The organism is Streptomyces sp. NPDC048278 (assembly GCF_040652195.1).
Lineage (GTDB): Bacteria > Actinomycetota > Actinomycetes > Streptomycetales > Streptomycetaceae > Streptomyces.
The window spans coordinates 1-114378 of sequence record NZ_JBEZLP010000027.1 but is presented as its reverse complement, the minus strand read 5'-3'; the positions used below and the strand labels follow the sequence as shown (position 1 = coordinate 114378).

101 protein-coding genes, 2 tRNA genes and 1 pseudogene (1 of these 104 only partly in view) are annotated in these 114378 nt (G+C 71.9%); 44 read left to right on the top strand and 60 right to left on the bottom strand.

Annotated features, from left to right (window positions below; genetic code table 11):
• Positions 1-898 carry the 5' end (the start) of a transcription-repair coupling factor gene (gene mfd / locus AB0D74_RS35875; protein ID WP_362596226.1) on the bottom strand. It extends 2648 nt beyond the left edge of the window, so the window shows 898 of its 3546 coding nt (coding positions 1-898); the start codon lies at positions 896-898; its stop codon lies off the left edge, out of view.
• A 140-nt stretch (positions 899-1038) separates the two neighbouring features.
• Between mfd and AB0D74_RS35870 the strand changes: the two genes are divergently transcribed.
• Positions 1039-2250, top strand: coding sequence for an RNA-guided endonuclease TnpB family protein (locus AB0D74_RS35870; protein ID WP_362596224.1), 1212 nt, complete (start codon positions 1039-1041; stop codon positions 2248-2250).
• Positions 2251-2890: 640 nt separating this feature from the next.
• Here the strand turns inward: AB0D74_RS35870 and AB0D74_RS35865 are convergent.
• The 3 genes from AB0D74_RS35865 to AB0D74_RS35855 form a co-directional block, all read right to left on the bottom strand.
• Positions 2891-3004, bottom strand: a complete 114-nt coding sequence (locus AB0D74_RS35865) for a DUF3825 domain-containing protein (RefSeq protein WP_362596222.1) — start codon at positions 3002-3004, stop codon at positions 2891-2893.
• 141 nt (positions 3005-3145) lie between these two features.
• Complete coding sequence (locus AB0D74_RS35860) at positions 3146-5725, bottom strand: FtsX-like permease family protein (RefSeq protein WP_362596220.1); 2580 nt, start codon at positions 5723-5725, stop codon at positions 3146-3148.
• Positions 5722-6510, bottom strand: coding sequence for an ABC transporter ATP-binding protein (locus AB0D74_RS35855; RefSeq protein ID WP_362596218.1), 789 nt, complete (start codon positions 6508-6510; stop codon positions 5722-5724). The genes AB0D74_RS35860 and AB0D74_RS35855 overlap by 4 nt, the downstream gene beginning before the upstream one ends.
• Before the next feature lie 477 nt (positions 6511-6987).
• On the opposite strand from AB0D74_RS35855, the gene AB0D74_RS35850 reads away from it, so the two are divergent.
• Entirely contained in the window at positions 6988-8484 is a 1497-nt protein-coding gene (locus AB0D74_RS35850) for an MFS transporter (RefSeq protein ID WP_362596216.1), read from the top strand.
• Positions 8485-8610: 126 nt separating this feature from the next.
• Here the strand turns inward: AB0D74_RS35850 and AB0D74_RS35845 are convergent, their stop codons facing one another.
• Positions 8611-9768 carry a hypothetical protein gene (locus AB0D74_RS35845; RefSeq protein WP_362596214.1) on the bottom strand — a complete coding sequence of 386 codons (1158 nt, stop codon included), beginning with the start codon at positions 9766-9768 and terminating at the stop codon, positions 8611-8613.
• 335 nt (positions 9769-10103) lie between these two features.
• Here AB0D74_RS35845 and AB0D74_RS35840 point away from each other — a divergent pair, with 335 nt between their 5' ends.
• Both AB0D74_RS35840 and AB0D74_RS35835 read left to right on the top strand, forming a co-directional pair.
• The gene (locus AB0D74_RS35840; RefSeq protein WP_362596212.1) at positions 10104-10595 is read left to right on the top strand and encodes a DUF485 domain-containing protein; all 492 of its coding nucleotides are present in this window, start codon (positions 10104-10106) and stop codon (positions 10593-10595) included.
• The gene (locus AB0D74_RS35835; protein ID WP_362596210.1) at positions 10592-12202 is read left to right on the top strand and encodes a cation acetate symporter; all 1611 of its coding nucleotides are present in this window, start codon (positions 10592-10594) and stop codon (positions 12200-12202) included. Before AB0D74_RS35840 ends, AB0D74_RS35835 begins: the two co-directional genes overlap by 4 nt.
• Positions 12203-12284: 82 nt before the next feature.
• On the opposite strand, the gene AB0D74_RS35830 is transcribed toward AB0D74_RS35835, so the two are convergent.
• From AB0D74_RS35830 to AB0D74_RS35810, 5 genes are all read right to left on the bottom strand, one after another.
• Entirely contained in the window at positions 12285-13157 is an 873-nt protein-coding gene (locus AB0D74_RS35830; protein ID WP_362596299.1) for a cellulose-binding protein, read from the bottom strand.
• 172 nt (positions 13158-13329) lie between these two features.
• Positions 13330-13896: a dihydrofolate reductase family protein gene (locus AB0D74_RS35825; RefSeq protein WP_362596208.1), complete on the bottom strand. Its 567-nt coding sequence runs from the start codon at positions 13894-13896 to the stop codon at positions 13330-13332.
• Positions 13897-14015: 119 nt separating this feature from the next.
• Positions 14016-14912, bottom strand: a complete 897-nt coding sequence (locus AB0D74_RS35820) for an RNA polymerase subunit sigma-70 (RefSeq protein WP_362596206.1) — start codon at positions 14910-14912, stop codon at positions 14016-14018.
• Between the two features lie 89 nt (positions 14913-15001).
• A complete protein-coding gene (locus tag AB0D74_RS35815) occupies positions 15002-17761 on the bottom strand; it encodes an SUKH-4 family immunity protein (RefSeq protein WP_362596204.1) in 2760 nt (919 codons plus the stop codon).
• 8 nt (positions 17762-17769) lie between these two features.
• Positions 17770-18765, bottom strand: coding sequence for an SMI1/KNR4 family protein (locus AB0D74_RS35810; RefSeq protein WP_362596202.1), 996 nt, complete (start codon positions 18763-18765; stop codon positions 17770-17772).
• A 299-nt stretch (positions 18766-19064) separates the two neighbouring features.
• On the opposite strand from AB0D74_RS35810, the gene AB0D74_RS35805 reads away from it, so the two are divergent.
• Both AB0D74_RS35805 and AB0D74_RS35800 read left to right on the top strand, forming a co-directional pair.
• The gene (locus AB0D74_RS35805) at positions 19065-19604 is read left to right on the top strand and encodes a YwqJ-related putative deaminase (RefSeq protein ID WP_362596200.1); all 540 of its coding nucleotides are present in this window, start codon (positions 19065-19067) and stop codon (positions 19602-19604) included.
• 64 nt (positions 19605-19668) lie between these two features.
• Positions 19669-20166 carry an SUKH-3 domain-containing protein gene (locus AB0D74_RS35800; protein WP_362596198.1) on the top strand — a complete coding sequence of 166 codons (498 nt, stop codon included), beginning with the start codon at positions 19669-19671 and terminating at the stop codon, positions 20164-20166.
• Between the two features lie 76 nt (positions 20167-20242).
• Here the strand turns inward: AB0D74_RS35800 and AB0D74_RS35795 are convergent, their stop codons facing one another.
• On the bottom strand, positions 20243-21574 hold the full coding sequence (locus AB0D74_RS35795) for a histidine kinase (RefSeq protein WP_362596196.1): 1332 nt from the start codon (positions 21572-21574) through the stop codon (positions 20243-20245).
• Positions 21575-21861: 287 nt separating this feature from the next.
• Here AB0D74_RS35795 and AB0D74_RS35790 point away from each other — a divergent pair.
• The 6 genes from AB0D74_RS35790 (at position 21862) to AB0D74_RS35765 (ending at position 26784) form a co-directional block, all read left to right on the top strand.
• Positions 21862-21933, top strand: a tRNA-Gln gene (locus AB0D74_RS35790).
• A gap of 117 nt (positions 21934-22050) precedes the next feature.
• On the top strand, positions 22051-23499 hold the full coding sequence (gene glmU, locus AB0D74_RS35785; RefSeq protein ID WP_362596194.1) for a bifunctional UDP-N-acetylglucosamine diphosphorylase/glucosamine-1-phosphate N-acetyltransferase GlmU: 1449 nt from the start codon (positions 22051-22053) through the stop codon (positions 23497-23499).
• Between the two features lie 141 nt (positions 23500-23640).
• Positions 23641-24621, top strand: a complete 981-nt coding sequence (locus AB0D74_RS35780) for a ribose-phosphate diphosphokinase (RefSeq protein ID WP_362596192.1) — start codon at positions 23641-23643, stop codon at positions 24619-24621.
• A 196-nt stretch (positions 24622-24817) separates the two neighbouring features.
• Positions 24818-25411: a 50S ribosomal protein L25/general stress protein Ctc gene (locus tag AB0D74_RS35775; protein ID WP_362596190.1), complete on the top strand. Its 594-nt coding sequence runs from the start codon at positions 24818-24820 to the stop codon at positions 25409-25411.
• Between the two features lie 154 nt (positions 25412-25565).
• Complete coding sequence (gene pth, locus AB0D74_RS35770) at positions 25566-26168, top strand: aminoacyl-tRNA hydrolase (RefSeq protein WP_362596188.1); 603 nt, start codon at positions 25566-25568, stop codon at positions 26166-26168.
• A gap of 118 nt (positions 26169-26286) precedes the next feature.
• On the top strand, positions 26287-26784 hold the full coding sequence (locus tag AB0D74_RS35765) for a hypothetical protein (protein WP_362596186.1): 498 nt from the start codon (positions 26287-26289) through the stop codon (positions 26782-26784).
• Between the two features lie 63 nt (positions 26785-26847).
• Here AB0D74_RS35765 and ppc read toward each other — a convergent pair whose 3' ends face one another.
• Positions 26848-29592, bottom strand: coding sequence for a phosphoenolpyruvate carboxylase (gene ppc, locus AB0D74_RS35760; protein WP_362596184.1), 2745 nt, complete (start codon positions 29590-29592; stop codon positions 26848-26850).
• Positions 29593-29900: 308 nt separating this feature from the next.
• On the opposite strand from ppc, the gene AB0D74_RS35755 reads away from it, so the two are divergent.
• Together AB0D74_RS35755 and AB0D74_RS35750 are read left to right on the top strand one after the other, a co-directional pair.
• Entirely contained in the window at positions 29901-30911 is a 1011-nt protein-coding gene (locus AB0D74_RS35755) for an acyl-CoA desaturase (protein ID WP_362596182.1), read from the top strand.
• Positions 30908-31582: a TetR/AcrR family transcriptional regulator gene (locus AB0D74_RS35750; protein WP_351710660.1), complete on the top strand. Its 675-nt coding sequence runs from the start codon at positions 30908-30910 to the stop codon at positions 31580-31582. Before AB0D74_RS35755 ends, AB0D74_RS35750 begins: the two co-directional genes overlap by 4 nt.
• A gap of 8 nt (positions 31583-31590) precedes the next feature.
• Here AB0D74_RS35750 and AB0D74_RS35745 read toward each other — a convergent pair whose 3' ends face one another.
• On the bottom strand, positions 31591-31953 hold the full coding sequence (locus tag AB0D74_RS35745; protein ID WP_362596179.1) for a glyoxalase: 363 nt from the start codon (positions 31951-31953) through the stop codon (positions 31591-31593).
• Entirely contained in the window at positions 31953-32768 is an 816-nt protein-coding gene (locus AB0D74_RS35740) for a trans-aconitate 2-methyltransferase (protein ID WP_362596177.1), read from the bottom strand. The genes AB0D74_RS35745 and AB0D74_RS35740 overlap by 1 nt, the downstream gene beginning before the upstream one ends.
• 89 nt (positions 32769-32857) lie before the next feature.
• Here AB0D74_RS35740 and AB0D74_RS35735 point away from each other — a divergent pair, with 89 nt between their 5' ends.
• Entirely contained in the window at positions 32858-33355 is a 498-nt protein-coding gene (locus AB0D74_RS35735) for a MarR family transcriptional regulator (protein WP_362596175.1), read from the top strand.
• Between the two features lie 108 nt (positions 33356-33463).
• Here AB0D74_RS35735 and AB0D74_RS35730 read toward each other — a convergent pair whose 3' ends face one another.
• A complete protein-coding gene (locus tag AB0D74_RS35730) occupies positions 33464-34237 on the bottom strand; it encodes a response regulator transcription factor (RefSeq protein ID WP_362596173.1) in 774 nt (257 codons plus the stop codon).
• A gap of 261 nt (positions 34238-34498) precedes the next feature.
• On the opposite strand from AB0D74_RS35730, the gene AB0D74_RS35725 reads away from it, so the two are divergent.
• A complete protein-coding gene (locus AB0D74_RS35725) occupies positions 34499-34957 on the top strand; it encodes a GNAT family N-acetyltransferase (protein WP_362596297.1) in 459 nt (152 codons plus the stop codon).
• Between the two features lie 3 nt (positions 34958-34960).
• On the opposite strand, the gene galK is transcribed toward AB0D74_RS35725, so the two are convergent.
• From galK to galT, 3 genes are read right to left on the bottom strand one after another with little or no spacing between them, the layout of a single operon-like run.
• Positions 34961-36118: a galactokinase gene (gene galK / locus AB0D74_RS35720; RefSeq protein ID WP_362596171.1), complete on the bottom strand. Its 1158-nt coding sequence runs from the start codon at positions 36116-36118 to the stop codon at positions 34961-34963.
• Positions 36118-37086 carry a UDP-glucose 4-epimerase GalE gene (gene galE, locus AB0D74_RS35715; protein ID WP_362596169.1) on the bottom strand — a complete coding sequence of 323 codons (969 nt, stop codon included), beginning with the start codon at positions 37084-37086 and terminating at the stop codon, positions 36118-36120. Before galE ends, galK begins: the two co-directional genes overlap by 1 nt.
• Complete coding sequence (gene galT, locus AB0D74_RS35710; protein WP_362596167.1) at positions 37086-38144, bottom strand: galactose-1-phosphate uridylyltransferase; 1059 nt, start codon at positions 38142-38144, stop codon at positions 37086-37088. The genes galE and galT overlap by 1 nt, the downstream gene beginning before the upstream one ends.
• A gap of 200 nt (positions 38145-38344) precedes the next feature.
• Here galT and AB0D74_RS35705 point away from each other — a divergent pair, with 200 nt between their 5' ends.
• Positions 38345-39994, top strand: coding sequence for a sodium:solute symporter family protein (locus tag AB0D74_RS35705; protein ID WP_362596295.1), 1650 nt, complete (start codon positions 38345-38347; stop codon positions 39992-39994).
• A 27-nt stretch (positions 39995-40021) separates the two neighbouring features.
• Positions 40022-40348 (top strand): hypothetical protein, encoded by a 327-nt coding sequence (locus tag AB0D74_RS35700; protein WP_362596165.1) that lies wholly within the window; start codon positions 40022-40024, stop codon positions 40346-40348.
• 58 nt (positions 40349-40406) lie between these two features.
• On the opposite strand, the gene AB0D74_RS35695 is transcribed toward AB0D74_RS35700, so the two are convergent.
• From AB0D74_RS35695 to rsmI, 10 genes are all read right to left on the bottom strand, one after another.
• Entirely contained in the window at positions 40407-41099 is a 693-nt protein-coding gene (locus tag AB0D74_RS35695) for a response regulator transcription factor (protein WP_362596163.1), read from the bottom strand.
• A 204-nt stretch (positions 41100-41303) separates the two neighbouring features.
• A complete protein-coding gene (locus AB0D74_RS35690; RefSeq protein WP_362596161.1) occupies positions 41304-42995 on the bottom strand; it encodes a PQQ-binding-like beta-propeller repeat protein in 1692 nt (563 codons plus the stop codon).
• Between the two features lie 70 nt (positions 42996-43065).
• Positions 43066-44778 (bottom strand): PQQ-binding-like beta-propeller repeat protein, encoded by a 1713-nt coding sequence (locus AB0D74_RS35685; protein ID WP_362596159.1) that lies wholly within the window; start codon positions 44776-44778, stop codon positions 43066-43068.
• A 273-nt stretch (positions 44779-45051) separates the two neighbouring features.
• Complete coding sequence (locus tag AB0D74_RS35680) at positions 45052-46860, bottom strand: ABC-F family ATP-binding cassette domain-containing protein (protein WP_362596157.1); 1809 nt, start codon at positions 46858-46860, stop codon at positions 45052-45054.
• A 155-nt stretch (positions 46861-47015) separates the two neighbouring features.
• A complete protein-coding gene (locus tag AB0D74_RS35675; protein WP_362596155.1) occupies positions 47016-47927 on the bottom strand; it encodes a 4-(cytidine 5'-diphospho)-2-C-methyl-D-erythritol kinase in 912 nt (303 codons plus the stop codon).
• Positions 47924-48838, bottom strand: coding sequence for a 16S rRNA (adenine(1518)-N(6)/adenine(1519)-N(6))-dimethyltransferase RsmA (gene rsmA, locus AB0D74_RS35670; protein ID WP_362596153.1), 915 nt, complete (start codon positions 48836-48838; stop codon positions 47924-47926). The genes AB0D74_RS35675 and rsmA overlap by 4 nt, the downstream gene beginning before the upstream one ends.
• Positions 48839-48877: 39 nt before the next feature.
• On the bottom strand, positions 48878-50254 hold the full coding sequence (locus tag AB0D74_RS35665; RefSeq protein ID WP_362596293.1) for a ubiquitin-like domain-containing protein: 1377 nt from the start codon (positions 50252-50254) through the stop codon (positions 48878-48880).
• 251 nt (positions 50255-50505) lie between these two features.
• The gene (locus AB0D74_RS35660; RefSeq protein ID WP_362596151.1) at positions 50506-51408 is read right to left on the bottom strand and encodes a TatD family hydrolase; all 903 of its coding nucleotides are present in this window, start codon (positions 51406-51408) and stop codon (positions 50506-50508) included.
• A gap of 46 nt (positions 51409-51454) precedes the next feature.
• Positions 51455-51892, bottom strand: coding sequence for a hypothetical protein (locus tag AB0D74_RS35655; RefSeq protein ID WP_362596149.1), 438 nt, complete (start codon positions 51890-51892; stop codon positions 51455-51457).
• Positions 51893-52349: 457 nt separating this feature from the next.
• The gene (rsmI, locus tag AB0D74_RS35650; protein WP_362596147.1) at positions 52350-53198 is read right to left on the bottom strand and encodes a 16S rRNA (cytidine(1402)-2'-O)-methyltransferase; all 849 of its coding nucleotides are present in this window, start codon (positions 53196-53198) and stop codon (positions 52350-52352) included.
• 130 nt (positions 53199-53328) lie between these two features.
• Between rsmI and AB0D74_RS35645 the strand changes: the two genes are divergently transcribed.
• From AB0D74_RS35645 to AB0D74_RS35635, 3 genes are all read left to right on the top strand, one after another.
• Positions 53329-55110: a phospholipid carrier-dependent glycosyltransferase gene (locus AB0D74_RS35645; RefSeq protein WP_362596144.1), complete on the top strand. Its 1782-nt coding sequence runs from the start codon at positions 53329-53331 to the stop codon at positions 55108-55110.
• A gap of 154 nt (positions 55111-55264) precedes the next feature.
• The gene (locus AB0D74_RS35640; RefSeq protein ID WP_362596142.1) at positions 55265-56875 is read left to right on the top strand and encodes a penicillin-binding transpeptidase domain-containing protein; all 1611 of its coding nucleotides are present in this window, start codon (positions 55265-55267) and stop codon (positions 56873-56875) included.
• A 105-nt stretch (positions 56876-56980) separates the two neighbouring features.
• Positions 56981-58651, top strand: a complete 1671-nt coding sequence (locus AB0D74_RS35635; RefSeq protein WP_362596140.1) for a penicillin-binding transpeptidase domain-containing protein — start codon at positions 56981-56983, stop codon at positions 58649-58651.
• 20 nt (positions 58652-58671) lie between these two features.
• Here AB0D74_RS35635 and AB0D74_RS35630 read toward each other — a convergent pair whose 3' ends face one another.
• Positions 58672-59019 (bottom strand): SsgA family sporulation/cell division regulator, encoded by a 348-nt coding sequence (locus AB0D74_RS35630; protein WP_362596138.1) that lies wholly within the window; start codon positions 59017-59019, stop codon positions 58672-58674.
• Between the two features lie 177 nt (positions 59020-59196).
• Here AB0D74_RS35630 and AB0D74_RS35625 point away from each other — a divergent pair, with 177 nt between their 5' ends.
• From AB0D74_RS35625 to AB0D74_RS35600, 6 genes are all read left to right on the top strand, one after another.
• Entirely contained in the window at positions 59197-60231 is a 1035-nt protein-coding gene (locus AB0D74_RS35625) for an energy-coupling factor ABC transporter permease (protein ID WP_362596135.1), read from the top strand.
• A gap of 1 nt (position 60232) precedes the next feature.
• Positions 60233-60994, top strand: a complete 762-nt coding sequence (gene cbiQ, locus AB0D74_RS35620) for a cobalt ECF transporter T component CbiQ (RefSeq protein ID WP_362596133.1) — start codon at positions 60233-60235, stop codon at positions 60992-60994.
• Positions 60982-61755, top strand: coding sequence for an ABC transporter ATP-binding protein (locus AB0D74_RS35615; protein WP_362596131.1), 774 nt, complete (start codon positions 60982-60984; stop codon positions 61753-61755). The genes cbiQ and AB0D74_RS35615 overlap by 13 nt, the downstream gene beginning before the upstream one ends.
• A 10-nt stretch (positions 61756-61765) precedes the next feature.
• Positions 61766-62227, top strand: a complete 462-nt coding sequence (locus AB0D74_RS35610; protein ID WP_362596129.1) for a MarR family transcriptional regulator — start codon at positions 61766-61768, stop codon at positions 62225-62227.
• 175 nt (positions 62228-62402) lie between these two features.
• Entirely contained in the window at positions 62403-62807 is a 405-nt protein-coding gene (locus AB0D74_RS35605; RefSeq protein ID WP_362596291.1) for an organic hydroperoxide resistance protein, read from the top strand.
• 105 nt (positions 62808-62912) lie between these two features.
• A complete protein-coding gene (locus AB0D74_RS35600; protein ID WP_362596127.1) occupies positions 62913-64082 on the top strand; it encodes a serine hydrolase domain-containing protein in 1170 nt (389 codons plus the stop codon).
• Positions 64083-64169: 87 nt separating this feature from the next.
• Here AB0D74_RS35600 and AB0D74_RS35595 read toward each other — a convergent pair whose 3' ends face one another.
• The 6 genes from AB0D74_RS35595 to AB0D74_RS35570 all read right to left on the bottom strand — a co-directional run bounded on the left by AB0D74_RS35595 (position 64170) and on the right by AB0D74_RS35570 (position 70751).
• On the bottom strand, positions 64170-64445 hold the full coding sequence (locus AB0D74_RS35595; RefSeq protein ID WP_362596289.1) for a DUF1876 domain-containing protein: 276 nt from the start codon (positions 64443-64445) through the stop codon (positions 64170-64172).
• A gap of 63 nt (positions 64446-64508) precedes the next feature.
• Positions 64509-65390, bottom strand: coding sequence for an NAD(P)-dependent oxidoreductase (locus tag AB0D74_RS35590; protein WP_362596125.1), 882 nt, complete (start codon positions 65388-65390; stop codon positions 64509-64511).
• 130 nt (positions 65391-65520) lie between these two features.
• Positions 65521-68274 (bottom strand): bifunctional YncE family protein/alkaline phosphatase family protein, encoded by a 2754-nt coding sequence (locus tag AB0D74_RS35585; RefSeq protein ID WP_362596123.1) that lies wholly within the window; start codon positions 68272-68274, stop codon positions 65521-65523.
• 13 nt (positions 68275-68287) lie between these two features.
• Positions 68288-69652: an ABC transporter permease gene (locus AB0D74_RS35580; protein ID WP_362596121.1), complete on the bottom strand. Its 1365-nt coding sequence runs from the start codon at positions 69650-69652 to the stop codon at positions 68288-68290.
• Positions 69649-69786: a hypothetical protein gene (locus tag AB0D74_RS35575; RefSeq protein ID WP_362596119.1), complete on the bottom strand. Its 138-nt coding sequence runs from the start codon at positions 69784-69786 to the stop codon at positions 69649-69651. Before AB0D74_RS35575 ends, AB0D74_RS35580 begins: the two co-directional genes overlap by 4 nt.
• Positions 69783-70751, bottom strand: a complete 969-nt coding sequence (locus AB0D74_RS35570; RefSeq protein WP_362596287.1) for an ABC transporter ATP-binding protein — start codon at positions 70749-70751, stop codon at positions 69783-69785. The genes AB0D74_RS35575 and AB0D74_RS35570 overlap by 4 nt, the downstream gene beginning before the upstream one ends.
• A gap of 198 nt (positions 70752-70949) precedes the next feature.
• Here AB0D74_RS35570 and AB0D74_RS35565 point away from each other — a divergent pair, with 198 nt between their 5' ends.
• Positions 70950-71192: a hypothetical protein gene (locus AB0D74_RS35565; RefSeq protein ID WP_362596117.1), complete on the top strand. Its 243-nt coding sequence runs from the start codon at positions 70950-70952 to the stop codon at positions 71190-71192.
• 16 nt (positions 71193-71208) lie between these two features.
• Here AB0D74_RS35565 and AB0D74_RS35560 read toward each other — a convergent pair whose 3' ends face one another.
• From AB0D74_RS35560 to AB0D74_RS35545, 4 genes are all read right to left on the bottom strand, one after another.
• Complete coding sequence (locus AB0D74_RS35560; RefSeq protein ID WP_362596115.1) at positions 71209-72054, bottom strand: EamA family transporter; 846 nt, start codon at positions 72052-72054, stop codon at positions 71209-71211.
• Positions 72051-72569: a YbaK/EbsC family protein gene (locus tag AB0D74_RS35555; protein ID WP_362596113.1), complete on the bottom strand. Its 519-nt coding sequence runs from the start codon at positions 72567-72569 to the stop codon at positions 72051-72053. Before AB0D74_RS35555 ends, AB0D74_RS35560 begins: the two co-directional genes overlap by 4 nt.
• 179 nt (positions 72570-72748) lie before the next feature.
• Entirely contained in the window at positions 72749-74962 is a 2214-nt protein-coding gene (locus AB0D74_RS35550) for an MMPL family transporter (protein ID WP_362596111.1), read from the bottom strand.
• Positions 74963-75086: 124 nt separating this feature from the next.
• Positions 75087-75689 carry a TetR/AcrR family transcriptional regulator gene (locus tag AB0D74_RS35545; RefSeq protein WP_362596109.1) on the bottom strand — a complete coding sequence of 201 codons (603 nt, stop codon included), beginning with the start codon at positions 75687-75689 and terminating at the stop codon, positions 75087-75089.
• A gap of 167 nt (positions 75690-75856) precedes the next feature.
• Here AB0D74_RS35545 and AB0D74_RS35540 point away from each other — a divergent pair, with 167 nt between their 5' ends.
• Entirely contained in the window at positions 75857-79261 is a 3405-nt protein-coding gene (locus AB0D74_RS35540; RefSeq protein WP_362596107.1) for a S41 family peptidase, read from the top strand.
• Between the two features lie 146 nt (positions 79262-79407).
• On the opposite strand, the gene AB0D74_RS35535 is transcribed toward AB0D74_RS35540, so the two are convergent.
• From AB0D74_RS35535 to AB0D74_RS35520, 4 genes are all read right to left on the bottom strand, one after another.
• Positions 79408-79659, bottom strand: coding sequence for a hypothetical protein (locus AB0D74_RS35535; protein WP_362596105.1), 252 nt, complete (start codon positions 79657-79659; stop codon positions 79408-79410).
• Between the two features lie 94 nt (positions 79660-79753).
• Positions 79754-80638: an SDR family oxidoreductase gene (locus AB0D74_RS35530; RefSeq protein ID WP_362596103.1), complete on the bottom strand. Its 885-nt coding sequence runs from the start codon at positions 80636-80638 to the stop codon at positions 79754-79756.
• On the bottom strand, positions 80635-81591 hold the full coding sequence (locus AB0D74_RS35525) for an alpha/beta hydrolase (RefSeq protein ID WP_362596101.1): 957 nt from the start codon (positions 81589-81591) through the stop codon (positions 80635-80637). Before AB0D74_RS35525 ends, AB0D74_RS35530 begins: the two co-directional genes overlap by 4 nt.
• On the bottom strand, positions 81588-83111 hold the full coding sequence (locus tag AB0D74_RS35520) for an NAD(P)/FAD-dependent oxidoreductase (RefSeq protein ID WP_362596099.1): 1524 nt from the start codon (positions 83109-83111) through the stop codon (positions 81588-81590). The genes AB0D74_RS35525 and AB0D74_RS35520 overlap by 4 nt, the downstream gene beginning before the upstream one ends.
• A gap of 165 nt (positions 83112-83276) precedes the next feature.
• Between AB0D74_RS35520 and AB0D74_RS35515 the strand changes: the two genes are divergently transcribed.
• Positions 83277-83897: a MerR family transcriptional regulator gene (locus AB0D74_RS35515; protein WP_362596285.1), complete on the top strand. Its 621-nt coding sequence runs from the start codon at positions 83277-83279 to the stop codon at positions 83895-83897.
• 22 nt (positions 83898-83919) lie between these two features.
• On the opposite strand, the gene AB0D74_RS35510 is transcribed toward AB0D74_RS35515, so the two are convergent.
• Positions 83920-84723, bottom strand: coding sequence for an exodeoxyribonuclease III (locus AB0D74_RS35510; RefSeq protein ID WP_362596097.1), 804 nt, complete (start codon positions 84721-84723; stop codon positions 83920-83922).
• 79 nt (positions 84724-84802) lie between these two features.
• Between AB0D74_RS35510 and AB0D74_RS35505 the strand changes: the two genes are divergently transcribed.
• Positions 84803-85303: a GNAT family N-acetyltransferase gene (locus AB0D74_RS35505; protein WP_362596095.1), complete on the top strand. Its 501-nt coding sequence runs from the start codon at positions 84803-84805 to the stop codon at positions 85301-85303.
• 15 nt (positions 85304-85318) lie between these two features.
• On the opposite strand, the pseudogene AB0D74_RS35500 reads toward AB0D74_RS35505, so the two are convergent.
• Positions 85319-85663: pseudogene (locus AB0D74_RS35500) on the bottom strand (nuclear transport factor 2 family protein); the annotation flags it as partial.
• A gap of 135 nt (positions 85664-85798) precedes the next feature.
• On the opposite strand from AB0D74_RS35500, the gene AB0D74_RS35495 reads away from it, so the two are divergent.
• On the top strand, positions 85799-86752 hold the full coding sequence (locus tag AB0D74_RS35495; RefSeq protein WP_362596093.1) for a LysR family transcriptional regulator: 954 nt from the start codon (positions 85799-85801) through the stop codon (positions 86750-86752).
• A gap of 26 nt (positions 86753-86778) precedes the next feature.
• Here AB0D74_RS35495 and AB0D74_RS35490 read toward each other — a convergent pair.
• The 7 genes from AB0D74_RS35490 to galU form a co-directional block, all read right to left on the bottom strand.
• Positions 86779-86852: transfer RNA gene (locus AB0D74_RS35490), tRNA-Ala, on the bottom strand.
• A gap of 104 nt (positions 86853-86956) precedes the next feature.
• On the bottom strand, positions 86957-88261 hold the full coding sequence (gene glpR, locus AB0D74_RS35485; RefSeq protein ID WP_362596091.1) for a gephyrin-like molybdotransferase receptor GlpR: 1305 nt from the start codon (positions 88259-88261) through the stop codon (positions 86957-86959).
• A 209-nt stretch (positions 88262-88470) separates the two neighbouring features.
• Entirely contained in the window at positions 88471-89130 is a 660-nt protein-coding gene (locus tag AB0D74_RS35480) for a GNAT family protein (protein WP_362596089.1), read from the bottom strand.
• Positions 89131-89150: 20 nt separating this feature from the next.
• Complete coding sequence (locus AB0D74_RS35475; protein WP_362596087.1) at positions 89151-89687, bottom strand: MogA/MoaB family molybdenum cofactor biosynthesis protein; 537 nt, start codon at positions 89685-89687, stop codon at positions 89151-89153.
• Positions 89684-90214 carry a cyclic pyranopterin monophosphate synthase MoaC gene (gene moaC, locus AB0D74_RS35470; protein WP_362596085.1) on the bottom strand — a complete coding sequence of 177 codons (531 nt, stop codon included), beginning with the start codon at positions 90212-90214 and terminating at the stop codon, positions 89684-89686. Before moaC ends, AB0D74_RS35475 begins: the two co-directional genes overlap by 4 nt.
• Positions 90215-90344: 130 nt before the next feature.
• Positions 90345-91667 carry a gephyrin-like molybdotransferase Glp gene (gene glp / locus AB0D74_RS35465; protein WP_362596083.1) on the bottom strand — a complete coding sequence of 441 codons (1323 nt, stop codon included), beginning with the start codon at positions 91665-91667 and terminating at the stop codon, positions 90345-90347.
• Positions 91664-92575, bottom strand: coding sequence for a UTP--glucose-1-phosphate uridylyltransferase GalU (gene galU / locus AB0D74_RS35460; protein ID WP_362596080.1), 912 nt, complete (start codon positions 92573-92575; stop codon positions 91664-91666). The genes glp and galU overlap by 4 nt, the downstream gene beginning before the upstream one ends.
• Before the next feature lie 133 nt (positions 92576-92708).
• Here galU and AB0D74_RS35455 point away from each other — a divergent pair, with 133 nt between their 5' ends.
• Positions 92709-93290 (top strand): 5-formyltetrahydrofolate cyclo-ligase, encoded by a 582-nt coding sequence (locus AB0D74_RS35455; RefSeq protein ID WP_362596078.1) that lies wholly within the window; start codon positions 92709-92711, stop codon positions 93288-93290.
• A 68-nt stretch (positions 93291-93358) separates the two neighbouring features.
• On the opposite strand, the gene AB0D74_RS35450 is transcribed toward AB0D74_RS35455, so the two are convergent.
• On the bottom strand, positions 93359-96121 hold the full coding sequence (locus tag AB0D74_RS35450; RefSeq protein WP_362596076.1) for a penicillin acylase family protein: 2763 nt from the start codon (positions 96119-96121) through the stop codon (positions 93359-93361).
• 197 nt (positions 96122-96318) lie between these two features.
• Here AB0D74_RS35450 and AB0D74_RS35445 point away from each other — a divergent pair, with 197 nt between their 5' ends.
• From AB0D74_RS35445 to mscL, 6 genes are all read left to right on the top strand, one after another.
• Positions 96319-97896, top strand: a complete 1578-nt coding sequence (locus tag AB0D74_RS35445; RefSeq protein WP_362596074.1) for a potassium/proton antiporter — start codon at positions 96319-96321, stop codon at positions 97894-97896.
• 277 nt (positions 97897-98173) lie between these two features.
• Positions 98174-99466 carry an MFS transporter gene (locus AB0D74_RS35440; protein WP_362596072.1) on the top strand — a complete coding sequence of 431 codons (1293 nt, stop codon included), beginning with the start codon at positions 98174-98176 and terminating at the stop codon, positions 99464-99466.
• Positions 99467-99533: 67 nt separating this feature from the next.
• Entirely contained in the window at positions 99534-99863 is a 330-nt protein-coding gene (locus AB0D74_RS35435) for an FmdB family zinc ribbon protein (RefSeq protein WP_362596070.1), read from the top strand.
• A 112-nt stretch (positions 99864-99975) separates the two neighbouring features.
• Entirely contained in the window at positions 99976-100809 is an 834-nt protein-coding gene (locus AB0D74_RS35430; protein ID WP_362596068.1) for an S-methyl-5'-thioadenosine phosphorylase, read from the top strand.
• Positions 100810-101032: 223 nt separating this feature from the next.
• Positions 101033-101602 (top strand): hypothetical protein, encoded by a 570-nt coding sequence (locus tag AB0D74_RS35425; protein WP_362596283.1) that lies wholly within the window; start codon positions 101033-101035, stop codon positions 101600-101602.
• A gap of 138 nt (positions 101603-101740) precedes the next feature.
• On the top strand, positions 101741-102217 hold the full coding sequence (gene mscL, locus AB0D74_RS35420) for a large conductance mechanosensitive channel protein MscL (protein WP_362596066.1): 477 nt from the start codon (positions 101741-101743) through the stop codon (positions 102215-102217).
• Positions 102218-102257: 40 nt separating this feature from the next.
• Here the strand turns inward: mscL and AB0D74_RS35415 are convergent, their stop codons facing one another.
• On the bottom strand, positions 102258-102440 hold the full coding sequence (locus AB0D74_RS35415; RefSeq protein WP_362596064.1) for a hypothetical protein: 183 nt from the start codon (positions 102438-102440) through the stop codon (positions 102258-102260).
• 83 nt (positions 102441-102523) lie between these two features.
• On the opposite strand from AB0D74_RS35415, the gene AB0D74_RS35410 reads away from it, so the two are divergent.
• The 4 genes from AB0D74_RS35410 to AB0D74_RS35395 all read left to right on the top strand — a co-directional run bounded on the left by AB0D74_RS35410 (position 102524) and on the right by AB0D74_RS35395 (position 107263).
• Positions 102524-103762 (top strand): low temperature requirement protein A, encoded by a 1239-nt coding sequence (locus AB0D74_RS35410; RefSeq protein ID WP_362596062.1) that lies wholly within the window; start codon positions 102524-102526, stop codon positions 103760-103762.
• 71 nt (positions 103763-103833) lie between these two features.
• Positions 103834-104919, top strand: coding sequence for a P1 family peptidase (locus tag AB0D74_RS35405; RefSeq protein ID WP_362596060.1), 1086 nt, complete (start codon positions 103834-103836; stop codon positions 104917-104919).
• A gap of 207 nt (positions 104920-105126) precedes the next feature.
• Positions 105127-106359, top strand: a complete 1233-nt coding sequence (locus tag AB0D74_RS35400; protein ID WP_362596058.1) for an Ig-like domain-containing protein — start codon at positions 105127-105129, stop codon at positions 106357-106359.
• A 157-nt stretch (positions 106360-106516) separates the two neighbouring features.
• Complete coding sequence (locus AB0D74_RS35395; protein ID WP_362596056.1) at positions 106517-107263, top strand: DUF6227 family protein; 747 nt, start codon at positions 106517-106519, stop codon at positions 107261-107263.
• A 23-nt stretch (positions 107264-107286) separates the two neighbouring features.
• Here AB0D74_RS35395 and AB0D74_RS35390 read toward each other — a convergent pair whose 3' ends face one another.
• The 6 genes from AB0D74_RS35390 to AB0D74_RS35365 form a co-directional block, all read right to left on the bottom strand.
• Positions 107287-107538: a hypothetical protein gene (locus tag AB0D74_RS35390; RefSeq protein WP_362596054.1), complete on the bottom strand. Its 252-nt coding sequence runs from the start codon at positions 107536-107538 to the stop codon at positions 107287-107289.
• Positions 107539-107653: 115 nt separating this feature from the next.
• Complete coding sequence (locus AB0D74_RS35385; RefSeq protein ID WP_362596052.1) at positions 107654-109753, bottom strand: fructose-specific PTS transporter subunit EIIC; 2100 nt, start codon at positions 109751-109753, stop codon at positions 107654-107656.
• Between the two features lie 256 nt (positions 109754-110009).
• Positions 110010-110957 carry a 1-phosphofructokinase gene (gene pfkB / locus AB0D74_RS35380; protein ID WP_362596281.1) on the bottom strand — a complete coding sequence of 316 codons (948 nt, stop codon included), beginning with the start codon at positions 110955-110957 and terminating at the stop codon, positions 110010-110012.
• A 38-nt stretch (positions 110958-110995) separates the two neighbouring features.
• The gene (locus tag AB0D74_RS35375) at positions 110996-111757 is read right to left on the bottom strand and encodes a DeoR/GlpR family DNA-binding transcription regulator (RefSeq protein ID WP_362596050.1); all 762 of its coding nucleotides are present in this window, start codon (positions 111755-111757) and stop codon (positions 110996-110998) included.
• A gap of 154 nt (positions 111758-111911) precedes the next feature.
• Entirely contained in the window at positions 111912-112430 is a 519-nt protein-coding gene (locus AB0D74_RS35370) for a hypothetical protein (protein WP_362596048.1), read from the bottom strand.
• A 79-nt stretch (positions 112431-112509) separates the two neighbouring features.
• Positions 112510-113241 (bottom strand): helix-turn-helix domain-containing protein, encoded by a 732-nt coding sequence (locus AB0D74_RS35365; protein ID WP_362596046.1) that lies wholly within the window; start codon positions 113239-113241, stop codon positions 112510-112512.
• 912 nt (positions 113242-114153) lie between these two features.
• Between AB0D74_RS35365 and AB0D74_RS35360 the strand changes: the two genes are divergently transcribed.
• Positions 114154-114378 (top strand): hypothetical protein (locus tag AB0D74_RS35360; RefSeq protein WP_362596044.1); only part of this gene is annotated, 225 nt, incomplete at its 3' end.

Here is a 114378-nt window from a genome sequence, read left to right as displayed (position 1 = left end):
CGGCCATCGCGCCCTTGGGCAGCACGTCGAGGAGCAGTTCCATGTCGTCGACGAGAACCGGGGCGAGGGACTCCATGCCCTCGACCGCGATCCCCTCGGCGATCTTGTTCAGCAGTTCGCCCAGCTCGGGGTGTTCCTCGGCGAGGGCCCGCGCGCGTGCCCGGACGTCGTCGGTGAGCAGCAGCTCGCGGCAGGGCGGTGCCCACAGGCCGTGCTCGGCGACCTCCAGGGAGCGCTGGTCGGCGACCTTGAAGTAGCGGATCTCCTCGACGTCGTCACCCCAGAACTCGACCCGCAGGGGGTGTTCCTCGGTGGGCGGGAAGACATCCAGGATGCCGCCGCGGACGGCGAACTCACCGCGCTTCTCGACGAGCTCCACGCGCGCGTAGGCAGCCGCCGCGAGGGCTTCCACCACCTCGTTCAGGTCGGCGCTCTGCCCGGTGCGCAGCGCCACGGGCTCCAGGTCGCCGAGGCCCTTGACCTGGGGCTGGAGCACGGACCGTACGGGGGCGACGACGACGGAGACCGGGCCGGTCTCGGGGTCGTCGGAGCGGGGGTGGGCGAGGCGGCGCAGGACGGCGAGGCGGCGGCCGACGGTGTCGCTGCGGGGGCTGAGCCGCTCGTGCGGGAGCGTCTCCCAGGAGGGGTACTCCGCGACGCCCTCGGCGGGCAGCAGGGTGCGCAGCGCCGACGCCAGGTCCTCGGCCTCGCGGCCGGTGGCGGTGACGGCGAGGACGGGGCGGCCGGCCTCGCGGGCCAGGGCGGCGACCGCGAGGGGGCGGGCCGCGGGCGGGCCGACCAGGTCGACGTGCATGCGGTTGCCGTCCGCAGCCGCCTTGATCGCTTCCGCGAGGGCGGGGTCCTTGACGACGGCGTCGAGCAGACCGTGCAGGCTCATCGAGAACTCCTAGCGTGGAAACCCCCGGCTTCAGGCGGGGAAGGAAACGCATACCGGTCACGGAGGTGCGCAGTGGCAGAGCGCGCTCCGCAGACCACAAAGCCCCATCCGCTAACACGGAATCCGATAGATTGTGAGCCATGACGCAGCAGGTCAAGCGGGCTTTCAAGTACCGCTTTTACCCCACGGACGAGCAGGCGGCCGAGCTGTCGCGCACGTTCGGCTGCGTCCGCCTCGTCTACAACAAGGCGCTGGAGGAGCGCACCCGGGCCTGGTACGCCGAGCAGCGCCGCGTCTCCTACGTGCAGTCCTCCGCCGCGCTCACGGAGTGGAAGAAGACCGATGAACTGGCCTTCCTGACAGAGGTGTCCTCCGTCCCGCTCCAACAGGCGCTCCGGCATCTTCAGACGGCGTTCGGGAACTTCTTCGCCAAACGCGCCAAGTACCCGCGCTTCAAGAGCCGGAAGAAGGCGAGGTCGTCGGCCGAGTACACCCGTTCCGGCTTCAAGTGGCGTGACGGGAAGCTGACCTTGGCGAAGATGGCGGAGCCTCTGGACATCCGCTGGTCGCGCCCGCTGCCCGAGGGTGCGCAGCCCACCACGGTGACGGTGTCCCGCGACAGCGCGGGGCGCTGGTTCGCATCGTTGCTGTGCGACGACCGCGTCGCCCCGGCTCCGGCCACGGCGAACGCGGTCGGTATCGACGCGGGTATCACGTCCCTGGTGACGCTGTCCACCGGGGAGAAGATCGCCAACCCGAAGCACGAACGCCGCGACCGCACCCGCCTGGCGAAGACGCAACGGGAGCTGTCCCGGAAGGCAAAGGGCTCGGCGAATCGGGAGAAGGCCCGCCGCAACGCAGCCCGCGTCCACGCACGGATCTCCGACCGGCGCCGGGACTTCCTGCACAAACTGTCGACTCGACTCGTCCGCGAGAACCAAACGGTCGTGATCGAGGACCTCACCGTCCGGAACCTGCTGAAGAACGGCAAGCTCGCACGCGCCGTCTCGGACGCGGCATGGACGGAACTTCGCTCCATGCTGGAGTACAAATGCGCGTGGTACGGGCGCGAACTCGTCGTGATCGACCGCTTCTTCCCCAGCAGCAAGCTGTGCGGAAACTGCGGCAAAGTCCGCGAGAAGCTGCCGCTGACCGTCCGCGAGTGGACGTGCGACCGCTGCGGCACCGTACATGATCGCGACGCGAACGCGGCACGCAACATCCTGGCCGCCGGGCTGGCGGCGTCTGCCTGTGGAGACGGTGTAAGACCTCAACGGGAGTCCTCCCGGACGGGGCGGTCGTCGGTGAAGCAGGAAACCCAGCGGGCGACCGCTGGAATCCCCCGCCACTAGCGGGGGACGGAGTCAATCAGGGCGGCTTTCGTTTCCTCTTCTCCGGCACTTCCGGCACTGCCCCTCAGGCCGGCTGTGGCGTGTACGTAATGACGTGCGGGTGACGGCCTGCCGTGGCTGGGCAACACGAAGTACCCGGTGCGGGCTGCGACCGGGGGGCCTCCAGCCTACGACGACGCGTCGGCGTGTGCCGCCGCGGCTGTGGATAACCTCCGTCGCCCTGTGAGGTGCGCTGCGTCGACTCGGTGAGTCGAAAAGCGGACCTCGAAACGCAAATACTCGCTCACCGCCAGACTCGGGGTGCCGTTACCGAGCGGCAAACCGGGTTTTCACGTTTCTGGACGGCCGGTCCGGTTTGATGCGTGTGCTGGCCGTCCGGCGCAACGGTTTCTCGTACCGGCGGCGGCACGTCCTGCATTGAGCTCGGAAGAGCGTGACGGCTGGCCCCACCTGTTCACTCGGCTCGGCCGGGTGCTCCGCGTTCTGCATCTTCGCGACGGGCTGCGGGGGGGGGGGCAGGTGCAGGAGCGGCTGCCCCAGGCGCAGGCAGTGTCAACCGCGGTCAGGCACTTGAGCTGGACGGCGAAGCCCAACCTGGTGGCGCCGGTCTCGTTCCGCAGTCGGCCCGCCGCGTCACTCTTCAGGTTGACCAGTCGCTGTCGGGGCGCGCAAGCAACCGTGCATTGTTGTACGCCATCGCAGTGGTGAGGACGGTGTGGCCCCGGTCCCCCCTGCCGGGAGACCACCAGGGCAAGGTCCACCACGCCGGCGTCGAGGAGGGAGAGCACCCGGAAGGCGGGACACAACGCGTCCGGCGCCGAGCAGCCCCCGTGGCTGTTCGGCGCCGGACGTCCCCCGCAACCCCCGTGTGCGGTGGTCTCCCGGGCGGTCGCGGTCAGTCGGTCGCGATCGCGTTCAGGACGTTCATGCGGCCCGCGCGGAACGCCGGGACCAGGGCGGCGAACAGGCCCACGAAGGCGGAGCCGACGAAGACCCCGATGATCGTCGGCCACGGGATCTCCAGGACCTTCAGGCCCTGCAGGGCGAGCAGCTTCTGGGCGGTGGCGCCCCAGCCCATGCCGAGGCCGAGGCCCAGCAGGGCGCCGAAGAGGGCGATCACCACGGACTCCATGCGGATCATGCGGCGCAGCTGGCGGCGGGAGAGGCCGATGGCCCGCATCAGGCCGATCTCCCGGGTGCGCTCGACCACCGACAGGGCCAGGGTGTTCACGACTCCGAGGACCGCGACGATGATCGCGAGGGCGAGCAGGCCGTAGATCAGGTTCAGCAGCTGGCCGATCTGGTCCTTGAGGGCCTTCTTGTAGTCGGTCTGGTCGCGCACGGTGTACTGCGGGTAGTCGTGCAGTGCGGACTTGAGCGCCGTGTACGCGGCGTCCTGCTGCCCGTCCCTCGCGGTGGCGAAGACCAGGTCGTCGAGCGGCATCTTGGCGGCCGGCACGTACTTGGCGAGCGTGGTGATGTTGGTGTACTTGGAGCCGGCGTCGATCAGGCCGTCGCTGCTGGTGATCGCCCGGACCGTGAGGTGGGCGGTGCGCCCGTCCTTGAAGCTGACGGTGATCTTCGAGCCGAGGTGGATGCCGTGCGCCGTGGCGAACTTGTCGTACACGGACATCGAGTCGGGCAGGTAGGCGTCCTTGAGGTCGCCGGCGACGGTCTTGGTGCGCAGGTCGGTCGCGTACGTCGGGTCGGCCGCCGTGATGTCGGTGTCCTTGAGCGTCTTGCCGTCGGGCGTGGTGTAGTCGGCCGTGGTGGTGCGGTACTCGGTGACCCGTGCGAGTCCGGGGACGTCCTTGACGGCCTTGACCGCCTGCGGGGTGATCCGCTGGCCGCTGTCGGACTGGATGATGAAGTCGGTGCCGACGGTCTTGTCGAGCTGGTCGGACGCGGAGGCGACCATGGAGGAGCCGACCACCGAGAGGCAGGCGACCAGCGCCAGTCCGATCATCAGGGCGGCGCCGGTGGCGCCGGTGCGGCGCGGGTTGCGCAGCGCGTTGCGCTCGGCCATGCGCCCGACCGGCCCGAACATCCGCAGCAGGACGGCGCCCAGGACCCGTACGACACCGCCCGCGAGCAGCGGGCCGATGACGACGAACCCGAGGAGCGAGAGGACGATGCCGAGGCCGAGCCAGGCCGAGCCCTGCGTGGCCTTCGAGCTGCCCGAGGCCAGGTAGAGGCTGTAGCCGCCGGCGCCGGTCAGCACGAGGCCGACCAGGGCGCGTATGCGGCCCGCCCGGGCGTCGGCGGGGGCGCCCGCGTCGCGCAGCGCGGCCATCGGGGAGACCTTGCCGGCGCGGCGCGCGGGGAGGTAGGCGGCGAGGACGGTGACGACGACGCCGAGGATCAGGCCGAGCACCGGAGTGGTCCAGGCGACCGTCAGGTCACTGGTCGACAGGTGCATGCCCATGGAGCCCATCAGCTTCATCAGGCCGACCGCGATGCCGACGCCCGCGCCGACGCCGAGGACCGAGCCGACCGTGCCGAGCAGCAGGGCCTCGACGAGCACGGACCGGTTGACCTGGCGGCGACTGGAGCCGATGGCCCGCATCAGGCCGATCTCCCGGGTGCGCTGGGCGACCAGCATGGAGAAGGTGTTGATGATCAGGAAGATGCCGACCAGGAAGGCGATCCCGGCGAAGCCGAGCATCGCGTACTTCATGACGCCCAGGAAGCTCTCGACGTCCTTCTGGTTGGCGTCGGCGGTCTCCTTGGCGGTCTGCACCTTGTAGGCGGTGCCGAGTTCGCCGGCGACGTTCTTCTTCAGCTGCGCGTCCGTGACGCCCGGCGCGGCCGTCACGTTGACGTTGGTGAAGACGCCGGTCCGTCCGACGAGCGTCTGCTGGGCGGTCTTCGTGTCGAGGTAGAAGATCGCGGCACCGGGGTTGGTGACGGTGAAGTCGGCGATGCCGGAGATCTTCGCGGTGTGCGTGCCGACCGCGCTGATCACGCCGATCTCGTCGCCCAGCTTCAGGTGGTGCTTGTCGGCGGTGTCGGCGTCCACCATCACCTGGCCGGAGTTCCCGGGCGCCGTACCGGAGGTGATCTTCATGGTGCGGGCGTCGTTGGAGTTCCAGCTGCCGACGATGGTCGGCGCGCCGCTGGACGGCGACAGGCTGTCCTTCTTGGCGTCGACGACGGTCACGGAGGTCGAGAAGACCGTGCCCTCCGCCGCCTTGACGCCGGTCGCGGCGCGGACCTTGCCGACCACCGCGGCCGGCATGACCGGCGGCCTGCCGTTGTCGGAGGTGGTCGCCCCCGTGTCGGAGGCGCCCTTGGCGCTGACCGTCACGTCGGACGAGGTCGCCGCGAACAGCTTGTCGAACGTCGTGTTCATGGTGTCGGTGAACACGAGCGTGCCGCACACGAACGCCACCGACAGCAGGACGGCGACCGCGGACAGGGCCATCCGCCCCTTGTGCGCGAAGAAGTTGCGCATCGAGGTCTTCAGGACGGTCATGACGTACGCCCCCGCGCGTCGAAGTCCTTCATGCGGTCCAGGACGGTGTCGGCGGTCGGCTTGAACATCTCGTCGACGATCCGGCCGTCGGCGAGGTAGAGCACGCGGTCCGCGTAGGAGGCGGCGACCGGGTCGTGCGTGACCATCACGATGGTCTGGCCCAGGTCGTCGACGGAGCTGCGCAGGAAGCCGAGGACCTCGGCGCCCGCGCGGGAGTCGAGGTTTCCGGTCGGCTCGTCGCCGAAGATGATCTCGGGGCGGGCGGCCAGGGCGCGCGCCACGGCCACGCGCTGCTGCTGGCCTCCCGAGAGCTGGGTGGGGCGGTGCTTGAGCCGGTCCGCCAGCCCCACGGTGTCGACCACGCGCCGCAGCCACTCCTTGTCGGGCCTGCGCCCGGCGATGTCCATGGGGAGCGTGATGTTCTCCAGCGCGTTCAGCGTCGGCAGCAGGTTGAACGCCTGGAAGATGAACCCGATCCGGTCCCGGCGCAGCTGGGTGAGCTTCTTGTCCTTGAGGCCGGTGATCTCGGTCTCGTCCAGGTAGATCTGACCGCTCGTCACGGTGTCGAGCCCGGCGAGGCAGTGCATCAGGGTGGACTTCCCGGACCCCGAGGGGCCCATGATCGCGGTGAACTGCCCCCGCGCGATGTCCACGTCGACGTGGTCCAGGGCGACGACCCGGGTCTCCCCGGCCCCGTACGCCTTGACGACCTGCCGCGCCCGCGCGGCAACGGCCGTACGCCCTCCAGTACCCCCGTGCCTGGGAATGGTCACAGCCGATGTCACGGTATGTCTCCTAAGTCGGTCAGCAAGCGGACAGCGTGGTGCCGTGCCTTGCTGTGCGGTGGTCGGTACGACGACGAGTCTGGCGGCCGGAGGGGCCGCTCCGCGCTGGTGCGAAGCCCCGTCCTGCCCGGGGGAAAACCCCACCCCCGCCGGTTCGGTCAACCGCCCCCCGGCGGCGTAAAGCCAGGTTAAGGACGGACGGGGCACCGTCTCGTCCTCCGGCGGTACGAACCCTCCCCGAGCCGTAGTACGGAGAACCCCCTAGGGGACGTCCACCGCCGGGTGGAGTCCTTCTCGGGGTCGGCCTCCACCCACCGCCCCAGGAAGCGTCCACCCTCTCGTCGCGTGAGGGGCAAGCGGACGCCCGCTCCCGGGCGTTCCCACCAGGTGGACGCGTACTCCCACGGCGCCGGGGCGGATGGGAAGCTGTTGTGCGCGGCATAGATACATGACGGCTGCACGGGGAGGGGATCCGGCGTGGAGAACACGAAACCCGCGACACGCGCGGCGGGGCGCGAGGCCGGGACGGGCCGGCGGGGGGCCGTGGTGGCCGCCCTGATGCTCGCCATGGCGCTGGCGGCGCTCGACTCCACCGTCGTCTCCACCGCCGTACCCCAGATCGTCGGCGACCTCGGCGGCTTCTCGGTCTTCTCCTGGCTCTTCTCCGGCTACCTGCTCGCCGTCACCGTGACGCTGCCGGTGTACGGCAAGCTCTCCGACACCTTCGGCCGCAAGCCGGTGCTGGTCGCGGGCGCCGTCGTGTTCCTGCTGGGGTCGCTGCTGTGCGCGGCGGCCTGGAACATGGCCGCGCTGATCGCGTTCCGGATCGTGCAGGGCCTCGGCGGCGGGGCGTTGCAGGGCACCGTGCAGACCCTCGCGGCCGACCTGTACCCGCTGAAGGAGCGCCCGAAGATCCAGTCGAAGCTGTCCACGGTGTGGGCGGTGTCGGCGGTCGCCGGGCCGGGGCTCGGCGGGGTGCTGGCCGCGTACGCGGACTGGCGGTGGATCTTCCTGATCAACCTGCCGATCGGCGCGGCGGCGCTCTGGCTGATAGTGCGTCACCTCCACGAGCCGGTGCGCGCGCCGCGCACGCCCCCGCGGGTGGACTGGGCGGGAGCGCTGGCGGTCTTCGCCTGCGGGGGCGTGCTGCTGACGGCGCTCGTGCAGGGCGGGGTGGCGTGGGCGTGGTGGTCCGCGCCGTCGTGCGCCCTGTTCGCCGGCGGGTTCGCGCTGGTGGGGCTCGTGGTGTGGATCGAGCGCCGGGCGGCCGAGCCGATCATCCCGGGGTGGGTGTGGCGGCGCCGTACGATCGCGGCCGTCAACCTCGCGCTCGGCGCGCTCGGCCTGCTGATGGTGGCGCCGACGGTGTTCCTGCCGACGTACGCGCAGTCGGTGCTCGGGCTCGCGCCGGTGGCCGCCGGGTTCGTGCTGTCGGTGTGGACGCTGAGCTGGCCGGTCTCGGCGGCCCTCAGCCAGCACGTGTACCGGCGGATCGGCTTCCGCGACACCGCACTGCTCGGCATCGGCACGGCCGCGCTGATCCTGTTCGCGTTCCCGTTCCTGCCCTACCCGGGGTCGGCCTGGCAGCCGACGCTGCTGATGCTCCTGCTCGGCGCCGCGCTGGGCCTGTTCCAGCTCCCACTGATCGTGGGCGTGCAGTCGACGGTGGGCTGGGAGGAGCGGGGCACGACGACCGCGTCGGTGCTGTTCTGCCGGCAGACCGGCCAGACGATCGGGGCGTCGGTGTTCGGCGCGGTCGCCAACGGGGTGCTGGCGGCCCGGCTGGGCGGCGCGGGCGACCTCGACTCCGTCACGCGCACGCTGGACGACGGAACGGCCCCCGAGGCCACCCGGCACGCCGTCGCGGACGCCGTCCACGCCGTGTACTTCGGGGCCGCGTGCGCGTCGGCGCTGGCGTTCCTGGTGCTCCTGGTGCTGGCACCCCGGCGCTTTCCGGTCCTGGCGGAGCGCTGAGGACGGCCCCTTCACCACGGACGATCACCGCGGCCCGCCCCGAGCGAGCACCGCCGCCCGCCACGGGCGAGCACCGCCGCCCATCACGGGCGATCGCCGCCACTCGGAAGCCCGCGCCCGCCCCCGCTACCGCCCGTTCATCCGGCGCCGCACCACCAGGACCGCGCCCGCGCCGAGGGCGAAGGCCGCCGCGGCGGCGCCGACGAGCGGGAGGGCCGTACCGGCACCGCTGCTCGCCGTGGAGCCGCCGGACGACCCGGCGGCGCCGGTGACGTCGAGCCGGATGCCGGCCTCGTCATTGCCCGTGTCGGTGTCGAACGGCCGGGACGCGCCGGTCAGTCCGACCGAACCCTGAGCCCCCGGCACCGCCTTGCCGATCCGCAGGCGGAAGGTGTAGCTCCGCTCGTAACCCTCCTCGACCCAGGGGAAGTCGACGCCGCAGAGGTACTTGCCGGATCCCGTCCTGCGGCAGTAGGGGTCGGCCCTGGTCACCGTCGTACCGGAGGGCATCCTGAGCACGATCCGGACCGCGTCGGCCCGGTCGCGCCGCTGCACCCAGCCCGGCCCGGCGTCGGTGAAGCCCACGGTCAGGGGGACGGTGTCCCCGACGCCTCCCCGCAACCGCGCCCCGGTGACCCTGAAGTCGGCCGTGTTCACGGCGGTCACCGGCACGTCGGCCACGTCCCAGCGGCTGTTCTCCGCGCTGCCGGCGGGGGCGGGGGTGGCGTCGGGCCGCTCGGCCAGCTCGACCGCGGGCGCGGTTCCGGGTACCTCCGGGGTGAAGTTGTCTCCGGGGTAGGGGTACCCGGCGATCTCGGCCTTCACCGCGACGACCTCGTACAACGCGCTGCCGCGCGCGGGGAAGGAGAGCTGCTTCCCGGGCGCGTAGACGACACCGGGCCGCACCGCCTGGTCGAACTCGCAGATCACCTCGGTCCTGTCCGGCTCTCCATCCCCCACGGTGATCGTCGAGTACGTGCAGTTGGAAGGGAGTTCGGCCCGGTCCGGATGGGCCAGTCCATGGCTGAGCGTGTACGTCAGCCAGACCTTGCGGAGCGCCTCCGTGCCCGTGTTGGTAAAGCTGGTGGGCACCTGGACGGTGCCGCCCGGCTCGACCCCGTCGACCGGGGCCGTCCTGCCCAGGACCACCCCGGCCGACGGATCGTCGGCCGAGGCGGACGCGGCGGACGCGGCGGGCGTGGCGCCCAGCGCGGCCAGGGAGAGGGCGCCGATCGTGCCGACGGCCCGCCCGAGGACGCGAAGCCGGGAAGAGGTCTGGAACACGGAGCCCCCAGATGAAGCGTCGGCGACGGACGGGCGAACGGCGGGCCAAGGCGGGCCCCGCCGATCAGACTCCGGCCGCCCCCGAACAGTTGTAGCGGCCGGCGACGGACGGGCGCACCACCCGCACCGCCGCGGATCGACAGGCACGGGAGAAACCGTGTTAACGCGAGTAACACCCGAGGTCAGACGCGTTGCCGCGCAGTAAGCGCATACCGACCGGCCAGTTCAAGGAAAAAGCCGCACACCCCCCATACCTACGAGTAACGTGCGTCCCCCGCTCCCTCCTCTCCCTGCGGTCCGCCGCCACGGACCCGAGCCACGCAAGGAGCACCGGGATGTCCCACGACCTTTCCGGCCCAGCCGACCCGACCGACTCCGCGGCCCCTCACGACCGTTACGCCCCCTACGGCGTTTCCGGTGATTCCGGTGCTTCTCCGCGCGACCCGGCGCACCTCACCTACCCCTGGCAGCCGCTGCCGCCCGAACCGCCGAGCCCCCGCCACGTGCCGCGCCGGGAGCCGGTCGGCCACCACAGCGACCTGCGCGTGCTGCGCGGTGCCTACCGTCTCCAACGGCGCACCGCGGCCCTCACCGCGCTCGGCTACTTCACCCTGTTCCTGGTGCTGTCGGCGTTCGCCCCGGGCATGATGACGAGCACGGTCGCCGACGGCGTACCCGCGGGGCTGCTCCTCGCCCTCCTCCAACTCCCCGTCACCTGGCTGGCGATCGCCCTCTACGAGCACACCGCGCGCCGCCACGTCGACCCGCTCGCCGACCGTATCCGCAGGACCGCGGAACTGGACGCCAGGCGCGGGGCCCTGCGGTGACCGGCTTCAGCGGCTCCGCCCAGTCCATGTCGCTGGTCGCCTTCACCGCCGTCGCCACGCTCACCCTCCTGCTGTGCGTGATGACCGGCCCGGACCGCGACGACCTCGACGAGTTCTACACCGGCTACGGCTCCCTCTCCCCGCTCCGCAACGGCCTGGCCATCGCCGGGGACTACATCTCCGGGGCCGGGGTCCTCGCCACCGCCGGTGTGATCGCCCTGTGCGGCTACGACGGCGTCGTCCTCGCCCTGAGCACGGCCCTGTCGCTGCTGCTGCTGATGTTCCTGCTGGCCGAACCGCTGCGCAACGCGGGCCGGTTCACCATGGGCGACGCACTGGCCCGCCGGATGCCCGGCCGCAGCGTACGGATCGCGGCCTGCGCGGTCACCGTCGCCGCCCTGCTGCCGCTGATGCTGGTCCAGCTCGCCGGCGCCGGCCAGCTGATGGCCTTCGTCCTCGGCTTCTCCAACGAGACCGTGCAGACCGGCTGCGTCGTCGGCCTCGGCGCCCTGATGATCAGCTACGCGGCCATCGGCGGCATGAAGGGCACCGCCCTCATCCAGATCCTGAAGATCGTGATGCTGCTGGGTTCCGGCACCGTGGCCGCCCTGCTGGTCCTGCACCGCTTCGACTGGGACCCGGGTGCCCTGCTCGCCGCGGCGGCCCGGGGCAGCGGCGCCGGAACCGCCTACCTGCAGTCCGGCCTCCAGTTCACCGGCGGTCCCGCCCCCCGCCTGGACATGATCAGTTCGGAGCTGACCGTCGTCCTCGGCGGCGCCTGCCTGCCGCACATCACCATGCGCATGTACACCGCCTCCAGCGCCCGCCAGGTCCGCCGCTCGATGTCCTGGGCGGTGTCGTGCGTGGCCCTGTTCGTGCCGGTCGTCGCCGTCGTCGGCTTCGGCGCCACCGCCCTGGTCGGCCGCTCCGCCGTCACCGCCGCCGACCCGCAGGGCAACACCGCCTACCTGCTGGGCTCCCGCGCGGCCTTCGGAGCCGACGTGTCGACGGCGGAGACCCTGCTCTTCACCACGGTCACCACGGCGGTCTTCCTGACCCTGCTCGCCTCCGTCGCCGGCATGATCCTCGCCTGCGCCAACTCCCTCGCCCACGACGTCTTCGCGACCCGCGTCCAGGAGATGCCGGCCCGCCGCGAGATGACCCTGGCCCGCGTCTCCGCGCTCGCCATAGGAGTCCCCACGATCCTGCTGGCGGTCCTGGTCCAGCACCACAGCCTTCAGCCCCTGATCACCCTCTCCTTCTGCCTGGGCGCCTCCGCCCTCGCCCCCGCCCTGGTCTACGGCCTCTTCTGGCGCCGCTACACCCGTACCGGCCTGCTCTGGACCCTGCTCGGCGGCAGCCTCACCGTGCTGCTCCTGATGCCCGGCACGAACCTGGTGTCGGGTTCACCGGGCGCTGCCTTCCCGCACGCCGACTTCAACTGGTTCCCCTTCACCACCACCGGCCTCGTCTCCATCCCGGCCGGGTTCCTCCTGGGCTGGCTGGGGACGGTGGCCTCCGGCCGGCGCCGGGCCGCGGAACAGCGCCGGCAGTACGAGGCGGTGGAGGGGTGGATCCTGGCGGGGGCGGTGCGGAGGGAGAACTGAGAAGCCGAGAAGGCGAGAAGGCGACGGTGCAGGGCAGGCGTCAGCACAGGGCAGGCGTCGGCGCCCAGCCGGACGCGGAGCGCTATTCGGCCGCCGCGCGCCCCGTCAGCGTCACGAGGCTGTCCCGCATGTGGTCCATGTGCGCCTGCACGTCGTCCCAGGTCTCGCCGTGCTCGCGCAGCACCCGCTCGGTCTCCCGCGCGATGCTCTCCTCACTGGCCTTGGCCTCCGCGAGGACCTCGTCGGCCCGCACCTGCGCCTCCTCCTCGGAGCGGCGCGCCGACTCCCCGGCCTCCTCCAGGGCCCGCTCCGCCTCCGCCAGGGCGGCCTCGGCGCGCGCGATGCGTTCGGCGTTGTGCGCGTCGACCGCGGCGGCGCGCGCGGCCTCCTCACGCTCCTCCTCGGCCCAGCGTTCGGCGTGCTCCTTGGCCTGGTCGGCGAGCATCCCGGTGGTGCGCTGGCGCACCTCGCGCAGCGCCGAAAGGGCCTCGCCCCGCTGCTCCTTGACCTCGAGACGGGCGCCGATGCGGATGTCCTCGGCCTCGGCGTTCGCGGCGAGCAGCACCTGGCGGGCGCGTTCCTCGGTGTCCGTGCGGAGCGTGTCGGCCTGCTCCCGCACCGCGTCGCACTCGCCGTCGGCACGCGCCGCGGCCTCCACGACCCCCTCCGTCAGCTCGCGCCGGGCACCCTCAAGGAGGGTCTTCGCCTCCTCCGCCACGAGCCGGAAGATCCGGTGCGCCCGGTCCCCGAGCGCCTCGTACGTCTGCGGCGGCAGCTCCTCCACCACCGCACGCATCCGCTCGGCCTCCGCCTCCATCTCCTTGGCGAGCACGGTGAGCCGCGCGGCACGCTCCCAGGCCGCGTCCCGGTCCTCGCCGAGTTCCACGAGGAACGTGTCGACCTGGTCGGGGGGGTAGCCACGCCCCCGGACGGTCACGAACTCGTACGGCGACATCGATGCGCTGCTCACCTGGAACCCCTCTCCGCCGGACCCGCACGAAATGATGATTTCGCGGATATCTTGATGGATCGGACGTAAGTGTTCATAACGCGACACTCCGCATGCCGCGCCGGAAACACCGCACGCCGTACCGGAGAGAGGGAAGCGCGTCGGGGGGCGTGAAAGCTCAGCCGCGCGCCCTTCGGTAGCGGGTCAGCACCGTCGCACCCACGCGTTCTGCGGACAGACACTCCAGCTCGGCGGGCGGACCGCCGGCCGGGAAGAGCGGCCGGCCGGCGCCGAGGACGGTGGGGAAGGTCAGCAGCCGGTACTCGTCGACCAGGTCCGCGTCCGCCAAGGCGTGGACGACCCCGATGCTGCCCATGACCACCACGTCCCGCCGCTCGGTCTGCACGGCGTCCAGGAGATCACCGTCGAGGAGACGGGAGTTCGCCCACGCGGACACGGCGGACCCGCCGGACAGGGTGCGGGAGGCGACCAGCTTCGGTGCGGCGTTCAGGCGCGCGGAGAAGGGGTCGTCCCGGCCCGGCCACACCCGGGAGAACACCTCCCAGGTGGAACGTCCCAGCAGTACGACCCCGTCTTCCAGGGTGCGGCCCAGCCCGAACCTGTCCCCGGCGATCTCCTCCCGGCCGAACCGGAAGATCCAGCCGCCGTACGGTGTGCCTCCGGAGCCGTCGGGGTCGGACACGATCCCGTCCAGGGTGGTGAATTCGATGACGACAACGCTCATGACGGTTGTCCCTTCGCTCGATGGTCACCGGTACATACCGGCGGCACCGGGCGGACTCATCGCCGGGGACGGAACGTGTTCGGGGAACTTCTTCGGCGGATCCACAGCACGGGGCGGCGCTACAGCGTCGTCAGCACGCGCGGGTCCGTGAACACCGTGTTGCGCGCGATCCGGCCGTCGCCGGTGACCGTGAGGACCTGCACGCTGTGCAGCCGGTGCCCGCCGCCGGACTCCGGGGCGTACGCGGCGAGCGCGGGCTGTGCGTTGACGCCCAGCAGGCGCGTACGCCAGCCGGTTCCACGCATCCGGAACACGCGCTCCATGAACAGGCCGTAGTCGTCACGGCCCCGGTACCACAGCGCCAGCGGCGGCATCTCCAGGACCGCGTCGTCGGTGAGCAGCCGTACGAGCGCGGGCACATCGGCAGCCTCGAACGCCCGCGCGTACCTGCGGACCGCCTCCCGCACCCCGGGATCGTCCGGCTCGGTCACCTCGTCCGCCGTGCCCATGCCCGCGAGAGCGGCCCGCGCCCGCTGCAGCGCGCTGTTCACCGCCGGCACCGACGTCTCCAGCTGGTCCGCGACCTCGACGGCACTGAACTCCAGCACCTCGCGCAGCACCAGCACGGCCCGCTGCCGCGCGGGCAGCACCTGCAACGCCGCCACCAGCGCGAGCCGCAGATCCGCGCGCACCTCCACATCGAAGCGCGCGTCGGGGAACGGCTCCAGCCACGGCACGTCGAGCGCCGGCGTCAGGGGTGCCTCCGGATCCGCGCCGGGCGCCCCGAGCCCCGACGGCAGCGGCCTTCGCGCGCGCCCCTGAAGCGCCGTCAGGCACACGTTCGTCGCGATCCGGTACAGCCACGTCCGCACCGACGCCCGCGCCGGGTCGTAGCGGTCACGGGCCTTCCAGGCCCGCAGCATGGTCTCCTGCACCAGGTCCTCGGCCTCGTGGAACGAGCCCAGCATCCGATAGCAGTACGCCACCAACTCGCCCCGGTACGGCTCGAATTCCACCCGCCCATCATGCCCGCCCAGCACACGCGGCGGGGGCCGGTCCGGTCAGCCGACCGGACCGGCCCCCGCCGGTCGTTCCTAGCGCCGCGTCACAGCAGCCCGTCCCACATCTGCTCCAGCAGCACCGACCACCAGCTCTCCGGCGAACCGAGCGCCGCCGGGTCCAGGGAGGCCAGCTGGGCCTGGAAGTCGACGGTCCAGCGGCCCGCCTGCTCCTGGTTCAGGCCGAACCTGAGCCGCCACATCCGGCCCAGCAGCGCCAGACAGCGGGCGAACTCCGGCAGCCCCGTGTTCACGAACTGCGGCGGCACGGACGCCCCGCCCGGCCCCGCCTCCACGGGCACGGCCACGATGTTCGCGGTGCCGTACTGCACACAGAGCGCCTTGCCGAAGTCGGTCCCCATCACGAGGTACGACGCCGCGTCCGACGCCGGCTGCAACCCGCGCTCCTGCGCCAGCTCCGCCAGCGTCGGCACCGGCCGGCCCGGCTGCGCCTGCGCCCAGAAGAACGGCCCCATGTCCAGCGGCAGCCCCGCCGCCACCAGCGTGTGCGCCACGACCGGCGGCACACCCTGGCGCGACACCGCCGCCTGCTCGAACCGGAACACACCGGGACCGAACGCCGCCGCCAGCTCCTGCGCGATCGCCTCGGGCGGGATCGGCGGCGCCGCCTGCACCTGCGGCAGCGGCGCCCGCACCGGCGCGGGCCGCGCGGGACCCGCCGCCACCTGGTGCAACTCGCCCTGATGCGCCAGCAACTGCCGCATCCCCTGCTGCCGGCTCGCGTGATCCGTGCCGTACGGCGCGATGCTCGCCAGCCGCGCCTGCGGCCACTGCTCCCGGATCATCCGCGCGCAGTAGGCACCCGGCAGCTCGCACGACTCCAATTCCGTGTGCAGCTCCAGCACCTGGTCCGGCGGCACGTTCATGGCCCGCAGCTCGTGGAAGATCTGCCACTCCGGGTGCGGCGTGCCCGGCGCCGAACGCCGGATCAGCTGCTGCTCCGAACCGTCCTGCGCCCGGTAGCGCAGCACCGCCTGGTATCCGGGTCCGACCGTCGGCTGCCCCTGCTGCGGGTAGCCGTACGCCGGCGGCTGCTGCCCGGGTACGGGCTGGCCGGGTACGGGCTGACCGGGCGGCGGCATCGCACCGGGCGGCATCGGCGGCGGCATCTGCGGGGCGCCCGGCGGTGCACCGGGGGCGGGCGGAGCTGCCACCGGAGGCGCGGCCAGGACCGTCTCCGCGTGGTGAACCGCCGCCCCGCCCGCACCACGGGCAGCGCCCTGTGCGGGAGGCGTGCCAGGGACGCCAGGAGCACCCGGAGGCTGCGGTGCGCCGGGGGCGAACGGCGCGCCGGGAGCGCCCGGAGGCTGCTGCACGCCCCCGCCCACTCCACTCGGACCGGCCAGCATCGTGGCCGCGTGCTGAACATCGCCCGGCGGCGGACCACCCGGGACACCAGGCGCGGCGGGCGGGTTGGGGGCGCCCGGCGGAACCGGCGCACCCGGCACCCGCGGCGGGCCCTCGGGCCCCTTGGGCCCCGACGCCGACACCATCTGCGTCGGCGCATACCCGCCCGCGGGCGGCTGCGGCGCACCCCCGGGCGGGGCACCCTGGGCACCTTGGGCTCCCGGAACACCCGGAACACCCGGGGCAGCCGGAACACCCGGGGTTCCCGGCGCTCCCGGGACGCCCGGCGGCGGAGGCGGTGCACCGGCTCCGCCACGCGCCTTGCGCGGAGGCGGCGCGGCCCTGCTCGTCGCGGCGTCCGCTATGTCACTGGCGTTCGGCGCGAGAGACCGGCCCGGACCGGCGGGGGCGGCCGGACCCGCCGGACCCGCCGGAGGCCGGGGTGCACCCGGAGCGCCGGCCGGCGCCTGCGGATGGCCGTAGCCCGGGGCGGGCGGCGCCTGCGGGTAACCGTAGGAAGACGCGGGCGGCGGCACGGGCGCCTGCGGACGGCCCGGCGCACCCGGCGGGGGCGTACCGGGAACCGCGGGTCCCTGCGGGTAGCCGTACGACGGGGCGTCCTGCGGAGCCGGCGCGGGCGTGCCGCCCTGCGGCGCACCGCCCTGCGCGCCCGACTCGTCGAGCGCCGGGGACACCGCCGTGCGCGGCAGCTGGCTGCCGCCTGCCATCAGCGCCGTCTCGGCCTCTCCCAGGGCGCCGTCGTCGGCATCGCTCAGCGGCGGCGCGAACACCGTCGCGGGCAACGGGACGGAACGGTCCTCACCGGCATCGGCGTTCGTGTCGGTACCGGCCCAAGGGGTCGCACCGGCGGGCACGTCGTGCGCGCCCGGCGCACCCGCCCCGGCAGCTGCGGCCGGCGGCCAGGAGGTACCGCCGCTCCCCGCCGCCGGCACCCCGGCCTGCGTCTCGGCCAGCCCACCGGAAACGGAACCCGCGCCGGAAACGGAACCCGCGCCGGCACCCGTACCCGCCGACGCCCCGTCGCCCCCCGACCGCCGATCCGGGATTCCCAGCTTGTCCGCGGCCTCCTGGAGCCACTCCGGCGGGCTCAACAGGAACGACGTCTGGTTCAGGTCCACCCGGGCCGCGGGCGCCGGAACCGCGTCGGCGACCTCCGGCTCACGGCCGTACTCCTCCTCGTACCGGCGGATCACCTCGCCCACCGGCAGCGCGGGCCACAGCGTGGCCTCGCCGCTGTCACGGGCGATGACCAGCCGCTGCCCGCCGGCGTCCGACCGCGGGCCCTCCGCACGGTCCTCGCCCCACACCACGAACCCGAGGCCGAACTCCCGCACCCGCACCTCACGATGCTGGTACGCGGGCACGTCCCCGTTGATCCACTCCTCCGCGCGCTCCTGCGCCTGCGCGAACGTCACCATGCCGGACCTCACTCCCCCGAGCCAACAGAAGAGACCGGGACAACACGCGCGAAGCCGCCGTCCACCATCAGGTTCGCCACCGTCTCCAGCTCCGGCGGGGACCCCGCCAGCCGGGACAGGAACGCGTCGAAGTCCTCACCGCACGCCAGCAGCAGCCGTTCCACCCGCTCCGCCGGCGGCCACCCCGGATCCACGTCACGCGCGTCGTCGTACGCGCAGAACCACACCGAACCCAGCCGGTCGCCCTTGACCTTCACCGCCAGCAGACCGCCCTGCACGAAGCCGACGCCCAGGTAGTCCTTGGTGAGATGGTCGCGCAGGCACTTGTTGACGTACACCAGGTCGTTCACCGCCGCCTCGTCGCGGACCGTGAAGAACGGCTGGTCCACCAGCAGTCCGAGGCCCGCGTCCAGCGCCGTGCCCACCGGTGCGCAGCCGCCCGCCGCCTTCAGGAACGAACGGTAGGCACCCGGCAACCGGTACCCGAGGTCCTCCTCGACCCCCTGCACCTGCGACTCCGACACCGCCACACCCGACTTCGGCAGCCCGAAGTGCGCCGGACGCGTCTCCTGCAACGGCCGCGTCCCCCGCTTGTCGTGGTCCACCCGCGCCGTCGCCACCCCGCCGTGGTGCCGTAGCAGCGCCTTCACCTCGACCGGGACCAGCTCCAGCCGCCGCGACCCCGCCACGTGGTGCCACGTCCAGCCGTGCGGCGTCGCCACCGCGGGCACCGTGTCCCACAGTTCGTGGCCCGAAGCCGCCAGCACCGCGTTCGCGGACACGAAGTCCGTCAGCCGCAACTCGTCGACGCCGAAACCCTCCGGCGGATCGGCGATCTCCGCCGCCGCACGCGCGTAGGGCGAGAAGTCGGGGTAGCCACGCTCGTCGATCCGTACCCCTCTCGGGTGACGTGCCGCCCGGACCGGATCCGGGAAATGCACGACCTGCCCGGCATAGGCCGCGTTCGGCGGCGCGGCCTGCTGCCCGAGCCGACCTGTCGTCATGACGGTTGCCCCCTGCGGCACTCTGTACGAACCGGCATCACGCCCCTGCGGCGCGGCACGGCCCGTATCCGGCTGTCTCTCCCACGTCCCAGACGCGTCGACCGCGCCCATCGCGGTTGCCGACAGCCTATGCGGTACACGAACCCCGGTCACCGGGCCTCCGGTTCCGTGACCAGCCGTCACCCCGCCGTGACAGCCTGCCCAAACCCGGGCGTGTCGCACCGCCCCAGCTACCGCACCCGCCACGGGATTTGGCAGTCTGTGACTTTCGGGGGGATGCCCGGGAGGGGAAGACGATCATGAACACCACACAGACGGGACCACACACCGCCATGTCCGGCGCCGCCCACGGCGCCTTCAACGGCGACCCCCGCATCGGCTGGAGCAGCAGCGAAATACCTCCCGCGCCCACGCTCCAGCACCGCCGCGACGGCATCCTGCCCACCGTCGCCGCCGCCCTCTCCGTCCGCGGCGCCACCCTCACCGGCACCGCCGCCCGCGGCGACCAGCCGCCCCCGCTGCACCCACTGGTCCAGGAGTTCCTCGACACCCTGCCCAGCGGACAGCGCGACCGCTTCACCGGCCGCTGCGCCGAGGCCATCCTCATCTCCCGGCACATCAGCGCCGCCGACGACGCCCGCAGCAAACGCGCCGCCCGCAAACCCATGACCAACGGCGAAGCCCGCAAGTCCCTCAAGCAGGCCAAGCTCACCGCCCGCCGCATACGCGAGGACGGCGACCCCCTGCACGGCAGCTTCGCCGCCCCCTGCCGGGCCTGTGCCGCCCTCACCGCCCACTTCGGCGTCCGCGTCGTCGACCCCACCACCACGGACGCCTGACGCCCCCCACGCACGCCGTACCCACACCCGCACCCGCACGCCAACCAGGACGATCGAAGGGCAGATGCACGCCGACCGCACCTCCACCACGCGCTTCTCCGTGCCCGTCGACGCAGCCCTGCGCGCCGCCGGCTGGCAGCCCGGACGCTGGGACATAAAACAGGCCGAGGTCTGGGCCGACGCCCTGCGCGAGCACGCCTCACCCGCCGGACACCGGCACGCCGTCTTCCCCGCCGCGGTGGAGGCCTGGGCCGAATTCGGCGGCCTGCACATCAACCCCGCCGGCACCGGTCGCCAGATCGCCCCCGCCAGCCTTCACCTCGACCCCCTGCACGGCCTCCACCTCGCCCGCACCCTCGGCGACCTCGGCCGCGCCCTGGACACCGAGCTCTGCCCTCTCGGCGCCGAGACCGACACCCACTCCGTCCTCGCCATCGACGCCGAGGGCGGCGTCTACACCCTCGACCACACCGGCGACTGGTACGTCGGCCCCGACATCGACCACGCCCTGACCGCCCTCATCGCCGGCGTCGAACCCCGACGCCTCACCACCCAGACCTAGACCCCGGCCCTGGCTTCGGCCCGGTCCTGGCCCGGTCCCGGCCCTGGAACCGGCACCGGTCTCGGCACCGGCCCGGTCAGGTCGCCGGAATCACCGCCGACACCCGGAAGCCCCCGGCATCCGTCGGCCCCGACACGAACACCCCGCCCAGTCCCAGCACCCGCTCACGCATCCCCACCAGACCGTTCCCGCCTGACGGCAGCCCCGCCGACGCGGCCGACGCCGGCTCCGGCGGCGGTTCGTTCTCCACCTGCATCGCGATCTCCGCCACCCGGTGCGCCAACCGCACATGCGTCTTCGCACCCGCCGCATGCTTGTGCGCGTTCGTCAGCGCCTCCTGCACCACCCGGAACGCCGTCTGCTCGATCGCCGCCGCATACGACCGCACATCCCCCTCCACCGACAGATCCACCACCATCCCCGCCGCCGCCGACTGCCCCACCAGCACCTCCAGCTCCGACAGCCACGGCCCCTCCTCCTCGGCCACCACCCGCGAAGCCGCCGCCGCAGCCGCCACCCCCACCGCCGCCAACGGCACCGGAACAGCCGCCACCGAGGCAGAAGCCGCCGCCGTACGCCGCTGAGCCGCCTCCCCCGAACGCAACACCCCCAGCATCTCCCGCAACTCCGTCAACGCCTGACGCCCCATGTCCCCCACCAGCGCCGCGTTCTTCACCGCCTTCTCCGGATCCTTCCGCGCCACCGCCTGCAACGCCGCCGCGTGCACCACCATCAACGACACCCGGTGCGCCACCACGTCGTGCATCTCCCGCGCGATCCGCGTCCGTTCCTCACCCCGCGCCCACTCCGCACGCTCCTCCGCCCGCTCCGCGAGCAGCTGAAGCTCCCGCTCCAGACTGTCCGCCCGCTCCCGCAGGCTCTCCATCAACCGCCGCCGCGCGCCCACGTACAACCCCAGCAGCACCGGAGGCGCCGTCAACCCCAGCGACGTCGCCAGCGACGCGAACGGGACGAACCAGTCCCCCAGCGTCAGATCCCCCCGCGCCATGCTCTGCCGCACCCGCACGAAGGTCACGATCAAGGTGCCCAGGAACGTCATCCCGGCCAGCGCCACGATGATCCGCCGCGGCAGCTCCGCCGCGGCCAGCGTGTACAGGCCGACGATGCCCATCAGGAAGCCCATCTGGGCCGGCGTGATCGCGATCGCGACCAGCACCACGGCGATCGGCCACTTCCGGCGCAGCACCAGCACGGAACCGGCCAGCAGACCGAACACGATCCCCGCGGAGACCGGGATCCCCGCGTCCCGCGAGAACGGAATCCCCTCCGCCGCGCACTCCAGCGCCGACACCAGCGCGAGCCCCACGTCCAGCACCGCACTACGCCACCGCGACCACCACCACGGCCCTCTCAATGCCGTCGCGTGGTCTGCCCCCGTCGTGGTCATGCCTCCAGCCTACGGGCGCGAGGGTGGGCTTTTCCGGTGAGTTTCGTCTACTCGCCCACACCACACTGCGTAACCGAACACCACCGAAATGCGCCAATCATTCCGCCCGGACGGTATGTCACATCGACCCGACGTGTACGGGACTTCGGGGAACCGCGGGAGCGGACGGCCGCACACGGGGGCCGGGAGGGAGCCGACTTGTACCGTCGCATCGAAGCCACCCGGTACGGCATAGTAGGGAGCGCCACTCGGCGGACCGACTAAATGTCCGGTTCAGTCGAGAATGTTCCCCCGTGGTGTAATTGGCAGCACTGTGGCTTTTGGTGCCATCTGTCCGGGTTCGAGTCCTGGCGGGGGAGCCCATCCCGGTTCGGGCCCTGACAGCACCGTCAGGGCCCGCTCCCATGTCCCCCACGAAACGCCCCGGTATCCTGCGGATGTCACCCCCACCATCCAAAAAGCCGAAGGGCAACCCCGTGAGCGCCATTCGCCCGGCAGCCGTCGTCGTTCTCGCAGCGGGTGAGGGCACCCGTATGAAGTCGGCCACACCCAAGGTCCTGCACGACATCTGCGGCCGTTCCCTGGTGGGTCATGTGCTCGCCGCCTCCCGTGAGTTGGACCCCGAGAACCTGGTCGTCGTCGTCGGGCACGCGCGTGAGCAGGTCGCCGCGCATCTCGGTGAGGTCGACGCCGGCGTCCGTACCGCGGTGCAGGAGCAGCAGAACGGCACCGGGCACGCCGTGCGGATGGCGCTGGAGGAGCTGGGCGGCGCGGTCGACGGGACCGTGGTCGTGGTGTGCGGGGACACCCCGCTGCTGACCGGGGAGACGCTGAAGCGGCTCGCCGGGACGCATCACGGTGACGGCAACGCGGTGACCGTGCTGACGGCGGAGGTGCCGGACGCGACCGGTTACGGCCGCATCGTGCGGGACGCGGCCTCGGGGGCCGTGACGGCCATCGTGGAGCACAAGGACGCCTCGGACGGGCAGCGGGCGATCCGGGAGATCAACTCCGGGGTGTTCGCGTTCGACGGTCAGTTGCTGGCGGACGCGCTGGGGAAGGTGCGGACGGACAACAGCCAGGGCGAGGAGTACCTGACGGACGTGCTGGGGATCCTGCGGGAGGCCGGGCACCGGGTGGGGGCGTCGGTGGCGGGGGACCACCGGGAGATCGCCGGGATCAACAACCGGGTGCAGCTGGCGGAGGCGCGGCGGATCCTCAACGACCGGCTGCTGGAGCGGGCGATGCTCGACGGCGTGACGGTCGTGGACCCGGCGACGACGTGGGTGGACGTGACGGTGACGTTCGAGCAGGACGCCGTCGTGCACCCGGGGACGCAGCTGCTCGGTTCGACGCACGTGGCGGAGGGTGCGGAGGTCGGGCCGAACAGCCGGCTGAAGGACACCCGGGTCGATGCCGGGGCGCGGGTGATCAACACGGTGTCCGATTCCGCTCATGTCGGTGCGGACGCGAGCGTGGGACCGTATGCCTATCTGCGGCCGGGGACCCGGCTGGGGGCGAAGGGCAAGATCGGTACGTACGTGGAGACGAAGAACGCGTCGATCGGGGAGGGGACGAAGGTTCCGCATCTCTCGTATGTCGGTGATGCGACGATCGGCGAGTACTCGAACATCGGCGCGGCGAGTGTGTTCGTGAACTACGACGGTGAGAGCAAGCACCACACCACCGTCGGGTCGCACTGCAAGACGGGTTCGGACAACATGTTTGTGGCGCCTGTCACGATCGGGGACGGTGCGTACACCGCCGCCGGGTCCGTGATCACGAAGGATGTGCCGCCCGGTTCGCTGGCCGTGGCCCGCGGTCAGCAGCGGAATATCGAGGGTTGGGTGGCCCGGAAGCGTCCGGGGAGCGCGGCGGCGAAGGCCGCAGAGGCGGCTTCCCGGCAGGGCGCGAGCGAGGACTGACCGGAAACAGGTGCGCCGAAGACGTCGTACCGTGATAAGTGCACACCCGCACCTAACCAGCTGTTTCGCCCTTCCGCGCCGGGCATTCGGGGCGCGGAAGATCCGGCAGTACGGCTGAGACACCTCTGAGGAGACAGTGCTGTGACCGGGTTCAAGACGACCGGCGAGAAGAAGATGATGTTCTTCTCCGGGCGCGCCCACCCCGAGCTTGCCGAGGAGGTCGCCCACCAGCTGGGTGTCGGGGTCGTCCCGACGAAGGCCTTCGACTTCGCGAACGGCGAGATCTATGTGCGCTACCAGGAGTCGGCGCGTGGTGCCGACTGCTTCGTGATCCAGAGCCACACGGCTCCGATCAACCAGTGGATCATGGAGCAGCTGATCATGATCGACGCGCTGAAGCGTGCGTCGGCGCGGTCCATCACGGTGATTGTGCCGTTCTACGGTTACGCGCGGCAGGACAAGAAGCACCGGGGCCGTGAACCGATCTCGGCGCGGCTGATCGCGGATCTGATGAAGACGGCGGGTGCCGACCGGATCCTGACCGTGGATCTGCACACGGACCAGATCCAGGGCTTCTTCGACGGTCCGGTGGACCACCTGTTCGCGCTTCCGCTGCTCGCGGACTACGTCGGCGCGAAGGTGGACAAGGACAAGCTGACGATCGTGTCCCCGGACGCCGGCCGGGTGCGGGTGGCGGACCGTTGGTGCGACCGGCTGGGCGCGCCGCTGGCGATCGTGCACAAGCGGCGTGACAAGGACGTGGCGAACCAGGTGACCGTCCACGAGGTCGTGGGTGAGGTCAAGGGCCGGGTGTGCGTCCTGGTCGACGACATGATCGACACGGGTGGCACCATCTGCGCGGCGGCGGACGCGCTGTTCGCGCACGGCGCGGAGGACGTCATCGTGACGGCGACGCACGGTGTGCTGTCGGGTCCGGCGGCGGACCGGCTGAAGAACTCGCGGGTGAGCGAGTTCGTGCTGACGAACACGCTGCCGACGCCGGGTGAGCTGAGCCGGGATCTGGACAAGATCACGGTGCTGTCGATCGCGCCGACGATCGCGAGTGCGGTGCGTGAGGTGTTCGAGGACGGCTCGGTGACGAGCCTGTTCGACGAGCAGTGAGCTGTAAAAACGCTTCTGCATGATCGCCCGCGCCCGGAGGGCGCTGATCGATTTCCCCGTGGCCTCCCGCGCCGAGTAGACTTCTCCAGTTGCTCGGCGAGGGAGGCCACGCCTCCGTTATCGACGCGCTCTTCGTAGCAGGCCGTTCGTGGCCGGGTAACCACGTCCGTTTCTACCTCTACGAGGAGTGATCAGCATGTCCGAGGTGAAGATCGCCGCCGAGACGCGCAGCGAGTTCGGCAAGGGTGCCGCGCGCCGTATCCGTCGTGACAGCAAGGTTCCCGGCGTCCTGTACGGCCACGGTTCGGACCCGCTCCACCTGACCCTGCCGGGCCACGAGCTGCTGCTCGCGCTGCGCACGCCGAACGTCCTGATCTCCCTCGACATCGACGGCAAGTCGAACGAGCTGGCGATCCCGAAGTCCGTGGTCCGCGACCCGATCAAGGGCTACCTGGAGCACGTCGACCTGCTGCTGGTCAAGCGTGGCGAGAAGGTCACGGTCGAGGTCCCGGTGCACGCCGAGGGCGAGCTGGCCCCGGGCGGCAACCTGCTGGAGCACGTGCTCAACGCGCTGCCGGTCGAGGCCGAGGCCACCCACATCCCCGAGGCCGTCACCGTCTCCGTCGAGGGCCTGGAGGCCGGCGCGTCCGTCCTCGCCAAGGACATCACCCTGCCGTCCGGCGTGACGCTGGCCGTCGAGGAGGACGCGGTCGTCCTTCAGGTGCTGGCCGCGCAGGCGGAGGAGGCCGAGGCCGGCGAGGGCCAGGCCGAAGAGGCTGCCGAGGCCTGAGCCGTCGGTTCAGTACCGTCTGCTTTCCGGGCGCCCGGCGCTGGTGGCTGTGCCCACCCTCCCCCATCGCCCTGCGGAACGATTGCCCACAGTAGTTAAGCTCCAGCCGCCGCTCCTTTCCGTGGAGCGGCGGCTGTGGCATGTGTGAGGAGACATGGACGTGACGACCCCCGCAGGCGCCCCCTGGCTGATCGTCGGGCTCGGGAATCCCGGGCCCGAGTACGCGATGAACCGGCACAACGTCGGGTTCATGGTCGCGGACCTGCTCGCCGGGCGGATCGGGGGGAAGTTCAAGCGGGCCGGGAAGGCTCAGGCGCAGGTCGTGGAGGGGCGGCTCGGGGCGCCGGGGCCGGGGAGCCGGCGGGTGATCCTGGCGAAGCCGATGTCGTTCATGAACCTCTCCGGCGGCCCGGTCAACGCGCTGCGCGACTTCTACAAGGTGCCGGTCGCCAACATCGTCGCGGTCCACGACGAGCTGGACATCGACTACGGGGTGCTCCGTCTGAAGCTGGGCGGCGGGGACAACGGGCACAACGGGCTGAAGTCGATGACGAAGGCGATGGGCGCGGACTACCACCGGGTGCGGTTCGGGATCGGGCGGCCTCCGGGTCGTATGCAGGTCGCCGACTTCGTGCTGAAGGACTTCTCCTCGGCCGAGCGCAAGGAGCTGGACTACTTCGTGGACCGGGCCGCCGACGCGGTGGAGGCGCTGGTCACCGAGGGGCTGGAGCGGGCGCAAAGCTCGTACAACTCCTGACTTGTCCCTGGCTTGTCCCTGACTTGCCTCTGACGTGCCTCTGACGTGTCGCCCGCTTCTCCCCGCTTCTTCCTTGCTTGTCCCCTGCGGAAGTTGACCGGCCGCAGGGAAATGGCCAATGATCCCGGCCATGCCTGCTGCCTCCGCCTCTTCCCGTACGGCTCCGGTCGACGCGCTGCGTCTCGTGTCGATGGGTGCGGTCGCCCTGCTGATCCTGGTCGCCGGGGTGTGGGGATCCTGGGGCACCGCGCAGGACGTGATGCTGACGAAGGGCAAGGAGCGGGGCTCGGTGACGGTGACGGCGTGCGGGGACGACACCTGCACGGGGCCGTTCACGCCCGGCTCGACCGGCGCGTCGAAGCGCGCGAGTGTCGTCCTCGACAAGTCGGTCGGGGTGCGCAAGGGGCAGACGTACGACGTGATCGTGAAGCCCGGTACCGGTGAGGTGGTGCGGTCCGGTCCCGCCGGGGTCCTGTACGCCTGGGTGCCGCTGGGCGGTGCGCTGCTGCTGGCGTCGGTGGTGGTGGCCGGGGGGCTGCGGCTGAGGCGGGTGGCCTGGGTGCTGGGCGGTTCGGGGATCGCGCTGCTGACGGCGGCGTTCGCGGCGTTGCAGTGAGACGGGCGGTGCCCCCGGGGTCGCGGTACGGCCCCGGGGGCACCGGTGTGTTCGCAGGCGCCGTCAGCCGGTGTTGCGCAGGCCCGCTGCCACGCCGTTGACGGTGAGGAGCAGGGCGCGGGCGAGGAGCGGGTCGGCCGGCTCGCCCGCTGCGGCGGCGTCGCGCTGGCGCTTGAGAAGGGTCACCTGGAGATAGGAGATCGGGTCCAGGTAGGCGTCGCGGATGGTGAAGGTCTGCTTGAGGACCGGGGTGGCGTCGAGGAGTTCGGCCTCCCCGGTGATCTTGAGGACCTCGGCGACGGTCAGGGCGTGCTCTTCCCGGATGGTGTCGAACACGTGCTTGAGCTCGTCGGGGACGAGGGTGTCGACGTAGTGCTGGGCGATCCGCAGGTCCGTCTTGGCGAGGGTCATCTCGACGTTGGAGATGAAGTTCCGGAAGAAGTGCCACTGTTCGTGCATCTCGAACAGAACGGTGTCCCCTTCTTGCCGCAGGCCCGCCTCGCGCAGCGCCTTGAGACCGGAGCCGACGCCGAACCAGCCGGGGACGATCTGCCGGGACTGGGTCCAGCCGAACACCCACGGGATGGCGCGCAGGCCGTCGAGCGAGACGCCGGAGCCGGGGCGGCGGGAGGGCCGGGAGCCCAGGTGCAGGTCGGCGAGCTGGTCCACCGGCGTCGACGCGAGGAAGTACGTCGGCAGGTCCGGGTCCTCGACCAGACGGCGGTAGGCGCCGTGGGCCGCGTCCGAGACCACGTCCATGGCCGCGTCCCAGCGGGCCAGGGCCTCCACGGACTGGCGGGGGGAGGTGTGCAGGGCGGAGGCCTGGAGGGTCGCCGCGACCGTCAGTTCCAGGTTCTCCCGGGCCAGGGACGGGATCAGGTACTTGTCGGAGATGACCTCGCCCTGCTCGGTCACCTTGATCTCGCCCTCCAGGGTGCCCCAGGGCTGGGCGAGGATCGCGTCGTGCGAGGGGCCGCCGCCGCGGCCGACGGTGCCGCCGCGGCCGTGGAAGAGGCGCAGCCGTACGCCGTAGCGGTGGGCGACGTCGCGCAGCCGGCGCTGGGCGCGGTGGATCTCCCACTGGCTGGTGGTGATGCCGCCGAACTTGGAGGAGTCGGAGTAGCCGAGCATGACCTCCTGGACGTCCCCGCGCAGCGCCACCAGGCGGCGGTAGGACGGGTCGGAGAGCATGTCCTCCAGGATGGTGTCGGCGGCCTTGAGCTCGTCGGTGGTCTCCAGGAGCGGCACGATGCCGACCTTGGCCCAGCCGGCGTGCAGGTCGATCAGGCCGGCCTCGCGGGCGAGGACGGCGGCGGCGAAGACGTCGTCGGCGCCCTGGCACATCGAGATGATGTACGACTCGACCACCTCGGGGCCGAAGACCGCGAGGGCCTTGCCGACCGTCTCGAACACACCGAGGGTCTTGGCGCCGGCCGCGTCGACGGGGGCCGGGGTCGGGGCGAGCGGCCGGCGCGAGCGGAGCTCCTTGGCGAGGAGCTTGGCCCGGTACTCGCGGGGCATGTCGGCGTAGCGCCAGGACTCCTCGCCGAGGCGGTCGAAGAGCTGGCCGAGGGCGTGGTGGTGGGCGTCGGCGTGCTCGCGGACGTCCATGGTGGCGAGCTGGAGGCCGAACGCGGCGAGGGTGCGGATCGTCCGGGCCAGGCGGCCGTCGGCGAACAGGCCGCCGCGGTGTTCGCGCAGGGAGGTCTGGATCAGGCGCAGGTCGCCGAGGAGCTCGGCGGTGCCGAGGTAGTCGCGGCCGGGTTCGTGCGGGGTGCCGGTGGCCAGGCGCTGCTTGGTGTTGGTGAGCTTCTGCCGGATGCAGGTGGCCTTGAGGCGGTAGGGCTCCTCGGCGTTGAGGCGCTTGTAGCGGGGGCTGATCTCCGGGAGGAGTTCCAGGTCGGCCCGCAGCGACTCCAGGAGTTCCTCGGTGGCTCCGGTGTAGCGGATGGAGTTGGAGAGGAAGCCGCGGAGTTCGTCGATCATCTCCACGGCGTCGTTGATGCCGTGCTCGTGCTGGAGGATGAGGACGTCCCAGGTGACCTGGGGGGTGACGTTGGGGTTGCCGTCGCGGTCGCCGCCGATCCAGGTGCCGAAGGTGAGCGGCCGGGTGTCGTCGGGGAGCCTGACGCCGACCCGCTCCAGTTCCGCCGTCAGGTCCTCCAGGACGTCGCCGACCGCGTCGGCGTGCAGCTCGTCGAGGTAGTAGATGGCGTTGCGGGCCTCGTCGGCGGGCTCGGGGCGGACCACGCGCAGCTCGTCGGTCTGCCAGACGAGGTCGATGTTCTCGGCGAGCCGGATGTCGGTGCGGCGGCGGTCGGACTCGATGACCGGGGTCTCCAGGAGCGCGGCGATGCGCCGGAGCTTGTTGAGGACGGACCGGCGGGCGGCCTCGGTGGGGTGCGCGGTGAAGACCGGGCGGACGTTGAGGTTCTGCACGGTCTCGCGCAGGTGTTCGGGGTCGGCGTCCTTGAGCCGGTCGGCGGTGCGGGCGAGCAGGCCCCCCTCGGCGGCGCGGCGGGCGCGCAGCTCACGGCCGCGGTGCACCTGCTCGGTGACGTTGGCGAGGTGGAAGTAGGTGGAGAAGGCGCGGACCAGCTTGGCGGCGGTCTCCAGTTCGGTGCCGCGCAGCAGTTCGGCGGCGGCCTCGCCGTCCTCGCGGGTGAGGCGGCGGACCTTCTCGACGAGCTCCAGCAGCTCGGGGCCCTCCTGGCGGACGAGGGTTTCGCCGAGGAGGTCACCCAGTCGGCGGATGTCGGCGCGCAGCTCACTGCCGGTCGTGGTGGTCTGGTCGTCGGCACTGCTCACAGGTGCGGCTCCTTGCAGTGTTGAAGCTCGTCTGGAGGGAACCCTTCGGTCGGCCGGGCGGCAGGCGGAGCCTGTCCGCATAGCGGCCGGACATCAGGGAAGGAAACAGAGCGGACCGCGCTGTCCGACCGACTCCAAGGATAGGTGTCCATGAGGACGCGCAGGTGCTGGGGCTCTTGCCGTGAGACGCCCCGCTGCCATACTTACGTCGCCGTAGGTTACGGAACCGTAGGGAAGCTCCTTTGCCGTCCCGTTCGGTCGCCGCGGATCGGCGCATCTCTCAGCCCTCGACCCCACAGGGGACGCGCATGACCTCGTCTAGTTCCGATGTGATCGAAGACCCCCGGAAGGCGGCCGGCACCGGGCTCACATCCGCCACCCTGGGGGGTGAGCGGAAGGGTTCGCTGGAGCAGATCACCCTGCTGCTGTTCATCGTCGTGCCGTTCCTCGCGCTCCTGGCGGCGGTGCCCCTGGCGTGGGGATGGGGCGTGAGCTGGCTCGACCTGGGCCTGATGGTGTTCTTCTACTACCTGGGCTGTCACGGTGTGACGATCGGCTACCACCGGTACTTCACCCACGGTTCGTTCAAGGCGAAGCGACCGCTCAGGATCGCGCTGGCCATCGCCGGGTCGATGGCGGTGGAGGGGCCGCTGGTGCGCTGGGTGGCCGACCACCGCAAGCACCACAAGTTCTCCGACGCGGAGGGCGACCCGCATTCGCCGTGGCGGTACGGGGAGACCGTGCCGGCGCTGGTCAAGGGCCTGTGGTGGGCCCACATCGCCTGGATGTTCGACGAGGAGCGGACCCCGCAGGACAAGTACGCGCCGGACCTGGTCAGGGACCCGGCGATCCGGACGATCTCCCGCCAGTTCATCTACTGGACCATCGTCTCCCTGGCGCTGCCGCCGCTGGTCGGCGGGCTGGTGACGATGTCCTGGTGGGGTGCGTTCACGGCGTTCTTCTGGGGGTCACTCGTGCGGGTGGCACTGCTCCACCACGTGACGTGGTCGATCAACTCGATCTGTCACGCGGTGGGCAAGCGGCCGTTCAGGTCACGGGACCGGTCGGGCAACGTGTGGTGGCTCGCGGTCCTGTCCTGCGGCGAGTCCTGGCACAACCTGCACCACGCCGACCCGACCTCCGCGCGGCACGGGGTGGAGCGCGGCCAGATCGACTCGTCGGCGCGGATCATCCGCTGGTGCGAGCAGCTGGGCTGGGCGTACGACGTGCGCTGGCCGTCACGCTCACGTATCGATTCGCGCCGCAACACCGGGGAAGGCGGCTCCCCGCAGGGGGCGGAGACCGCGAAGGCGGCATGATTGACGGCGTGGCGACCGACTCCAGCACCCCCAGTACCGACAAGCAGCGGCGGGCGCGTCGTACCCGTATGACCGGTGCGGAGCGCCGCCAGCAGCTGTTGGAGATCGGTCGCACCCTGTTCGCGGCGAAGGGGTTCGAGGGCACGTCGGTGGAGGAGATCGCGGCGAAGGCCGGGGTGTCCAAGCCGGTGGTGTACGAGCACTTCGGCGGCAAGGAGGGGCTGTACGCGGTGGTGGTCGACCGGGAGATGCGGCGCCTGCTGGACATGGTCACCGGCTCCCTGACGGCCGGCCATCCGCGGGAGCTGTGCGAGCAGGCCGCGTTCGCGCTGCTCGACTACATCGAGGAGTACACGGACGGGTTCCGGATCCTGGTCCGGGACTCGCCCATCCCGCAGTCGACGGGTTCCTTCGCCTCTCTCATCTCGGACATCGCGACCCAGGTGGAGGACATCCTGGGCCGTGAGTTCAAGAGCCGCGGCTTCGACCCCAAGCTGGCCCCGCTGTACGCGCAGGCGCTGGTGGGCATGGTCGCGCTGACCGGCCAGTGGTGGCTGGACGTGCGCCGCCCGAAGAAGGCGGAGGTCGCCGCCCATCTGGTGAACCTGGCCTGGCACGGCCTGGACGGCCTGGAGCAGAAGCCGCGGCTGATAGGGCACCGCAAGGCCTGAGCCCCGGCTCAGCGCACCGGTTCCAGGAACTCCAGGCGGTTGCCGACGGGGTCCTGGGAGAAGAAACGGCGGTGTCCGGGAAGGTCCTCGTCCCAGGTGACGGGGGCGCCGCCGGCTTCGAGCCGTTCGGCGTACGCCTCGATGCCGGTGACCCGCAGCCCGGGATGGGCCTGCAGGGCGGGACGGAAGGCCGCCTCGACCCCGAGGTGCAGGTGCACGGTCCCGGCCCGGAACCAGCAGCCGCCGCGGGCCGCGAGCACGGGCGGTTTGGGGATCTCGGTCATGCCGAGGAGATCGACGTAGTAGGCCCGCAGCAGGTCCTCCGAGCCCGGCGGTACGGCGAGCTGGACGTGGTCGAGGGCGGTGAGCATCAGGCGTCCTCCTTGCGGGCGACGGCGAACAGGCGACGGAAGGGCAGGACGGTGCCGTAGGGGGCGCTCGGGTAGGCCTCCCGCAGCAGGGCGCGGTAGTCGGCGACGAAGGCGTCCCGGGCCTCGGGGTCGTCGCCGAGGGCGGTCAGGACGGGGCGCAGTCCGGTGCCCTTGACCCAGTCGAGGACGGGGTCCTCGCCCGGCAGGACGTGCAGGTAGGTGGTCTCCCAGACGTCGGTGGCGCAGCCGAGGCGCGCGAGTCGGTCGAGATAGGCGGCGGGCGGGTGGACGGAGTCCTCCTGGCGCAGCACGTCGGCGAGCCGGGCCTTCCAGCGGGGCGTGGCGGCCAGTTCGCGCATGAGGGCGTGCAGGGGCGCGTCGATGTTGTTCGGCACCTGGAAGGCGAAGGTGCCGCCGGGGGCGAGCGCGTCGAGCCAGTCGGCGAAGCGGTCGAGGTGGCCGGGGACCCACTGGAGCGCCGCGTTGGACACGATCAGGTCGTACGGCCGGTCGGGCGCCCAGGTGCGCAGGTCGGCATGGGCGAAGTCGAGGCGCCCGCCGCCGGGGGTGGGGCCCGCGTGGTCGACCTGGGCCCTGTCGAGCATCGCGGCCGAGTTGTCGTAGCCGGTGATGTGCGCGGTGGGCCAGCGGTCGGCGAGGACGGCGGTGACGTTGCCGGGGCCGCAGCCGAGGTCGGCGACGGCCGGGGGGTCGCCGGGGAGGGCGGGGACATGGGCGAGGAGGTCGGTGAAGGCGCGGGCGCGGTGACCGGAGTGGCGGAGGTACTGGGCGGGGTCCCAGGCGGGAGTGGTCATGTGCTCCACCTTCCCCGCCGAGATATCTCGATGTCAAGAGACTCGACATCAAGAGACTTCACGTCGACACAACCACTACACTGATCGCCATGGAGGACGAGGTCGATCGGCTGGTCGCTGCGTGGCGCCGGGAGCGCCCGGACCTCGACGTGGAACCGCTCGAGGTGCTCAGCCGGGTGAGCCGACTGGCGCGGCACCTGGACCGGGCACGTCGGCTGGCCTTCGCCGAGCACAGCCTGGAACCCTGGGAGTTCGACGTGCTCACCGCGCTCAGGCGCGCGGGCACGCCGTATCAGCTCTCCCCCGGGCAGCTGCTGACCCAGACCCTGGTCACCTCGGGGACGATGACCAACCGCATCGACCGGCTGGCCAAGAAGGGCCTGGTCGAGCGGTTGCCGGACCCGAGCGACCGGCGCGGTGTGCTGGTCCGGCTCACCACCGAGGGCCAGGACCGCGCGGACCAGGCCCTGGCGGGCCTCCTCGACCAGGAGCGAGCCATCCTCGCCGAACTCTCCCCCACCCAGCGCACCGACCTCGCCGGACTACTACGCCAGCTGACCGCCCCGTTCGACAACATCCCAGGCTAGGCGCGCAGCGCCCCCGAAGGGGCGCGGGGAACTGCGCGACCAGCCACGACGGCGCCGCAGTCGGCATACGGCATAGTGCGGCACTTCCCGCGGAGCGCTTGGCGCCGGTCAGGCGCTGCTGCTCTCCTCCGGCATGATCCGCCCGGTGGGCCCCAGGTCCACCGGCCCGACCCCCGCCCGCCGCGCGAGCGCGACCGCCGCCAGGGTGGAGTGGACGCCCAGTTTGCCGAGGACGTTCTGCATGTGGGTGCGGACGGTGTGCGGGGACAGGAAGAGGCGCTCGGCGACCGCCTTGCGCCCCAGGCCCGCCACCATGCACCGGAGCACTTCCCGCTCCCTCGGCGTGAGGGACTCCACCAGCCGCTCGCTCTCGGTGCGGTGCTTGCGGGCCGCGGTCAGCTCCCGCAGGACGCCCGTGAGCAGGGCGGGCGGCAGATGCGTCTCGTCGCGCAGCACGCCCCGGATGACGTTCAGCAGCCGGGACAGCGAGCAGTCCTTGGCGACCCAGCCGCAGGCGCCGGCCTGTAGGGCCAGGGCCGCGCGCCGCGGGTCGTCCTTCTCGGCGAGGACGACGACGCGGACGGCCGGATGGGCCGAGCGGACCCCGGCGACCAGCGATATGCCGTCGACCAGTCCCTCCGCGTTGGCCTCCTGCACCGGCACGGCCGCCCGGCCGCCCGGCAGTTGACCGCCCAGGTCGGCGTCGACGAGCAGCACGTCGTAGCGGCGGCCCTCGGCGACCGCGCGCTCCAGGCAGCGCAGCGCGGCCGGACCGCTGCCGGCCGCGGACACGTCGACGTCGGGCTCGGCGGCCAGTGCGGCGGCCAGCGACTCGGCGAAGATGCGGTGGTCGTCGACGACCAGGACTCGGATGCGAACCACGAAACCCCCTTCCCCAGTGCTCTTCACGAGCCGGGGATACCCCAAGGTCCGGAGAACGACGAACCGTGCGGACACGACACCCGCGGGAGGACGGAACCGCACGACCGCCGTCGTGCCTGAACTGCTACCCCCACCGCGGGCGTCGTATCCGACTTGTCTCGCCCCCTGATCAGTACCGGCCCCCACCGGCACTGCTCATCAGAGTACGACCGGTCGCCGTGAGCGGAAGGCAATTTGCAGAACTGCCCGGCCAACGCGTTTATGGTGTGCCGCATGTTTCGTATTGAGGCGGAAGTCGACAAGGAACGACGCGATCTGCTCCGCACGCGGCTGCTGGAAACCAACACGGCGGCCTCTCCCGTCCTGGCGGCCCTGCGCGGCACCCCGGCCGAACGCGAAGTGCCGCTGCACCTCTGGGCGACGGACGGGAGTTCGGGCGACATGGCGGGCGGTCTGGTCGGGCACACCTGGGCGTCCTGGCTGCACGTCACCTACCTCTGGGTGGACGCCCGCCACCGCGGCACCGGCCTCGGCGGCAGCCTTCTCGCGGCGGCCGAGCGCATCGCCCGCACGGACCGCGGCTGCGCCGCGGCCCGGCTGGAGACCTGGGACTTCCAGGCCCCGGAGTTCTACCGGAAGCAGGGCTACGACGTGGTGTGCGTGATCCCCGACTATCCGCCGGGGATCACGGAGTACACGCTGACGAAGCGGCTGGGCTGAGGCTCAGCGCTCTTGGCGGGCGCCGGCCGACGGCACCGCCTCGAAGACCCGGGGGGCCTGGAAGCCGGCCGCCGCGAAGGCCTCCTCGACCGCCTTGGCGATCGTGTCGACGTCGGCCGCCTCCGCGAGGACGATCGCCGAGCCGCCGAAGCCGCCGCCGGTCATCCGGGCGCCCAGCGCGCCGGCCGCGTTCGCCGCCTCCACGACCAGGTCGAGCTCCGGGCAGGAGACCTGGAAGTCGTCGCGCAGCGAGGCGTGGCCCTCGGTGAGGACCGGCCCGATGGCGCGGGTGTCGCCCGCTTCGAGGAGGGCGACGACGCGCTCGACGCGGTGGTCCTCGGTGACGACGTGCCGGACCAGGCGCCGTACCTCCTCCTCGTCGCCGAGGCGGTCGAGCGCGGAGTCCAGCTCGTCGTAGGCGATGTCCCGCAGCGCGTCCACGCCCAGCAGGGCCGCGCCCTTCTCGCAGCCGGCCCGGCGCTTGCCGTACTCGCCGCCGCTGTGGGCGTGCTTGACCTGGGTGTCGACGACCAGCAGGCGCATGCCCTCGGCCGCGAGGTCGAAGGGGATCTGCTTCTGCGAGAGGTCGCGGGTGTCCAGGAACAGGGCGTGGCCCTGCTCGCAGCACGCCGAAGCCGTCTGGTCCATGATGCCGGTCGGCGCCCCGACGTAGACGTTCTCCGCGCGCTGGCACAGGCGGGCCAGCTGCCAGCGCTGCAGGCCCAGTTCGTAGAGGTCGTTGAGCGCGAGGGCGATCACCACCTCCAGGGCCGCGGAGGAGGACAGGCCCGCGCCGGTCGGCACGGTGGAGGCGAGGTGGACGTCGGCGCCGGTGACCGGGTGCCCTGCCTCCCGCAGCGCCCAGACCACGCCCGCCGGGTACGCCGTCCACTCCTGGTCGGTGCCGGGCTCCAGGGCGTCGAGGGAGAGCTCGACGACCCCGCCCTCGACGTCCGAGGAGTGCAGCCGCAGCACGCCGTCGGTGCGGCGGGCGACGGCGGCCGTCGCCACGTGCGGCAGCGCGAAGGGCATCACGAAGCCGTCGTTGTAGTCGGTGTGCTCACCGATCAGGTTGACCCGGCCGGGTGCGGCCCAGACGCCCTCGGGAGCCGTGCCGTACAGCTCCTCGAACGCGGCTCCGACCTGTGCTGCTGCCCCCACTACTGCTCCCTAGCTGCGCTGATGGTCTGCGCGAACTCCCAGGCGTCCGCGACGATCCCCGCGAGGTCCGCGCGGGTCGGGTTCCAGCCCAGCTTCTCGCGGGCGGTGGCCGCCGAGGCGACCAGGACGGCCGGGTCGCCGCCCCGGCGCGGGGCCACGACCTCGGGGATCGGGTGGCCGGTGACCTGGCGGACGGTCTCGATGACCTGGCGGACGGAGAAGCCCTCGCCGTTGCCCAGGTTGCAGATCAGGTGCTCGCCGGGCCGCGCGGCCGTCAGGGCCAGCAGGTGGGCGTCGGCGAGGTCGGCGACGTGGATGTAGTCGCGGATGCAGGTGCCGTCGGGCGTCGGGTAGTCGTCGCCGAAGACGGAGATGGCCTCGCGGCGGCCCTGCGCGACCTGGAGGACCAGCGGGATCAGGTGCGACTCGGGGTCGTGCCGCTCGCCCTGCGCGCCGTACGCCCCGGCCACGTTGAAGTAGCGCAGGGAGACCGCGCCCAGGCCGTGGGCGGTGGCCTCGCCGGTGATCATGTGGTCGACGGCGAGCTTGGTGGCGCCGTACGGGTTCGTCGGCTGCGTCGGGGCGGTCTCGACGATCGGCACCTGCTCCGGCTCGCCGTAGGTGGCCGCCGTGGAGGAGAAGACGAGCTTGCGGACGCCGGCCTCGCGCATCGCGGCGAGCAGCGCCATGGTGCCGCCGACGTTGTTGTCCCAGTACTTCTCGGGCTTGACGACCGACTCGCCGACCTGGGAGAACGCGGCGAAGTGCAGCACCGCCTCGTAGGAGGAGTCCAGCCACTTGGCGGCGTCGCGGATGTCGCCCTCGACGAAGGCGGCGCCCGCGGGGACGCCCTCGCGGAAGCCCGTGGAGAGGTTGTCGAGGACGGTGACCTCGTGGCCCGCCTCCAGCAGGTGCTGGGCGACCACGCTGCCGACGTATCCCGCCCCGCCCGTCACCAGGTACTTCATCAACTCGCTACCTCTCGCAGTCGCTCGGCCGCGCGCTCCGGCGGCACGTCGTTGATGAACACGCTCATGCCTGACTCGGAACCCGCGAGAAACTTCAGCTTGCCGGACGTTCGGCGGATGGTGAAAAGCTCCAGGTGCAGCGCGAAGTCGTCGCGCGTGACACCGTCGAACTCCTCCAGCGTCCCGAACGGCGCCTGGTGCCAGGCGGCGATGTAGGGCGTGGGAGGCTCACCCTCACCGAAGATACGGTCGAAGCGCCTCAAGAGTTCCAGATAAACCTGGGGGAACTCTGAGCGCGCCGCCTCGTCGAGGCCGAGCAGGTCGGGGACGCGGCGCTTCGGGTACAGGTGGACCTCGTAGGGCCAGTGCGCCGCGTACGGCACGAAGGCGACCCAGTGTTCACTCTCAAGGACGACCCGCTCGTCGGCGAGTTCACGTGCAAGGACGGCGTCGAACAGGTTCTCCCCGCCGGTCGCCTCCTTGTGGGCCGCCAGTGAACGCAGCATCAGGGCGGTGCGCGGGGTGGTGAAGGGGTAGGCGTAGATCTGGCCGTGCGGGTGACCGAGCGTCACGCCGATCTCCTCGCCGCGGTTCTCGAAGCAGAACACCTGCTCGACGGAGGGGAGATGCGACAGCTCCGAGGTCCGGTCGGTCCACGCGTCGAGGACCAGCCGCGCCTGCTCCTCGGTGAGGCTCGCGAAGGACGCGTCGTGGTCCGAGGTGAAGCAGACCACCTCACAGCGCCCGGAGTCGCCGGCCAGCGAGGGGAAACGGTTCTCGAAGACCACGACGTCGTACGACGAGTCCGGGATCTCGCTCAGCCGGTCGCCCTTGGTCGGGCACAGCGGGCACTGGTCGGCCGGCGGGTGGTAGGTGCGGCCCTGCCGGTGCGAGGCGATCGCGACCTGGTCGCCGAGCAGCGCGTCCCGGCGGACCTCCGAGGTGGTGTGCGTCCGCTCCAGCGGACGGCGGTCCACCGCGTCCCGCACGGTGTCGTCGCGCAGGTCGTAGTAGATGAGTTCGCGACCGTCGGCCAGCCGGGTCGAGGTCTTCTTCACTGCGGACTCCCATTGATCGAGCCAGCCAACCATCAAACAGAACCGAACACACCAAAACACAACTCACCACCCCAGTCAACATCGCAATCAATCAAGGTGAGACAACGAAAGTGTTGAATTACTGGGTGCAGAACCCCACAGATGCCCCCGTATCGCCCACATACCTCGCGACAGGCCTCCCCACGGACCTCGCGGCGGGGCTGCGGCTGCCCACCAACGGCCTGGACTACACGATCCTGGCGATCTACTTCGTCGTCGTCCTGGGCATCGGCTTCGCGGCCCGCCGCTCGGTGAGGACCAGCCTCGACTTCTTCCTCTCCGGACGGTCGCTGCCCGCCTGGATCACCGGCCTCGCCTTCATCTCGGCGAACCTGGCCGCCACCGAGATCCTCGGCATGGCCGCCAACAGCGCGCAGTACGGCGCGTACACCGTGCACTGGTACTGGATCGGCGCCATTCCGGCCATGGTCTTCCTGGGCCTGGTGATGATGCCCTTCTACTACGGCAGCAAGGTGCGCTCGGTCCCCGAGATGCTGCTGCTCCGCTTCGACAGAGCCGCACACCTGCTCAGTTCGATCCTGTTCGCCTTCGCGGCCATCCTGATCGCCGGTGTGAACCTGTACGCCCTGGCGATCGTCGTGGAGGCGCTCCTCGGCTGGCCGCAGTGGGTGGCGATCGTGGTGGCCGGCGCGTTCGTACTGGCGTACATCACCCTCGGCGGTCTCTCCTCGGCCATCTACAACGAGGTGCTCCAGTTCTTCGTGATCCTGGCCGCCCTCATCCCGCTCTCCGTGCTGGGCCTGAAGAAGGTCGGCGGCTGGGACGGCCTGGTCGACAGGCTCACCGCCGCCCACGGCCACAACTTCACCACCGCCTGGGGCGGCACCGGCATCGGCTCCGTCAACCCGCTCGGCGCGAACTGGCTGACCATCGTCCTCGGCCTCGGCTTCGTGCTCTCCTTCGGCTACTGGACGACGAACTTCGCGGAGGTGCAGCGCGCCCTGTCGGCGAAGAACCTCTCCGCAGCCCAGCGCACCCCGCTGATCGCCGCCTACCCGAAGATCTTCATCGTCTTCCTGGTGATGATCCCGGGCCTGGTGGCCGCCGCGCTGGTGCCGAACATCGGGACCGCGAAGTCCGGCCTCCAGTACAACGACGCCATCCCCTACCTGATGTCCCAGCTGCTGCCCAACGGCGTGCTCGGCATCGCGGTGACCGGGCTGCTGGCCGCCTTCATGGCCGGCATGGCGGCCAACGTGTCGTCCTTCAACACCGTGTTCACGACGGACATCTGGGCGAAGTACGTGGTGCGGGGCCGGGAGGACGGCTACTACGTGCGCTTCGGACGCCTCATCACCGCGATCGGCGTCTGCGCGTCCATCGGCACGGCGTTCCTCGCGTCCTCCTTCTCGAACATCATGAGCTACCTCCAGACGCTGTTCTCCTTCTTCAACGTGCCGATGTTCGTCGTCTTCGTCGTCGGCATGTTCTGGAAGCGGGCCTCGGCGAAGTCCGGCTTCTGGGGGCTGCTCGCGGGGACCGTGACCGCGATGGTCAACTACTTCGTCCTCTACAAGCGGGGCGTCATCGGCATCCCCACCGACCAGGGCGCCAACTTCGTCTCCGCGATCGCCGGGTTCGTCGCCGGCGCGGTGGTGATGGTGATCGTGTCCCTGTTCACCGCGCCCAAGCCGGAGGCGGAGCTCGCGGGCCTCGTCTACGGCACGACGTCCCCGGGGATGACGGAGGCGCCCGCGCCCGGCGACGAGGCCTGGTACCGGCGGCCGGCGCTGCTCGGCTGGGGCGCCGTGGTCATCGCCGCCCTCTGCTACATCCCGTTCTCGTTCTAGTCCCGGTCGCGGGAGGATGGAGGAACCATGACCGACGACTCCGGGCAGTCCGGATTCCACTACTCCGAGCAGGACGTCCAGCGCGAGGTCACCGAGTTGGAGGGGCGGTCGGCGACCGCCGCGCGGATCTTCGATCTGCGGCGGATCATCGGGGGGCTGTTCGTGCTCTACGGGATCATCGTCACGATCACCGGGATCACGGACTCGCAGGCCGAGATCGACAAGGCGCAGGGGATCAACATCAACCTGTGGACGGGGATCGGGATGCTGTTGCTGGGGGTGTTCTTTCTGGTGTGGCTGAGGTTGCGTCCGACTCCGCCGCCGGTACCTCCGGTGGAAGAGGCCGAAGACTGATTTCGGTTGTGTTCTGGCTGCAGGTGCGTGGGGGCTGGTCGCGCAGTTCCCCGCGCCCCTAAAGGGGCGCTTGTGGGCCGCCGTTGAGAGGTCCCGCCCGGTCCAGTAGCCCGGTGCGGGCCGCGAGCGCGGCCGCTTCCAAGCGGGACCCCACGCCCAGTTTCATCAGGACCCTCTGCACATGGGTGCGAGCCGTGCTCGGGGCGATGCCCATGCCGGCGGCGATGAGGCGGGTGTCCTCGCCGTCGGCGACGCGGACCAGGACCTCCACCTCCCTCGGGGTGAGCATCTGGAGGAGGCGCTGGCCCTCGTCGTCGGGCTGGGCTGCGGGGTTGAGGAGTTCGCCGAAGGCGCCCTGGAGCAGGGCGGGGGCCACGGCGGCCTCCCCGGCCCTGGCCTTCATGATCGCCCGCTCGACGCCCTCGATGCGCTCGTCGTGCCGTACGTACCCGGAGGCGCCCGCGGCGAAGGCCGCCGCGATGCCGCGCGGGGAGGGCACCGGGCCCAGGACCAGGACGGCGACCTGCGGACGCTCCCGCTTGATCTTCACCACCGGGTCGAAGATCCCGGGCTCGGCCGGTGTCGCCGTACCGAGCAGGCACACCTCGGGCGCCCGTGTGATCACCAGCTCGGCCGCGCCCGCCGCCGGTGCCGCCGCGGCCAGCACCCGGTGGCCGCGCAGTTTCAGCGCCGAGGCCAACGCCTCGGCGAGCAGCCGGTGGTCGTCGACCACCATGAGCCGCACTCCCATAGAGCAACCCCCCCAGTCCCCCCAATGGATGCCCCACTATGGATGCCCACTGGTCCGCATGGACAGAGGGCCCCCCGGCACCCCGTCCTTCATGCCCCCGGAAGCTACACGCTTGTTCGACGTTGCGCTGCCCCTACTGATGAGAAGTGCCCCGGATCGGAGGAATCTCAGGGTTTTCTCGTATTCGAGGGTGACGAGCGCGTATCAGCCACCCGCGCCGAAGGCGGTGACCAGGTACTCCTTGGCCGTCGACGAGGAGGTGGCGGCGTGGGCGTAGGCGGCGGACAGGTAGAGGTGCCCCTGGGAGTAGCGGACCTCGGCGTAGTCGGGCGACATGGCCGTCTCCACGGCCTTGACCGCCGTGCTCGCCGGGTTCTCCAGCAGCTTGGTCTCCTTGAACGAACCGCCGTCGATGCTGACGACCTGGGCACCCTTGTCGTACGGCGCGTTCTTGTAGGCGATCACATCGGGACCGTCCATGCGCAGGGGCGTGATCGTGTAGTTGTCACCGGCGTCGGCGCGCTGGCCGGTCTGCTTGCCGGTGCCCAGGTCGAAGGCGACGATCTCGTTGGTCTTCGTGTAGTCCCCGTCGCCGTCGTGCTGTTCGGTCGCCAGGTACAGCCTGTCGTTGCCGACCACCACGCCCGTGCACTTCTCCAGGTCGTAGATGCCGTCGCAGCGGGCCGCGTAGGAGCTGCCCGGCGTGGAGATGCGGGTGCGCAGGGCGCCGGTCCTGTTGTCGACGGAGAAGACGTCCGAGAAGCCGCTGCCGTCGCCGGCGCTGTCGTTGACGTCGGCGGCCACCACCAGCGGGTCGGTCGACACGACGCTCGCGTAGTCGATGCCCGAGGTCATCCGGTACTCCGAGAGCACCTTGCCGGAGACCGGGTCGAGGGTCTGGATGCGCAGCTGGCCGGCGTCGCCGCTGCCGCACCTGCGGACCGCGACCAGCTTGGCGCCGCCGCCGTACCCGGCGTCGTAGCAGCTGTCGGCGGCCTTCGGCTGCCAGCGGACCTTGCCTGAGGCGAGGTCGAAGGCGGCACCGCCGCTGGAGCCGCCGACCGCGACCGTCTGCTGAGCGACCGTCACGTTGTCGAAGTTGACCGGGACGTCACCGGACTTGATCGTCTGGGTCCACAGCTTCTTACCGGTGTTCAGGTCGACGGCGGCAACCTGGGTGCAGCCGGCCGTGGAGCCCTTGGGGGGCATCTTCGGCTGGAAGACGACCGCGGTCCTGCCGTCGGCGCTGACGTGTCCGGTGGCGCGGCAGACCGGGCCGGAGAGCGGGATCGTCCACAGCTCGGCGCCCGAGTCGGGGTCGTAGCCGGTGATCTCGGCGATGCCGGTCTTCGCGTACACCTTGTCGGTGAGCCAGGAACCGGCGGTGACGGTGGTGTCCTTCGCCGCGGGCAGGGGCACCTGGAAGAGGACCTTGGAGGTGGTGTCCGCGGGCACCTTCTCGGTGCCCTTGCCGTTCTCGCCGCCGTTCGCGTCCTGGCCGCCGGTGCCGCCGCCGCTGGAGTGCGCCGTGTCGTCCTTCTTGCCGTCGCCGCCGGAGGACCTGGCGTACCAGATGCCGCCGCCGACGATCAGCGCGATGGCGACGACCGCGGCGACGACGATGAGCAGCGTCGCGTTGTTCCGCCCGCGGCCGGGGCCGGGAGCGGGAGCGGGGCCGCCCGGGTAGCCGTAGCCGGGCTGGGGCGGCTGGTTCGGGTAGCCGTAGCCGGGCTGCTGGGCGTACGGGTTCGGGGCCGGGGGCTGCTGGGGGTAGCCGTAGCCGGGCTGCGGGGGCTGCTGCGGGTAGCCGTAACCGGGCTGCTGGGCGTACGGGTTCGGAGGCTGGTTGGGCGGCTGGTTGGGCGGCTGGTTGGGGGGAGGCGGGGGCTGGGTCATGGTGGGAGTACCTCGGGGGACGGGGCGTGAGCGGGCTGGGGACGGCGGGACGGCTCGGGGCGGGGCCCGCTCAGTTGCCGAAGGCCATCATCAGCTTCTCCTTCGCCTGGTCGCTGCCGGTCAGCCGCGTGGCGGAGAGGTAGAAACGGCCGTCGGCCCAGTCGACCGCGCCGTCGTAGAAGCCGCCCTCGATGTCGGCGGTGTGCTGCGGGTTCTGCAGCAGCCTGGTGGTGGAGTGGGCGGAGCCGGTGGTCGGGATCGACACGACCTGGCCGCCCGCGTCGTACGACGGCCGTACGTAGGCGACGAGCTTGCCGCCCTCGACCTCGACCGGGTACATCGACTCGTCCGTCGGGGACTTCACACGCCACTTCGCCTTGCCGTCGGTGAGGCTGATCGCGACGATCTCGTTGGCGCTGCCGCTCACATCCGTCGGCAGATAGAGGGTGTTCGCGTCGACGGCCACGCCCTGGCAGCCCTGGAGGTCACGGGCGAGGAGCGCCCAGCCGCACTGGGGCGCGAACTTCTCGTCGACCTTGACCTCGGAACGGAACGTGCCCTTGTCGTCCAGGACCGAGATGTTCCAGGCGTTCTTCTCCTCGTTGGTCATGTAGACCACGAGCGGGTCGACGGAGTAGGTCCGCTGGACCTGCCAGCCCTTCTTGACCGGCTGGGTCCACCGGACCTTGCCGGTGGCCGGGTCGAGCCGCGAGATCTCGTCGTGCTCGGTGCTGCTGCCGGCGCCGCAGGACGCCACCTCGACCAGCCGGTCCGTGCTGCCCGCGAACGCCGTCGGGAAGCAGGACGCGCCGTACTCCTTCTTGTCGTACAGCTTGTCGCCGCTGCCGAGGTCGTACGCCGTGCCGGACTCGGAACGGCCCACCATCAGCGTCTTCCCGCTGATCGTCAGCTCGATGCTGAGCGCGCTGTCGAACAGCCCGCCGTCGGCGACGGTCGCGGTCCAGCCCTTCCGGCCCGTGTCGAGGTCGATCTCCTGCAGCTGGTTGCACTTGGCGCGGTCGCTCGTGCCGTTCATGTAGGCCACGACGACCTTGTCGTCCGCCGACTTCTGCGAGGTGACCGCGCAGATCTTCTGCGGGAACGTGATCGGGGCCCAGGCCGGGTCGCCGTTGCCCACCCGGTACGCGAAGACCTGCTTGTACGCCGCCTTCACCGCCGTCTTCCCGGTGATCCACATGCCGGGCGCGTCGGCGCCCGAGGCGGGCGCGTCGGGCGCCGACTTGTACCAGAGCACCTTGGCTTCGCCGGACTTGCGGCCCGCGTTCAGGTTCTCCGGGTCCGCGCCGCCGCCGCTGCCGTCACCGGGGTCGGCCGGGGTACCGGAGGCCTTGGGGTCGTCGGACCGCTGGGCGACCGGCTTCTTGTCGCCGCCCCCGCCGCCGGTCACGGCGTACACCGTGCCGCCGACGACCAGCAGCCCGGCCACCGCCGCCGCGACGACCAGCGCGGGCCTGCCCTTGAACGGGCCGCGGCCTCCGCCGCCGGGCGGCGGGGGCATCCCCGGCCCGCCGGGGTACTGCGGCTGCTGCTGGGGGTATCCGTACCCGTACCCGGGCTGCGGCCCGTACGGGCCCGGGGTGCCGTAGGGGCCGGGGGCGGGCTGCTGCGGGTAGCCGTAGCCGGGTTGCGGCTGCGGCTGCGGTGCGCCGAAGGCTCCCGGTGCGGGCGGCTGTTGGGGGGCGCCGAATCCGCCGCCCGGCGGCGGCTGGTCCTGCGGCGCTCCGAAAGCACCCTGCGGCGGCTGGCCCGGCGGCTGTGTCATCAGCGTTCTTCCCCCTCGTTCACTGATTTCGAGCCATGCCCGAGGCCGGCGACGGACCCGCGGTCGCACTCGGGCAGTGCTCAGACCGACCTTTCTACCACCCGCCACCGACAGCCCACGGGCCCGCGTCCGCCGCCGTTCCCAAGGGAGAACCGCCCTGTGATGCCACCGTTACGCGCCTTCACGCCCCCTTCACCGGGCCCGCGCAAGGGGGTTGCGCGCGGGCTCGCGGTGGGCTCGCGGTGGGCTGATTCACGCCGGTGGGTCCGTCCGTTACGCGTCCTCCGCCAACTCCAGCCAGCGCATCTCCAGTTCCTCGCGCTCCGCGGCCAGGTCGCGCAGCTGGGCGTCGAGTTCGGCAACCTTCGCGAAGTCCGTTGCGTTCGCCGCGATCTGGTCGTGCAGCTTGGTCTCCTTCTCGGAGACGCGGTCCAACTGCCGTTCGATCTTCTGGAGTTCCTTCTTGGCGGCGCGCTGGTCGGCGGCGCTGCGCTCGGTCGTGGCGGCCTTGGGGGCCGCGGCGCCGGCGGTGGCGGCGACGGCCTCCTCCATGCGCTGCCGGCGCTCCAGGTACTCGTCGATGCCGCGCGGCAGCATCCGCAGCGTGGCGTCGCCGAGGAGGGCGAAGACGCGGTCGGTGGTGCGCTCGACGAAGAACCGGTCGTGGGAGATGACGATCATCGAGCCGGGCCAGCTGTCGAGGACGTCCTCCAGCTGGGTGAGGGTCTCGATGTCGAGGTCGTTGGTGGGCTCGTCGAGGAAGAGGACGTTCGGCTCGTCCATGAGCAGACGCAGGAGCTGGAGGCGGCGGCGCTCACCGCCGGAGAGGTCGCCGACCGGCGTCCACTGCTTCTCCTTGCTGAAGCCGAACGTCTCGCACAGCTGCCCGGCGGTCATCTCGCGCCCCTTGCCGAGGTCGACGCGCTCGCGAACCTGCTGGACGGCTTCCAGCACCCGGGTGGCGGGGTTCAGCTCGGCGACCTCCTGGGAGAGGTAGGCCAGCTTGACCGTCTTGCCGACGGCGACCCGGCCGGCCGCGGGCTGGGCCTCGCCCTCCGTCCGTGCCGCCTCGGCCATGGCGCGCAGCAGCGAGGTCTTGCCCGCGCCGTTGACGCCGACCAGGCCGATGCGGTCGCCGGGGCCGAGCTGCCAGGTGACGTGCTTGAGCAGCACCTTCGGCCCGGCCTGGACGGTCACGTCCTCCAGGTCGAAGACGGTCTTGCCGAGCCGGGAGGAGGCGAACTTCATCAGCTCGGAGGTGTCCCGCGGCGGCGGCACGTCGGCGATCAGCTCGTTGGCGGCCTCGACCCGGAACCGCGGCTTGGAGGTACGGGCGGGAGCGCCGCGGCGCAGCCAGGCCAGCTCCTTGCGGACCAGGTTCTGCCGCTTGGTCTCCTCGGTGGCCGCGATCCGCTCGCGCTCCGCGCGGGCGAAGACGTAGTCGGAGTAGCCGCCCTCGTACTCGTAGACGTCGCCGCGCTGCACGTCCCACATGCGGGTGCAGACCTGGTCGAGGAACCACCGGTCGTGGGTGACGCAGACCAGCGCCGAGCGGCGCTCGCGCAGGTGCCGGGCGAGCCAGGAGATGCCCTCGACGTCGAGGTGGTTCGTCGGCTCGTCGAGGACGAGCAGGTCCTGCTCCTCGATGAGCAGCTTGGCGAGCGCGATACGGCGCCGCTCGCCACCGGAGAGCGGTCCGATGACGGTGTCGAGCCCCTTGGGGAAGCCCGGCAGGTCGAGCCCGCCGAACAGCCCGGTCAGCACGTCCCTGACCTTGGCGTTGCCGGCCCACTCGTGGTCGGCCATGTCGCCGATGACCTCGTGCCGGACGGTGGCGGCCGGGTCGAGGGAGTCGTGCTGGCTGAGGACGCCGAGCCGCAGCCCGCCGGAGTGCGTGACGCGGCCGGTGTCGGCCTCCTCCAGCTTCGCGAGCATCCGGATGAGGGTGGTCTTGCCGTCGCCGTTGCGGCCCACCACGCCGATGCGGTCGCCCTCCGACACGCCGAGCGAGACGCCGTCCAGCAGGGCACGGGTGCCGTAGACCTTGCTGACGTTCTCGACATTGACCAGGTTGACGGCCATTTCACTCCTGCGCACGGGGGATGGATCGCCCATCCAGGGTAGTCGGAGGCCGACCGTCGTCCCGCTGCTCCCCATGACGCCGGCCGGTACCGCCAGCGGCACACCGCGGGACCGGGCGCCGCGATACCGCGCGGCGGCCGGACGGGGGCGCCGTATCAGCGCGCCGTGGCGTTACGGGTCACCGTGGCGCCCGGTGCGGGGGCCGCTGCTGTGCGGACCGTGCGGCAGGTGGCGGAGGTGCGGAGGGCGTCGGCGATCTTGGTGGCCGTTTCCGGGTCCCGGGCGAGGAAGGCCGTGGTGGGGCCGGAGCCGGAGACGAGGGCGGTGAGTGCTCCGGCCGCGCGCCCCGCGTCGAGGGTGTCGGCGAGTTCCGGGAAGAGGGAGAGGGCCGCGGGCTGGAGGTCGTTGGAGACGGCGGCGGCGAGTGCGTCGGGGTCGCCCTTCGCCAGGGCCTGGAGCAGTTCCGCCGAGGCCACCGGCGCCGGGATGTCCCGTCCCTGTGCCAGCCGGTCGAACTCGCGGAAGACGGCCGGCGTCGACAGCCCGCGCCTGGCCATCGCGAACACCCAGTGGAAGGTGCCGCCGGTCTCCAGCACGGTCAGCTGCTCGCCCCGCCCGACGCCGAGGGCCGCCCCGCCGACCAGGCTGAACGGCACGTCGCTGCCCAGCTCGGCGCAGATCGCGAGGAGTTCGGCGCGGGAGGCGCCCGCACACCAGAGCTCGTTGCAGGCGAGCAGCGCGCCCGCCCCGTCCGCGCTCCCCCCGGCCATGCCGCCGGCGACCGGGATGTCCTTGGCGATGTGGATGTGCACGGCGGGTTCGATGCCCCGGCGCTCGGCGAGCGCGAGCGCGGCGCGTGCCGCGAGGTTCGTGCGGTCCAGGGGGACCTCGGCGGCGTCCGGGCCCTCGCAGGTGACGGTGAGCTCGTCGGCGGGTGTGACCGTGACCTCGTCGTAGAGGCCGACGGCGAGGAAGACGTTGGCCAGGTCGTGGAAGCCGTCGGGGCGGGCGGCGCCCACCGCGAGCTGGACGTTGACCTTGGCGGGGACGCGTACCGTGACGGTCACTTACCGGACTCCTTGTCCTCGGCGTGCTCGGCGTGCTCGGCGTGCTCGGCGTGCTCGGCGTGCTCGGCGATCCTCGCGAACTCTTCCACGGTCAGCGCCTCGCCGCGGGCCTGCGGGGAGATCCCGGCCGCGACCAGTGCCGCCTCGGCCGCCGCCGCGGACCCGGCCCAGCCGGCGAGCGCCGCCCGCAGGGTCTTGCGGCGCTGCGCGAACGCCGCGTCGACGACCGCGAAGACCTCGCGCTTCGACGCCGTCGTCTTCAGCGGTTCCGCACGCCGGACGAGGGAGACGAGCCCGCTGTCGACGTTCGGCGCGGGCCAGAAGACGTTGCGGCCGATGGCGCCGGCGCGCTTGACCTCGGCGTACCAGTTGGCCTTGACGGACGGCACGCCGTACACCTTGTTGCCGGGTCCGGCGGCGAGCCGGTCGGCGACCTCGGACTGCACCATCACCAGGGTCCGCTCGATGCTCGGGAAGGTGTCGAGCATGTGGAGCAGGACGGGGACGGCGACGTTGTAGGGGAGGTTCGCGACGAGGGCGGTCGGCGGCGGTCCCGGCAGCTCGGTGACGTGCATCGCGTCGGAGTGGACCAGCGCGAACCGGTCCGCGCGCGCCGGCATGCGCGCCGCGATCGTCGCGGGCAGGGCGCCGGCCAGCACGTCGTCGATCTCGACGGCGGTGACCCGGTCCGCGGCCTCCAGGAGCGCGAGGGTGAGGGACCCGAGCCCGGGGCCGACCTCCACGACGACGTCGTCCGGGCGGACCCCGGCGGTGCGGACGATACGGCGGACCGTGTTGGCGTCGATCACGAAGTTCTGGCCGCGCTGCTTGGTGGGACGGACACCGAGCGCTGCCGCCAGCTCACGGATGTCGGCGGGGCCGAGGAGGGCGTCGGGGGTGGGGCTGCTCACGGGACAAGGGTACGGGCCGCCGGGGACGCCTCCGGCCGGTCACTTGTGCAGCCGCGCCCCGCAGTGCGGCCAGGGCGTGGAGCCGCGGCTCACGTAGAGCTTCTTCGCGCGGAACGTCTGCTCCTCCGCCGGGGCGTCCTGCGGGCGCCCGCTGCCGCCGAGGCTGTGCCAGGTGTGGGTGTCGAACTGGTACAGCCCGCCGTACGTCCCGGAGGGGTCCACCGCGTGCGCCCGGCCGCCGGACTCGCAGGCGGCGAGACCGTGCCAGTTCAGGCCGTCGGCGCCGGTCACGGAGTCGGGGTGCGGTTTGGTCCCCACCTTGACCAGCTGGGTGCGCGCCTCCCGGACCACCTCGGCGGCCTCGCGGTGCGGCTTCTGCCGGACCCCGTTGACGGAGCGCAAGTAATAGGTCACACGGCGCAGCCCCGGCCGCCCGGCCCGCTCCACCACCTCGGTCCCCTTGAACAGCGTCGGGTCCGCCGTCCGCCGCACCTGGAACGGGATGGTCTCCTCGCGCACCTCCTTGCTGCCGGTGACGCGCAGCACGGTCACCGTCTGGCCGTCGCGCGGGAAGCCGGCCTGGGACACGGAGGTGGTGTCCTGGCCGTGCAGGGTGATCCCGGCCTCCTCGACGGCCTCGCCGACGGTCGCGGCGTTGGTGCGGATGGTCCGGGTCCGGCCGTCCGCCAGGATGGTGACCGTGCGTTCGGTGCGTACGTCGAGCGCGAGCCCGGCGCGTCCGATGTTCTGGGAGCGCGAGGCCGACAGGTACGCGCCCTCGGCGCGCACCCCGAGCTGTCTGAGCGCCCCGTCCACCGTGCGCGCCGTCGTCCACACCTCGCGCCGTTCGCCGTCCAGCGTGAGCCGTACCGGGCGGCCGTAGCGCACCGCGACCTCGTCGCCGCTGGCCAGGACCGTACCGGGGGCGGGCGCGACCACGTCGTGCGCACCGACCGGCACGCCCTCGTCGGCCAGCAGGCCGGTGACGTCGTCGGCGAACGTGTGCAGGGTGCGCGGCCTGCCGTCCACGGTCAGCTCGATCGCCTTGTCCTTGGCGAGGAACGCGGTGGTGCCGCCCGCGAGGAACGCGACGACGAGCGCCTGCGGCAGCAGACGGCGCACGGCGGACTCGGGGCGCCGGGTGTACCGCGTCTTGCGCCGGCGCGCGGCACGCCGCCCCGCCACGGCGCGCACATCCGCCTCCCGCGTCTCCTCCCGTGCGTCCTCCCGCGCGTTCTCCTCCGCCCCGCCCTCGCCCTGCGGCGGCAGCTCCTGCCCGGCGACCTGCGACTGCGCGGCGCGAGCGGCCTGCGCAGCCTGTGCGGCCTGCGCCGCGGCCTCGTACGCCGGCTGGTACGTGTCACCCCCGTACGCAGTGCCGTAGCCCAGCGTCTCGGCGTCGTGTGCGCCGTACATCTCCTGCACGCCGTGTGCGCCGTGCACGCCGGGCGCGCCGGGCGCGCCGTAGGGGTCGTACGCCCCAGACGTCTCGTACTGCGATGTGCTCACGCCGACACGCTCCAGAGGGGCCAGAGGGGTCCGGATCGGGCCCCCAGAACCTAGCGGAGCAGTCGTCACTCTCCAAAGCGGCACGACTACGCACGGTCGCGAGCAGACCAAGGGTGCGCCCTCGCGAACGTTATGTGCCAGTTACGATCGATACACCCTCAGTAGTCGAAGGCCCGGGCCGTGTTCGCGCCCAGGGCCGTCGCCAGCGCGTCCTCGTCGATGCCGCGCACGGCGGCCAGCGCGCGCACCGTGACCGGAATGAGATACGGGGCGTTGGGCCGTCCGCGGTACGGCGCCGGGGTCAGGAAGGGCGCGTCGGTCTCCACGAGGAGCAGTTCCAGGGGGGCCACGGCCGCCGCGTCCCGCAGGTTCTGGGCGTTCTTGAAGGTGACGTTGCCGGCGAAGGACATGAAGTAGCCCTCGCGGGCGCACTCCTCGGCCATCGCGGCGTCCCCGGAGTAGCAGTGGAACACGGTCCGCTCGGGGGCGCCCTCCTCCTTGAGGACGCGCAGGACGTCGGCGTGGGCGTCGCGGTCGTGGATGACGAGGGCCTTGCCGTGCCGCTTGGCGATCTCGATGTGGGCGCGGAAGGAGCGCTCCTGGGCGGCCTTGCCCTCGGGTCCGGTGCGGAAGTAGTCGAGGCCGGTCTCGCCGACGCCTCTCACCTGGGGCAGCCCGGCCAGCCGGTCGATCTCGGCGAGCGCCTCGTCGAGCGCGGCGTCCCCGCCTCCCGCCCGCGCCCCCTGCCGGGACCAGCCGTCGGGGTCCCCGTGCACGATCCGCGGGGCCTCGTTGGGGTGCAGGGCAACGGTCGCGTGGACGTTCGCGTGCGCGGCGGCGGTGTCGGCCGCCCACCGCGAGCCCTTGAGGTCGCAGCCGACCTGGACGACGGTCGTCACACCCACCGACGCGGCCTTCGCGAGGCCCTCCTCGACCGTGCCGGACTGCATGTCGAGGTGGGTGTGGGAGTCGGCGACGGGCACCCGGAGGGGTTCCGGGAGCGGCGGCGCCGCGTTCTTGTCGGCCGTACGGGAGGCCGTACCGGGGTCGTTCGAAGGCATGCCCCGATCCTACGAAAGGGGCATGCCCGCCGGACCGGCGGCCGGGTCAGCTCGCCTTGCGCTGGAAGGGGTGCAGGAGGTCCGACAGGTGCCAGTGATGCGGCTGCCCGATCTCCGCGGAGGCCTCCGTCGCCTCGGCCGTCCCGCTCTCCGCGGCGGCCTGCCCGGCGGGGCGGTCCTGCGCCGGCGACCGGTGCGACCGCTGCGCGGCGTTCCGCACCGAAGAGACCTGGCCCGCGCGCATGATCCGCAGGACCTGGCCGTCGCAGTTCTGGCACGAGGGCCGGCTCAGCGGCGACGGGACGACCCGGCCGTTCGCCACGTACTTGACGAACTCGTGGTTGTCGGCGTCGGTGTGGTGCTCTATCTCGTACGACTGCTCCCAGCCGTGCCCGCATCGCATGCAGGCGAAGGAATACGACTCGTGGACGACGGCTGTGGCCGCACCGCGGAGGCCGGTGGTCTGCCCTGCGATCTCACTCATGCCAGCTCCTCTTGTCCGCTTGGACAAGCACGCACCCCCGGCGCGGGGATTCCCCCCGGAATCCCATGGGGGTGAGGGACGGGTGCGTCCCTGCTGACCAGTGGACGCCTTCACCGGCGCGAATGCGACAGGCCTGCCGAGTGTTGGAGGCGATTTGGATTCGGCTTGCCAAATCCGCCTCGCCGCACAGGGCTGGGCTTTGCGTTTCCCTCCCCTGCTTTACCGTCCCGTGGGACGCGCGCTCAGAGGAGTAGCCCCCCGCTCAGAGGACACATCACCGCAGGTCAGGGGCGCACGCTCAACCGAGGAGCGGCTCGCTCAGAGATCAGGGTGCGCCCCCTTCGAAACCCCGGCCCGAAGGCGCCCCGTGAGGGGCGCGGGGAACTGCGCGACCAGCCCCCACTGCCCCGCACACAACTACACAGGAGCAACCACGACGGCGCCGCCGAAACCGCCCTCAGCCATCGACGCGCTTCGCCGCAACCACCGCGTCGAACACCACTCGCTTCGGAATCCCCGCCTCCACCGCCACCGCCGCGATCGCCTCCTTGCGGCGCTCCCCCGCCTCCTCCCGCACCCGCACCCGCCGCACCAGCTCCGCCGCGTCGAGTTCCTCCGGCCCCCGCTCCGGCGCGCCCTCCACGACGACGGTGATCTCGCCGCGCACCCCCTCGGCTGCCCACGCCGCGAGCTCGGCCAGCGGGCCGCGCCGCACCTCCTCGTACGTCTTGGTCAGCTCACGGCAGACCGCGGCCCGCCGCTCGGCGCCGAAGACCTCGGCCATCGCGGCGAGGGTGTCGTCGAGGCGGTGCGGGGCCTCGAAGTAGACGAGGGTGCGGCGCTCCTCGGCGGTCTCCTGGAGGCGCGAGCGGCGCTCGCCCGCCTTGCGCGGCAGGAACCCCTCGAAGCAGAACCGGTCGACGGGCAGCCCGGACAGCGCGAGCGCGGTGAGCACGGCGGACGGCCCCGGTACGGCCGTGACCCGGATCCCCTTCTCCACGGCCGCCGCGACCAGCCGGTAGCCGGGGTCGGAGACGGACGGCATCCCGGCGTCGGTGACGAGCAGCACGCGCGCGCCGCCGACGAGTTCCTCGACCAGCTCGGGCGTGCGGGCGGACTCGTTGCCCTCGAAGTACGACACCACGCGCCCCTTGGGCGTCACGCCCAGCGCCTGGGTGAGCCGGCGCAGCCGCCGCGTGTCCTCGGCCGCGATCACGTCGGCGCCGGTCAGCTCCGCGGCGAGCCGGGGCGGCGCGTCCGCGACGTCGCCGATGGGGGTGCCTGCGAGGACAAGGGTTCCAGTCACGCCCCCATCCTCGCAGCCGCCACCGACAGCGCCGTCCCCCCGCCGACGCCCGGGGCGGGGAACGCAAAGGAACCCACCGCGAAGCCGCATTGCACGGGACTCACACAGAACGGTTCCCTACGATGGCGCGGTGACCAGTACCGCGTCCTCCACGGACACCCGGCAGGGCCAGGCAGCGCTCGACGAGCGGCCGACGTGGCAGCAGCGGCTGCGCCGGTTCGGCTACACGGCGAGCCCGGCGCTCACCACCGGTGACAGAGGCAGCGCGGGCCCGGGCGTGCGGGCCGGCGTCGTCGACCGCCTGGTGCCGCCGTACGCCGAGCCGAACCCCCGGCTGTGGTCGGCCCTGGGGGTGCCCCCGGTGCTCGCCGAGCGGATCACGCGCTGGTCGGGCTGGGGCGGTCCGCTCCTGGTCACGCTGATGGCGGGCGTGCTGCGGTTCTGGAACCTGGGCAGCCCGAAGGCGGTGATATTCGACGAGACGTACTACGCGAAGGACGCGTGGGCGCTCGTCCACCGCGGTTTCGAGGTCAACTGGGACAAGAACGCCAACGACCTGATCCTGCAGAAGGCCGGTCACGTCGGCATCCCGGTGGACGCGGCGTATGTCGTGCACCCGCCGGTCGGCAAGTACGTCATCGGGCTCGGGGAGCTGGTCTTCGGCTTCAACCCGTTCGGCTGGCGGTTCATGACCGCGCTGCTCGGCACGCTGAGCGTGCTGCTGCTGTGCCGGATCGGGCGCCGGATGTTCCGGTCCACGTTCCTGGGCTGCCTGGCCGGCGCGCTGATGGCGGTGGACGGACTGCACTTCGTGATGAGCCGCACCTCGCTGCTCGACGGGGTGCTGATGTTCTTCGTGCTGGCGGCGTTCGGCTGCCTGGTCATCGACCGGGACCGGTCGCGGGCGAAACTGGCGGCGGCGCTGCCGCCGGACGCGGACGGCCGGGTCCGCCCTGACGCGCACGTGGCCGACGGTTTCCGCTTCGGGTGGCGGCCCTGGCGCTGGGCCGCGGGCCTGCTGCTGGGCCTCGCGCTCGGCACCAAGTGGAACGCCCTCTACATCCTGGCCGCGTTCTGCGTGATGGCGCTGTTGTGGGACGTCGGCGCCCGCAGGGTGGCCGGTGCCCGGCACCCGTACAAGGCGGTCCTGGCGCACGACACGGGGATCACGTTCCTGGCGACGGTCCCGGTGGCGGTCGCCGTCTACCTGACGTCCTGGATCGGCTGGATCCTGTCCCCCACCGACGGCACCGGCGGCTACTTCCGCAACTGGGCGGCCACCGACGGCAAGGGCGGGAACTGGACGTTCCTGCCGGACTGGCTGCGCAGCCTGTGGCACTACGAGCACGAGGTGTACCTGTTCCACGTCGGCCTGTCGTCGCCGCACACGTACATGTCGAACCCGTGGTCCTGGCTGGTGCTGGGCCGCCCGGTGTCGTACTACTACGAGTCGCCGTCCCCGGGCGTGGACGGCTGCCCGTCGGACGCCGGCGAGAAGTGCGCCCGTGAGGTGCTCGCGATCGGCACCCCGCTGCTGTGGTGGGCGGCCTGCTTCGCGATCGCCTACATCCTGTGGCGGTGGGCGTTCCGCCGCGACTGGCGGGCCGGTGCCGTCGCGTGCGGCATCGCGGCCGGTTACCTGCCCTGGTTCATGTACCAGGAGCGCACGATCTTCCTCTTCTACGCCGTCGTCTTCGTGCCGTTCCTCTGTCTCGCGGTGGCGATGATGATCGGCGCGATCATCGGCCCCCCGGGCTCCAGCGACACCCGCCGACTGCTCGGCGCGTCCAGCGCGGGCGTCCTGGTCCTCCTGATCGCCTGGAACTTCATCTACTTCTGGCCCCTGTACACGGGCACGGCAATCCCCATCGACTCCTGGCGCTCCCGGATGTGGCTGGATACCTGGGTCTAGCCGGGCGGAAACCTCCGTTCGGCCACCGGTTCGGCCAACAATCGGTCAACACCTGTCACAAGGGCCCCACAACGACCTACAGTGCGAGTCACAGCCAGCTTTTGAACGCGTTCACAAAATGCGGCAAATGCTCACGGGGAGGGATTTTCGCACTATGCGCAAGGGGGTCAAGGGAGCCCTGGTCGGCGGCGTCTGCGCGGTCGTGCTGGGTGGGGGCGGGTACGGGGCCTACAACGTCCTGTCGGGGTTGCGCGGTGACAGCACACCGGCCGTGCGGACGGGGCCGCCGACGAAGGACGAGGTCGAGGACACCACGCAGAAGTTCTTCACGGCCTGGGAGAAGGGCCAGTCGGCGACCGCGGCGTCGCTCACGAACGACTCCGCCGACGCCGAGCCCGTGCTCACCTCCTTCAGCGACGTGGCGCACATCAAGGACGTGCACATCACGCCGGGCAAGGCGACCGGCGCCACCGTGCCGTACAGCGTGAAGGCGACCGTGTCCTACGGCGGGAAGTCGAAGCCGCTCGCCTACCGGAGCCGGCTGACCGTCGTACGCGGCGAGACCACGCACCGTGCGCTCGTCGACTGGGACCCGTCCGTGGTCCACCCGGAGCTGAAGCGCGGCGACACGCTGTCCACCGGCGAGGCGGCGAGCCCGCCGATCGAGGCCGTGGACCGCAACGGCAAGGTGCTCACCAAGGACGCGTACCCGTCCCTGGGCCCGATCCTGGACGAGCTGCGCAGCCGCTACGGCGACAAGGCCGGCGGCACCCCCGGCGTGGAGCTGGTCATCCAGCACGCGTCCGCGGAGTCCGCCGACACCACGCTGCTGACCCTCACCCAGGGCAAGGCGGGCAAGCTGCGGACGACGCTCGACGCGCGCGTGCAGGCCGCCGCCGAGACCGCGGTGACCAAGTACGCCGAGTCGTCGGTGGTGGCCGTCAAGCCCAGCACCGGGGAGGTGCTGGCGGTCGCCAACCACCGCGAGGACGGCTTCAACGCGGCCTTCCTCGGCGAGCTGGCGCCCGGCTCCACCATGAAGATCATCAGCGCCGCCACCCTCATCGACACGGGGCTGACCACGGCGAACGGCCCGGCCCCCTGTCCGCCGACCGCGACCTGGCAGAGCCAGACCTTCAGCAACCTCAAGGGACTTGAGCCGGACGAGCAGGCCACCCTCTCGGACAGCTTCGCGCGCTCCTGCAACACGGCGTTCGTGAAGTACGCGGACTCGGTCCAGGTCGACTCGCTCACCAAGGAGGCCGAGGACCGGTTCGGGCTCGGGAAGAACAACTGGAAGGTGGGCATCCCGAGTTTCGACGGCCGGGTCCCCGCCTCCGGCGGCCCGGACACCGCGGCCAACCTGATCGGCCAGGGCCAGGTGCAGATGTCGCCGCTGAACATGGCGTCGGTGGCGGCGACCGCGCTGACCGGGGCCTTCCGGCAGCCGGTGCTCGTCCCGCAGAAGCTGGACGGCCGTGAACTGGCCACCGCGAAGGGCCTGTCGGCCACCACGGTCGCCCAGCTGCGCGCCATGATGAACCGCACCGCGACCAGCGGCACCGCGGCCGGGGTCATGCGCGGGCTGAGCGGCAGCATCGGCGCCAAGACGGGTTCGGCGGAGGTCGACGGCCAGTCCAAGTCGAACAGCTGGTTCGCCGGCTACCGCGACGACGTCGCGGCGGCGGCCATGACCCAGGACGGCGGCCACGGCATCGACGCGGCCGGTCCGATTGTCGCGAGTGTGCTACGGATCGGTGGCTGACGTCACTCCCACAGGCCGGGACTCTAGGCTTGGTGTCGTCGTTGGGGAGCGTGAGGGCTACGGGGCGACGGGGACCCCGGGGGAAGTGCGCGGAGGAACTGAGCTGTGGGCAAGAGAAGGCGCGTCGTCGAGCGACGGAAGAAAAGACCCGCCGTCATCGGCGGAGTGATCGCCGTGGTCGTCGGCGGCGCCGGCTTCGGCCTCTACGCGCTGTACGGCGGCGGAGCGGCCGACGCGGCGTCGTCGGGGAAGTCCGACCAGAAGCCCGTCAAGACCGGTCCGCTGTCGGCCACCGAGGTGCAGACGACGGCGCGCACCTTCCTGTCGTCCTGGCAGCAGGGCAAGGTCACCCGGGCCGCCGCCGTCACGGACGACAGCAAGGCCTGCATCAAGCTCCTGACCGGTTACACCAAGGACGCCCACGTCACGGGCGTCACCCTCACCGAGGGCACCCGCACCGGCGACAAGGTCCCGTTCTCCGTGAAGGCGACGGTGTCGTACAAGGGCGTCAGCAAGCCCCTGGCGTACGACTCGGCGTTCACCGTGATCCGCCGGACCAGCGACGGCAAGCCGGTGGTGAACTGGCACGCCGCGGTCGTCCAGCCGGACCTCGCGGACGGCGACACCCTGGTCACCGGCGAGTCCGGCACCCCGCCGATCAAGGCCCTGGACCGGGACGGCGGGGAGATCACCACCGCCAGGTACCCGTCGCTGGGGACGGTGCTCGACGGGCTGCGGGAGAAGTTCGGCAAGAAGGCCGGCGGCAAGGCCGGCGTCGAACTGCGCGTGGTGCGCGGCGCCGCGTCCGAGAAGGCGAAGCTCTCCGACAAGACGCTGCTCGAACTCAGCAAGGGCACGCCGGGCACCGTGCAGACCACGCTCAGCCCGACCCTGCAGGCGGCGGCCGAGAAGCAGGTCACCACGCAGAAGAACGCCTCGGTCGTGATGGTGCGCCCGTCGACCGGCGAGGTCCTCGCCGTCGCCAACTCCAGCCACGGTTTCAACGTGGCCTTCCAGGGCTCCCTGGCGCCCGGCTCCACGATGAAGATCATCACGTCGACGATGCTGTTCGAGAAGGGGCTCATCACCCCGGACGCCTCGCACCCCTGCCCGAAGACGTACAAGCTCGCCGGGTGGACCTTCCACAACGACGACGACTCCGAGATCAAGCAGGGCACGTTCAAGGTGAGCTTCGGCGCCTCCTGCAACAACGCCTTCATCAACTTCGCGCCCAAGCTCTCCAACAGCGACCTGACCACCGAGGCCCAGCAGGTGTACGGCCTCGGCATGAACAACTGGGCCATCGGCGTCCCCACCTTCGACGGCTCCGTGCCGGTGCAGAGCGGCGCGCAGATGGGCGCCTCGCTGATCGGGCAGGGCGGGGTGCGCATGAACCCGCTGAACATGGCGTCGGTGTCGGCCACGGTGGACACCGGCTCCTTCCACCAGCCGTACCTGGTCGCGCCGAGCGTGGACAACCGGGCGATCGCGAAGGCCTCGCGCACGATGTCGTCGAAGACGCAGGCGCAGCTGAAGGAGGTCATGCAGTACACCGCGGCGTACGGCACGGCGGCCAAGGCGATGTCGGGGCTGAGTTCGAGCTGCGGCGCCAAGACCGGCTCGGCCGAGGTGGACGGCCAGAAGAAGCCCAACGGCTGGTTCACCGCGTACTGCGGGGACTTCGCCGCGGCGGGCGTGGTCCAGGCGGGCGGGCACGGCGGCGACACGGCCGGACCGATCGTGGCGGCACTGCTGAAGCTGGGCGCGTCCCTCTAGGCGGGCCCCGAAGGGGCGCGTCAGCCGGCCACCGGGGTCGCCATGTAGGTGCGCCGGAGGAACCGCAGCAGCGCCTTCGACTCGAACTGCACCACCGACGTGCCGTGGTCGGAGTGGAACTCGACCACGGCCTGGACCCGTCCCAGCGGCCAGACCCGTACGTCACCGCTCTCCGCGGGCGCCCTGAGGCCCTGCTCCAGCAGGGCGCGGGAGAACGTCCACTCGTCCGTGCCGGGCAGACCGACGTGTACCGTCCGCGGATCGCCGTCGGGGTCGTAGCGCAGGACGACGGGCACCGCGCCGGGATCGTCCCGTGCGTCCTCGTCGGTGACGATGTGGGCTCGCGCATACTGCTCGACTACAGACATCGGACTGCCCTTTACGCTCCGTGATCTGTGCGAAAGTTGTTCATCCGCTTTCCTATCCAATGTCGCACATTTTCCCTATTGTGCTTGCGGAGACCGCTCCCGCCCTGCCTGCGGATCCTCATGTGACGAGCTTCTCGCTCTTGCAAAAGCTTCGCAATAGGACCCTAAAATCGAACCGTGCATGTACCTGACGGATTCATCGACGCCCCCACCTCGGCGGTCACCGCCGTGGTCGCGGCCGGCGCCCTCGCGGTCAGCCTGCGCGGCGCCCGCCGTGAACTCGACGAGCGCACCGCGCCGCTGGCCGGCCTGGTGGCGGCGTTCATCTTCGCCGTACAGATGCTCAACTTCCCCGTGGCGGCCGGAACAAGCGGCCATCTTCTGGGCGGGGCGCTCGCCGCGATACTCGTCGGCCCGTACACGGGCGTCCTGTGCGTGTCCGTGGTCCTCCTCATGCAGGGCATCCTGTTCGCGGACGGCGGGCTGACCGCGCTCGGCGTCAACATCACCGACATGGCGATCGTGACCACCGTGGTGGCGTACGCCGTCTTCCGCGGCCTGCTGAAGGTGCTGCCCGGCGGCCGGCGCTCGGTGACCGGCGCCGCCTTCGTCGCCGCCCTGCTCTCCGTGCCCGCCGCGGCCGTCGCCTTCACCCTCCTCTACGCGGTCGGCGGCACCACCGACGTCGCCATCGGCAAGGTGGCCGGCGCGATGATCGGCGTGCACGTCCTCATCGGCGTCGGCGAGGCCGCGATCACCGCGCTCACGGTCGGCGCGGTGATCGCCGTACGCCCCGACCTGGTGCACGGGGCGCGCGGCCTGCGACAGGGGCTCAAGCTGCGCGTGAACGGCGAACTGGTGGACGCGCCGGAGCCGACCGCGCCCGTGGCGGCGCGCACCTCCCGCCGGGCGCTGTGGATCAGCGGCCTGGCGACCTCCCTGGTGCTCGCCGGGTTCGTCAGCTACTACGCCTCCGCCAGCCCCGACGGCCTGGAGAAGGTCGCCCACGACCACGGCATCGACACGAAGGCGAAGGAGCACGCCTCGGCCGGCTCCCCGCTCGCCGACTACGGCGTCGAGGACGTCTCCGACGCCCGGCTCTCCGGCGGCCTCGCGGGCGTCATCGGGGTGGGCACGACCGTGGTCGCGGGCAGCGCGGTGTTCTGGGCGGTGCGCAGGCGCCGTACCTCCGCCCCTTCGGAGGCGGGCTGACGTGGGGGCAGGGCACGCGCACCGGCTCTACCGGCACGCGCACTCGCGCGTGCACGCGCTGCCGCCGCACACCAAACTCGCCGCCGCCCTCGGCTTCGTGGTCGTCGTGGTCTCGACCCCGCGGACGGCGATGTGGGCGTTCGCGCTGTACGCCGTGCTGCTCGCGGTCGTCGCGCAGCACGCGCGCGTGCCCGCCGGTTTCCTCCTGAGGCGGCTGCTGATCGAGGTGCCGTTCGTCGCCTTCGCGGTGCTGATGCCGTTCGTCGCGGAGGGCGCACGGACCGACGTGCTGGGCCTCTCGCTCAGCGTGAACGGCCTCTGGGGCGCCTGGAACGTGCTGGTGAAAGGCACCCTCGGCGTCGCGACCTCCGTCCTCCTGGCGGCCACCACGGAGCTGCGCGAGCTGCTCCTCGGCCTGGAGCGGCTGAGGCTGCCGCCGCTGCTCGTCCAGATCGCCTCCTTCATGATCCGCTACGGCGACGTCATCACCGACGAGATGCGCCGGATGCGGATCGCCCGGCAGTCGCGCGGCTTCGAGGCGCGGGGCGTGCGCCACTGGGGCGTGCTCGCGAAGTCCGCGGGCGCGCTGTTCATCCGCTCCTACGAACGCGGGGAACGCGTCCACCTGGCCATGGTGAGCCGTGGCTACACCGGTTCGATGCCGGTCGTCGACGAGGTGACCGCGTCCCGGGCCCAGTGGTCGTACGCCCTCGCGCTGCCGCTGTCGGCCCTTGTCGTCTGCCTGTTGGGATGGGCTCTGTGACCGCTGTTCCCGCTGTTCCCGCCTCCCCTCCCGCCTCCCTGGAGGTCTCCGGCCTCGCGTTCGCCTACCCCGACGGGCACCAGGCCCTGTTCGGCGTGGACTTCCGCGTCGCGCGCGGCGAACGGGTCGCGCTGCTCGGGCCGAACGGCGCCGGGAAGACCACCCTCGTGCTGCACCTCAACGGCATCCTGAGCGGCGGCGCGGGCACGGTGACGGTGGCCGGACTGCCCGTCGGCAAGCGGCACATGGCGGAGATCAGGCGCCGGGTCGGCATCGTCTTCCAGGACCCGGACGACCAGCTGTTCATGCCGACGGTCCGCGAGGACGTGGCGTTCGGACCGGCCGCGGCCGGCCTGAAGGGCGCGGAGCTGGAGGCACGCGTGCGTGCCGCCCTCGACCGGGTCGGCATGGGCGACTTCGCCGGACGCCCGCCGCACCACCTGTCCTTCGGGCAGCGCCGCCGGGTGGCGGTGGCGACCGTCCTCGCCATGGAGCCGGAGATCCTCGTCCTGGACGAGCCCTCCTCCAACCTCGACCCGGCGTCCCGGCGCGAACTCGCCGACATCCTGCGCTCCCTGGACGTGACGGTCCTGATGGTCACCCACGACCTGCCCTACGCCCTGGAGCTGTGCCCGCGCTCCCTGGTGCTCAGCGACGGCACGATCACCGCCGACGGGCCCACCGCCGAACTCCTCGGCGACGACGCCCTGATGCGTGCCAACCGGCTGGAACTGCCCTTCGGATTCGCCCCGCGTCCGTGACAATGGGCCCGTGACGCATCAAGAGGACGCCGGGCCGCCGCGGCTGGACGAACAGCTGTGCTTCGCGCTGTACGCCGCGCAGCGCGCCGTGACCGCCGCCTACCGCCCGCTCCTCGACGAACTCGGGCTCACCTACCCGCAGTACCTCGTGCTGCTCGTGCTGTGGGAGCGGGGCGAGACCACGGTGAAGGAGCTGGCGGAGGCGCTCCGGCTCGACTACGGCACGGTGTCGCCGCTGCTGAAGCGGCTGGAGGGGGCGGGGCTGGTGCGCAGGGAGCGCTCGGAGCGGGACGAGCGCTCGGTGCTCGTCGCGTGCACCGGGCGCGCGGAGGAACTGCGGGAGCGCGCGGCGCGCATCCCGGGCGCCCTGCTCACCACGACCGGGCTCGACGGGGCCGACGTGGCCCGGCTGCGCGAGGAGTTGCGGGAGCTCGCGGAGCGGGCGGGCCGGGCGGCGGCGCGGCCCGCGTAGCCCTCTGCTGTTACCCGCGGTTTCCACCCCCCTCCCCCTCCCAGGGCTTCCTACCGGTCGGTACCTTGTGCACGATGTGCTTGCACACTTCTGTGTTGCCCACCACTGTTTCCACCCTGGGGGAGGTCCCGCCGTGATCGAAGGCGCCACCGTCGACTCGCGTCCGACGAAGATCATGTATGTCGCCGAGGCGACCGCGCACGGCGGCCGGGACGGGTATGTCAGCAGCCAGGACGGCCAGATCGACCTCAAGGTCGCGATGCCGCCGGAGCTGGGCGGGGACGGCAACGGCACCAACCCGGAGCAGCTGTTCGCGGCCGGCTACAGCGCCTGCTTCCACAACGCGCTGATCCTCGTCGGCAACCGCGCGGGCTACGACCTGACCGGCTCCACGGTCGCCGCGAAGGTCGGCATCGGCCCCAACAAGCAGCGCGGCTACGGCCTCGCGGTCGCCCTCAGCGTCTCGCTCCCGGTGCTGGACGCGGAGATCGCGACGAAGCTGGTGGACGCCGCCCACGAGGTGTGCCCGTACTCGAACGCCACGCGCGGCAACATCGAGGTCACGATCGTGCTCGGCTGACCCCGGGCACGTGCCGCAGACCACGTCGTGGCGAGGAATCCGAGGCCCCCGCGGCCGTGTTTCCCCCACTGTCACCGGTGGGCGGGAAGGCGGAGGGATCCGGACGTGGACGTGCAGGGCACTGTGGCGGCGGGCTTCGAGCCGGTCAGGGACGCGTTCGCGAGCAACTTCGAACTGCTCGGGGACCGGGGCGCGGCGGTGGCCGTGTACCGGGACGGGCACCGGGTCGTCGACCTGTGGGGCGGCGCACGGGACTTCGACGGGGACGCCGGCGGCACACCGTGGGAACACGGCACCGCCCAGGTCGTGCGCTCGGCGACCAAGGGCGTCGCCGCCGCCGTCCTGCTGCTCCTGCACCAGCGCGGCGAGCTGGACCTGGACGCGCCGGTGGGCGACCTCTGGCCGGAGTACAAGGCGGCCGGCAAGGAGCGGACGCTGGTGCGGCACCTGCTCGCGCACCGCGCGGGCGTCCCGGTGCTGGACCGGCCGCTCACGCCCGCGGAGGCCGCCGACCCCGACCTCGGCGCGGCGGCCGTGGCGGCGCAGGCGCCGGTATGGGAGCCGGGCACCGACCACGGCTACCACGCACAGACCTACAGCTGGCTGACCGGCGAGCTGGTACGGCGGGTGACCGGGCGGAACATCGGCGAGTGGATCGCGGACGAGATCGCCGGGCCGCTCGGCGCCGGGCTGTGGCTCGGGCTGCCGGAGGCGGAGCAGGCGCGCGTGGGGCGCGTCGGGCCCGTGACGGCACCGGAGAGCGCGAGTGCGCTGCGGACCCGGCCCAAGCGGGCCGTCTCCGAGGCGTACGCCGACCCGGACTCGCTGACGCGCCGGGCGTTCGGCGCGATCAGCCCGCTCCCGGACGAGAACGACCCCGCCTACCGCGCGGCGGCCCTCCCCGCCTCCAACGGCATCGCCACCGCCGACGGCCTGGCCCGCGTCTACGCCGCCCTGATCGGCGAGGTCGACGGCGGCAGGCGGCTGTTCACCCCGGAGACCGTGGACCTGGCCCGCACCGAGCAGTCCGCCGGCCCCGACCGCGTCCTGGTGGTCTCCACCCGCTTCGGGCTCGGCTACATGCTGCACGGCAGCGCGTCCCCGCTGCTCTCCCCCGGCTCCTTCGGCCACCCGGGCCGCGGCGGCGCGCTCGCCTTCGCGGACCCCGGGTCGGGCATCGCGTTCGGCTATGTCACCAACGGCTTCCGCAAGAGCGTGACGGCGGACCCGCGGGCACAGGCGCTGGTACGCGCGGTGCGCACGGCGCTGTCGTAACCGCCGTGCGCACCCCGTGCGCACCCCGCGCCCGCTCTCGCTCTCGCTCTCGCTCTCGCTCTCGCTCTCGCTCTCGCCGCAGGCCTCTCACACGTTGATCGGGTGCGAGTGCCGCCCCGACAGCGCGTCGATCTCGCCGTGCGCCTTGGACAGCATCTGCATGGCCAGTTCGTTCAGGGCGCGGGCGCCGGCGATCTCCTCACCGACTCTCGGCTGGTTGCTGTCGGACTCGTGCCGGCTCGCGTGGCCGTGCGCCCGTACCTCGGTGCCGTCGGGCAGGCGCACCAGGGCCACCGCGCGCGTGTGCGTGTCGTCCTCCAGGAACTCCATCTCGACATGCCATCCCACAGCGGTTTTCATCATGTTCATCACGGGACCACCTCCGGAATCACTGCTTCCAGGGTGCTCCCGGAGGTCGGGGAGCCGCTACCTGCCGTCGAAGCTGGCGAAGTACGCGGCGGCCATGTCCTCGTCGGCGTGCCCCTGGGCGGCGGCGCGGGCGAAGCGTTCGGCTGCCGCCTCGGCGACGTCCAGGCGCACGCCGTGGCTCGCGCCGGCCGCGACGATCAGCCGGGCGTCCTTCCCCGCGGTGTCCACCGCGAACGACGGCGGGGTCAGCCCGCCGTCGAGGATCAGCCCGGCCTTGGCCCGCAGGTAGCCCATGTCGAGGGGCCCGCCCGCGATCAGGTCGAAGAAGCGCTGCGGGTCCACGCCGAGCCCCTGGGCCAGGGCGACCACCTCGCCGGTCGCCGCGGTGGCCGCGAGGACCCAGCTGTTGGCGACCAGCTTGAGCCGGGTCGCGGCGGCCGTCGACCCGTCGTCGCCGGTCCACACCGTGCGGGCACCGACCGCGTCGAAGACGGGCGTGACCTTCTCCCGGCCCTGCTCGGGCCCCGCGGCCAGGACGGTGAGCTGTCCGGCCTCGGCGGGCTGGCGGGTGCCGAGGACCGGGGCGTCGTAGAAGACCAGGCCGTGCTCGGCGGCGAACGCGGCCAGTTCCGGAACCTGGTCGAGGCCCGCGGTGGTCGACTGCACCCAGACGGCTCCGGGACGCAGCGCTCCGGCCGCCTCGCGCAGGGTCTCCAGGGCGGTCGCGCCGTCGTACAGCATGGTGAGGACGACGTCGGCGCCCTCGACGGCCTCGGCCGGGGTGTCGGTGACCTGGGCGCCGTCGGCCGCGAGGGGCTCGGCCTTGGCGCGGGTGCGGTTCCACGCGCGGACGGTGTGCCCGGCCTTCAGGAGGTTGCGGGCCATCGCGGCGCCCATGATGCCGGTGCCCAGCATGCCCACGGTCGGCTTGTCAGTCATGACGTCTCCCTGTCCTCGTACGTTCCGCAGCCAGCTTGGCGTACCGGGCGGCACCCGGCGCGCGGCTTCGCGCCGGAAAACGCGAGGGACCCCCGCCGAAGCAGGGGTCCCTCGATCCTCGCGGGCCCGGTCAGCCGTCGTTCTCCGACGACGGGAGGTACGCGCCGGGCACGTCGTTCGGCGCGTAGATCTTCTTGTCGCCGGGGTACGGCTTGGTCCAGTTGTGGGTCTGGTACCAGGTGTAGCGGTTCATCTGGGTGGGGTTCGCGTAGTCCGGCACCGCGTTCTTGCCGGTCAGCCGCTGGTGCGAGGCCCACGTCCGCCACTGCGCCGCGACCGTGGCCTCGGCCGCCGGGACGGAGACCGACGTCGGCGCGGCGGCGGCCTGGGCGTCCTGGGCCGCCGGGGTGTCCGAGCCGCAGGCCGGCTGCGGGTTCACGCCGAGGGTCAGCGAGGTCCGGTTGGGGACCGCCGTGAACGGGGTGTCGTCCGCCTTGCCGGTGAACGCCCCGTACATCGGGGTGGCCGCGCTGTCGAGCTGGTTCATCGGGTGGATCCCGAGGATCTGCTCGATCGTGCGGACCATGGTGATCTGCGAGTAGTAGTGGTCGTCGACCGTGCCGTGCTGGGCGTACGGGCTGATGACCTGGACCGGGGCGCGGTGGCCGTCGACGTGGTCGAGGCCGGCCTGGGAGTCGTCCTCGACGACGAAGATCGCCGAGTCCTTCCAGTACTTGCTGTGGGTGATCGTGTCGACCATGCGGCCCACCGCGAGGTCGTTGTCGGCGACCTCGGCGGCGGCGTTGGCCGGGCCGCCGGTGTGGTCGTTGGAGAACCAGAACATGTTCAGGTTCGCCGGGCCGCTCTTCTCGAAGTCCTGCTTCCAGATCTGCTCTTTGTAGATGTCCGGGACGTCGAGATCGAACAGCGGGAAGCCCTGCACCGACACGTCGTTGAGCGAGGGGATCGCCGACCCCGTCTTGATCGGGTACTGGGTCTGGGCCCCGGTCGCGGCCATGTTCTTGCTGTCGCAGTACAGGTTCTGCCAGGTCGCCCCGGCCGGCTTGCTCTCGTACGACTGGAACTCGCCGAAGTCCTTCACGGACTTGCCGGCCGCCTGCGCGCCGGTCCAGATGAACCCGGTCTTCTGGTGGCCGAGGACGTCGTTCTCGGTGTCGTAGCTGCGCGTGTACTCGCCGGCCGACGACTCGGTGTACTCCGGGTTGTCCGACTGCATCAGCCAGTTGTGGCCCTCGGCGGAGTTGGTGCCGATGTCGTAGAAGTTGTCGTACAGCCCGAACTGCTCGGCCAGCGCGTGCTGGTTGGGCGTGACGTTCTCGCCGAACTGGGTGAGCGAGGAGTTGCCGTCGCCCTGCGGCAGATCGCCGAAGACCTGGTCGTAGGTGCGGTTCTCCTTGACGAGCAGGAAGACGTGCTTGATCGTCGACGGGTCGCCGATGCGCCTCGGGACCGGGACGGCCTTCTTGTGGCTGTTGCTCCTGGCGGTCCTGACCGAGTTGGACGTCCAGCCGTTCTGCTTGAACACCTTGTTCGTCTCGGACCTGACGACCTGGTCGCTCGGCATCGTGAACCGGGTGAGGCTCGACGTGGTGTCGTGCGTGTTGTGTCCGGCCGCGTCGGGACGGAGAGCGTCGATGCCGCGGGTGTTGGCGACGACGATCTGCTTGCCGAGGGCGGTGATCCCCGACGGGAAGTAGTCGGTGGGGAGCAGGCCGACGTAGCGGGCGGGCTGCTGCGCGGAGGTGTAGCGGTAGACGGCGACGGCGTTGGCGCGGCCGAGGGTCACCAGGAGGCGGCCGTCGTCGGTGAGGGCGACCGCGTTCGGCTCGTAGCCGACGGACGCCTCGGGCCACGGCTGGGTGGAGATGGTCTGGACGACCTTGTCCTTGCGGCTGTCGATGACCGAGACGCTGTTGTCGGCGGTGTTGGTGACGAACACCGCTCCCTTGCTCGCGTACACGGCGGTCGGGTGCAGGCCGACGTCGACGGTGGAGACGGCGGCGGACGGGTCCGCGGTGTCGATGACGCTGACCGTGCCGGTGGTGCTGGCGCCGGTCTTCGGGTTCGCCACGACATCGGTGCCGTAGGAGTTGATGGTGGTGTCGCCGGCCTTGGCCGGGCGCCCGCCCTCGTTGCTGACGTAGAGCTTGCCGCCGACCAGGGCGAGACCGCGCGGGGCGTTGCCGACCGCCCACGTCTGCTTGATCGTTCCGGTCGCCGCGTCGATGGCGACCACCTTGTTCTGGCCGTTGACCGCGGAGTACACGGTGGAGCCGTCGGCGGAGAACACGGCCGCGCCCACCAGCGCCTGCTTGGAGCCGTCGGCCGCGATGGTGACGGCCGTCGGGTTGGCGAGGGTGCCGTCGGCGTTGACGGTGAACCTGGTGTACCCGTTGGCCTGGCCCAGCCACAGCTGCTTGCCGTCGGGCGAGTAGGTCGGGCCCTCCTGGCCGACCGCGCCGCTGCTGATGCGCAGGTCGTCGGCGGCGTTGGTGCCGATCTTCTGCTTGACCTGACCGGTCGCCAGGTCCACGACGACCAGGGAGGCGTCGCCGTCGGCGACCGAGGCGGCGAGACGGGTGCCGTCCGGGCTGACGACCGACGACATGATCTTGCCGTCGTTGATGACGCTGCGGGTGCCGTAGGGGTTGATGTACTGGTCGGCGGAGACCACCTGGCCGTTGGCGGTGGTCTGGCCGACCTGCTGGGTGCCGAACTGGTACGTCGAGGCGACCGCGGTGCCCGTGACGCCGAGGGCGACGGCGATACCGGCCGTCACCAGCATGGCGCGGCGGCCGACGCGGTGGCCGAAGAGGCTGAGCTGTCTTTTCTCGCTGATCCGGCGCTGGCGGGTTACCTGCACGGAACTGTTCCCTTCAGTGGGTGGTGAGCAGGTCGACGTTGCCGTCGAACTGCCACAGCGGATTCGGGGCGTCGCCGGTCGGGGTCCGCACCAGGAAGTAGCCGTTGACTTCCTTGGGACCGTCGCCGTCGGCCACGAACCGCCCGTCCGAGGTGATGTCGAGCTGGTAGACCGCCGTCCCCGTGACCGCCGTGACGCCGGGGAGGTGCCAGCTGACCACGCAACGCCAGTCGTTGCCCGCGCCCTCCTGGGCGGCCTGGCCGTCGCTCTTGGTGCACGCCGCCGTGGCGCCCAACTGCGCTTCGGTGACGGCGGGCCGGTGGAGTTCCCGGGTCTGCAGGCGGTAGAGGTGGCCGAAGACCGTGGCGAGGGACTTCTGCACCTTGTCCTGTTGGATGCCGGAGCCCGTCGAGGGGGTGGCCACGGCGACCGCGCCGACGGTGACGGCGGTCAGCGCGGCCAGCGGCAGCACGCCGAGGGTGAGCGCGCGGCGCCCGGAGCCGTCGTAGGCCGGGTTGGTGAAGTCCCGTCGTACGAACAGCACATACGCGAGGACCGTGGCGAGCACCGCCCAGGCCAGGCTCACCGCGACGGCGACGAGGAGCGGGGCGAGCTGGGCGGGGCCGGTGAACAGGCCGTTCCAGGAGATGAAGGCGTAGCCGGGCAGGGCGAGGCGGACGGCGACGGGCAGCGGCAGCATCTGGGCGACCGACATCGCGAGCGCGACGACCGGGGGCAGCAGCAGGCCCATCGGGGAGCGGCCCAGGGCGACCGAGCCGAGCAGTCCGATCGCGGCGAGGGAGAGGGTCGGGGCGAGGGCCGCGAGCCAGGCGAGCAGGACCCGTCCGGCCGCGTCGCCGGGCGACAGCAGGTGGCCGTCGAGCCCGACCAGCGGCTGGTTGCCGACCGACGCCAGCCCGCCGAGCGTGCTGGAGGCGGCCAGTCCCGCCACCAGCAGCAGGATCACGGTGAGGCTGGCCAGGGACTTCGCGACGAAGATCCGCGCGGGTGAGCGGACCGCGACCAGCAGATGGCGCCAGGTGCCGAGCCGGTCCTCGGCGGCGAACACGTCACCGGCGACCACCGACGTCAGCAGGGGCAGCGCCCAGGTGCCCGCGAAGCCGAGCAGCACCAGCGGCCCGGCCCATCCGGTGGCGTGCATCCAGCGCCCGAACAGCGTGTCGGCGGGCAGCGTGCTCTGCTGGCTGACCCCCGCGACGAACAGGCCGGGCGCGATCCAGCAGGCGAGCACCAGCAGCCGGATCCGCCACTGCGAGACCAGCTTCACCAGCTCGAAGCGGTAGCCCCGCGAGACCGGGACCCGGCGGGCGGCGGGGGCGCGTTCGGTGACGGCGGTGGCGGCGGTCGTGGCGGTCATCGGCCGGTCTCCTGCTGCTTGGTGGGCGTGGCGGTCGTCGGCCGGTCTCCCGCCGCCCGACGATCACGGCCGTCGGCCAGCCCGGTGCGGACGGTGCGGACAGTGCGCGCGGTGCGCCCGGCGCGCCCGGTCATCTGCCCGCCTCCTGCTGCTCGGTGAGGGCGAGGAACGCGGCCTCCAGCGGCGATACGACGGGGGCGAGTTCGCGGACCGCGACGTCCGCCCGTACGACCTTCGCGACGAGGTCGTCGAGGGCGGGCACCAGCGCCCGTACGACGAGCACGTCGGCGTCCTGTCGTACACCGCTGTCGTCGACGACCCGGATGCCGTCGGTGCCGGCGGCGAGCCGGCGCGCGGTCTCGGCGTCGGAGGTGCGCAGCCGGTAGTCGAGTTCACGGTTCTCGGCGGCGAGCTTGGCCAGCGGGCCGGAGAAGACGACGCGGCCGGTGGCGAGGATGGTGACCTCGGAGCAGAGCGCCTCCAGGTCGTCCATCCGGTGGCTGGAGAGCACCACGGCGGTGCCGTCGGCGGCGAGCCGGGTGAGGACGCCGTGCACGTGCCGCTTGCCGGCCGGGTCGAGGCCGTTGGAGGGCTCGTCGAGGACGAGCAGCCGGGGCCGGGTGAGCAGCGCGGCGGCGAGCCCGAGCCGCTGGCGCATGCCGAGGGAGAAGCCGCGGGTCTTGTCGTCGGCGACGGCGGTGAGCCCGACCTCGGCGAGCACGTCGTCGATACCGGTGCTCCCCGGGGTGCCCGGGGTACCCGCCGTCCCGGTGTCGAGTCCGCGCAGCCTGGCCAGCGCGGCGAGGTTCTGCCGGGCGGTGAGCGAGGGGTAGAGACCGGGCGCGTCCACGAAACCGGCGATGCCGTCGGGGGCGGCGAGCGCCCGCTCGACCGGCGTGCCCAGGATCTCCAGCCGCCCGCCGTCGGCGACGGCCAGCCCCAGCAGCAGGCCGAGCAGCGTGGTCTTGCCGGCGCCGTTCGGCCCGACCAGGCCGTGGATCTGGCCCTGCGTCACATCCAGGTCCACGGCGTCCAGCGCGACGATGTCCCCGAAGCACTTGGTGATCCCGCGGGCCCGGACCGCGTGAGGTGTGTCCATGAGTCCCATGCGTCCCTTCTTCCGCAATCCGCAGGGACTTTATGGAGAACACACATCCCGGACACAGGTGGTCGGCTGAACGCCCGGGGAACGGTTCGTCAAGGCAACGGCAAGTCCGGCGGACGGGCATCCGGCTCAAGTCCCTTACCGGCCAAGGTGGATAATCCCCGCACCACGACGCATAGCGAAGGTGAATCCGTGAACAGACCGGCCCCGCGCCTCGCCACAGTCCTCTACGCGGTCGCCGCGACCTGCGGTGTCGTCGGCGCCCTGCTGTGGGTACGCGGACAGACCGGCTCGACGGCCAGGATCTACGGGGACTACCTGGCGGCCGACAGCTACTCGCCGTCCGCCTGGCGGGTCTGGTCCCCTGCGGTACCCGAAGCCCGCCTCGGCCTGTACCTCGTCGTGGCCGCACTGGTCTCGGCCCGGCGCGACTGAGGAGGCCGGCGCACGGCTACCCGGAGTGCAGCATCAGCCCGATCCCGACCACCAGCAACCCGGCCGCCGCGATCCTGGGCGCTCCGAACCGCTCCTTGAAGAAGACCGCCCCGATGGCGGCCCCGACGATGATCGACGACTCGCGCAGCGCGGCGACCGGGGCGAGTTCGGCGCGGGTCTGGGCCCACAGGACCAGGCCGTAGGCGAAGACGGACAGGAGCGCGCCGGAGAGTCCCAGGGCCGCGAACGGGCGGGCCGCGGCGAGGAGTTCCCCGCGTCTGCGGTACAGGGCGTACGCGGGGATCGCGAGGCCCTGGAGGGCCATCAGCCAGGCGATGTAGCCGACGGAGGATCCCGAGGCCCGCACGCCGAGGCCGTCGAGGACGGTGTACGCGGCGATCGTCAGGCCGGTGGCGAGCGCGGCGCCGATCGCCGTCCAGTCGGGGCGCCGGCCGCGCAGCCCCCACAGGGCGACGCCGGTGAGCCCGGCGCAGGACACGGCGATGCCCGCGGCTGCCGGGGCGTCGGGCACCTCGTGCGCGAACACGGCCGCGAAGAGCGTGACGAGGAGCGGCGCGGTGCCGCGCGCGATCGGGTACGCCTGCCCGAAGTCGCCGAGCCGGAAGGAGAGCATCAGCAGCGCGAAGTAGGCGACGTGGACGACGGCCGAGGCGGTCAGGTACGGCCATGCGCCCGCCGCCGGAACCGCGGTGAACGGCATCAGCAGCAGCCCGATCAGCACGCCGCCACCGGCGATCAGCGAGGAGCCGACGAGTTTGTCGGTGATCCGGTGGGCGATCGCGTTCCAGCCGGCGTGCGTGACCGCGGCGAGCAAAACGGCCGCGGTGACCGCCGGGGTCACGCCGTGGGCTCGCGTACGTCCACGACGGTGGCGCCGGCGTGCTCCACGAGGGCGGCGGGGGCGATCGGGAAGACGGCGTGCGGGTTGCCTGCGGCGGCCCACACCACGTCGTGGCGGAGCAGCGCCCGGTCGGCGAGGACGCGGGTGCGGGTGCGGTGCCCGAAGGGCGGTACGCCGCCGATGGCGTACCCGGTCGTCTCGCGTACGACGTCCGCCTTGGCCCGGGTCACCTTCGCGGCGCCGAGTTCCTTGCGGACGAGTTCCACGTCGACCCGGGAGGCGCCGTCCATCAGCACCAGCACGGGCACCCCGTCGGCCGCGAAGATCAGGGACTTGCAGATCTCGCTCAGTTCGCAGCCGACCGCGGCGGCAGCCTCGGCGGCGGTACGGGTGGCGTCCGGGAACCGCCGGATCCGCGAGGTCAGTTCCCCGAGGCCCAGCTCCTCCAGGGCGGCGGCGAAACGAGGATGGGCTCCGGAGCCCTGGGCGTCGGCGTCAGTGGCGGCTGTCGTCATGGGGGCACGCTAACGGGGCGGGGGAAGGTGCGGCGAGTGGTTAAGTGCGCGATACACGAGGAAGCCGGCGGGACACGAGGAAGCCGGTGAGGCACGACGAAGCCGGCGGGGCACGAGGAAGCCGGTGAGGGCGCCCCGTCCCCACGGACCCTCACCGGCGGTCTGTCACGAGCCGTACGTCAGACGCGTACGAGCTCCCGGTCCTCGTCGTCCTGGCCGGCGTTGTCGTCGGACAGGGCGCGCAGGCCCTCGCCCTCGACGTCGACGTTGGGCAGCGCCCGGTCCAGCCACTTCGGCAGCCACCAGGCGCGCTTGCCGAGCAGGGCGAGCACCGCCGGGACGATCGCCATGCGGACGACGAACGCGTCGAAGAAGACGGCGATGGCGAGACCGAAGCCGATCATCTTGATCATCGACTCGCCGGCGGTGATGAAGCCGCTGAAGACGGCGATCATGATGACCGCGGCGGCGGCCACGACCCGCGCGCTGTGCCGGAAGCCGGTCACCACGGCCTGGCCGGGCGTCTCGCCGTGGACGTACGCCTCCCGCATCCGGGTCACGAGGAACACCTCGTAGTCCATGGCGAGACCGAAGACCACGCCCACCATGAAGATCGGCATCATCGACATGATCGGGCCGGTCTGCTCGACGCCGAGCAGGCTGGCGAGCCAGCCCCACTGGAAGACCGCGACGACGGCGCCGAGCGCGGCGAGCACGCTGAGCAGGAAGCCGAGGGCCGCCTTCAGCGGGACCAGGATGGAGCGGAAGACCGCGATCAGGAGGAGGAAGGCGAGGCCGACGACCAGCGCCAGGTACGGGACCAGCGCGTCGTTGAGCTTCTGCGAGAAGTCGATGTTCATCGCGGTGGTGCCGGTGACCAGGACCCGCGCGCCGGTGTCGGCCTTGACGTCGGCGCCCTGGTCGCGGATGGCGTGCACCAGGTCCTCGGTCTGTGCGGAGGACGGCTTGGAGTCCGGGATCACCGTGATCGTGGCGGTGTCACCGGCTTTGTTGAACGCCGCCGGGGTCACCGTCACGACGTCCTTGAGGCCCTTGATGTCGTCGGCCACCCTGGTGGCCGCGGCCTTGGGGGTGTCGCTGTCCTTCGCGTCGACCACGATCATCAGCGGCCCGTTGAAGCCCGGGCCGAAGCCCTCCGACAGCAGGTCGTAGGCGCGGCGCTGGGTCGTGGACGTGGGCTGCGAGCCGTCGTCGGGCAGGCCCAGTTCGAGCTGGGTGGCGGGGAGGGCGATCGCGCCGAGACCGGCCACGCCGAGCAGCAGTACGGCCGCCGGGCGGCGGACCACGAAGCTCGCCCAGCGGGCGCCGAGGCCGGGCTTGTCCGGCTGGGCGGCACGGGTGCGCGTCCGGCGCTTCTCGCCCGCGGCCCTGACCCGGCGGCCCGCGTAGCCGAGCATCGCCGGGATCATGGTGAGGGCGATGAGGACGGAGACCACGACCGTGCCCGCCGCAGCGAGGCCCATCTTCGTCAGCATCGGCACGCCGACGACCGAGAGGCCCGCGAGCGCGATCACGACCGTGAGGCCCGCGAAGACCACCGCCGAGCCCGCCGTGCCGGCGGCGCGGCCGACCGCCTCCTCGCGGTCGCGGCCCTCGGCCAGCTCGCTGCGGTAGCGGGAGACGATGAACAGCGCGTAGTCGATGCCGACCGCGAGGCCGATCATCAGCGCCAGGGTGGACGTGGTGTCACCGAGGTCGAGCGTCTTGGCGAGGGCGGTGATGGTGGAGACGCCGATGCCGACGCCGATGATCGCCGTCAGCAGCGGCAGTCCGGCCGCGACCAGCGAGCCCAGGGTGACGACGAGGACGACGGCGGCGATGGCGAGCCCGATGGCCTCACCGGCGCCGCCCGCGTCGGCTCCGGCCTGGAGCGCGTCGCCGCCGACCTCGACGGTCAGCCCGGCCTTCTCGGCGTCGTGCCCGGCCGCCTCCAGCGCGTCGCGGGAGGAGTCCTTGAGTTCGGTGCCGGAGACGTCGTAGCGGACCGAGGCGTAGGCGACCGTGCCGTCCTTGCTGACGGCGTGCTGCTGGTAGGGGTCGGTGACGGAGGTGACCTCGGAGCCGTCGCCCAGTTCCTTCAGGGTCTTCTTGACGGCGGTCTTGTTGAGCTTGTCCGTCACCTTCTCGCCGGCCGGCGCCTTGAAGACGACCCGCGCGGTGGCGCCGTCGGAGCTGGAACCGGGGAAGCGCTGGTCCAGCAGGTCGAAGGCCTTCTGCGCCTCGGTGCCGGGGATCGAGAACGAGCTGGAGCCGGCCGCGGGGGCGGAGGCTGCGGCGACGCCGGCGAGGGTCAGCAGCGCCACCCATATGAGGGCGACGAAGTGCCGTCGCCGAAAGGCGAACCGGCCCAGTTTGTAGAGAAACGTGGCCACGAGGGCGTACTCCCGGTCAGGTCGTGGGGTTTTCGGGGCAGGGGTGATCGGCCTGGTGGGTGGCAGGCATGATCGGCCCGACGACGTGAGCGGAGACGTCAGGTGGGCTGGCTGCGGGGAGGGGTCAGCAGGTGGGTGCGCCGAGGGCGGGAAGCACCACGGCGTCGATGTACGACAGCAGGAAGGCCTGGGTGGGCGGCTGCTCGTCGATGAGCGAGCGGGCGGCGAACCCACCGATCATCATGTGCATCACGAAGTTGATCGCGGGGTTGTCCGCACGGACCTCGCCGCGGTCGATCGCCCGTTGCAGCACCTGGCGGAACTGGGCCATCTCGGGCTCGATCAGATGCTCCTTGAACGCCTGCAGGAGGTCCGGGTTGCCGTGGACCGCCATGGCGAGGCCACGCATCAACGCGGAGTTCTGCTCCATCTCGCAGTCGTCCGAGCGCATCGTGAGGGTGTGCAGGTCACCCCGGAGCGACCCGGTGTCGATCTCACCGAGCGAGCCTCCCGGCTTCTGGTACCGCACCGCTCTGGCCACCAGCTCGGCCTTGCCGCCCCACTGGCGGTAGAGGGTCGCCTTGCTGGACTTGGTGCGGGCGGCGACGGCGTCCATGGTGAGGGCGTCGTAACCGACCTCACGGAGCAGGTCGAGCACGGCCTCGTACAGCTCGGCCTCACGCTCGGGCGTGATCCGACTGCGACGCGCCGTTGCGACCTCAGTCATGCCACTCACCCTTCACCGCTCCATCAGTACCTTCGTGTGTACATCTCGAAGATACCCCGCGATCTACAGAAACGAAACCGTTTCGTACGTGTGCTGTCTCACGTGGCTGAGAAATCCGTGAGTTCCCACGAGTTGCTGGCCCTGCGCCCCCGGAAAAGCATGGGGAGGTGAGCTATCTGCGCCTGCCGCATCTCAGCGGCGACCTGTTGTGCTTCGTGGCCGAGGACGACCTCTGGCTGACCTCGCTCGACGCCCCGGGCCGCGCCTGGCGGCTCACCGTCGACCGCACCAAAGTGGGTCATCCTCGCTTCTCCCCCGACGGCCGCCGGATCGCGTACACGAGCTGGCGGAGCCTGGTGCCCGAGATCCACCTGGTCGACGCCGACGGCGGCCCCGGCCGGCAGCTGACGTACTGGGGCAGCGCCGACACCCAGGTGTGCGGCTGGACGCCCCCGGACAGGGACGGCACGGCGGACATCCTGGCGGTCGCCTCGCACGGGCAGCCCTTCTCCTATTTCACCTGGGCCTACAAGGTGTCCCCGGACGGCGACCCGGGCCGCAAGCTGCCCTGGGGGCCGGTCGCCGACATCCAGGTCGCCGACATCGCCGGCGAACGCAGGACCCTGCTGCTCACCGGTACCCCGCCGCACGAACCGGCCGGCTGGAAGCGCTACCGGGGCGGCGCCATGGGCCGGCTGTGGCTGCACGGGCAGCGGCTGCTCGACGGCATCGGCGGCCATCTGGACTCCCCGATGTTCGTCGGCGGCCGGATCGCCTTCCTCTCCGACCACGAGGGCGTCGGCAACCTCTACTCCTGTACCTACGACGGCTCCGACCTGCGCCGGCACACCGACCACGACGCCTTCTACGCCCGGCACGCCGCCAGCGACGGGACGCGCGTGGTCTACCAGTGCGCGGGCGACCTCTGGCTCGTCGACGACCTCGGCCCGGACGCGACACCCCGCCGGCTCGACGTACGGCTCTCCGGGCCCCGGGCCGGGCGCCGCCCCTACCAGGTGCCGGCCGCCCAGCACGTCGACGGCGTCTCCGTCGACGAGACGGGACGGGCCGGCGCCGTCGTCGTACGCGGCAGCCTGTACTGGCTCACCCACCGCGACGGCCCGGCCCGCACCATCGCCGACACCCCGGGGGTGCGGGTACGGCTCCCGGAGATGCTCGGCTCGACCGGGCAGATCGCGTACGTCACCGACGCCGGCGGCGAGGACGCCGTCGAGATCGCCCACCTGCCCCGGGCGACCGGCGCCCGCCCACCGCGCCGCCTTGCCTGCGGGAAGCTGGGCCGGGTGCTCGAACTGGTCTCCGACCCGCTGGGCGAGCGGCTGGCGGTGGCGGCACACGACGGCCGGCTGCTGCTCATCGACGCGACCGAGGAGGTGGGCGACGTTGACGAGGTTGCGGGTATTGACGGGGTTGCGGGTGTTGACGGAGTCGCGGGTGTTGACGGGGTTGACAGCGCCGAGGCTTCCGATGCCGTCAACGTTGACCCTGTTGATCCTGTTGACCATGTTGATGGTGCGGGGTCCGACGACGTGGTCACCGAGTTGATCCAGTCGGTCAACGGACCCGTCCGTGATCTGGCCTTCTCACCGGACGGGTCATGGTTGACCTGGTCGCATCCGGGCATCGGCCGTTCGCTGCGGCAGATCAAGATGGCCCGCATCAGCGACCGGCTCGTCATCGACGTCACCAACGGCCGCTTCGAGGACGAGAACCCGGTCTTCACCCGCGACGGCCGCTACCTCGCCTTCCTGTCCTGGCGCGGCTTCGACCCGGTGTACGACGTACACACCGGCGACCTGTCCTTCCCGCTCGGCTGCCGCCCCTACCTGGTCCCGCTCTCCTCGGCGACCCCCTCCCCGTTCGCCCTCAACCCGGACGGGCGGCCGGCCGCCGGCGGCCTGGACCCCGTCGAGGACGAGGAGCCCGGCGAGGGCGGCGCCGTGACGGTCGAGGTGGAGGGCCTGGAGAGCAGGGTCACCCCCTTCCCGGTCACCGCCTCCAAGTACTCGGCGCTGTACCCGGTCGCGGGCGGCGGCCTGGTCTGGCTGCGCTGGCCGATCTCGGGCGCGCTGGGCGAGACCTTCGTCAACCCGGCCGACACCAGCGGGCGGCCGACCCTGGAGTACTTCAACATCAGCAAGGCGAAAAAGTCCGAACTCGTGGACCATCTCGACTGGTTCACGGTCAGCGGCGACGGCAGCCGGCTGGTCGTGGTCGACGAGGGCGAGCTGCGGGCCGTGCCGTCGACCGAGTCCGGCGACGGCGACACGACCGTCTGGATCGACCTGCGCCGCATCCTCCACGAGGTCGACCCGCCCGCCGAGTGGCGCCAGTCGTACGCCGAGGCCGGCCGCCTCATCCGCGACTACTTCTGGGACCCCGGGATGTGCGGCATCGACTGGGACGGGGTGCTCGACCAGTACCGCCCGCTGGTCGAACGGGTCGCCTCCCCCGACGACTTCGCCGACCTCCTCCGCGAGGTCCTCGGCGAGCTGGGCACCTCGCACGCCTACGTCACCCCGGCCCGGCGCAACGAGGGACCGCCGCACTACCAGCGCCTCCAGGGCCTGCTCGGCGCCAACTTCGTACGCCGGGACGGCGGCTGGGCGGTCAAGCGGATCCTGCCGGGCGACTCCTCGGACTCCAAGGCGCGTTCCCCGCTGGCCGGCACCGGCATCCGGGAGGGCGCGGTCCTCACCCACGTCGACGGCAGACCGGTGGACCCGGTGACCGGGCCGTTCCCGCTGCTCGCGGGGGCGGGGGCCACGACGGTGGAGTTGACGTTCACCCCGGGCGAGGGCGAGTCGGGGCCGCCGCGCCGGGTCGCCGTCCTCCCGCTGATCGACGAACGGCCGCTGCGCTACCAGGACTGGGTGGCCAAACGCCGTGAGGTGGTACGGGAGATGAGCGGCGGCAAGTGCGGCTACCTGCACATCCCGGACATGGGCGGCTCGGGCTGGGCCCAGTTCAACCGCGACCTGCGGATGGAGGTCTCCCGGCCGGCGCTCATCGTGGACGTGCGCGGCAACGCGGGCGGGCACATCAGCGAACTCGTGGTGGAGCAGCTCACCCGGACCATCCTCGGCTGGGACCTGACGAGGAACGCGCAGCCGGTGTCGTACGCCTCCAACGCCCCGCGCGGCCCGATCGTCGCGCTCGCCGACGAGGCGACCTCCTCCGACGGCGACATGATCACGGCCGCGATCAAGCTGCTGAAGCTGGGGCCGGTCGTCGGGCAGCGCACCTGGGGCGGAGTGGTCGGCATGACCGGCCGCCACCGCCTGGGCGACGGCACGGTGATCACGGTGCCGATGAACGCGGCCTGGTTCGAGGACTACGGCTGGTCCGTCGAGAACCACGGCGTCGCCCCCGACATCGAGGTCCTGCGCACCCCGATGGACTGGGCGGAGGGCCGCCACGTCGAGATGGACGACGCCATCCAACTGGCCCTGGACCTCATGACCGACCACCCCGCAGCAATCCCCCCGGACCACAGCGAAGTCCCGAACCGATCCCGCCCAAAGCTTCCCCCGAGAAACGCCCCGCAGTGAGCGCCCCGCAAGGGGCGCGGGGAACTGCGCGACAAGCCCCCACCCACCCGCACCCGGCCCCCACCGCCACCACCCCAAAACCAAACGCGGGGCACCCTCCAACAGAAGGGCGCCCCACGCCATTTCGGCCAAGCCAAGTGCAACGACTACGCGTCGTAGTCCTGGTCGAACCGGTCCTGCATCTCCTGCTCGGTGTCGTCGATGTTCTGACGACCCCGCTCAGTCGCCTGCCGGCCGCGCTCCTGCATCTGCTGACCACGCTGCTGCGTGTGCTGGGCGCCCTGCTGGCCACGCTGCTGCGCCTGCTGGCCACGCTGCGGGGCCTGCTGCGCCTGCTGCTGGCCCTCGTGCATCTTCTGCTTGGCCTGTCCCTGCATCTTGCCGGCCTTGTCCTTCATACCCATGTGGGTTCACTCCCGTGGAGGGTGAGGGGATCGGCCCTCAGTGGGGCCTCGACCAGACTCACACGGGCCGACTACGCGCGCATTTCGATCAGTTACGGTGCGTAGTGCGCGCCTCCTCGTCGGCCGCCCCACCTGCACCGACGAGCCCTGTGCGCATGCCCTGCAACCGGGGCGCGAACCGCTTCATCTCGCGCTGCCCGACCGTGCCGATCAGCGCCGGCAGGTACCCGCGCACGCCCTGCATCCCGCGCAGCCACCGCTGCCCGTACACGTGCGCCGAGCGCCGCTCGATGCCGGCCACGATCCGGTCCACGGCCGGACCCAGCGGGTACGTCTTGTTCGCCGGCCACGGCAGCCGCTGCCGCAACTCCCGCATCACCTCGTCCTGGTCGGCGCCGCGCACCATGTCGGTGTCCGTCCAGGACAGGTACCCGACCCCGACCCGCACGCCCTGGTGGCCGACCTCGGCGCGCAGGCAGTGCGCGTACGCCTCCACGCCCGCCTTGGACGCGCAGTACGCCGTCATCATCGGCGCCGGCGTGATCGCGGCCAGCGAGGCGATCTGCAGCAGGTAGCCGCGGCTCTCGGTGAGGACCGGCAGGAACGCCCGTGCCGTCACCGCCGAACCGACCAGGTTGACCTCGATCACCCGCCGCCAGGCATCGGGGTCCGAGTCGGCGAACGGACCGCCGTTCGCCACCCCGGCGTTGGCGACCACGATGTCGACCTTGCCGAACCGCTCCTTGACCTCCCGCGCGACCCGGCTCATCGCCTCGTGGTCGGTGACGTCGGCGTACCAGTAGGCGCTGTCGCTGTGCAGCCTGCCGGAGACCTCCTTGAGGGCCTCCTCCTCAAGCCCGACCAGCGCGACCCGCGCCCCGCGCGCGGAGAGCTTGCGGGCGAGCAACTCACCGACTCCGCGCGCCGCTCCGGTGACGACGGCGACCTGTCCTTCGAGACCGACCCTGCTCATGAGCCCTCCTTGATCCGCGCGGGCCCGTCGGCCCCGGCTTCCTCAGGGGTGCCGGTCACGTATGCGGTGACCAGCTCCCGGATCTTTCCGTTGACCAGCTCGGGTGCCTCGACCGGGGTCATGTGGCCCATGCCCGGCAGTTCGGTGAGGCCGAGGGGGTGCGGCAGCGCGGCGGCCAGCGCGCGGGCGTGCACCGGGGGCGTGAGCCGGTCGGCCGTGCCGGTGACGACCGCGGTGGGCGCGCTCAACTCCCGTACGCCGTCGTCGAGGTCGAGCTCCGCGAGGACGCGTGCCCAGGTGTGGCGCACGGCGCTCGGGCAGGCGTGCACGATCCGTGCGCACGCCTCGACCATGTGCGGAGCGGAACCCGGGCCCATGGTCGCGTACTTGAGGATGCGCCGCGCGAGGGGCGTGACCGGCCCGAGCGGGGCGCGCGAGGCCAGCACGCCCGCCGTGAGCCGGGTGCGCAGGCCACCGGCGCGCAACGGCAGCACGCGCGCCTCCTCGACCAGCCGCGAACTGCCGGTGCTGCACAGCAGGACAGCGGCGGCGTGCTCGCGGAAACGGGGGCGCGCGGACGCCGCCATGACGGTCATGCCGCCCATGGAGTGGCCGACGATCACGGCACGTTCCCCGCGCGCGAGAGTCCCCGCGAGCACCGCTTCGAGGTCGTCCGCCAGCGCCCGGGTACTGCACGCGGGGCTCGCGGGACTGCGCCCGTGTCCCCGCTGGTCGTACGCGACGACCCGGTGGTCGACGGCCAGTTCGCGTGTCTGCGCGGCCCAGAAGGCGGTCGAGCAGGTCCAGCCGTGGGCGAGGACGACGGGGGGCGCGTCCTCTGGGCCGTGCACCTCGACGTGCAGGCGGGCGCCGTCGGCAGAGACGACGGTGAGTTCGCGGGCGGGCGCGGGCGGCGCGTACGGCCCGGAGGTCACATGGGTGAGCCGGCTCACGCGCCCACCTCCGCGTCGGCGGCCCGCCCGCCGCCGGTGCCGGCCGGGAGGGGCGCGCGGATCACGTCGTACTCCGAGAGATCCACCCGCTGGGTCGCGCGCCGGAACTCCGTGGTCGTACCGGGCCAGATGGTGGTGTTGCGACCACTCGGGTCCAGGTACCAGCTGGTGCAGCCGCCGGTGTTCCAGACGGTGCGCTTCATGCGCTCCTGGACCTTGTGGTTCCAGGCGGCCACGGCACCGGGGCGCGCGTCCAGGGCGGCCCGCCCGCCGAGGACGCGGAGCTGGCGCAGGTAGTCGGCCATGTAGTTCAGCTGGGACTCGATCATGAGGATCATGGAGGAGTTCCCGAGGCCGGTGTTGGGCCCGATGATCGTCATCCAGTTCGGGAACCCGGCGGCCGAGGCGCCGCGCAGCGCCTCCATGCCGCCCTTCCAGGTCTCCGCGAGGGTCCGTCCGTCGGCGCCGACGACCCGTTCGGCGATGGGCATGTCGGTGACGTGGAAGCCGGTGCCGAAGATGATCGCGTCGACCTCGGCGCTGCTGCCGTCGGCGGCGACGACCGTCGACCCGCGGATCTCGCCGAGCCCGCTCGCCACCACGTCCACGTTCGGCCGGGCCAGCGCCGGATAGTAGGTGCTGGAGAGCAGGATCCGCTTGCAGCCGATGCGGTAGTCCGGGGTGAGCCTGGCGCGCAGCGCGGGGTCCTTGATCGCGCGGGCCATGTTGCGCTTGGCGAGGCTCTCCACCAGGCCGAGTTCGTCGGGCCGTTTGGTGAACGCCTGGACCTGGAGTTCCCGGATGCCCCACAGGAGGCCGCGCCGAGCCTGGGTGGTGAAGGGCAGCGCGCGGTGCAGCCGGCGTTCGGCGGAGCTGATGGCCCGGTCGACGCGGGGCATCACCCACGGCGGGGTGCGCTGGAAGAGGGTGAGGCGGGCGACCTCGGGCTGGACGGCGGGCACGATCTGGATCGCGGAGGCGCCGGTGCCGACCATGGCGACCCGCTTGCCGCGCAGGTCGTAGTCGTGGTCCCAGCGGGCCGAGTGGAAGACCTTGCCGGGGAACGAGTCCAGCCCCGGGATCTCGGGGATCTTCGGGTCGGAGAGCGGCCCGGTGGCGGAGACGACGACGTCGGCGGAGAAGGTGCCGGCGGCGGTCTCGATCTCCCAGCGCAGCGCCTCCGCGTCCCAGGCCATCCGCTTGACCTCGGCGTCGAAGCGGAGGTGGGGGCGGAGTCCGAACACGTCGGTGACGTGCTCCAGGTAGGCGCGGATGTGCTCCTGCCCGGAGAAGGTGCGCGGCCAGTCGGGGTTGGGCGCGAAGGAGAAGGAGTACAGGTGGGAGGGCACGTCGCAGGCGCACCCCGGATAGCTGTTGTCCCGCCAGGTACCGCCGACGCTGCCGGCCCGTTCCAGGACGACGAAGTCGGTGATCCCCTCCCTGCGCAACCGCACGGCCGCGCCCAGCCCGCCGAACCCGGACCCGATCACCGCCACCCGTACATGCTCGTGCTGGGCCATCCCGGAGCCTCCACACCTCGCCCGCGATTACGCCAGTGAACACTGGCACGGTTGGACTGTAGAGCAGCTCCGTACCGATGGGTAGGGTCTGTACGAGGGAAAGTTACCGGCGGTACAACATAGGCTGCGCCCGTGGCAGACGACGACGGACCGCGCGAGTACCGCATGGAGGAACTGGCCGCACTGGCCGGCATCACGGTGCGCACCCTGCGCTTCTACCGCGAGCGCAAGCTGATCCGGCCGCCCCGCCGCGAGGGCCGTATCGCCTGGTACGACGAGCACCACCTGGCCCGGCTGCGGACGATCTCGGCGCTCCTGGAGCGCGGCCACACCCTGAACGGCATCGCCGAGCTGGCGGAGGCCCTCGACCACGGCAAGGACGTCGCCGAACTGCTCGGCGTCGACACCCCCACCGAGGAGGAGCCGGTCCGCCTGACCCCCGAGGAGCTCGCCGCCCGCTTCGAGGGCGAGGTCACCCCGGAGAACCTCGCCGCCGCGATGGACCTCGGCTACCTCGGCACCGACGGCGACGACATCGTCCACATCAGCCGCCGCCTGCTGGACGCCTCCGAGGCCCTGGTCCGCGAGGGCTTCCCGCTCGCCGAGGTCCTGGCGGCCGGCCGCAGCGTCCGCGAGCACGCCGACGCCCTCGCCGAACTCTTCGCCGACCTCGTCCTGCGCCACGGCCCCGAGGAGGACATGGAACGCCTGCGGCCCCTGGCCCGCAGCGTGGTGGAGGCGGAGGTCTCTCTGGCACTGGACCGGCGACTGCGGAAGAGCCCATAGAAGATCCGGTCGGACGGACCGGTCAGAGGTCGTACACGACGGTGACCGGCGCATGGTCGGACCACCGCTCGGCATGCGTGGCCGCCCGCTCCACGAACCCCTTGACCGCCTTGCCCGCGAGCCCGGGCGTGGCCAGCTGGTAGTCGATGCGCCATCCCGAGTCGTTGTCGAAGGCCCGCCCCCGGTACGACCACCAGGTGTACGGCCCCTCCGCCTCCGGATGCAGCGCGCGCACGACGTCGACGTACCCGCCGTCGGCCGGGTCCAGGACCTTGCCCAGCCACTCCCGCTCCTCCGGGAGGAAGCCGGAGTTCTTGGTGTTGCCGCGCCAGTTCTTCAGGTCGGCCTGCCGGTGGGCGATGTTCCAGTCGCCGCAGACGACGACCTCGCGCCCGTCGGCGGCGGCCCGCTCGCGCAGGTCCTTCAGATGGGCGAGGAACTCGGTCATGAACCGGTACTTCTCGTCCTGCCGCTCGGTGCCCACCTCGCCGGAGGGGAGATAGAGGGAGACGACGGTGACCCCGGGCAGGTCGGCCTCGACGTAGCGACCGCTCGTGTCGAACTCGTCCGACCCGAAGCCGACGCGCACGTGGTCCGGCTCACGCCGGGTGTACAGGGAGACGCCCGCACGCCCCTTGGCCGCCGCGGGGGCGTGCAGCACGTGCCAGCCGCCGGGCGCGCGCACCTCTTCCGGGAGCTGCTGCGGCTCCGCGCGCACCTCCTGGAGGCAGAGCACGTCCGCGGAGGTCTCGGCGAGCCACTCCACGAAGCCCTTCTTGGCGGCGGCCCGCAGCCCGTTCACATTCACCGTGGTCACAGTCAGCACCAGGGCACGATACCGGCACACTGGACGGAGTCCCGATGCCCACCGCGCTCGCCGCCTGCACGAATATACGATGCCTCACATGAATATACGCCCGGTTGCCTTCGACCACCCCGACGCCGTCAAGCTGAACGACGAGGTCCAGGCCGAGTACCAGCAGCGCTACGGCGACGGCGGCGACGCCACCGTCCTCGGCACGGCCGACTTCAGGCCGCCGAACGGCGTCTACCTGATCGCGTACGACGAGTCCGACCGCCCGGTCGCCACCGGCGGCTGGCGCAGCCAGGACGCGAACGGCGAGGGCAACGAGGACGGCGATGCCGAGCTGAAGCGCATGTTCGTCGTCGAGGGGATGCGCGGCCGGGGTCTCGCCCGCCGCATGCTCGCGGCCCTGGAGGCCGACGCCCGCGCGGCCGGCCGCCTCCGCATGGTCCTGGAGACCGGCACCAAGCAGCCCGAAGCCATCGCCCTGTACACCTCCAGCGGCTACGAACCGTGCGTCAAGTTCGGCTACTACCGCGAGTACGAGTCGAGCCGCTGCTTCGCGAAGGCCCTGCGGACGGATCCGCCGACCGGCCTGTAGGGCGCGCCGCCTCCGTCAAGCGTGCCGGTGGTAGGCCTTGTTGGCGATGCGCCAGCCGTCGGTGCCGCGGACCAGCAGGAAGACGTCGGTGAACGTGTCCGCGCCGTGGACGAGCGTCATGGTCGCGGTGGCGACGGTGCCGTGGACGTCGACGGCGTCGATACGGCGGGAGCGCGTCGGTTCGTCCGGGGCCGGCCGGCCCGGGAAGAGCGCGCAGTACCGGTCGAGGGGCCACGAGACGAACACGCCGTCCCGCATCCCTTCGACGTGGGCGGTGGGCAGGAACGCGTCGCGGAAGTGGGCGGGGTCGCCGGTGGCGTGTCCGCGGACGTAGGCGTGCAGCGGTTCGAGCACGGCACCATCGGTGGCGGGGGCCGTGGCAGGCGGGTGTGGTGCGGTCATACGAGCCACGGTGGTGCACCGTGACGGCTGCGACAAGCGCAGATCTCGCAGGGCGGCTCTGCGGGTGCCGCATACCGGCCGGATACTGGGGTCATGGAGCTGACGGTGTGGCGGACCTTCGTGACCGTGTGCCGGCTGGGGTCGCTGTCGGCGGCGGCCGTCGAGCTCAGCCACACGCAGTCGGCCGTCTCCCGGCAGATCGCCGGACTGGAGCGACAGCTCGGCGTGCCGCTGCTGGAACGCCATGCGCGCGGGGTGCGCCCGACACCGGCCGGCGAGGTGTTCCGGCGTCACGCCCTGGCCACGCTCGCCGAGGCGGACCGCGCGGTGCGCGCCGTACGGGATGTCCGTGACGGGGCGTTCGAACGGCCCCTCGCGGTCGGCGCGACGCCCTCACTCGCCGCGGGGATGGTCCCGGAGGCCGTCCGGGCGCTGCTGAGGCAGTCCGGATCGATCCGCTGGAGCCTGCTGCCCGGCCTCAGCGCGCAGCTGCACCACCGCGTGACCGCCGGCGATCTCGATCTGGCCGTCGTCACCGACGCACCGCCCGGGCTGCCCCACGACCAGCGGGTCGCACAGCGGTTCCTCGGGCTGGACGACATGGTCGTCGTCCTGCCCGTCGGTCATCCGCGGGCCGGGTGCGGACCCGTGCGCATGCGGACGCTGGCCGACGAGATCTGGGTCGAGGACAACGAGGGCTCGGCGGCGCTGCTGCGCCGGCACGCCGTCCGCGCGGGGGTCGACGCCCGCATCGATCTCACGGCGGCCGACCTGCCCGGCAAGCTGGCCCTGGTCGCGACCGGTCACGCCGTCGCCCTGATACCCGGCGTGCTGACGAGCGCGCTGCGGACCGACGTCACCACCGTGGCCCTCGTCGATCCCCCGACCCGTGGGATCTACGCGATCACACCGCGCCGCAACCCCCACCCCTTCACGCCGCCCCTGCTCGACCACCTCGCCGCAGCCTACGAAGCGTCAGCAGGCCGCGCCCGGCGGGGAAATCGCCAGAGCACCTCCGAGAACGACGAAGACCCCGCACGATCTTGACGATCGTGCGGGGTCTCACCGTGCAGTGGACCTGAGGGGATTCGAACCCCTGGCCCCCTCGATGCGAACGAGGTGCGCTACCGGACTGCGCCACAGGCCCTTGCAACGAGTGAAACTCTAGCATCCCGGTCGGGGTGCTTGGAAATCCGTTCCCTGACTGGTCAGGAGGGGGGTGCCGAGGCGCCCCGCGCCCTCGCCGTCAGGTCATTCGTTGGCCGCGCGGGGGCGGTCGCCTTCCTCGTACTGGTCGAAGAGGGGGGTACGGCCGCGTTCGCGGGCCCGGCGGGCGGAGGCCGCGCGGCGGGCGTCGGTGCGGCCGTCCGCGGGTGCCGTCCGGTCGTCGTCGGCCGGCTCGGTCTCCTCCGCCTCGGCCTGGGGCTGGGGCTCGGCCGACCCGCTCTCCTGCTCCGGCGCGACGGCGCTGGACCGCGCCGAGCTCCACGCGTCCGGTGCCCCCAGGTCCACGTCGGACGTGGCGCGCGGGGCGACCGGTGCGGTCACGTACGTCGGCAGGGGCACCGGCACCGGGTCCCAGCTGTCCCCGTGGCCGGGCCGCCGCTGCCGCTCGCGCTGCTGGTCGACCCACTCGGCGTGGTCGGTCTGCTCGACGAGGGCGCGCCGGTCGGCGGCGAGCGCGGACAGGCCGGGGTCGGTTACGGCCGCTGGTCCCTCCTCCGGTTCGTCCGCGCCGACGCCCGCGGGGTCGAGGGGGGCACGTCGGCGCGGCTGGCGTTCACGCAACCGCTGTGCGGCGACCTCGGCCTGACGCCGGTCCATCTGGTAGGCGAAGCGGCGGCGTTCCTGGGCGCGCAGGTAGGCGATGTAGCCGCTGAGCATGACGGCGGGCACACCCGGTGCCCACAGGAAGGCGAGCCCCCCGACGGCGGCGACGATCGCGCCCAGCGTGAAGGCGACGAAGAGCATGACGGTGGTGCGCCGACGGCGGGCGAGCGCCTTCGAGCGCCGGGCGCGTTCCGCCGCCGCCTGTGCGGAGGGCGCACGCCGGGGGGTCGGAATCTGTTTGCGGGCGGGCGTGGAGCCCGACTTGGGCCCGGACTTGGGCGCGGACGTGGAGGCGGATGCCGGGGCCGGTACGGATGCGGCGCCCGTCTGACGGGGCGGCGAGGACGCGGACTTGGCCGCCGGCGCGGACGCCTGGTCGCGCGCCGGTTCCTGGCGTCCGGGCGCCTCCTGCTCCCGCTCCGCCTGGACGTCCGCCCGGACCTGACGGCGGGTCGGAGGCATGGCGAAGGCCCGGACGTCCACCGAGTCGGTGGCGGCGTCCGGTTCGCCGGCGTCCTGCTCCCCCTCCGAGGCGGAGCGCGCCCGCAGGTCCCTGGCGTACCGGCGCTCCATCCCCGCCCGTCCGGACAGCAGCCGGATGGCGGTGCTGAAGCGTTCCGTCGGACGGGCCTCGTTCAGCTCGTCCTGCCTACGGAGCCACATCGGCACCAAGTAGGCGGCCCAGGCCCCGACAATGACTGCGTAGATGAGGCCGCTGCTGCTCACGCCTCACACGGTAGAGGGGTTTGCGTGGGGCCATCTGCCAATTGCGCCGGTGTGTCGCACGATCCGGCTGATATTTCGAGCTTTTTTTGTGACCGATGCGATCAGCATGACGTCGGAGCCGCGAATTCAACGCCCTGAGACGGTCAAGAACCGATCAATTTCGAACACGCATTCAATTTGTTCGACCAGCTGGGATTCCCCTGCATGTTCTACGGATTGCGGGGCCCCTGCGGAGTGCCGGCGGGGCCGGGGCCCGGGCCCGGTGCCTTCGCGGACGCGCCCTGGGAGCGTTCCCGCTGCCAGCGGGCGAGCAACCCCTCGGGCACCTCTTCCGCGGTGAGGGCGAAGACGAGGTGGTCGCGCCAGGCGCCGTCGATGTGGAGATAACGAGGCCGCAGCCCCTCCTCGCGGAATCCGAGTTTCTCCACGACCCGTCGGCTGGGCCGGTTCTCGGGGCGAATGCAGACCTCGATGCGGTGCAGACCAACGGCGCGGAAACAGTGGTCCACCACGAGCGCGACGGCCGTAGGCATCACCCCGCGGCCGGCCACCGACTGGTCCACCCAGTAGCCGACGTGCCCCGAGCACATCGACCCCCAGGTGATCCCGGCGACGGTCAACTGCCCTACCAGGCGCCCCTGGTACTCGATGACGAACGGCAGCATGCGGCCGGAGTTCGCCTCGGACCGCAGGTGCCGGACCATCTGCCGGTAGGTCGGCCGGTGCGCGATCGGCCCGCTGGGCGTGGGCGGCGGGATGGTGGCCTCCCAGGGGCGCAGCCAGTCCCGGTTGCGCCGGTTGACCTCGCGCCAGGCCCGCTGGTCACGCACCCTTATGGGCCGGAGGACGACGTCGCCGTCCACCAGCACGACGGGCCAGGACAGGCTGTTCAGCTCGCACCCCCACTGCTCGGCCCGGGATGGTCGCCGCCGCGGATCTGGTCGACGGCGTGCGCCAGCAGCGGTTCCAGGACGGCGAGGCCGTCCCGCACCCCGCCGGTGGACCCCGGAAGGTTGACGATCAGTGTCCGGCCCGCCACCCCGGCCAGGCCCCGGGAGAGCGCGGCGGTGGGCACCTTCTCCCGTCCGAACGCCCGGACGGCCTCGGCGATGCCCGGCACCTCGTAGTCGAGCACCGCGCGGGTCGCCTCCGGCGTCCGGTCGGTGGGCGAGATGCCGGTGCCGCCGGTGGTGACGACGACGTCGTACCCCGCCTCGACCCCGGCGCGCAGCTCGGCCGCCACGGGTTCCCCGTCGGGCACGACCCGCGGCCCGTCCACGGCGAACCCGAGGCCCGCCAGGCCCGCCGCGACCAGCGGTCCGCCCCTGTCCGCGTAGACACCGGCGGCGGCCCGGTTGGAGGCGGTCACGACCAGCGCGCGATACGGCGCGCGCGGCGCGGCGCCGGCGGCCGGCCCGGCGTTCACGGCCGGCTCCAGTCGCCCGACTTCCCGCCCGTCTTCTCCTCCACGCGTACGTCCGTGATGACCGCTCCCTTGTCGACCGCCTTGACCATGTCGATCACGGTGAGCGCCGCGACGGAGACCGCCGTGAGCGCCTCCATCTCGACACCCGTGCGGTCCGTCGTCCGCACCGTGGCCAGGATCTCCACCGCGTCGTCCGCGACCGCCAGATCCAGTTTCACACCGGAGAGGGCCAAGGGGTGACACAGCGGGATCAGGTCCGGGGTGCGTTTGGCCCCCATGATCCCGGCGATGCGCGCGGTGGCGAGGGCGTCGCCCTTCGGAACGCCGTCGCCGCGCAGCAGCTCGACCACGCGGGGCGAGACGAGGACGCGTCCGCTGGCGCGCGCGGTGCGCGCGGTCACGTCCTTGCCGGAGACGTCGACCATGCGGGCGGCGCCCGCGTCGTCGAGGTGCGTCAGTCGGCCTGGCGCGGCTGTCGCGTCCGGCGCGGAGGGTCCGGGGGTGTCCCCCCGGAAGGGCTCAGTCATGCTGTGTGGCGCTCCCGGTCCTGGCCCGTCGCGGTGCGGCGCTCGGGCCTGCTGTGCGCGACACGGTACCGCCAAGACGGCCCGCACCAGCGGGCAGGACCGCCCGGCGGGCGGGTACGGGTACCCGGGGTCAGCCGAGCAGGACGACCTCGACGTCGGTACCGGGCTCGACCGACTCGACGTCCTCGGGTACGACGATCAGCGCGTCGGCGTGGGCCAGGGCCGCGACCAGGTGCGAACCGGCGCCGCCCACGGCGGTCACCTCGCCGTCGGCGTACTTCCCGCGCAGGAACTGCCTGCGCCCCTTGGGCGAGCTCAGCGCCTTGCCGGCCCTGAGGGTCGCCGTGGTCCGGGCCCGGTGGGCGTCGTCGAGGCCCATCAGGGTGCGGATGGCGGGGCGGACGAACAGCTCGAAGGAGACGTACGACGACACGGGGTTGCCGGGAAGCGCCAGCAGGGGCGTGTGGTCGGGGCCGATGGTGCCGAAGCCCTGGGGCTTGCCGGGCTGCATGGCGAGCGTGCGGAAGTCGATGCCGCTGCCCGGCTCGTCCTCGTCGCCGACGTGCGCCAGGGCCTCCTTGACGACGTCGTACGCGCCCACGCTGACGCCGCCGGTGGTGACCAGCAGGTCGGCGCGGACCAGCTGGTCCTCGATGGTGGCGCGCAGGGTCTCGGCGTCGTCGACGACGGCACCCACCCGGTAGGCGATGGCGCCCGCGTCCCGGGCGGCGGCGGTGAGGGCGAAGCTGTTGGAGTCGTAGATCTGGCCGCTGCCGAGCGCCTCGTCGGGCTGGACGAGTTCGCTGCCGGTGGAGACGACGACCACGCGCGGGCGCGGGCGCACGCGTGCCGTGCCGCGGCCGATCGCGGCGAGCAGCGCGATCTGCGGCGGGCCGAGGACGGTGCCGGCGGCCAGGGCGAGGTCGCCTGCCTTCACGTCGCTGCCCCGCGCGCGTACGTGCGCGCGTGCCTCGGCCGGCCGGTGCACCCGCACGTGCCCCTCGGCACCCTCGGGTGCGAGGCTGCGCGCCCGCATCCCGGCGACCGGTCCCGCGCCGAGTCCGCCGTCGGTCCACTCCACGGGGACGACGGCCTCGGCGCCGGGCGGCAGCGGGGCGCCGGTCATGATGCGGACCGCCTGGCCGGGGCCGACCGGGGTCAGCTCGGCCGCGCCCGCCGCGACGTCCCCGACCACCTCCAGGACGGCCGGGAACTCCTCGCTCGCGCCCGCCACGTCCGCGACCCGTACCGCGTACCCGTCCATGGAGCTGTTGTCGAACGGCGGCAGCGAGAGCGGCACCGTGACGTCGTCGACCAGGACGCAGCCCTGGGCGTCGAGGAGTTGCAGCTCGATGGGTTCCAGGGGGCGGACGGCGGTGAGGATGTCCTCCAGGTGCTCGTCCACCGACCACAGGTGGTCCGGGCCGGCGGGGCGGGTCGCGGCGGTGCTCAACTCTGCTGCATCTCCTCGGCTACGTAACTGCGAAGCCAGGTCCGGAAGTCCGGGCCCAGGTCTTCACGTTCGCACGCGAGCCGGACAATGGCACGCAGGTAGTCGCCGCGGTCGCCGGTGTCATAGCGGCGCCCCTTGAAGACGACGCCGTGCACGGGACCGCCGACCTTCTCGTCCTGTGCGAGCTGCTGGAGGGCGTCGGTGAGCTGGATCTCGCCGCCGCGGCCCGGCTCGGTGCGCCGCAGTATGTCGAAGACGTGCGGGTCGAGGACGTAGCGGCCGATCACCGCGTAGCTGGACGGGGCGTCCGCCGGGTCCGGCTTCTCGACCAGGCCGGTCACCTTGACGACGTCGCCGTCGGCGGTGGTCTCCACGGCCGCGGAGCCGTAGAGGTGGATCTGCTCCGGGTCGACCTCCATGAGCGCGATCACGCTGCCGCCGTGCTGCTCCTGGACCTCGATCATGCGCTGGAGCAGGGGGTCGCGGGGGTCGATCAGGTCGTCGCCGAGCAGGACGGCGAAGGGCTCGTGGCCCACGTGCGGGGCGGCGCAGAGCACGGCGTGGCCGAGGCCCCTGGGGTCGCCCTGGCGGACGTAGTGCATGGTGGCCAGGTCGCTGGACTCCTGCACCTTGGCGAGCCGGCCGGCGTCGCCCTTCTTCTGGAGCGCCGACTCCAGCTCGTAGTTGCGGTCGAAGTGGTCTTCCAGGGGGCGCTTGTTGCGTCCGGTGATCATGAGGACGTCGTCGAGCCCCGCCGACACGGCCTCCTCGACCACGTACTGGATCGCCGGCTTGTCGACGACCGGCAGCATCTCCTTGGGAGTGGCCTTGGTGGCCGGCAGGAACCGCGTGCCGAGGCCTGCTGCGGGAATGACAGCCTTGCTGATCCTGGGGTGCGACTGAGTCATGTCCGCAACCTTATCCGGTGCCTTTGTGAGGAATCTGAGGCTCCGGGCACTCGGTACTCATATGAGCGGATAAGGGAAGGTGCGGGAACGACCTGTGGAGCACGGTGGACCTGGAGCCGAGAGTGACAAGCGAATGTTGCGCCGCGAATTCCTCGGGGTGAGGAACAGGTTGACGGCGGATGTCGTCGAGGAGGCGGCCGGCGCGCTGGCCGGGCACGCGCTGGAACTGCCCGAGTTGGCGCGTGCGCGCACGGTGGCGGCGTACGTCTCGGTCGGGACCGAGCCCGGCACGCGCACGCTGCTGGACGCGCTGGTCACGCGGGGGGTGCGCGTCCTGCTCCCCGCGCTGCTGCCGGACCACGACCTGGACTGGGGCGCGTACACCGGGGAGGACTCCCTCGCCCGGGTCCAACACGGCGGGAAGATGGCACTGTTCGAACCCTGCGGTGAACGGCTCGGGCCGGACGCCGTGCTCGGCGCGGACGTCGTGCTGCTGCCGGGGCTCGCGGTGGACGCGCGCGGGATGCGCCTGGGGCGCGGCGGAGGGTCGTACGACCGGGTGCTCGCGCGTCTGGAGCGGGCGGACGCGCGCCCGGCGCTCGTGGTGCTGCTGTACGACACGGAGGTCGTCGGGCGGGTGCCCTCCCAGGCGCACGACCGGCCGGTGCAGGCGGTGGTGACGCCGTCGGGGGTACGCCGGTTCGCGAGCCCCTGAGCCGCTCTCGGCCGCCCATGCGAAACGGCCCTCCACGCGTGCGTGGAGGGCCGTTTCAACGGTCGGGCTCAGGGTTTGAGGACGAGGGTGTCGCTGGTGCTGCTGTCGACCGCCTTGTCCGAGAACGACCACGGGAGCAGTTCGCCGTCGGCCCACTTGCCCGTCTGGTCGGTGTAGTGGGAGCTGAAGGCGTGGCCGGAGGCTCCGGTGAGGTTGATCCACTTGGACTTGTCCAGGTCGTCGAGGTTGACGACCATCCGCATGGAGGGCACCCACACGACGCCGTAGCCGCCTGCGGCGTTCCAGCCGGTCGCGTCGACCGTGGCCTCGCCGCCGCTGAGCTTCCAGGGGCCGCGGTTGAGGATGTACTTGACGACGGCCGGGCCGTCGGTGCCCAGGGTCTGGTTCTTCAGGAACAGGCGGTGCAGCCGGCCCCAGCTCCAGGTGTCGATGTCCTTGCCGAGCTTGGCGGTCAGCTCCCAGCGGGCGTCGATCATGGCGCGCTTGAAGAGCTCGTCCATGTTGTCGGCCTTGGGGCGGTCACCCGCGCCGGCCGGCGTCTTCCACCAGTCGCTGTCCGGCTTGTTCATGAGGTTGCGGACCACCTCGAACCAGCGGTCGCCGCCGTCCGGCTGGGCCTGGTCGGCGTCGCGCTCGCCGCACTCGCGCACCTTGGTGTCGTCGTCCACCGGACCGGTGCTGTCGACCTTGTCGACCCACAGGCACTGGCCCTTGACCCGCAGTTCCTTGGGCAGCTTGTTGCCGAAGGCGAGCTTGAGGACGTTGCGCCAGACCGCGTTGAAGTAGGCCGCGGCGGCGGAGTCGGCGTCCTGGGTGTAGTCCCAGCCCTCCAGGAGCTTCTGCGCCTCGCGGACGTCCTTGTCGTCCAGGTTGATCTTCAGCAGCTTGGGCACCAGCAGCTTGGCGATCTCGCTGCTGTTGTCCGTCTGCATCTGGCGCATGTCGTCGGTGGAGATCTTGCCGCCGTCCTTGATCTTCGACTCGATCAGGTCGGTGATGCGCTGGCTGCGGGTGCCGTAGCCCCAGTCCGTGGTGAGCGTGTAGGGGTACTTGTCCTTGTCGATCACGGCCTGGTTGGCGGTGACGATGTAGCCGCGCTTCGGGTTGTACTCGTAGGGCAGCTCGTCCTGCTTGATGAAGCCGGTCCACTTGTACTTGGAGTCCCAGCCCGGCGCCGGGATGGAGCCGTCGTCCACCGAGGAGCGCGTGGGGATCTTGCCGGGCAGCGTGTAGCCGATGTTGTTCTTGGTGTCGGCGTAGATCAGGTTCTGCGACGGCACGTCGAACTGGGCCGCCGCGCTCCGGAAGGAGTCCCAGTCGGACGCCTTGTCGAGGGCGAAGACGGCGTCCATGGTCGTGCCCGCGTCCAGGGCGGTCCAGCGCAGGGCGATGCCGTAGCCGTCGCCGCGGTCGGGTGCGGCGGTGTCGACGGTGGCCTTCTTGCCGACCTGGACGAGTTCGTCGTCGCGGTCGGACAGCAGGGGCATGCCGTCGGCGGTCTGGCGTACGACGATCTTCTTGGCCGAGCCGCCGGCGACCTTGATGGTCTCCGTCCGGGTCGTGAAGGGCCTGGTCTTGCCGTCGTACAGGTAGCCGTCGCCGGAGAGCTTCTCCAGGTAGAGGTCGGTGACGTCGACCCCGGAGTTGGTCATGCCCCAGGCGATGTCCGCGTTGTGGCCGATGACCACGCCGGGCATGCCGGCGAAGGTGTAGCCGGTGACGTCGTACTGGCACTTGCTGGAGACCGTGGTGCAGTGCAGGCCCATCTGGTACCAGACGGACGGCAGCGACGCCGACAGGTGCGGGTCGTTGGCGAGCAGCGGCTTGCCGGTGATCGTGTACTGGCCGCCGACGACCCAGGAGTTGGAGCCGATGCCCTGGCCGTTCACACCGACGGCCGTGGGGACGTCGTCCAGGACGTTGTAGAGGCTCTCCAGCTGGCTCGTGAGCGCCGAACCGGTGGACGAGGAGGTCGTGGTGGTGCCCGTGTCCGTCGAGGTGCCCGAGCCGCTGGTGGAGCCGCTCTGCTCGAACGTCTTCGTGACCTCGTCGTACTGGCCCTGCTGGACGATCGGCTGGTTGCGGCTGTACGGGTAGTCCGGGTAGAGGTCCTTGATCTGCTGCGGGCCGAGACGGCTGGTCATCAGCGCGCGGTCGATCTCGTCGTCCATGTTGCCGCGCAGGTCCCAGGCCATCGCCTTCAGCCAGGAGACCGAGTCGACGGGGGTCCACTGCGCGGGCTTGTAGTCGTTGACGAACCCGAGGGCCGCGTACTCCAGGGAGATGTCCTTGCCGTCCTTGCCCTGGAGGTAGGCGTTGACCCCCTTGGAGTAGGCCTGGAGGTACTTCTTCGTGGAGTCCGACAGCTTGGTGTCGTACTCCTCCTTCGCGACCCGGTCCCAGCCCATGGTGCGCAGGAACTCGTCGTTCTTCACCTGGCCCTTGCCGAACATCTCCGACAGGCGCCCGGAGGTCATGTGGCGGCGCACGTCCATCTCGTAGAACCGGTCCTGCGCCTGGACGTAGCCCTGCGCCATGAACAGGTCCTCGTCGGTCGAGGCGTAGATCTGCGGGATGCCGTAGCCGTCCCGCTTCACGGTCACGGGCCCGGAGAGGCCTTCGAGCGTGATCGAACCCTTGGTCTGCGGGAAGGACGCGCGAACCGTGCTGACCGACCAGTACGCCCCGTAGAAGACGCCACCGATGACGGCCAGGACCAGCACGAGCACGATCAGTCGGGCTCTGCGCCCCTTCTTCCTGCCGGACTTGCCAGGCTTGTCACCCGTTGTGGCGGTGGTGTTGGGGGGCATCGCTGTCCTTGCTGTCCTAACGCGAGCGGCAGGCGGGCATGTGCTTTTGACTGAGCGCTGGAGCAACCATAGGCGCAGGGCCTCACGCCACTTGACCCGGAGTGGGGAACCTGCGGGCACGGGCGTTCGATCTTGCCGCGGGAAGCGTCAAGAAAGCGTCAAGAGTTAGGTAAGGTAATGAAGTACTTGGGTGCTGAGTGCCGCACCCTCGGTCCTGTGTACGTGAGCTTCCGCGTCGCCCGCGCGCGAGCCAAGGAAGGGAACCGCCGCTGACTGTCCACCACCTCAACCAGCTTCTGCTCGTCTGCTCCCTGGTCCTGCTGGTCGCCGTCGCGGCCGTCCGGATCTCCTCGCGCAGCGGGCTCCCCAGCCTGCTCGTGTACCTGGGGATCGGCGTCCTCATGGGCCAGGACGGCATCGGGAACATCCACTTCAGCAACGCCGAGCTGACCCAGGTCATCGGGTACGCGGCCCTGGTCGTGATCCTGGCCGAGGGCGGCCTCGGCACGAAGTGGAAGGAGGTCGAACCCGTCCTGGCGTCGGCCTCCGTGCTGGCCCTGGTCGGGGTCGGCGTGAGTGTCGGCGTCACCGCCGCGGGCGCGCACTATCTCGTCGGGCTGGAATGGCGGCAGGCGCTCATCATCGGGGCGGTGGTGTCCTCGACGGACGCGGCGGCGGTGTTCTCGGTGCTGCGGCGGATTCCGCTGCCCGCGCGCGTGACGGGCACGCTGGAGGCGGAGTCCGGCTTCAACGACGCCCCGGTGGTCATCCTGGTCGTCGCCTTCTCCACCTCGGGACCGGTCGAGCACTGGTACGTGCTGCTGGGCGAGATAGCCATGGAACTGGCCATCGGCGCGGCCATCGGGCTCGCGGTCGGCTGGCTCGGCGCCTGGGGGCTGCGGCACGTCGCGCTGCCCGCCTCCGGCCTCTACCCGATCGCCGTGATGGCCATCGCGGTCACGGCCTACGCCGGCGGCGCGCTGGCCCACGGCAGCGGCTTCCTCGCGGTCTACCTGGCCTCCATGGTGCTCGGCAACGCCAGGCTGCCGCACTGGCCGGCCACCCGCGGTTTCGCCGAGGGGCTCGGCTGGATCGCCCAGATCGGCATGTTCGTGCTGCTCGGCCTGCTGGTCACCCCGCACGAACTCGGCGACGACTTCCTGCCCGCACTGATCATCGGACTGGTGCTCACCATGGTGGCGCGGCCCCTGAGCGTCATCCTCAGCCTCGCGCCCTTCCGGGTGCCCTGGGGGGAGCAGACCCTGATGTCCTGGGCCGGGCTGCGCGGCGCCGTGCCCATCATCCTGGCGACGATCCCCATGGTGAACGGCGTCGACACCAGTCACCGCATCTTCAACATCGTCTTCGTCCTGGTCGTCGTCTACACCCTCGTCCAGGGACCGACCCTGCCCTGGCTGGCCCGCAAGCTGCGGCTCGGCGAGGGCTCCGAGGCCGCCGACCTCGGCATCGAGTCCGCGCCCCTGGAGCGGCTGCGCGGGCACCTGCTGTCCGTGTCGATCCCCGAGGGCTCCCGGATGCACGGCGTGGAGATCAACGAGCTGCGGCTGCCCGCCGGCGCAGCCGTCACCCTGGTCGTCCGCGAAGGAAAATCGTTTGTCCCGCTGCCCGCGACGGTGCTGCGGCGCGGGGACGAACTCCTCGTGGTCGCCACCGACCCGGTGCGGGACGCCGCGGAACAGCGGCTGCGCGCGGTCGGCGCCGGGGGCAAGCTGGCCGGCTGGCTGGGCACGAACGGAACGGCGGGCGTGCGTTAAGGGCATGTTTCGGGTACTTCACACCTCAGGCAATCCCAGGTGAACGAGGGTCACGGTGCCCGTTTTCACAGGTGTACCGTGCCCTCCCCCCTGTACGATGAAAGCACCTGATCGAACCAACTCTGCCTGACGCAGAGCTGGCGCGACCGTATGGCGGCCGGATCGCTCCTCCCAGTGGACACCGGTATCTACCGCAGTTCCGCGCAAGAGGACAGCTCTCGGCACCGCCCCCTCATCCGGAGGGGCCGCGCTACCAGGCGGCAGAAAGGCACGGGCCGTGGCATCCACGGTCACCACCGAGCCGTCGGAGAACCCGGCGGCGCCGTCCCGCCCGGGATACGGACAGCTGCTGCGCACCCGCGGCGCCTGGACGTTCCTGCTCCCCGGTTTCGCGGCGCGCCAGCCGTTCGCGATGCTCACCATCTCCATCGTGCTGCTCGTGCAGCACACCACCGGCTCGTACGGCGCCGCGGGCGCCGCCGCGGCCGTCACCGGCGTCTCCATGGCCCTGTTCGCGCCCTACAGCGGCCGGCTGGCCGACCGGCACGGACAGCGCGCGGTGCTGGTCCCCGGCGTCCTCGTGCACACACTGTCGGGCCTCACCCTGACGGCGCTCGCGCTGGCGCACGCGCCCCTGTGGGCACTGTTCGCGGCGGCCGTGCCGACCGGCGCCTCGGTGCCGCAGATCGGCCCCATGGTGCGCGCCCGCTGGGGCGTGCGGCTCCAGGACTCCCCTCTGATGTCCACCGCGGCGGCCTTCGAGTCCGTCACCGACGAGCTCACCTTCGTGTTCGGCCCGCTGCTCGCGACCGCCCTGTGCACCACCGTGAACCCGGCCGCCGGCCTGGTCACGGAGGCCGCGCTCACCCTGGCCGGCGGCCTGCTGTTCGCCGCCAGCAAGAGCACCCAGCCGCAGGTGACCGGCGCCGGCCACGCGCGCGTGCGGCACGCCTCCGCGCTCCGCGTCCCGGGCGTGCGCGTGCTGGTCGTCGCCTTCCTGGGCATCGGCTCCGTCTTCGGCGGCATGCAGGTCTCCCTCGCCGCGTTCACCGAGTCGATCGGCGAGCCCGGCCTGAACGGCGTCCTGTACGGCACCTTCGCCGCGGGGAACATGCTCTCCGGCATCGTCTGCGGCGCGCTCGCCTGGAAGGCCGCCCCGCACCGGCGCCTGGTCGTCGGCTACGCGGCGCTCGCGCTGACCGCGTCGGCGCTGTGGACCTCCCACTCGGTGCTCGTCCTGGCCGGCCTCGGCCTGCTGGTCGGCATGTGCATCGCGCCCGCCCTGATCACCGGCTACACGCTGGTCGAGAGCCTGGTCCCGGCCGGCGCCCGCACGGAGGCGTTCACCTGGCTGACCGGCGCGGTGGCGCTCGGCCAGGCCGCCGCGGTCACGGTCGCCGGACAGCTGGAGGACCGCCTGTGGGGCGGCGCCGGGTTCCTGGTGCCGATGGCGGGTACCCTGCTCGCCCTGGTGACCCTGCTGGCGCTGCGTTCGCGGCTCGTCACCCGGCCCCGGAACCGTACGGTCGCACGTGGCGTCGGTCACCGCGTACCGCTGACGGTGGACTGATCCCCGGGAATACGTCACTATGGACCGTCGTTAGCACTCACTGAGTGAGAGTGCCAGGAGGAAGACAGTGCCGACCTACCAGTACCAGTGCACCGAGTGCGGCGAGGGCCTCGAGGCGGTGCAGAAGTTCACCGACGACGCCCTGACCGAGTGCCCCAACTGCGGTGGCCGCCTGAAGAAGGTGTTCTCCGCAGTCGGCATTGTCTTCAAGGGCTCTGGCTTCTACCGCAACGACAGCCGCGGCTCCTCGTCGAGCAGCAGCCCCGCGTCGAAGCCGGGCTCGACCTCGTCGAGCACGTCGTCGGAGACGAAGTCGTCCGACTCGAAGGCTTCCGACTCGAAGTCGTCGTCCTCGACGTCTTCCTCGTCGGGCTCGGCCAGCAGCTCCGCCGCCTGATACCTCACCTCTCGGACCCCGCCGTCGGTCGACAGCGGGGTCCGAGGCGTTCCCGGACCCCGGCACCACCTGCCCGGGCGGCCGGTTCGGGCGGGCGGCTAATGTGCTGGGCATGGTGAACGCAGAGATCGGCGTAATCGGCGGTTCCGGCTTCTACTCGTTCCTCGAGGACGTGACCGAGATCCAGGTCGACACGCCCTACGGGCCGCCCAGCGACTCCCTCTTCCTCGGCGAGATCGCCGGCCGCCGGGTCGCCTTCCTGCCCCGCCACGGCCGCGGCCACCATCTGCCGCCGCACCGGATCAACTACCGCGCCAACCTCTGGGCGCTGCGCTCCGTCGGCGTGCGCCAGGTGCTCGGCCCGTGCGCGGTGGGCGGTCTGCGCCCCGAGTACGGCCCGGGCACGCTGCTCGTGCCGGACCAGCTGGTCGACCGCACGAAGTCCCGGGCTCAGTCGTACTTCGACGGGCTTCCGCTGCCCGACGGCGCGGTGCCGAACGTGGTGCACGTCTCGCTGGCCGACCCCTACTGCCCCACCGGACGGGCGGCGGCGCTGAAGGCGGCGCGCGGCCGGGACTGGGAGCCGGTGGACGGGGGCACGCTGGTGGTGGTCGAGGGGCCGCGCTTCTCGACCCGCGCCGAATCGATCTGGCACCAGGCGCAGGGCTGGTCGGTGGTGGGCATGACCGGTCACCCCGAGGCGGCGCTCGCCCGTGAGCTGGAGCTCTGCTACACGTCGTTGACGCTGGTCACGGACCTGGACGCGGGCGCCGAGACCGGTGAGGGCGTCTCGCACGACGAGGTGCTGCAGGTGTTCGCGGCCAACGTGGACCGGCTCCGGGGCGTGCTGTTCGACGCGGTGGCGGCCCTGCCGGAGAGCTCGGCCCGGGACTGCCTGTGCACGAGCGCGCTCGGCGGCATGGACCCGGGCTTCGAACTGCCGTGACGCGGGCCGTGACGCGAGCCGTGACGCGGGGGTTTCCCGCAGGGCCGGCGCGAGCGGAACTCCTCGTTCGGGTGGCTGAGTTGTCCACAACCGGGCGGTAGCCCACCGGCTCCGGCGGGTTTCGGCGCGAGACCTCATCGTGGTCTCGCAAGCCGATTCCTCGTCGCAGGTGGTGATCCCCGTGTCCGTTCCCCCCTCCCTGTCCCCCGCTCTGCCTCCCGCCCTGCCTCCTTCCTTTCCCCCTCCCCTCCGCGCCCCGCGCCCGCTGGGCACGGACGCCCCCGCCACCTGCGAGGTCCCGCACTTCGAACCGGTGCGGGTACGCGGCGCGGGGTATCGGCTGGACCGGCTGCTGCGGCACCGCGGGCGGGCCCTCGCGGCCGGCCTCGCGGTCACGGCGGCGGCGCTCGTCGCGGCGGGACCGCGTACCGCCCTCGACCCCCTGCGGGCCGGGCCGCCCCGGGGACACCCGGCCGTCGCCCAGCCCACCCAGCCGGTACGACGGCACGCCCCGCCCGTGGACATGGTGACGGCACCGGTGCGCATCGCCGACGCGGCCACCGTCCGGCTGCTGCGCCCCGGCGACCGGGTGGACGTCATCGCCGCCGGGGACCCCGCGGCCGGCGGGGCGGCCCGGGTGATCGCGCGCGGGGTACGGGTGACCGGGCTGCCGGAGCCGGTCGACGCCGCTGCGGAGAGCGGGGCGCTGGTCGTGCTCTCGGTCCCGCGGACCACCGCGGCACAACTGGTCGGCGCGAGCGCCACGACGCGGCTGGCGGTGACCCTGTGTTGAACAGCCTGGGGCGATTTCCGGGACGCTCTGTGTCAAGTCGCCCGTTCGAGCTGCGAGATTGGGCGCAATGGCCGCACGGTGCCGTAGGTTGCGGATCGCTTTGTTCCACACCCTGTGCATGTGAGGAGAGTCCCCGAGGTGAGCGCGAAGAAGGAACCGAGCGTCTGGCAGGGCTTCAAGGCCTTCCTGATGCGCGGAAACGTCGTCGATCTGGCAGTCGCGGTGGTCATCGGCGCCGCCTTCACGAACATCGTCAACTCGGTGGTGAAGGGGCTCATCAACCCGCTGGTCGGCGCGATCGGCACGCAGAATCTCGACAGCTACAGCACGTGCATCAAGGAACCGTGCAAGCTGAACGCGGACGGCACCGTGCAGAGCGGTGTCCAGATCATGTGGGGCTCGGTGCTGGGCGCCGCGCTCTCCTTCGTGATCACCGCGGCGGTCGTGTACTTCCTGATGGTCCTGCCGATGGCGAAGTACCTGGCCCGGGTGGAGGCCCGCAGGAAGGCGAAGGAGGGCACGCACGAGGTGGTCGAGCTGACCGAGCTGGAGGTGCTGAAGGAGATCCGCGACGCGCTGGTCGCCCAGCGCGGAAACGGCCACAACCAGCGTTAGCGGCGCTGCCGCGGAGCCTGCGGGCCCTCGCGCGGGCGGCTCAGAGGTGGTGGGGCGGCTTCTCGTCGAGGAAGCGCTTGAGGTCGGCCGCGGAGTCGCCCTCCGGGCGGTCGCCCCAGCCGCGGTCCGTGTCGTCCGCCGACTGCCGGTCGAGGGGGTCGTCGAAGATCAGCGCGGGCTTCGGGTCGCGCGGCGCGGAGTCGGAGTCGGGGGCGGTGGTCATGCCTCAAGACTACGGCGCCCACGCCTCGGGTCCGGCGGTGGCTCCGTTCGCAAGCCGGGGCGCTTTTCTGCTCTGCTGGACGCATGACGTCGAGTTCTCCGCAGGCTCCCGCCCCACAGCACGCACCCCAGCCCCTCAGGCCGCTGCGCCGCCTGACCGCACGCGGGCGCGAGGAGTCCCACCGGGTCTCCTCGCCGCTCGAGCTCTTCTTCGACCTGTGCTTCGTGGTGGCCATCGCGCAGGCGGGCGTGGAGCTGGTGCACGCCGTTGCCGCGGGCCACGCGGGCGAGGGCGTCCTGAACTACGCGATGGTGTTCTTCGCGATCTGGTGGGCCTGGATGAACTTCACCTGGTTCGCTTCGGCCTACGACAACGACGACGCCCTCTACCGGGTCGTCACCCTGATCCAGATCGCGGGCGTGCTGGTGCTGGCGGCCGGTGTCTCGCGGGCCTTCGCGGACCACGACTTCGCACTGGTCCTGATCGGCTACGTGATCATGCGGCTGGCGCTGGCCTCACAGTGGCTGCGGGCCGCGCGGGAGGCCACGGGGGCGGAGCGGACCATGGCGCTCCGGTACGCGGGCGGGGTGCTCCTGTGCCAGGTCGGCTGGATCGGTCTCGTGGTGCTGCCGGCGCACGCACGCCCCTGGGTGTTCCTGGTGATGGCGATCGCCGAGCTGTGCGTGCCCCTGTACGCCGAGAAGGACCACAGCACCTCCTGGCACCCGCACCACATCGCCGAGCGGTTCGGGCTGTTCACGATCATCGTGCTCGGCGAGACGATCGCGGCGGCGACGGTCGCCGTGAAGTCGGCCGTGGCCGAGCACGACGCGCTGGGCGAGCTGCTGCCCATCGCGGCGGGTGGCCTGCTGATCGTCTTCTCGGCGTGGTGGATCTACTTCGTGGTGCCGATCCACGGCCATCTGCGCTCCAACAGGCAGTCCTTCCTGTGGGGTTACGGCCACTACCTGATCTTCGCGTCGGCGGCCTCGATCGGCGCGGGCATCGAGGTGGCCGTCGAGGAGGCGGTCGGCAAGGCACACATCTCCACGACGGCCGCCTCGGCGGCGGTGACCGTGCCGACCGCGGTGTACCTGCTGACCGTGTGGGCGCTGCACTCGCGGTACTTCAAGGTGGGTCTCGCCCAGCAGCTGGTGCTGCCGGTGACGGCGCTGCTGGTGGTCTGCTGCACGTTCCTGGGCGACTGGGCGGTGCCGGCGGCGGGCCTGGTGTCGGCGCTGGCGGTGGCGACCGGGACGACGCTGACGGCACGCGCGGCCGGCCACGAGCGCCCCGCGGAGACGACCACGGCCGCCCTGTGACCGCCCCGGCCGCCCCTTGACCGGCCCGGGACCGGCCCGGGACCGCGCCGGGCTGGGCCAGACTGGCCGTCATGACAGTTGACGCACTGACGGACGTGGCCGGGCTGCGGGTGGGGCACGCCACCCGCACCGGCGAGGGATGGCTCACCGGTACGACGGTCGTCCTCGCCCCCGAGGGCGGCGCGGTGGCCGCCGTGGACGTGCGGGGCGGGGGCCCGGGCACCAAGGAGACGGACGCCCTCGACCCGCGCAACCTGGTGCAGCGGGTGGAGGCGATCGTGCTCACGGGCGGCAGCGCGTACGGGCTCGACGCGGCGTCCGGAGTGATGGCCTGGCTGGAGGAGCGGGGGCGCGGGGTGCGGGTGGGGCCGGATCCGGCGCACGTGGTGCCGGTGGTGCCCGCGGCCTGCGTCTTCGACCTGGGGCGGGGCGGGGACTTCCGGGCCCGGCCGGACGCGGCTACGGGGCGGGCCGCGGTGGAGGCCGCCGCGGCGAGCGAGCCGGGCGCACCGGTGCCGGAAGGGTGCGTGGGCGCCGGTACGGGCGCCGTGGCCGGGGCGGTGAAGGGCGGGGTGGGCAGCGCGAGCACCGTGCTGGAGTCCGGGATCACGGTGGCCGCGCTGGTGGTGGCCAACGCGGCGGGCGCGGTCCTCGATCCGGAAACGGGGGTGTTGTACGGGGAGTTGTTCGAGGGGCGCGTGGCGTATCCCGAGGAGCGGGTGCACGAGGCCGCGCGCCTGAGGCTCGCCGAGACCGCCGCCCGGAACGGGCTGCCGCCGCTCAACACGACGCTGGCCGTGGTCGCGACCGATGCCGGGCTCTCCAAGGCGCAGGCGCAGAAGCTGGCCGGGACGGCGCACGACGGGATCGCGCGCGCCGTGCGGCCGGTGCACCTGCTGCACGACGGGGACACGGTGTTCGCGCTGGCGACGGGCGCGCGACCGCTCGACGCGGGCCCGCTCGCGCTCAACGAGATCCTCGCGGCCGGCGCGGACCTGGTGACCCGCGCGATCGTACGGGCCGTGCGGGCCGCCGGACCGGTCGACGGACCGGGCGGGGCGTGGCCGTCGTACCGGGAGCTGTACGGGGAGCCGGCCGGCGAGTCGTCCGGGAAGCCGTCCGGGGAGCCGTCCGGGGAGCCGTCGCGCGAGCGATGACGGCGGCGGGGGCGGAGACGGGAGCGGGGGCGGAGACGGGAGCGGAGACGAGGGGGCCGCCCGGATCCTTTCGCCTGGCTGTCGATTGTCCCGGTTCTGTCACGTGCTGATCCCCAGGGCCCACGGCGGGAACCTCCACCCGGGCCGGTGCCCTCTTTCTCCACGCACTGGAACGGATCACGCACATCACAAGAACTGGAGCAGCCCGTGACAACGCCGGACATTGCAGCGCGGCGGGGACTGGTGGCCTGTGCCGCCCTCGTGGTCGGCGCACTCGCCCTCACCGCCTGCGGTGGCAACGCCAACGCCAACGACAAGACCGACGGCGCCAAGGGCGGGCAGCAGGACACCGCCGCCAGGACGTCGACGGCGAAGATCGTGATCTCGGCGAAGGACGGTTCTACCGGCGCGTCCATCAACACGACCGGCGTGCAGGTCAGCGACGGGAAGCTGACCGACGTCAAGATGACCGTGGCGGGGTCGGGGCAAGCCGTGGACGGCACCCTCTCGGCGGACGGCGGCACCTGGAAGCCGAAGGAGCAGCTGGAGCGCGGCACGAAGTACGAGATATCGGCGACCGCCAAGGACTCCAAGGGGCTCACGGCGGCGGCCAACTCCATCTTCACCACCGTCAACTCGGCCAACAGCTACATCGGCACGTACACGCCGGACGACGGGACGACGGTCGGCGTGGGGATGCCGGTGTCGTTCAACTTCGACAAGGTCATCACCGACAAGAAGGCCGTGCAGTCGCACATCACGGTCACGTCCAGCAGCGGCCAGCAGGTGGTGGGCCACTGGTTCGGGGCGCAGCGCCTGGACTTCCGGCCGCAGGACTACTGGAAGGCCGGCTCCAAGGTCACCATGAAGATCGACCTGGACGGCGTCGAGGGCGCGAACGGCGTCTACGGGGTGCAGAAGAAGACGGTGTCGTTCACCGTCGGCCGTTCGCAGGTCTCCACGGTGGACGCGAACACGCAGACCATGACCGTGATGCGGGACGGCAAGCTCCTCAGGTCGGTGCCGGTGTCCACGGGCAGCCCGGAGCACACGACGTACAACGGGCAGATGGTGATCTCCGAGAAGTTCACCCAGACCCGGATGAACAGCCAGACGGTCGGTCTGGGTGGGGAGTACGACATCCCGGACGTGCCGCACGCGATGCGGCTGACGACGTCGGGGACGTTCATCCACGGCAACTACTGGTACAACAGGTCCAACCCGCCGTTCGGGCAGCAGGGCACCAGCCACGGCTGCGTGGGCATGGCGGACGTGCAGGGGGCGCAGGGCGACACGACGGCCAAGTGGTTCTACGACAACTCGCTCGTCGGGGACGTCGTGATCGTGAAGAACTCCCCCGACAAGACCGTGCAGCCGGACAACGGGCTCAACGGGTGGAACCTGTCGTGGAGCGAGTGGACCGCGGGAAGTGCCGTCTGACCGGCACCTTTTGACTGATCGTCGGGCCGTGCGGGAACTTTTCGCGCGGCCCGCGCGTTTTCCCGGCGTACGTTTTCTCGGTTCCCGGACATGATGTCCGACCGAGGGGCTACGGTATGCACCCACAAGGTGACATGCAGCAACGCCGGGAGAAACCTTGAGCGTTCCGTACGAGACGGCAGCGTACGAACCAGCCGAGTCGCCCGAGTCTCCGGAGGAGCACCTCGCGCGACTCCTCGGCCGTGCCCTGAACTCCTTCGAGCTGCCGGACGAGGCCATAAGGCAGCTGGACTGCGCGCTGGCGCACGACAGTTCGCTGCACTCGGCGCACCACAGCGCGGGGCTGCACCGGGAGACGTACCGGCACACCTGGCTACTGGCCGACGGCTCGGCGGTCACGCTGTGGGAGCTGGTGCACAACACCGTGCCGGGCAGCGACCCGCAGCACGAGGTGTACGTCGACGAGGAGGAGCTGCGGGCCGCGACCGCGCGGCTGCCGCTGCCGCCGGACGCCCCGGACTTCGAGCTGCCGGTGCTGGTGACGCTGGCGCCGGTCCCGGAGCCCCGGCACGTGTACGTGCCGGACGACTCGGCGGACCACGCGCGCCGGCTGCTGCGCCGGGCGGAGAACGCCGACCGGCCGGGCGCGGAGACGGCCGAGGCGCTGTCGGCGGCGTTCGCCCATCAGATCACCCAGGCGTTCGGACGGCCGGGGCGGACGGGCCGGCCGGGGCTGACCTTCTCGCTCTACGAGCACGCGTTCCTGCTGCGGGACGGCCAGGAGCTGTCCCTGTGGGAGGTCGAGCACACGGCGACACCGGACGGCCGGCACATGTGCGAGGTGTACCCGTCGGAGGACGCGGCCAGGGACGCGATGGAGCGGCGGGCGACGCGGCGGAGGTAGCCCGCCGTCCCCTGCCGGGAGGGTCAGCGACCGCCCAGGCGTCGTACCAGGCCCGCGAAGGCGTCCTGTTCGGCGGGGGTCAGTTCGACGGTCTCGCGTGACGGGGCGGGCTTGAGCTGGTGCGGGAAGGCGGGGAGGGCGCGCGCGGCGTGCCAGGCGAGGGCCTCGCGCCGGTTGCGGCGCAGCAGGCGCGTCACGACGGCCGCCCAGGCGACGGTGGCCAGGGTGAGCGCGGTCATGCCGATCAGCTGGAGGGTCGAGGCGTGCGCGGGCATACGCCCAGTACACACCACGGTCCGGGACTTTGGTCCCGGACCGTGACGTATCTCGCAGGTGCCGTGAACAACTCACAGCGAATCAAAGGGACAAGACGGCGACGCGGTGCGGGGCTCAGGCCGCGACCGGCTGCCTGTCCTCCTTCGCGGTGGCGGCCGTCCCGGCGGCGGAGCCGCCCGCCGAGGCCTGCTGAGCCTGCTTGCGCAGGCCCTTGAGGACGACGACCAGGGCCGTGGTGACACAGACACCAGCGGCGATGGCGATCAGGTAGAGGAACGGGTTGCCGATCAGCGGGACCACGAAGATGCCGCCGTGCGGGGCGCGCAGGGTGGCGCCGAAGGCCATCGACAGGGCACCGGTGATCGCGCCGCCCACCATCGAGGACGGGATGACGCGCAGCGGGTCGGCCGCCGCGAACGGGATCGCGCCCTCGGAGATGAAGGAGGCGCCCAGCACCCAGGCGGCCTTGCCGTTCTCGCGCTCGGTCTCGGTGAAGAGCTTGCCGCGCACGGTGGTGGCCAGGGCCATCGCCAGCGGCGGGACCATGCCGGCCGCCATGACCGCCGCCATGATCTTCATCGCGGAGTCACTGGGGTTGGAGACCGCGATACCGGCGGTGGCGAAGGTGTACGCGACCTTGTTGACGGGACCGCCGAGGTCGAAGCACATCATCAGGCCGAGCAGGGCGCCGAGCAGGATGGCGTTGGAGCCGGTCAGGCCGTTCAGCCAGTCCGTGAGGCCCTTCTGGGCGGAGGCGATGGGTTTGCCGATGACGACGAGCATCAGGAAGCCGACGACCGCCGAGGAGACCAGCGGGATCACCACCACCGGCATGATGCCGCGCACAGCCGCCGGGATCCTGACCTTCTGGATGCCCATGACCACGGCACCGGCGATGAGACCGGCCACGAGACCGCCGAGGAAGCCCGCGTTGATGTCGAGGGCGATCGCGCCGCCGACGAAGCCGGGGACCAGACCGGGGCGGTCGGCCATGCCGTACGCGATGTAGCCGGCCAGGACCGGGACGAGGAACTTGAAGGCCACGCCGCCGACCTGGAAGAACAGCGCGCCCCAGCTGTCGGCCTGCGTCCACATGAAGTGGTCCATCACCGACGGCGCCTTGTCGACCTGCCAGCCGCCGATCGCGAAGCCGATGGCAAGCAGCAGACCGCCGGCCGCGACGAACGGGACCATGTAGCTCACGCCGGACATCAGCCACTTGCGCAGCTTGGTGCCGTAGCCCTCGCCGGCCTCGCCCGAGCGCTCCACCGGGGTGGCCGGTGCGGAGCCGGAGGTGACCTCGCCGCGGGCCGCCTTCGTGCGCACCTCGCCGATCAGCTCGGCGGGACGGTTGATGCCCGCCTTCACACCGACGTCGACGGTCGGCTTGCCGGCGAAGCGGTCCTTGTCGCGGACGGGCACGTCGTGCGCGAAGATCACGCCGTCCGCCGCCGCGATGACCTCGGGGTCGAGCCGGGTGAAGCCGGCCGAGCCCTGCGTCTCGACGACGAGTTCGACGCCCGCCTCGCGGCCTGCGTTCTCCAGGGACTCGGCCGCCATGTAGGTGTGGGCGATGCCGGTGGGGCAGGAGGTGACGGCGACGATGCGGAACGGGCGCTCGCCGGCCTCCGGGCCCGCGCCCTCGGTGGCCGCTGCCGCGTCCTGGGTGGCCGCTGCGGTGCCGGCGGAGGCCGCCGCCGGCGCCGCAGCGGTGTTCTGGGAGCCGCCCTCGGCGCTCGCGGTCGCCGCCGCGCCCTGCGCGGTCGCCGGCGTCTCGTCGCCGCGGATCAGCGCCGCCGCGGTCGCCGCGTCGCCGACCGCCCGCAGCGCGTCCGTGAACTCGCTGTTCATCAGCTGGCGGGCCAGCGCGGAGAGGATCGTGAGGTGGGCGTCGTCGGCGCCGGCGGGGGCCGCGATCAGGAAGATCAGGTCGGCCGGGCCATCCGGGGCGCCGAAGTCGACGCCCTCGGCGCTGCGCCCGAAGGCGAGCGTCGGCTCGGTGACGTGGGCGCTGCGGCAGTGCGGGATGCCGATGCCGCCGTCGAGGCCGGTCGGCATCTGGGCCTCGCGGGCGGCCACGTCGGCGAGGAAGCCCTCCAGGTCGGTCACCCGGCCCAGGGCCACCATGCGCTCGGCGAGGGCGCGGGCCGCCGCTTCCTTCGTATCGGCGGACAGGTCGAGATCGACCAGGTCCGCGGTGATCATGTCGCTCATCGCGGGCTCCTATGCACGCGTATCGCCCGGGGTGTGGGGTGGGCGGGTTCTTCGGGGACGGGGGTGCCGTGGGGGGCGGGGTGGGAGGCGGGGCAGGGGAAGCCCCGCCTCCCGGGGTCGGCGGGGCGGCTCAGGGTGCCCCGACGGCCCGTCGGCGCGGCGAGTAACGAGACCCCTCGCCGCTCCTGGGCCGGTTGTCGCCGGGCCGCGCCGGGGAGGAGCGCGGCGGGGTGAGCGGTCGTACCGGTCTGGGTCTTCATGACACCGGCTCCGTCAGTTCGCGGTCGACGGGGACGACGTCGGTGACGGTGACCGCCGTCGGGTCCAGGTCGGCCGGGGTGGGCATCACGCTGCCGGGCAGCTGGACGGCGGCGGCGCCGTGCGCGACGGCGGAGGCGAGGGCCTTCGGGCCGCTGCCGCCCGCGATGAGGAAACCGGCGAGGGAGGAGTCGCCTGCGCCGACGTTGCTGCGGACGGTGTGCACGCGGGCGCTCGCGAACCAGGCGCCCTCGTCCTCCACGAGCAGCTGGCCGTCGGCGCCCAGGCTGGCGAGGACGGCACGGGCGCCCATGCCGCGCAGCTCCTCGGCCGCCTTCAGCGCGTCGCCCACGGTGGCCAGGGGGCGCCCGACCGCTTCCGCGAGCTCCTCGGCGTTCGGCTTCACCACGTCGGGCCGCGCGCGCAGCGCTTCGAGCAGCGCGCGCCCCGAGGTGTCCAGCGCGATGCGCGCGCCTCCGGCGTGCGCCCGGGCGACGACGTCGGCGTACCAGGAGGGCGCGAGCCCGCGCGGCAGGCTGCCGCAGCAGGCGATCCAGTCGGCGTCGCGGGACTGCTCGCGCACGGTGTCCAGGAGCAGTTCCTGCTCCTCGGCCGAGAGTTCGGGGCCCGGCGCGTTGATCTTGGTGAGCACCCCGTCGGACTCGGCGAGGGCGATGTTGGAGCGGGTGGCCCCGGCGACCGGGACCGGCGCGACCTCGATGCCCTGGGCGTCGAGCAGGTCGGCGACGAGCGCGCCCGGTGCTCCGCCCAGGGGCAGCACGGCGACCGTGCGGCGGCCGGCGGCGGCGACCGCGCGGGAGACGTTGACGCCCTTGCCGCCCGGGTCCATGCGCTCGCCGGAGGCACGGATGACCTCGCCGCGCTCCAGGGCGGGGACCTCGTAGGTCCGGTCGAGGGAGGGGTTGGGGGTGACGGTGAGGATCATGCCGGTACCGATCGTGGTGCTCGTGGTGCTCGTGGTGCTCATGCTCGTACTACTTCCGTGCCGCCGCGCTCGATGGCGGCGGCGTCCTCGGGGCTCAGCCCGCTGTCGGTGATCAGCAGGTCCACGTCGCCCATGTCGCCGAAGCGGGCGAAGTGCTCCTGGCCGTGCTTGGCGGAGTCGGCGAGCAGGACCACCCGGCGGGCCGCGGCGACGGCCGCCCGCTTGACCGCGGCCTCGGCGAGGTCGGGGGTGGTCAGGCCCTGGTCGGCGGAGAAGCCGTTGGCGGCGACGAAGAGGACGTCGGCCCGGATCTCGCCGTACGCGCGCAGCGCCCAGGCATCCACGGCGGCGCGTGTACGGTGCCGTACCCGCCCCCCGACCAGGTGCAGCTGGATGCCGGGGTGGTCGGCGAGGCGGGCGGCGATCGGGAGGCTGTGGGTGACGACGGTGAGGGACGCCTCCAGCGGGATGGCCGCGGCGAGGCGGGCGACCGTCGAACCGGCGTCGAGGATCAGGGTGCCCTCGGTCGGCAGTTCGGAGACGGCGGCCTTGGCGATGCGGTCCTTCTCGTCGGCCGAGGTGGACTCGCGTTCGGCGAGGTCCGGCTCGAAGTCGAGCCGCCCGGCCGGGATGGCACCGCCGTGCACCCGGCGGACGAGACCGGCACGGTCGAGGGCCTTCAGGTCGCGGCGGATCGTCTCCTGCGTGACCTGGAACTCCTCGGCGAGCGACACGACGTCCACCCGGCCGCCGTCACGGGCGAGCCGGAGGATCTCCTGCTGCCGCTCCGGTGCGTACATGCCCTGCGCCTCCACTCAAACGTACGTCCGACCATGTCCGATCACGTCTGACTTATGCCCGAACTTGTGGTTTCGAGGGGAGGCTACGCCCGCATTTCCAGAAAGTAAACAGGTTCGGGCATGAGGCAGACACATACGGGCGCAGGAGGCCGGATCAGCTGTGCCGCCGAGCCGTGATCCTCTGCTCGGCGGTGATGACGGCGCGGGCCAGTTCACCCCGTGCAGCCTCCTGCCGCATGGCGCCGACGAGCTGGGCGCGGCGCTCCGCGACGGTGACCCGCGCGGCCGGGCCCGGCTCGGGCAGCGCGGTCGCGACGTAGGCGTCGACCCGTTCGACGACCGCCGTCAGTTCGGGGCGCAGGGGCCCCGTGTGGTCGGCGATCCCCCTGATCATGTTGCCGGTCCGGGAGATCTCCTCGAAGTCGTCGGCGCGGCAGGGCTTCAGGGCGAGGCCGCACTGGGCCCGGTAGAGGTCGGCGAGCCACTCGGCCGGCCGGTCGAGTTCGGTGTTGGCCTCGTCCCGCGCGCGGACCTTCCGCATCCAGGCGAAGACCTGCCTGTGGTGCAGGAGGGTGTACGTGGCGAGGACTCCCGTGACGAGAGCGGAGACGGCGGTGAGGACGAGAGTGCCGGCACTGGTGCCGATCGCCAGCGTGGTGGTGCTGGTCATCATGCGGTGATCCGTTCGGGGGCGGAGCGTGAGCGGCGGAGGCCGGCGTGCCGGGCGGGGGTACCGGCACGCCGGGGCGGGATCAACGCCGGGTGGCGAGGTGGCGCAGCGCGTCGATGTCGTGGACGACGAACTGGCGGTACCGCGCCTCGACGATCCCGTGGTAGCGCAGGGTCCGGATCGCGTTCTCCGTGGTGGAGGTGGCGAGCTGGAGGGCGGCGGCGATGTCCTTCTGGCTCGGGCCGCTGATGGTGGTGCAGTCCGTCCGGGGGCCCGCGACACCCACGGTGTCGGCGAGGTGCGCCAGCAGTCCGCTGACGCGCTCCAGGGGCGGCCTGGTGGTCATGGCGTAGACGAGTTCGTCGCCGCGGCTGCGGTCCTCCAGGCTGCGCAGGAGGGCGAGCTGCATCTCGGGCCGGCGGCGCAGCAGGATGTTGAAGTGGCGGGCGCCGCAGGGGATGACCACGGTCCTGGTCAGGCAGGTGGTGAGGACGCTGGAGCGGGGGGCGATGAGCTTGGCCTCGCCGACCAGCTGGCCGCCGCCCCGGAACCGCGTCACGCTCGGGAGGTGCTCCCCCGGGCCCAGCGGGAAGCGGTCCTGCCGTACGACGCCTTCCCAGATGATGTACACGTTCCGGTCGTCCGGTCCCATCCGCAGGTGCTCGTCCCGGGCGAGGTCGAGGCTGCGCAGCTTCGCCTCCAGCAGGACCTGCCACTCCTCGGCGGGCAGCCGCTGCAGGAAGCTGCCCTCGGGCTTCTCCTCGGGCCCGAGGAGCAGGTCGATCGACCGGGCGGTGTCGGCGGTCGAAGGCACGGTCACTCCCCCGCGACGGCGACGGCGACGGCGGCAGCAGCAGCAGTAGCGACAGCGGCAGCGGCAGCGGCAGCAGCGACAGCGGGCGCGGCAGCGCGGGTGCCGGCGTGGGTACTTCGGCGCGTGCGGGCGCGGGTTCCCCGAGGCACATGGAGGTGACGGCACGTCACGGGGCGGTGGCCGCGGGGGCCGTGGCGCGACGGCGGGAGGACGCCGTCGTCGTTGACGGTACGCACTGGTTCTGATCCTTTTCCTGTCGGTGCTCTGAAACCCGCTGGCCAGCGGGTTTCCGGTGGTGGGTCCGGAGGTACGACAGCGCCCGGGTGGTGAGGCCGGGCGGGTTGAGACAGATGAGCGAGATAAACCGTACCGCTCGCCAGGAGCGAAGAGCCAGTTGTGTTTCGCGGGGTGCCGCGAGGAATAGTGATCATGCCGGGAACCCCCCGGTTCCGGGGCTTTGTTACAGAGGATCGCGTGCGGCCCGAACGGCAGATCCGCTTCGTTTCGGCGTAATTCCGGGGCCGGTTATCCTGGTTATCCGCGCCCCCCGCGGAGGCCTGCCGGAGTTCTTCCCGGTGAGCGACATATGACGCCCACTCATACCGCAGGCAAAAACGAGAGGCCCCGGGGCACCACCCCCAGGACCTCCCGGAAAGGGTCCGGACCCACCAGGGATCAGACCGGTGCCCAGTAAACACCACGGACGGCCATTAGGTCACTCCCCGCCGGTCGACAAGGAGTCCTCACCAGTCGACTTGTCGAGCGAAATCCCCGGGAACGGGGATTCTCACGGACAGTACCCCGCCCCCCACACGCCGTCGGCGCACCTCACCCGGCCGCACTTTTTGCCCTCTTTGTACGCGCGAAGCCGCGAGGGGCCCGACCGGCGCCCGAACATGACAGCGTTATCAAGTGATTGCCATCGATCAAGAGCAAACAGATCCGGCCAGCCGCCCCGCACCCGGCCGGCGCACCGACCGCCCCGAGGCGAGCGCGGAGAAATCCGTCCGACGGGCCGCCGCCACCCCCGAATTCACCGGCCAAGGGCCCGGCAATTCCTTTCCGAAAGGCAATCCACGCCGACCGGAAATGCGGTGTGTGACGGTGGCGCGTGGATTCCCGTGCGGGAATCCACGC

What these genes read in the sequence shown, in the direction of transcription:
- AB0D74_RS35505 (WP_362596095.1), top strand. Translation starts at nt 84,803, where the DNA reads ATGAATATACGCCCGGTTGCCTTCGACCACCCCGACGCCGTCAAGCTG.
- AB0D74_RS35655 (WP_362596149.1), bottom strand. Translation starts at nt 51,892, where the DNA reads ATGAGTGAGATCGCAGGGCAGACCACCGGCCTCCGCGGTGCGGCCACA.
- moaC (WP_362596085.1), bottom strand. Translation starts at nt 90,214, where the DNA reads ATGACTGAGCCCTTCCGGGGGGACACCCCCGGACCCTCCGCGCCGGAC.
- AB0D74_RS35695 (WP_362596163.1), bottom strand. Translation starts at nt 41,099, where the DNA reads ATGGGAGTGCGGCTCATGGTGGTCGACGACCACCGGCTGCTCGCCGAG.
- AB0D74_RS35615 (WP_362596131.1), top strand. Translation starts at nt 60,982, where the DNA reads ATGGGCTCTGTGACCGCTGTTCCCGCTGTTCCCGCCTCCCCTCCCGCC.
- AB0D74_RS35390 (WP_362596054.1), bottom strand. Translation starts at nt 107,538, where the DNA reads ATGCCCGCGCACGCCTCGACCCTCCAGCTGATCGGCATGACCGCGCTC.
- AB0D74_RS35685 (WP_362596159.1), bottom strand. Translation starts at nt 44,778, where the DNA reads ATGACACAGCCGCCGGGCCAGCCGCCGCAGGGTGCTTTCGGAGCGCCG.
- AB0D74_RS35570 (WP_362596287.1), bottom strand. Translation starts at nt 70,751, where the DNA reads ATGGACACACCTCACGCGGTCCGGGCCCGCGGGATCACCAAGTGCTTC.
- AB0D74_RS35825 (WP_362596208.1), bottom strand. Translation starts at nt 13,896, where the DNA reads ATGAGCGTTGTCGTCATCGAATTCACCACCCTGGACGGGATCGTGTCC.
- AB0D74_RS35815 (WP_362596204.1), bottom strand. Translation starts at nt 17,761, where the DNA reads ATGGTGACGTTCGCGCAGGCGCAGGAGCGCGCGGAGGAGTGGATCAAC.
- AB0D74_RS35640 (WP_362596142.1), top strand. Translation starts at nt 55,265, where the DNA reads ATGCGCAAGGGGGTCAAGGGAGCCCTGGTCGGCGGCGTCTGCGCGGTC.
- AB0D74_RS35595 (WP_362596289.1), bottom strand. Translation starts at nt 64,445, where the DNA reads ATGATGAAAACCGCTGTGGGATGGCATGTCGAGATGGAGTTCCTGGAG.
- pth (WP_362596188.1), top strand. Translation starts at nt 25,566, where the DNA reads ATGGACGTGACGACCCCCGCAGGCGCCCCCTGGCTGATCGTCGGGCTC.
- AB0D74_RS35755 (WP_362596182.1), top strand. Translation starts at nt 29,901, where the DNA reads ATGACCTCGTCTAGTTCCGATGTGATCGAAGACCCCCGGAAGGCGGCC.
- AB0D74_RS35840 (WP_362596212.1), top strand. Translation starts at nt 10,104, where the DNA reads ATGTCCCACGACCTTTCCGGCCCAGCCGACCCGACCGACTCCGCGGCC.
- galU (WP_362596080.1), bottom strand. Translation starts at nt 92,575, where the DNA reads ATGACTCAGTCGCACCCCAGGATCAGCAAGGCTGTCATTCCCGCAGCA.
- AB0D74_RS35680 (WP_362596157.1), bottom strand. Translation starts at nt 46,860, where the DNA reads ATGGCCGTCAACCTGGTCAATGTCGAGAACGTCAGCAAGGTCTACGGC.
- galE (WP_362596169.1), bottom strand. Translation starts at nt 37,086, where the DNA reads ATGAAGTACCTGGTGACGGGCGGGGCGGGATACGTCGGCAGCGTGGTC.
- AB0D74_RS35830 (WP_362596299.1), bottom strand. Translation starts at nt 13,157, where the DNA reads ATGTCGCCGTACGAGTTCGTGACCGTCCGGGGGCGTGGCTACCCCCCC.
- AB0D74_RS35745 (WP_362596179.1), bottom strand. Translation starts at nt 31,953, where the DNA reads ATGCTCACCGCCCTCGACCACGTCCAGCTCGCCGTACCGCCGGGCTCG.
- AB0D74_RS35735 (WP_362596175.1), top strand. Translation starts at nt 32,858, where the DNA reads ATGGAGGACGAGGTCGATCGGCTGGTCGCTGCGTGGCGCCGGGAGCGC.
- AB0D74_RS35520 (WP_362596099.1), bottom strand. Translation starts at nt 83,111, where the DNA reads ATGGCCCAGCACGAGCATGTACGGGTGGCGGTGATCGGGTCCGGGTTC.
- AB0D74_RS35495 (WP_362596093.1), top strand. Translation starts at nt 85,799, where the DNA reads ATGGAGCTGACGGTGTGGCGGACCTTCGTGACCGTGTGCCGGCTGGGG.
- AB0D74_RS35800 (WP_362596198.1), top strand. Translation starts at nt 19,669, where the DNA reads ATGCACGCCGACCGCACCTCCACCACGCGCTTCTCCGTGCCCGTCGAC.
- AB0D74_RS35580 (WP_362596121.1), bottom strand. Translation starts at nt 69,652, where the DNA reads ATGACCGCCACGACCGCCGCCACCGCCGTCACCGAACGCGCCCCCGCC.
- AB0D74_RS35805 (WP_362596200.1), top strand. Translation starts at nt 19,065, where the DNA reads ATGAACACCACACAGACGGGACCACACACCGCCATGTCCGGCGCCGCC.
- AB0D74_RS35605 (WP_362596291.1), top strand. Translation starts at nt 62,403, where the DNA reads ATGTATGTCGCCGAGGCGACCGCGCACGGCGGCCGGGACGGGTATGTC.
- AB0D74_RS35410 (WP_362596062.1), top strand. Translation starts at nt 102,524, where the DNA reads ATGACGTCGAGTTCTCCGCAGGCTCCCGCCCCACAGCACGCACCCCAG.
- AB0D74_RS35860 (WP_362596220.1), bottom strand. Translation starts at nt 5,725, where the DNA reads ATGACCGTCCTGAAGACCTCGATGCGCAACTTCTTCGCGCACAAGGGG.
- AB0D74_RS35370 (WP_362596048.1), bottom strand. Translation starts at nt 112,430, where the DNA reads ATGATGACCAGCACCACCACGCTGGCGATCGGCACCAGTGCCGGCACT.
- AB0D74_RS35690 (WP_362596161.1), bottom strand. Translation starts at nt 42,995, where the DNA reads ATGACCCAGCCCCCGCCTCCCCCCAACCAGCCGCCCAACCAGCCGCCC.
- AB0D74_RS35810 (WP_362596202.1), bottom strand. Translation starts at nt 18,765, where the DNA reads ATGACGACAGGTCGGCTCGGGCAGCAGGCCGCGCCGCCGAACGCGGCC.
- AB0D74_RS35375 (WP_362596050.1), bottom strand. Translation starts at nt 111,757, where the DNA reads ATGTACGCACCGGAGCGGCAGCAGGAGATCCTCCGGCTCGCCCGTGAC.
- AB0D74_RS35775 (WP_362596190.1), top strand. Translation starts at nt 24,818, where the DNA reads ATGTCCGAGGTGAAGATCGCCGCCGAGACGCGCAGCGAGTTCGGCAAG.
- AB0D74_RS35415 (WP_362596064.1), bottom strand. Translation starts at nt 102,440, where the DNA reads ATGACCACCGCCCCCGACTCCGACTCCGCGCCGCGCGACCCGAAGCCC.
- AB0D74_RS35665 (WP_362596293.1), bottom strand. Translation starts at nt 50,254, where the DNA reads ATGTACGGCGCACACGACGCCGAGACGCTGGGCTACGGCACTGCGTAC.
- AB0D74_RS35515 (WP_362596285.1), top strand. Translation starts at nt 83,277, where the DNA reads ATGGAGGAACTGGCCGCACTGGCCGGCATCACGGTGCGCACCCTGCGC.
- AB0D74_RS35630 (WP_362596138.1), bottom strand. Translation starts at nt 59,019, where the DNA reads ATGTCTGTAGTCGAGCAGTATGCGCGAGCCCACATCGTCACCGACGAG.
- AB0D74_RS35725 (WP_362596297.1), top strand. Translation starts at nt 34,499, where the DNA reads ATGGTGTGCCGCATGTTTCGTATTGAGGCGGAAGTCGACAAGGAACGA.
- AB0D74_RS35545 (WP_362596109.1), bottom strand. Translation starts at nt 75,689, where the DNA reads ATGACTGAGGTCGCAACGGCGCGTCGCAGTCGGATCACGCCCGAGCGT.
- AB0D74_RS35590 (WP_362596125.1), bottom strand. Translation starts at nt 65,390, where the DNA reads ATGACTGACAAGCCGACCGTGGGCATGCTGGGCACCGGCATCATGGGC.
- AB0D74_RS35870 (WP_362596224.1), top strand. Translation starts at nt 1,039, where the DNA reads ATGACGCAGCAGGTCAAGCGGGCTTTCAAGTACCGCTTTTACCCCACG.
- AB0D74_RS35455 (WP_362596078.1), top strand. Translation starts at nt 92,709, where the DNA reads ATGTTGCGCCGCGAATTCCTCGGGGTGAGGAACAGGTTGACGGCGGAT.
- AB0D74_RS35700 (WP_362596165.1), top strand. Translation starts at nt 40,022, where the DNA reads ATGACCGACGACTCCGGGCAGTCCGGATTCCACTACTCCGAGCAGGAC.
- AB0D74_RS35660 (WP_362596151.1), bottom strand. Translation starts at nt 51,408, where the DNA reads ATGCCTTCGAACGACCCCGGTACGGCCTCCCGTACGGCCGACAAGAAC.
- AB0D74_RS35765 (WP_362596186.1), top strand. Translation starts at nt 26,287, where the DNA reads ATGATCCCGGCCATGCCTGCTGCCTCCGCCTCTTCCCGTACGGCTCCG.
- AB0D74_RS35385 (WP_362596052.1), bottom strand. Translation starts at nt 109,753, where the DNA reads ATGAGCGACATGATCACCGCGGACCTGGTCGATCTCGACCTGTCCGCC.
- AB0D74_RS35555 (WP_362596113.1), bottom strand. Translation starts at nt 72,569, where the DNA reads ATGACGACAGCCGCCACTGACGCCGACGCCCAGGGCTCCGGAGCCCAT.
- AB0D74_RS35750 (WP_351710660.1), top strand. Translation starts at nt 30,908, where the DNA reads ATGATTGACGGCGTGGCGACCGACTCCAGCACCCCCAGTACCGACAAG.
- AB0D74_RS35530 (WP_362596103.1), bottom strand. Translation starts at nt 80,638, where the DNA reads ATGAGCAGGGTCGGTCTCGAAGGACAGGTCGCCGTCGTCACCGGAGCG.
- AB0D74_RS35450 (WP_362596076.1), bottom strand. Translation starts at nt 96,121, where the DNA reads ATGCCCCCCAACACCACCGCCACAACGGGTGACAAGCCTGGCAAGTCC.
- AB0D74_RS35430 (WP_362596068.1), top strand. Translation starts at nt 99,976, where the DNA reads ATGGTGAACGCAGAGATCGGCGTAATCGGCGGTTCCGGCTTCTACTCG.
- AB0D74_RS35535 (WP_362596105.1), bottom strand. Translation starts at nt 79,659, where the DNA reads ATGAAGGACAAGGCCGGCAAGATGCAGGGACAGGCCAAGCAGAAGATG.
- AB0D74_RS35405 (WP_362596060.1), top strand. Translation starts at nt 103,834, where the DNA reads ATGACAGTTGACGCACTGACGGACGTGGCCGGGCTGCGGGTGGGGCAC.
- AB0D74_RS35575 (WP_362596119.1), bottom strand. Translation starts at nt 69,786, where the DNA reads ATGACCGGGCGCGCCGGGCGCACCGCGCGCACTGTCCGCACCGTCCGC.
- AB0D74_RS35740 (WP_362596177.1), bottom strand. Translation starts at nt 32,768, where the DNA reads ATGACCACTCCCGCCTGGGACCCCGCCCAGTACCTCCGCCACTCCGGT.
- AB0D74_RS35795 (WP_362596196.1), bottom strand. Translation starts at nt 21,574, where the DNA reads ATGACCACGACGGGGGCAGACCACGCGACGGCATTGAGAGGGCCGTGG.
- pfkB (WP_362596281.1), bottom strand. Translation starts at nt 110,957, where the DNA reads ATGATCCTCACCGTCACCCCCAACCCCTCCCTCGACCGGACCTACGAG.